The organism is Allobranchiibius huperziae (assembly GCF_013410455.1).
Taxonomy (GTDB): Bacteria; Actinomycetota; Actinomycetes; order Actinomycetales; family Dermatophilaceae; genus Allobranchiibius; species Allobranchiibius huperziae.
Genome location: NZ_JACCFW010000001.1, coordinates 1,020,387 through 1,132,629 on the forward strand (window position 1 = coordinate 1,020,387; position 112,243 = coordinate 1,132,629).

The following is a 112,243-nucleotide window of genomic DNA, read 5'->3' on the forward strand; positions in this document are numbered from 1 at the left end:
CCGCGACGATGCTCGGCCAGAGCAAGACCGTCGTGCAGGCGGAGATCGACAGCGCCTGCGAGCTGATCGACTTCTGGCGCTACAACGTGCATTTCGCCCGCGACATCATGGCCGAGCAGCCGATGGCCAACGCGAACGGCGTGTGGAACCGCACCGACCACCGACCGCTCGAGGGCTTCGTCTACGCGATCACGCCGTTCAACTTCACCGCGATCGCCGGCAACCTGCCCACGGCGCCGGCGCTGATGGGCAACACGGTGGTGTGGAAGCCCTCACCCACGCAGCAGCGGGCCGCGCAGCTGACCATGGAGGTGCTGGAGGCGGCCGGGCTGCCGGACGGGGTGATCAACCTGGTCACCGGCGACGGCCTGGAGGTGTCCAAGGTCGCGCTCGCGGACCGCGACCTGGCCGGGGTGCACTTCACCGGCTCGACCCCGACGTTCCAGAGCCTGTGGCAGACGGTGGGCGCGAACCTGACCGGTTACCGCACCTACCCGCGCCTCGTCGGTGAGACCGGCGGCAAGGACTTCATCCTGGCGCACCCCAGCGCCGACCCGGACGTGCTGCGCACCGCCATGATCCGTGGCGCGTTCGAGTACCAGGGGCAGAAGTGCTCGGCGGCGTCGCGCGCGTACGTCCCGGCGAGCCTGTGGAAGCAGATCAAGGACGAACTGGTCTCCATCACCGACGGCCTCGCAGTCGGTGACGTGACCGACTTCTCCAACTTCATGGGTGCCGTCATCGACGACCGCGCCTTCGCCAAGCACAAGGCCGCGATCGACATGGCCCACGCGCACGCCGACATCGAGGTGGTGGCGGGTGGCACGTACGACGACTCGGTCGGCTACTTCGTGCGCCCGACCGTGCTCGAGGTGAGCGACCCGGGCCACGAGATCTTCAGCACCGAGTACTTCGGGCCGATCCTGGCCGTGCACGTCTACCAGGACGCGGACTACGACAAGGTGCTGGACCAGATGGAGTCGGTCGCGTCGTACGCGCTCACCGGCGCGATCCTCGCCCAGGACCGGATGGTGATCGCCGACGCGACGAAGCGGCTGCGCTTCGCCGCCGGCAACTTCTACATCAACGACAAGCCCACCGGCGCGGTCGTCGGGCAGCAGCCGTTCGGCGGCGGCCGGGCATCGGGCACCAACGACAAGGCGGGCGCGCCGGTCAACCTGCTGCGGTGGACCAGCCCGCGCTCGATCAAGGAGACGTTCGTCCCGCCGACGAGCCACCCCTACCCGGCGATGGGCTGACGGGGAGGCCTCGCGCGCCGACTCAGCGCGCGAGGTACTCCTTGCCCGTCTCAGCCTCGGACCGGACGGCCGAGACGATGGCGGGAGCCGCCGCCTGCTCGATCTTGCCGCCGATGAGCGGGATGCGTGCCTTGAGATCGCCGGCGACGTCCATCACGGTGTCCTTGCCGCGGGTCCCCGACGGTGTGGCGGTGATGGTGCCGGTCAGCGCGATCGGCACACCCGCGATGACGACCGACAACTGCGCCTCGCGGACGCCGTCCGCGTCGGGCGCTCCCCACGCCTGCGTCTCGGTGATCTTCAAGGAGTCACCGATCATCGACTTGAACTGCGACGGGAACGACGCGGTCGACATGGTGCGATGGGTGACCACGGTGTGCCCACCGCCGTCCGGCTCGATCTCGACCGAATGCTCGACGGCCTTGGTCGCCACGCACTTGGCCTCCTGGAAGGCAGGGTCGACGATCATCGCGTAGACGGCGTCATCGGAGGCGGGATAGACCCACTTCTCTTCGATCTTCATGGCGTCAGGGTAACCATGGCCGCGCGGGTCAGTCGGTGCTCGCCACGCACCACCCTGGCGAGTACCTGATCACGCTGTTCGACGGACTCCGCATTCGTCAGTCGATCGCCCTCGGTCTGGAGCAGATCGGCGAGCGAATCCAACTCCGTTGCGAGACAGAGACACTGATCGACGACGAGGCGAGCGCCCGCGTCCGGTTGGTCCCCCGTGCCGGCGACGTCCGTCAGCTCCCGGGTCGCATCACCCACGCGCCGTACGACGGCCCGCAGCTCGGCAGCCGCCAGGTGCAGCGTGACCGGGCGGCCGGGAAGTCGGCCACGGCGGATCCCGGCCCGCAGCGCGGCAGGCGCGCGCGGTGCCACGTCGTCCCCGTCCCGTCGCGGGCTTGGCGTGGACTCGTCGATGAGCCCGGCCTCGGCGAGGTCGGCGCCCAGCGCCAGCCGGTCATGCCATCGCAGCAGACCCTCCGCGATCCGCTCGATCGCTTCGGCGACCGCGTCGGCGGTGCCGGCATCGGCCGTCTCCACCTGCACGCCGAGCAGCTGCGGCACCGTGGCGACGATGCTTCTCGCTGCCTGTAGCCGGTTGCCCATGGCGCTCACCCTAAGTGCCGGGTGGTCAGGGATAAGGTCGGACCGGGCGTACAACGAGGTGCGTCCGACCCCGCACAGTGAAGGTCCCAAGGCATCCCGATGAGCGCGGCTTCGAGCTCCCGCACCGACCTGTTGCGCGACTGCGCAGCGATGACCGACCACAAGCCGGATCCGGCCCCGCCGTGGCTGGTCGAGCAGTACTTCCGCCACGTGGCGGACGAGGATCTGCGGGCGAACGGGCCCGCGTCCCTCGCCGGCATCGTCCGCAGTCACCTGCAGCTCGCCGCTGACCGTCCCGCAGACACCACCAGGCTGCGGATCTTCTCCCCGCAGGAGGACACCGACGGGTGGTCCTGCTCCTACGCGGTGCTGCAGATCGTCACCGACGACATGCCGTTCCTCGTGGACTCCGTGCTCGCCGCGCTCGGGGAGCGCGGCGTGCATCTGCTGATCCACCCGCAGCTGCGGGTACGCCGCGACGCTGCCGGCACGCTGCAGGAGGTCGTGCAGGACGGCAGCGGCGCGGAGGGCATCGCCGAGGCGTGGATGCACTTCGAGATCGACCTGTCCGCGGACAGCGCCGAGGACGACGACCTGGCCGAGCGGCTGCGCAGCGTGCTGCACGACGTCCGCCTGGCCGTCACCGACTGGCACGCGATGAGTGCCCGGTGCACCCAGATCGCCACGGACCTGGCGGACCACCCGCCGTACCCGGTGCCCACCGAGATCGTCACCCGCACCTCCAACTTCCTGCGGTGGCTGGCCGACGGGCACTTCACCTTCCTCGGCTACCGCGACTACGTCCTCGACGAGGTCGACGGTGAGGTGGTGCTTCGGGCGACCCCGTCCGGGGGCCTCGGCATCCTGCGCGGCGCGTCCGACGAGTCGAAGTCCTTCGCCCGGTTGACCCCGAACGCCCGTGCCAGCGCTCGCGATCCGCGGCTGCTCACGGTGACCAAGGCCAACACCCGGTCCACCGTGCATCGGCCCCAGTACCTCGACTACATCGGTGTGCGCACCTTCGACGAGCAGGGCGCGGTCGTGGGGGAGCGGCGCTTCCTCGGGCTCTTCACCTCGACGGCCTACACGGAGTCGGTGCTCGCGGTGCCGGTGATCCGGGACCGGGTCGCCGAGGTCATCCGCCGCTCGGGCTTCCTCGCCGAGAGCCACTCGGAGAAGGACCTGCTGCAGGTCCTGGAGTCCTTCCCGCGCGACGAGCTCTTCCAGACGGGCACCGAGGAGCTGCACCGCACGGTCACCGCCGTGATGCGGCTGCAGGAGCGCAGCAAGCCCGGTGTCCTGCGCCGGATCGACGAGTTCGGTCGCTTCGTGTCGGTGCTCGTCTACGTGCACCGGGACCGCTACAACACCTCGGTGCGGCTCGCGATCGAGAAGGTGCTGCGCTCGGCGTACGACGCCCGCTCGATCGACTGGACCACCAGTGTCGGCGACTCCTCGTTGGCGCGGTTGCACTTCGTGGTGCGCCCGGCGCCCGGGCAGCCGATCCCCGAGGTCGACCTGGACCGGCTGCGCGAAGAGGTGCTGGAGAGCACCCAGAGCTGGGGCGAGCGGCTCGGCGCCGTCAGCCGTGCGGAAGACGGCGAGGACGCCTCCGCGCGGGTGATGAGCCTCTACGCCCGGGCGTTCCCCGAGGCGTACAAGGAGGACTTCACGGCCCGCCAGGGGGTCGCCGACCTTCGCCGGATCGAGGCGCTGGCCAGCGACGACGACACCAAGCTGACGCTCTATCGCGAGCCCGGCGCCGATCCGCGGGAGCGCCGGTTCAAGCTCTTCCGCCGTTCCCGGCTGATCCTCACCGAGATCCTCCCGGTCTTCACCGGGCTCGGCGTCGACGTCACCGATGAGCGTCCCTACACGATGCGGCGCGCCGACGGCGTGGTCGTGCACATCTACGACTTCGGCCTGCGGGCGGCGAGCGAGCAGTTCTGGGGCACCGAGCAGGACGCCGCGCAGGTGCGCGAGCGCTTCCAGGACGCCTACATGGCCGTGGTGGCCGGCCGCGCGCAGAGCGACGGTCTCGGCGCGCTGGTGCTGCGCGCGGGGTTGAACTGGCGGCAGGTCGCGATGCTGCGCAGCATCGCCAAGTACCTGCAGCAGATCGACTTCGGGCGCAGCCAGCGCTTCGTGGAGGAGACCCTCACCACGAACGTCGACATCACGCGGGCGCTGGTCGCGCTCTTCGAAGCCCGGTTCGACCCGGCGTACGACGAGGATCGCGCGGCGGCCCAGGACCGCTTCGTCGAACGCATCGAGCAGGGCCTCGCCGACGTCAGCAGCCTGGACGAGGAGAAGGTGCTGCGCACGGTGATGGAGGTGGTGCTCGCCACCACCCGCACCAACGCCTTCGCCCGCAAGGCAGACGGCACGCACCTCGACGTCCTCAGCCTCAAGCTCGACCCCCGGGCGATCACCGGTATGCCGAGCCCCAAGCCGCACTTCGAGATCTGGGTCTACAGCCCGCGGGTCGAGGGCGTGCACCTGCGTTTCGGCCCGATCGCTCGCGGTGGGCTGCGCTGGAGTGACCGACGGGAGGACTTCCGTACCGAGGTCCTCGGCCTGGTCAAGGCGCAGACGGTCAAGAACTCGGTCATCGTGCCGACCGGATCCAAGGGCGGCTTCTTCGCCAAGGCGCTGCCCGACCCGTCCGACCGCGAGGCCTGGATGGCCGAGGGGATCACCTGCTACAAGCACTTCATCAGCGGCCTGCTCGACCTCACCGACAACCTGGTGGACGGCGTCGTCGTCCCGCCGCGGGACGTCGTGCGCCACGACGGCGACGACACCTACCTGGTCGTGGCCGCGGACAAGGGCACCGCGTCCTTCTCCGACATCGCCAACGGCGTGGCGCAGGACTACGGCTTCTGGCTCGACGACGCCTTCGCGTCCGGCGGATCGGCCGGCTACGACCACAAGGCCATGGGCATCACCGCCCGCGGTGCGTGGGAGTCGGTCAAGCGGCACTTCCGCGAGATGGGGCTGGACACGCAGGCCGAGGAGTTCACCGTCGCCGGCGTCGGCGACATGAGCGGCGACGTCTTCGGCAACGGGATGCTGTGCTCACCGCACATCCGACTGGTCGCGGCGTTCGACCACCGGCACATCTTCCTGGACCCCACGCCGGACGCCGCCACGTCCTACGCCGAACGCCGGCGGCTCTTCGATCTGCCGCGGTCCTCGTGGGCCGACTACGACGCGAGCCTGTTGTCACCCGGCGGCGGTGTCTATCCACGGACGATGAAGTCGGTGCCGATCAGCGCCGAGGTGCGCACCGCACTCGGCCTGCCCGACGGCGTACGCGCCCTCGCGCCGGCCGATCTGATGCGCGCCATCCTGCTGGCACCGGTCGATCTCTTCTGGAACGGCGGGATCGGCACCTACGTGAAGTCCGCCGTGGAGAGCAACGCCCAGGTCGGCGACCGCGCCAACGACGCGATCCGGGTCGACGGGAAGCAGCTGCGGTGCAAGGTGATCGGCGAGGGCGGCAACCTCGGTGCGACCCAGTTGGGCCGGATCGAGGCCGCGCAGTCGGGCATCCGGGTCAACACCGACGCCATCGACAACTCCGCCGGCGTCGACACCTCCGACCACGAGGTCAACATCAAGATCCTGGTGACGGACCTGATGCGCCGCGGACGCTTCGATCGCGCTCAGCGGGATGCGTTGCTGCACAGCATGACCGACGAGATCGGCCGGCGGGTGCTGCGCGACAACTACGAGCAGAACGTGCTGCTCGGCAACGCCCGCGCGCAACGGCACGCGATGGTCGGGGTGCACCGCCGGTTCACCGACTGGCTCGTCGAGCGTGGCGAGCTGGACCGGGAGCTGGAGTTCCTGCCGAGCGATGCCGAGATGGCCGACCGTGAGGCGAACGGCGGCGGTCTCACCTCGCCGGAGTTCTCCGTCCTGGTCGCCTACGCCAAGCTCGTCCTCAAGGCGGACTTGGCCGACAGCGGCCTGACGGACGACCCGTGGTTCGAGGAGACCCTGGTCGACTACTTCCCGCGCCAGTTGCGCGAGGAGTACGCCGCCGATCTGGCCCAGCACCCGCTGCGCCGGGAGATCGTGATCAACACGGTCGTCAACTCCCTGGTCAACCGGGGCGGGATCACCTTCGCCTTCCGGACCAGCGAGGAGACGGGCGCTTCGCCGGAACGGGTCACCCGCGCGTATGTCATCGCGCGCGAGATCTTCGACCTGGCCGGGTTCGTGCGGCAGGTCGAGGCGCTGGACAACCTGGTGCCGACCGACGTGCAGACCAGGCTCTACCTGGAGTTCCGCCGGCTGATCGACCGCACCACTCGGTGGCTGCTGCACAGTCGTCCCGTGGCGCTCGACATCGGCAGCGAGATCGCACGCTTCGCCCCGGTCGTCGCCGAGCTGATGCCGCAACTGCCGCAGCTGCTGCAGGGCACCGAGCACGAGCGTTGGGCCAGGGAGACCACCATCTTCGGCGCGCCGGGAGTCCCGCACGAGCTGGCCGGGCAGGCGGCGGCGCTGTTGGACGCGTACTCACTGCTCGACATCACCGAGCAGGCGCACCGGACCGGCACGCCGGTGCAGGACATCGCCCAGGTCTACTTCGCGCTCTCCGAGCGCCTGGGCGTGGACCGGCTGCTGCACGCCGTGTCCGCGCTGCCGCGCGAGGACCGGTGGGACGCGCTCGCGCGCGGTGCCGTGCGCGATGACCTGTACGGCGTCCTCGACGCGTTCACGGCGGCGGTCATCGCCGGCACGCCCGACGACCTGACCGCGACCGAGCGGCTCGAGAACTGGGTGCAGGCCAACACCGAATCGGTGACCCGGGCCGGTCAGGCGCTGCAAGGCCTCTCGGAGCTGGAGCACCCCGGTCTGGCGCCGCTGTCGGTGGCGCTGCGCACCCTGCGCTCGGTAATCAGATCGGGGTCGGCCACGCACGCTCGCTAGGCTCGCGCCGTGCCCTCGCTGAAGGACGTCGTCGCCGAATGCACGGCCCTGCAGGAGCCGGAGGTCGAGTGGCTGCACCTGCTGGTCGCCGACTGGCAGCTCATCGCCGACCTGTCCTTCGCCGACCTCGCCCTCTGGGTGCCCTCGACCGAGGGCACCTGGGTGGCGGCAGCACACGTCCGCCCGACGACCGGGGTCGGCGTCTTCACCGAGGACCTGGTCGGGCGGGAGTTGGATCTGCCGCGGGACGAGTTCGTGCAGCAGGCCTACGACGAGCGCCGCCAGATCCGCTCGGCCACGACGTTGTGGCGCAGCGAGGCGCCAGTCCGCTCCGAGGCGGTACCGGTCGTGATGGACGGACGGGTGATCGCCGTCCTCACCCGCTACACCAATCTGGCCGCGATGCGCACCCTCAGTCGGCTGGAGGTGACTTATCTGGCGACCGCCGATGCGCTCGCCCGGATGATCGCGGACGGGGAGTTCCCGCAACGGGATTCCGCCGCGCAGGGCCGTCGTGGCGCACCCAGGGTCGGTGACGGGGTGCTGCGACTGGATGCCGAGGGGGCGGTCACGTACGCCAGCCCCAACGCGGTGTCCGCGGCGCACCGTCTCGGCTACGCGGGTGAGCTGGTCGGGGTGCGGCTGGCGTCGGTGCTGCAGCAGATGCTGCCGGAACGCGGACCGGTGGACGAGGAGCTGATGCTCGTGGTGGCCGGACGCGTGCCGTGGCACACCGAGATCGACTCCGGCGACGCCGTCGTCAGCGCGCGGGCGATCCCGCTGGTCGAGCGGGGCACCCGGGTGGGGGCGGTCCTGCTCGTGCGCGACATCTCCGAGCAGCGTCGACGCGAGCGGGAGCTGCTCACCAAGGACGCCACCATTCGCGAGATCCACCACCGGGTGAAGAACAATCTGCAGACCGTCGCCGCCGTGCTGCGCCTGCAGGCCCGCCGTCTGGCCGACCCCGCGGCGCGCGCGTCCCTGGAGGACGCCGTCCGCCGGGTGGCGACGATCGCGGACGTGCACGACACGCTCAGTGCGCGCCTGGACGACCATGTGTCCTTCGACGAGATCGCGCAGCGGTCCATCTCGGCCGCCATCGAGCTGGCGAACCGGTCCGGCACCCGGGTGACCGGCAGCTTGAGCGGCTCGTTCGGCTTCCTCACCGCCGAGGACGCCACCACCTTGGCGATGATTCTGGCGGAGCTCGTCCAGAACGCGGTCGAGCACGGCTTCGCCGACCGAGGGGGTCAGGTGCAGGTGGACGTACGCCGTACACCCGCCAGTGGCGGCGGCGAAAGGGACGATCTGGTGATGGAGGTGCGCGACGACGGCAGCGGGCTACCCCCGGACTTCGAGGTGTCCAGCGCCGGACTCGGCACGCAGATCGTGCGGTCCCTGGTCACCGACCTGGCCGGGTCGATCTCGTGGGGGCACGGCCCCGAAACCGGGACGGTCGTGCGGTGCTGGGTGCGGGTCAGCGGCGGCTGAGGTCAGCCGGCGCGGCGGGCACGAGCGTTGCGCCGCTTGAGTGCCCGACGCTCGTCCTCGGACAGTCCGCCCCAGACGCCGGCGTCCTGGCCGGACTCCAGAGCCCACTTCAGGCAGGTGTCGATGACGGGGCAGCGACGACAGACGGCCTTGGCGTCTTCGATCTGCTGCAGGGCGGGGCCGGTGTTCCCGATGGGGAAGAACAGCTCGGGGTCCTCGTCCAGACACGCAGCGCGGTTGCGCCAATCCATGTGTTTTCGCTCCTTGCACATCAAACCCCGTGCGCTAGCGCACACGGAGCTACTTTGGTCCGTCAGCTTGGTGATCCGGCGCAGCGGCTGGAGCCGGCAGCAACGATCTGTTGCATAGCCCAACGACGCGTCACGCACGGATGTTCCTACCTTCACAGACTCCAACACTGGGACACAAGGGTTTCCGTCCGGCATTTCGGTCTCGAAGGTGAGTCCTTGGTCACATGACGCCCCCGCCTACCATCGTCGGGTGTCATCCAACGACCGCGAATCCGCGCCCCCGCGCCTCTCAACGGGCTGGCGTCGGGTGCTCCCGGCGGCACTCCTGGCGCTCCAGGGTGTGGTGCTGCTCGTGCTCGGGGTGCTGCTGATCATCCGCACCATCACGGGGCATGAGTCCAACGCCGGCCGTTCGCTGACGCTCGCGATCGTGGTCCTGGTCTTCGCGCTGGGTGCGGCACTGATCGCCCGCGCGCTGCTCCGGGGTGAGGAGGGGGCCCGCAGTCCCACCCTGGTGTGGGGGGTTTTCGTCGTGCTGATCGGAGTCACTCTGGCGCGGGGCGGTGCGCCCGTGGTCGGTGTGGTCGTCACGGTCCTGGGGGCCGGCACGCTCGCCGCGGGATGGACCGCGGCCGGAGGCCGGCCCGGCTGAAGGATGCCGAGGGGGTCAGGAGGCGGTTCCGGTCGCCGTGCCGACGAGCGGCACACCCTCGTTCGTCCGCGGCAGGCGTCCGACCAGGTCCTCGACCAGCACGGGGAAGACCTGGGTGCGCAGCCCCGCCAGGGTCTTGTCGGCGTTGTTGCCGAACGCCTGGTAGAAGCCGGAGAAGTCCAGGTCGATCCACGCGGCGTTCTTCCCGTTCGAGACCAGCACCGAGGAGTGCATGTTGGACAGGAAATAGGCGCCCTTCGCGCCGAACGTCCCGGGGGTGAAGAAGACGTCGCCGGTGATCCTGCCCGTGATCTGCGTGCGTTCCTCCGCGAGCCAGGCCGCGGTCATCGGGCCGTCCGCGCCGAACCCGTGGAAGGACAAGGTCACCGTGCTCACGGTGCCACCGGACTCCGGCAACGACACCGACCATGTGCAGCTGCTGTTGCGAGGAGTCTTGACGCCGCCGGGCAGGGTGAGCTTCGTGCAGGACGGTGTCTTGACCTTGGCCGCCTCGGGGAACAGGGTGACCAGCTGTTTGTCGGTGAAGACTGTGGCGGCATCCGGCCAGGACGACGGATCGACGTTCGGATCGCCGGGCGTGGACCGCGTCAGGTTCCAGGTCGAGGGCGCGGAGACAGCCGCGCGTGCGCTCGATCCGGGGTCGACGGCTCCGGTCGTGAACACCCCGGTGGCCGTCTGCACCGGCCAGCTGCTCGGCCCGTCGTACGACGCCGCTCCACCGCCCCCGCTGCACGCGGTGAGCAGGATCCCGGCAGCGCCCATCAGGCATCCTCCGAGCGCGGCGCGCGATCTGCTCATGCCAGATCGACCACGATCAGCAGGTCGCCGCCCTCGACCTGCCCGGGGCCGCTCAGCGCCACCCGGCGCACGGTCCCGGCGACCGGCGAGGTGATCGCTGCCTCCATCTTCATGGCCTCGATCGAACCGACCGCGGAGCCGGCCGTGATCGCGTCGCCTTCGGCGACCGACAGGGTGACGACCCCGGCGAACGGCGCCGCGATCTGCGTCTTGTCGCCCGGGTCCGCGCGCTCGGCCTGGGTGACCTCGACCTTCGCCTTCTCGTCCTTGACCTGCACCGGACGCAACTGACCGTTCACCAGGCACATCACGGTGCGCATGCCGCGTTCGTCCGGTTCGCCGATCGACTGGATGGACAGCAGCAGCCGCTTGCCCGGCTCCAGGTCGAGCTCGTACTCGGCGTCCGGCTCCAGCCCGTAGAGGAACTCCCGGGTCGCGAGGAGCGACAGGTCGTAGTACTGCTCCTTGGACCGCTCGAAGTCCTTCGTCGGCCCGGGGAAGAGCAGCCTGTTGAGGGTCGGTCGCGGCATCCGGGCGAGTGCCTGTTCGTCCTCCTCGGACAACGTCGCCTGCGGCGGGGTCACGGTGCGGCCCTGCAGCGCCTTGGTGCGGAACGGCTCGGGCCAGCCCCCCGGCGGGTCTCCGAGGTCGCCGGCGAGGAAGCCGATCACCGAGTCGGGGATGTCGAACCGCCCCGGCTCCTGCTCGAACTCGGCCGGGTCGATGCCCGCGCCGACCAGCGACAGCGCGAGATCTCCGACGACCTTGGAGCTCGGGGTCACCTTCACGATGTGGCCGAGCATGGCGTTGGCGGCGGCGTACATGTCCTCGATCGCCTCGAAGCGATGGCCGAGGCCGAGCGCGATCGCCTGCTGGCGCAGGTTGGACAGCTGGCCGCCGGGGATCTCGTGGTGATAGACCCGCCCGGTGGGGGAGGCGAGGCCGGACTCGAACGGCTTGTAGAGCGCGCGGACCGCCTCCCAGTACGGCTCCAGGTCGCAGACGGACTGCAGGTCCAGACCGGTGGCCCGGGGAGTGCCGTCGGTGGCCGCGACCAGCGCCGACAGCGACGGCTGGCTCGTGGTGCCCGCCATCGACGCGCTCGCGGCGTCGACGGCGTCGACCCCGGCGTCGATCGCGGACAGCAGCGTCGCGAGCTGCCCACCCGCGGTGTCGTGGGTGTGCAGGTGCACCGGCAGGTCGAACCGTTCGCGCAGGGCCGACACGAGCGTCCGGGCCGCCGGCGCCCGCAGCAGGCCGGCCATGTCCTTGATCGCCAGGATGTGCGCGCCGGCATCGACGATCTGCTCGGCGAGCCGCAGGTAGTAGTCGAGGGTGTAGAGCTTCTCGCCGGGGTTGGAGAGGTCGCCGGTGTAGCAGAGGGCGACCTCCGCCACCGCCGACGTCGAGGAGCGCACCGCGTCGATCGCCGGTCGCATCTGCTCGATGTCGTTGAGGGCGTCGAAGATGCGGAAGATGTCCACCCCGGTACGGGCGGCCTCGGCCACGAAGGCGTCGGTCACCCGCGTCGGGTACGGCGTGTAGCCCACCGTGTTGCGGCCCCGCAGCAGCATCTGGATCGGCAGGTTCGGCATCGCGGCCCGCAGCCGCTCCAGCCGGTCCCAGGGATCCTCGGACAGGAAGCGCAGCGCGACGTCGTACGTCGCGCCTCCCCAGGCCTCGACCGACAGCAGCTCGGGCGTCAATCGGGCGGTGTACGGCGCCACGTGCAGCAGATCGCGGGTGCGCACGCGGGTGGCGAGCAGCGACTGGTGCGCGTCCCGGTAGGTGGTCTCCGTGACTCCCACGGCGGTCCGTGCTCGCAGTGACCGGGCGAACGCCTCAGGTCCCTCCCGCAGCAGCAGATCGCGGGCCCCGGCGGGCACCGGCCCGTCCGGATCCACGGCGGGCAGCTTGCTGCGCGCCGAGTGCGCGATGGTCGAGGAACCGTACGGCCGGTTGACGCTCTGATGGGCCAGATAGGTGAGCAGCTTGGTGCCGCGGTCGCCGGGGACGCGCGCGTTGAGAAGTTGCGGTCGCTCCTCGATGAACGCGGTGGTGACCCGCCCGGCCAGGAAGTCCGGCTCCTCCAGGACGCTCTGCAGGAACGGGATGTTGGTGCTGACCCCGCGCACCCGGAACTCGGCCAGCGCACGCCGGGCTCGGCGTACGGCGGTCGAGAAGTCCCGGCCGCGGCAGGTGAGCTTGACCAGCATCGAGTCGAAGTGCGCGCTGACCTCGGCACCGACGAAGATGGTGCCGCCGTCGAGCCGCACGCCCGAACCGCCGGCCGAGCGGTAGACCGTGATGGTGCCGGTGTCGGGCCGGAAGCCGTTCGAGGGGTCCTCGGTGGTGATCCGGCACTGCAGCGCGGCGCCGCGCACGTGGATGTCCTCCTGGGCGATCCCCAGGTCGGCGAGCGTCTCGCCCGCGGCGATGCGCAGCTGCGAGGACACCAGATCGACGTCGGTGATCTCCTCGGTGACGGTGTGTTCGACCTGGATGCGCGGGTTCATCTCGATGAAGACATAGCGACCCGACGGGTCGAGCAGGAACTCCACCGTGCCGGCGTTGACATAGCCGATCTCGCGCGCGAAGGCGACCGCGTCCGCGCACATGCGATCGCGCAGGTCCTCGGGCAGATTGGGAGCGGGCGCGATCTCCACGACCTTCTGGTGACGTCGCTGCACCGAGCAGTCCCGCTCGTACAGGTGCAGCACGGTGCCCTTGCCGTCGGCCAGGATCTGCACCTCGATGTGGCGCGGGTCCACCACCGCCTCCTCGATGAAACAGGTGGCGTCGCCGAACGCCGCCTGCGCCTCCCGCATGGCCGCCTCGAGCGACTCGCGCAGCTCCTGCTGCCGCTGCACCCGTCGCATACCGCGACCGCCACCACCGGCGACGGCCTTGACGAACACCGGATAGCCGATCTGCTCCGCGCCGTCGAGCAAGGTCTGCAGGTCGTCACTGGGCTCGATACTGCGCAGGGTGGGCAGCCCGGCCGCCTTGGCGGCCGCGATCGCGTGCGCCTTGTTGCCGGTCAGGTGCAGCACCTGCGGCGGGGGACCCACGAAGGTGACACCGGCCGCCTCGCACGCCTCGGCGAGGGCCGGATTCTCCGACAGGAAGCCGTAGCCGGGGTAGACCGCGTCGGCCTCGCACTCCAGAGCGACCCGGACGATCTCCTGGGGGTCCAGGTACGCGCGGACGGGATGGCCGACCTCGCCGATCTGGTAGGCCTCGTCGGCCTTCATCCGGTGTTCGCTCTTGCGGTCCTCATAGGGGAAGACCGCGACGGTGGCAGCACCGAGCTCGGTGGCCGCGCGGAAGGCCCGGACGGCGATCTCACCTCGGTTGGCGACAAGGACCTTGCGGAACACGGGGGACTCCCTCTTCCGGCTGCGGTGCAGACACGTCGTACTCGTGCGCAGCACCCTAATAGCTGGGTCAGCGCTGTCGGCCCGTGTCTCGCACCCCGGTCACGGGAACGACGAGAGGGCCGCCACACCGGTCGGTGTGACGGCCCTCGTCGGGAACCGGCTGGATCAGCCCACGTGAGCGGCGGCGTTGCCGTCGGTCTGCAGGTGCTCGTGGCTGACGGTCAGGAACGCGAACAGGCTCAGCGCACCGATCAGGATCATGCCGGCCGCCACCCAGTACACGTGCGAGGACGCGTACGCCTGGACGTGCAGCGCGATCTGGTGCTTGCCGGCGGCCACCTGGGCGGACGTCGGCGTGTGGCCGGCTGCGGCTGCCGCCTTGGCCTTGGCTTCGGCAGCAGCACCGAGCACCTTGCCGTGCGCGGTGGCGGCGTGCGTGAAGACCGTGGTCAGCGCCGCGATGCCGACGGCACCACCGACCTGCTGCATGGTGTTCAAAGCGGAGGCCGCTGCTCCCGCGTCGTCACCGCGGACGCCGGCGGTGGCCGTCAGCGTCAGCGGGATGAAGACCAGGCCCATGCCGAGCGCCATGATCACGATGTAGGGGAACAGGTGGCTCCAGTAGCCGGAGTCGACCGACAGGTGGGTGAAGCCCCACATGCCGAACGTGGCGAGCAGACCGCCGAAACCGGCGATCCAGCGCGGGTCGATACGGGCGACCACATTGGTGGCGATGCCCGCGGCGACCACAATGCCGGCACTGAACGGCAGGAACGCCAGACCGCTCTTGATCGGGGAGTACCCCAGCACCTGCTGCAGGAACAGGCCGAGGAAGAAGAACATCGCGAACATCCCGGCGCCCACGATGAGCATCGCGAAGAGGCTCACCCCACGGGTGCGGTCGGCGACGATGCGCAGCGGCAGCAGAGGGTGCTGCACGCGGCTCTCCACGATCACGAAGACGACGAGCAGGGCGAGGCCGAGGCCGAGGGGCACCAGCGAGAGCGCGTCACCCCAGGAGTGACCGCCTGCGTGCGACAGACCGTAGACGATGCCGAACAGACCGGCGGTGGCGGTGACGGCACCCGGAATGTCCAGGCGTCCATCGTGTCCTTCGGACTCCACGAGGACTCGAGGCGCGGCGATCGCGACCGCCAGGCCGATGGGCACGTTGATGAAGAAGGTCCACTCCCAGCCGAGCGCCTGGGTGAGGAATCCGCCGAGGATGAGGCCGACGGCGGCACCCATGCCGGACATGGCGGCGTAGACCGCCATGGCACGGTTGCGCTGCTTGCCGACCGGAAACGTCGTGTTGATCAGTGCCAGGGCGGCCGGCTGGGCCAGCGCGGCGCCGACGCCCTGCAGGACCCGGGCGGAGATGAGGAGCGTGCCGGTGGGCGCGAGACCACCGAGCAGTGAGGCGATGGAGAAGATCCCGACGCCGAGGACGAACATCTTGCGGCGACCGAACAGGTCACCGAGGCGCCCTCCGAGCAGCAGCAGGCTGCCCAGTGCGAGCGCGTACGCGGTGACGACCCACTGCACCTGGTCGGCCTGCGAGAGGTGCTGGGACGCGTCACGCTGGATGCGCGGAAGCGCGATGTTCACGATGGTGGCATCGAGCACGATCATCAGCTGGGCGAACGCGATGACGATCAGCGCGATGCCGAGATGACGCGTGCCTGGTGGTGGCTCGGTCGTCTCGACCGACTTCTGCGTGGTGACGGACATTGGGGACTCCTTCGGGGCGAACTGATTCGGACTGAGTGAGCGGCGCGTCGGTTTCTCTGTCGTCGTCGTGATCGACGCTAGGCGTCGGTACCGAGAGTGCTGCGGTCTGTTCCGGCGGCGCATGCCGGAAGCAGGACCTGCTCGATGATGTGTTGCAGTCGAGCCGGCGTCGGACACTCGTCGAGCATCACGACGTGGTGGAATTTCAGGGCGGGGAGGACCGCGGCCAGCAGGTCCAGATCAGCATTCGCGCCAACCTCGCCACGACGTTGCGCGCGCTCGAGCACGATACGCAGACCCTCCATCCGCGGGGCAATGAACTTTTCGGTGAACAGCCGGGTGAACTCCGCGTCCCGGTGCAGTGCCGGCAGGACGGCGGCCATCACCTGGGACAGCTCGGTGGGCAGCTCGTGCGCGGGACAGAACATAGCGACCAGGTCGGTCTTCAGGCATCCGCTGTTCGGTACGTCGGGAAGGCTGTCCGCGCCGTCCGGACACGCGTGCGCCTCGACCGCCGCCACGACCAGATCCGCCTTGGACTTCCAGCGGCGGTACAAGGTGGCCTTGCTGGCCCGCACGTGTGCGGCCACCGCGTCGAAGGTCAGCCGGTCGTAGCCGCTCTCCAGCAGCACGGTGATCGCACCCGCGAGGATCTCGCGTTCGCGGTCGCCCTCGACCCGGGGCCGAGCAGCGGCAGGTGCAGCAACGGCTGCGCCGGTCGAGCTCATGGGGAATACCTCCGCTGGACGTGAGGTTGGCCCCGAGGTCTGCTGCGAGGACAACCGGATGGAACGGTACTGTTTCGTTTCATCCTGCACCTTTCGCACGCAACGTGCAACCGGGGCGGCCTGTGAGGGCGCTCACAGTGCGCTCGGCCGGCCCTGATCTTGTACGGGGCTGCGCCTGGACGTCGCTAATGTGCGGTATTGCCCGGTCTGCAGTGCGACAGCACGAGGCAGGTCGGAGACGGACGTCGTAGGACACACAGCACCGATGGAAGGTCGAGGCGAGCCCGGTGGCAGCGGTAGGGGCAGGAACGATCGGCTGGCGACGGCACACGGAGGCGGCCGCGGGACTGGTCGAGCAGCTACGTCGCATCCCGCCCGGCCGCCCGGTGCGGCTGGCGAAGAAGACCTCCAACCTGTTCCGCACCCGCGACGACACCCATCAACCCGGTCTGGACGTGTCCCGACTCGACGGCGTGATCGAGGTCGACCCGGTGGCCCGGACGGCCGACGTCCAGGGCATGGCGACATACGAGACCCTTTGTGCCGCAACGATTCCCCACGGATTCATGCCGTACGTCGTGCCGCAGCTGCGCACCATCACCCTCGGCGGCGCCGTGACCGGCCTCGGCATCGAGTCGAGCTCCTTCCGCAACGGACTGCCGCACGAGTCGGTGCTGGAGATGGACATCCTGACCGGTGCCGGCGAGATCGTCACCGCGACCGCGGACGGCGAGCACGCCGACCTCTTCCACGCCTTCCCCAACTCCTACGGGTCGCTCGGCTACAGCGTCCGGCTGAAGATCGCGCTCGACCCGATCGAGCCCTACGTGCACCTGCGCCACGTGCGCTTCGAGTTCTTGGGCGATCTCGTCGACGTCATGGGATCGGTGGTCGAGAGCCGCGAACACGACGGCGAGCGCGTCGACTTCGTGGACGGGGTTGTCTTCTCCGGTGAGGAGAGCTACCTGGTGCTGGGCACCTTCACCGGGCACGCGCCCTACACCTCGGACTACACCGGTCAGCAGATCTTCTACCGCTCCATCCAGTCGCGCACCGAGGACTACCTGAGCACGCTGGACTACATCTGGCGGTGGGACACCGACTGGTTCTGGTGCAACCGCGCGCTCGGACTGCAGAACCCTCGGGTACGCCGCCTGGTGCCGCGCCGCTACCTGCGCAGCGACGTCTACTCCCGGATCATCCGCTTCGAGACCCGGCACGGGGTGATGGCCGGAATCGACGCACGCCGCGGCAAGCCCGCGCGCGAGCGCGTCGTGCAGGACGTCGAGCTGCCGCTGGGGCGCACGCAGGAGTTCCTCGAGTGGTTTCTGCGCGAGGTGCCGATCGAGCCGATCTGGTTGTGCCCCATGCGTCTTCGCGAAGTGCCGACCGCGTCGCACGGGGAGGGCAGGCCGTGGCCGCTCTACCCGATGCGGACCGGCGAGACCTACGTCAACGTCGGCTTCTGGTCGACGGTGGCGATCGCCGACGGCGCCCAGGACGGCGACGTCAACCGCGAGATCGAGCGCGTGGTGCACGCGCTCGACGGACACAAGTCCCTCTACAGCGACGCCTACTACGAGCCCGAGGAGTTCTGGGCGATGTACGGCGGCACGACCTACGAACTGGTCAAGAAGGCCTACGACCCGGACGGGCGTCTGCCCGACCTCTACACGAAGGCGGTGAAGCGTCGATGACGATGACGATTGGTGAGGTGTTCGACGAGCTGTTCGGCACCGAGTTGCCGCTGAAGGTGACGGCGTACGACGGGTCGTCCGGTGGCAACCCCGCGGCGCCGTACGCGATCGAGCTGCGCAACGAGCGCGCGCTGCGCTACATGGTGACCGCCCCGGGTGAGCTCGGACTGGTGCGCGCCTACCTGATGGGCGACCTGGAGCTGCACGGTGTCTCACCGGGCAACCCCTACGACTTCCTCAATCTCTTCATGACCGACTTCCAGGTGAAGCGCCCGCAGCTGACGCGGCTGCCGAAGATCGCGAAGTCGTTGGGTATCAAGAACTTCCAGGTGCCGCCACTGCCGGACCAGGAGCAGCCGCCGCAGTGGCGCCGCGGCCTGGAGGGGCTGCGCCACTCCCGCAAGCGGGACGCCGACGCCATCCGCTACCACTACGACGTCAGCAACGAGTTCTACGAGCTGGTGCTCGGTGACTCGATGACCTACACGTGCGCCTGCTACCCGACGGACGACGCGACCCTGGACGAGGCGCAGGCCAACAAGTACGACCTGGTCTGCCGCAAGCTGGATCTGCAGCCCGGGCAGCGACTGCTCGACGTCGGCTGCGGCTGGGGCGGCATGGTGCGGCACGCGGTGGAGCACTACGGCGTCACGGCGCTCGGCGTGACCCTGTCGCGCAACCAGGCGACCTGGGCCGACCAGAAGATCAAGCAGATGGGCCTGGACGACCGGGCCGAGGTGCGTTACCTGGACTACCGCGATGTCACCGAGTCCGACTTCGACGCGGTCAGCTCCATCGGTCTGACCGAGCACATCGGGGTCAAGAACTACCCGGCGTACTTCAGCTTCCTCTACTCCAAGCTGCGTCCGGGCGGCCGATTGCTGAACCACTGCATCACGCGCCCGGACACGAAGACGCCGGCGCTCACCCGCGGCGGTTTCATCAACCGTTACGTCTTCCCCGACGGCGAGCTCACCGGCGTCGGCGTGATCACCTCCGCCATGCAGGACGAAGGGTTCGAGGTCCGGCACCTGGAGGATCTGCGCGAGCACTACGCGCGCACCTGCGCCGCCTGGGCGCACCGCCTGGAGGAGCACTGGGACGAGTGCGTGCAGGACGCGGGTCTGCCGATCGCCAAGATCTGGGGCCTCTACCTCGCCGGCTCGTCGCTGGGCTTCGCCCGCAACAACATCCAGCTGCACCAGGTGCTCGGCCAGAAGATCGGCGCCGACGGCGTCGCGGACTACCCGTTGCGACCGTCGTACGTCTGAGTGTCGTTCGGCGGCAGCGGTGTTCGGGCGTGGACGAAGGAATGTGTTCGCCCGGGGGAGCGTTGACGCCTACGATGGACGACGTCGACCCTCGTGGCCGGCGACAACTCAACAGTGCGACGTGCCCGCAACTTGGGGGTGATCGGTTTCGACGTTGACCGACCTTTCAGGGGAAGCGGGTCGAGGATGCACAGTTATCTCGTTAACGATCTGTGCAAAACCAATAGGTGCCAATTCCAAGCGCACCGACTTCGCCCTCGCCGCCTGAGCGAGCCTCGAAGTCCGTCAGCCTGAGGTAGTTCTCGACTCAGAGTCTGGCGTCAGCTAGAGAACTTGCTGTGTCGTCACGCCGAGGGGCGACACGGGACTCTTACTCGGCTGGGCCTGTCAGGGAACGTGTGCGCGCGAGCCCTGGGGCCGAGAAAATCCTTTGCGCACTGCACCCGGAGAAGCCCTGGAGCGCGTTCAGCGGACGCGGGTTCGATTCCCGCCACCTCCACTCCCGGCACGTCGCACTGTTGAGTCACCACCACCCCGACTGCCCGGTACGGCCGGGATGAACTTGAATGTGTGGCATGCCTGCCATGCCTTCGGTTTCGAACTCCATCATTGTCCGGCTGGAACTGCCCGGACGTCCCACCGCCGTCAGCGAACTGACCGGTGCGGTCGAGCGGGCCGGCGGCCTGGTGACCGCACTGGACATCAGCTCCTCCGACACGGCGCGCATGCAGGTAGACGTGACCGCAGCGGCCCGGGACGCCGACCACGCCGACGACCTGGTCGAGGCCATGCGCTCGATCGACGGTGTCGACATCCGCAAGGTCAGCGACCGGACCTTCCTCGCGCACCTCGGCGGCAAGCTGAAGATCGAGTCCAAGGTGCCGATCCGCAACCGCGACGACCTGTCGATGATCTACACCCCGGGCGTCGCGCGGGTGTGCATGGCGATTTTCGAGCACCCCGAGGACGCGCGCCGGCTCACCATCAAGCGCAACACCGTCGCCGTGGTCACCGACGGCACCGCGGTCCTCGGACTGGGCAACATCGGGCCCCTGGCCGCGATGCCGGTGATGGAGGGCAAGGCGGCGTTGTTCAAGCGGTTCGCCGACATCGACGCGTTCCCGATCTGCCTGGACACCACCGACGAGGACGAGATCGTGCGGACCGTGAAGGCCATCGCACCCGTCTTCGCCGGGATCAACCTGGAGGACATCTCCGCGCCGCGGTGCTTCGACATCGAGCGCCGGCTGCGGGAGGAGTTGGACATCCCGGTCTTCCACGACGACCAGCACGGCACGGCGATCGTGGTGCTCGCCGCGTTGCGCAACGCGCTGCGCGTGGTCGGCAAGGACCTGGCCGACGTGCGCATCGTGCAGAGCGGTGCCGGCGCCGCGGGTACGGCGATCACCCGGCTGATGCTGCACGCCGGCGCCCGCGACCTGGTGCTGGCCGACATCGACGGCGTCGTGCATCGCGACCGCCCCGACATCGCGGGTGACACGTCGTCCACCCTGGCGTGGGTGGCCGATCACACCAACCCGCGCGGGGTGACCGGCAGCCTCAAGGGCGCCGTACGCGGCGCCGACGTCTTCATCGGGGTGTCCGCGCCCGACCTGCTCACCGGGGACGACATCGCCACCATGGCGCCGGACTCGATCGTCTTCGCGCTGGCCAACCCCAAGCCGGAGGTCGATCCCACCGAGGCGGCCGCGCACGCGGCGGTCGTCGCGACCGGGCGCAGCGACTTCGCCAACCAGATCAACAACGTGCTGGTCTTCCCCGGTGTGTTCCGGGGGCTGCTGGATGCGGCGGCCACCGACATCACCCTCGACATCATGCTGGCCGCCGCGGTCGCACTCTCCGGCGTGGTCAAGCGCGAAGAGTTGAACGCGGCCTACATCATCCCGAGCGTCTTCCACCCGGGGATCTCCTCGGTGGTCGCCAAGGCGGTCGTCGACGCGGCCGGGGGCCGCGACCACCGGATGGCGGTCAGCCAGCCGGACGAGGCGACGGTCTGACCGTCCGCAGTCAGCGCCTGCGCTGGTGACTGCTGCGCCGAAGCCGGGAGGCGACCGCGCGACGGGCCACCGGGCCCAGGTCGTCGAACACGTCCAGCAACGTGGCGAGCTGGTCGAGGGTGGCGAGCGCGGCGTCCGCGCCGTCCGCTGCGACGCCCTGCATCAACTCCACTCCGACGAAGCCGCACGTCACGGCATGCGCCAGGCCGCCGACGTCGATCAGGTCCGCGACGGGGTGACCCGTCAGCACCCGGCGCAGGACGCGTTCGACCTGCTCGGACCACTGACCCAGGCAGTACCTGGCGGTGCTTGCCATGGCCTCGTCGTGCTGGCCGGCCGCCAGCAACTGGGCCATCATCGCGACGTTCCCGGCGCGGCGTTCCTCGGCGTTCAACTCCCGCGCCAGCACGAGGAAGGCCTCGATGTCGTCGATCGCGTCGAAGCGGTCGGCGTACGCGGCGACCCGGGCGTCCAGGGCGGTGCGGCAGGCCAGGTCGACCAGCTCCGCGACGGTGCCGAAGTGATAGAAGACCAGGGCCTGATTGACCCCCGCCCGGGTGGCCACGGCCCGCGCGGACACCGCACCGATCCCGTCCTCCCGCAGCACGGTGTCGGTGGCGTCCAGCAGCTTGTTCCTGGTGTCGTTCATCGCACCGCACGCTAGGGCACCGGGGCCAGGACTCGTCCGCATCCGTCAGGCGGCCGCCCTCTGGCGTGCCCGCTGTCGCCGCTTGCTGCGACGACCGGCGATGACGAAGAGAGCGATCGACACCAGGGCCAGGCCGATGCAGATGGCGAGGTAGACCGAGACGTTTCCCGGTGGGGGTGGATCGTGGGTGCACACCGTCGTCTGGGTGCATCGGTGGCCCACCACGCAGCTGGCCTCGACGCTGCACTCCCGGTTCCGCGATCCGCGCCAGAGTACGAACGCAGCCGCGGGGACTGCGAATGCAGGGAACAGCAGGACGCCCCAGAAACTATGCGGCCGACCGCGACACGCGAGAACTGCACCCACGGCGATGACCGCGACCGCTGGGAAGAAGATGACGCCGATGCCCGCCGTCAGCACGGTGACGACCCCGAACGTCGCCACTGCGGCCGCGGTGGTCGCCCACAGCAGGTACGCGGCGATATCCGAGACCCACGACGTGGGTGACCGCAACGAGCCGTCGGCCCGCGCCGAGATCGTGCGCATCGCGGGGTAGGGAGCCGGTGGCGGCGTCTTGAGCACTCGCTCAAATCTGTCCATTCGGCAATTTGAGCACTTGCTCAAACTGCCGTCAAGGGCGATGGGGGACCGGTGCGCGGGTCTTGGCCGGTGAGATGGGTCACTTCGTGGGCTGTTCGAGCCGTTCGAGACGTTTCGGATTCGAAGGTGACCGCGGGATCGGCTACGGTTGTCGAGTATTCACGCGATCTTGCGTTCTCTCTTTTGATCGGCCCACCTACTCCTGCAGTCTGCAGCGGGCCGACTTTCATGTATGGGCGCCGAGATCTTCGACGGCGCCATGCGCTCCCGCTCCTGTCGACACGGGCTCATTCGGTCCGGTCACTTCGACATGTTCAGCGGTGGTCTGTGCGCGCCCATATCTGAGAGGCACGAGAGATGAGCACCCCCAAACAGTCCGGTCCCAAGAAGCAGCGCTGGAGCCGAGCCCAGAAGCTCGAGGCGCAGCGCGCACCCGTCCGCCGCGCGGACGGCGCGCCCAGCCGATCGGCCGAGGGACCGCGATCCGCTGACCGCCGGCAGGGCTCGGCAGGTGGCCCGCGCTCGTACGGCAGCCGTGACCAGCGCCCGTCGTACAACCGCGACGACCGTGCGGACCGTGGGGAGCGCCGCTCCTACGGCAACCGCGAGGACCGGCCCAGCTACAACCGGGACAACCGCAGCGACCGCAATGAGCCCCGTTCGTACGGCAACCGGGATGACCGGCCCAGCTACAACCGTGCCGACCGCGGCGAGCGCCGCACCCCGAGCAACCGGGCCGAGCGCGGTGACCGGCCCTCCTACAACCGCGACGACCGTCCGACCTACAACCGCAGCGACCGCAGCGACCGCAGCGAGCCGCGTTCCTACGGCAATCGCGATGACCGTCCGACCTACAACCGCAGCGACCGCAGCGAGCCGCGTCCCTACGGCAACCGCGATGACCGTCCGACCTACAACCGCAGCGACCGCAGCGAGCCGCGTTCCTACGGCAATCGCGATGACCGTCCCCGCTACAACCGTGCCGACCGTGACGAACGCGGCGGCGAGCGCCGGACGCCGAGCAATCGCAGTGACCGGCCCAGCTACAACCGCGACGACCGTGGCGAGCGTCGCTCCTACGGCAACCGCGAGGACCGTCCCAGTTATGGCCGCGGTCCCCGCGACGAGCACCGGTCCAGCCGCCCGCGCAGCGATGAGCGCACCTATCCCCGCACCGATCACCGCTTCGAGCCGAAGGCAGATTCACCCGTGACCCAGCAGATCGCCCCCGTCGACACCGCCCCGGCGGCGCCCGAGAAGGCGGCGGTTCACACTCCCGACGGCCCCAACGGGTTCGAGGCGCTCGGCCTGCCCGAGACGCTCGTACGCCGCTTGGCCCGCGACGGCATCACCACGCCGTTCCCGATCCAGGAGGCGACCATCCCGGACGCACTCGCCGGGCGCGACGTGCTCGGCCGCGGCCGCACCGGGTCCGGTAAGACGCTGGCCTTCGGCCTGCCCGCCCTCACCCGGCTCGCGCAGGGCGGCAAGGCACGCCCGGGCTGCCCCCGCGCGATCGTGCTGGTGCCGACCCGTGAGCTGGCCATGCAGGTCGCCGACGCGCTGCAGCCGCTGGTGCACGCCATCGGTCTGCACCACAAGCTGGTCGCCGGCGGTATGCCGTACGAGCCGCAGCTGCAGGCCCTGGCCCGCGGCGTGGACCTGCTCATCGCCACGCCCGGCCGTCTGATGGACCTCATCGACCGCGGTGCGGCCGACCTGTCGCGCGTCGAGATCGCGGTGCTGGACGAGGCCGACCACATGGCCGAGATGGGCTTCCTGGAGGACATCACCAAGATCCTCGACGACGTCCCCGCCGGCGGTCAGCGCCTGCTCTTCTCCGCGACGCTGGACAGTGGCATCGACACCGTCGTCGACCGTTACCTGATCGACCCGGTCACCCACTCCACCGACGACGGCACGGTGAGCGTGACCAACATGGCGCATCACGCGCTGCTCATCGAGCCGCGCGACAAGAAGGTGGTCACGGCCGAGGTCGCGAACCGCGAGGGCCGCACCGTGGTCTTCTCCCGCACCAAGCTCGGCGCGGACCGCATCGCCAGCGAACTGCGCGAGCAGGGCGTCCTCGCGGCCGCACTGCACGGCGGCCTCAACCAGGGCCAGCGCAACAAGGTGCTGAGCGCCTTCAAGGACGGCCGCATCCCCGTCCTCGTCGCGACGGACGTCGCCGCGCGCGGTATCCACGTCGACGACGTGGGTGTGGTGCTGCAGGTCGACCCGCCGGCGGACCACAAGGACTACCTGCACCGTGCCGGACGCACGGCGCGTGCAGGCGAGGCCGGCACCGTCGTCACCCTGGCCCTGCCGCATCAGCGCAAGGCCGTCACCCGGCTGCTGGAGCAGGCGGGCGTGGAGTCGGGGCTGCAGCGTGCGCGTCCGGGCGACGAGGTCATCCGGGCCACCGGCGGCCGCACTCCGCAGGAGCGCTCGATCTCCGACCAGGACCTGCACCGCATCCTCACCCCCAAGCGCGAGGCGGGTCGCGGCGGCGGTCGTGGCGGCTCCAGCCGTGGCGGTAGCGGTCGTCCGGGCAACTACCGAGGCGGTCCCGGTGGCGGCTCCGGCCGTCGTACCGACGGGCCCTACCGAGGTCGACCGAGGGGCTGACCCTCGAGTCTCGCGCGGGGCAGAATGAACGGCATGGACGATCTCACCGGTCGGCTGCTGATCGCCTCCCCGCGCGAGGGCATCGGCAGCGAGGAGGACGCCGAGGTCGACGTCTTCGACCGCAGCGTCGTCCTCGTCCTGCATCACGACGACGACGGCGCGCACGGGCTGGTCCTCAACCGACCGCTGGCGGCCGATGTCGACTCGGTCCTGCCCGGTTGGCAGGAGCACGTCAACGCTCCGCCGCTGATCTTCCAGGGCGGCCCGGTGTCCATGGACACCGCGCTCGGCCTGGTCCGGATGCCCGGCACCACCGAATCGGTCGGCATCAAGCGGTTGTTCGGGGCGGTCGGTCTGGTCGACCTCGACGCGCCGCCGCTCGTGGTCGTCCCGGAGGTCGCGGGCATCCGCATCTTTGCCGGCTACGCCGGATGGTCCGGGGGGCAGCTGGAGGGCGAGATCGACATGGGGTCCTGGTTCGTCGTGGACGCCGAGGCCGAGGACGCGTTCACGCTGCAGCCCGGTGACCTCTGGGCCAGCGTCCTACGGCGTCAGCGCGGCACGTTGCGCTTCCTTGCGTCCTACCCGGCGGATCCCTCGCTGAACTGACCGCGCGGCCGGCGGAATCTACACTTCAGGGATGACCTCGCCACTGGATCGCCCCGACTCCCCGCCCAGCCCGTTGGAGCAGCCGAGCGGCCCGCGCACCTCCACGTCGGTCCTCGAGCGCGAGGAAGTGGTCCACCAGGAGCAGGAGCCCGGCGACCACGAGCGATTCGCGCATTACGTGCGCAAGGAGAAGATCCTGGAGAGCGCGCTCTCGGGTGAGCCGGTGACCGCGTTGTGCGGCAAGGTCTGGGTCCCCGGGCGCGACCCGGAGAAGTTCCCGGTCTGTCCGACCTGCAAAGAGATATTCGACGGAATTCGCGCGCCCCAGGACGGCGGCGAGGGCAGCAACTGACCGCTGCTGCCTTTCACGCAGCGCCGTACCCGGATTCGGGCCGAGTATGCGCAGTACCGGCCCAAAGAGAGATTGCGTCGTTTTAATCACGCATCTGTTGACTCGGGTGTGGTAATGCGTGGACGGTGGGGGCTGGGTGCCAACGACGGTGTCCACGTCCACGAATTGTTGGAGGCTCGATCCTCATGGTGAGCACAGACCAGATCAAGGACATCCAGGGCGGCAAGGCACTGGACAGCGACGGCAGCAAGATCGGCTCGATCAGCCAGATCTACCTCGACGATCGTTCGGGCGAACCGGAATGGGCCACCGTGCATACCGGCCTGTTCGGGACGTCCGAGACCTTCATCCCCCTTCAGGACGCGCAGATCGAGGGAAAGGACGTGAGATTCCCCTACACCAAGGACAAGGTGAAGGACGCACCTCGCGTCGACGCCGACCAGCATCTCGACGTTCAGCAGGAGCAGGAGCTCTACAAGTACTACGGGGTCACCTACGCAGGCAGTGACACGGCCGGCGATGACGCCAGTCGCGGTGGCGACTCGAACGCCGACCGGGGTCGAGACACGGCAGCAGCGGGCACCGCAGCGGCCGGCACCGCAGCAGCAGGGACGGCAGCCGCAGGCACTGCGGCGGCAGGTGACCGCAGCCAGGGCAGTGACACCCGCACGGGCGGCGGCACCGGATACGACGACACGGCCGGCCGGGACACCGCCGCCGCAGGCGGGGACACCGCCGCCACGACCGGCCGGGACACTGCTGCTACCACGGGCGGACCGACTACGGACCGGACCGACGACCACCACCGCAGCGAGGCTGCAGCGGTCGGTGACGACACCTCGCGGCGTTCCGCGGTCGGCGACGACACCTCCCAGCGCTCCGGCGTCGCGGGAGACGGCACCATCACCCGGCACGAGGAGCAGTTGCACGTCGGCACGGAGACGCGCGAGTCCGGTAGGGCGCGGCTACGCAAGTACGTGACCACCGAGGAGCAGACGGTCGCGGTGCCGGTCTCCCACGAGGAGGTCCACATCGAGCGAGTGCCGGTCGCCGAGGGCACCGCCGTCAGCGGCGACGCCTTCCAGGAGTCCGAGCAGGAGGTGACCCTGCACGAAGAGGTGCCGGTGGTCACCAAGGAAGCCCACGCGGTCGAGGGCGTGCGGCTCACCACCGAGCAGGTCCGTGAGGACAAGCAGGTCACCGAGCAGGTACGCAAGGAGCACATCGAGGTCGACGGCAAGGACATCGGCGAAGCCGATCAGGGAGACCGTCACTGATTCGATCGGGCAGCACGCCCCAGGACGGCCCGGCGGTGATCCGCCGGGCCGTCCTTCACGTCCGGCCATTGACACGGTCCTTTCCGGGGTGGACCGTGAGCCGCAGCGGCAGGCCGACGAGGCCCTGCCGTGTCCCTTCTGCGGAGGCTGCCCATGACTGATTCAGACCACACGCACGACGACGAGCAGACCGAGGGCATTCGACGAGCCCACCCGGGCGGCACGGCCTCGTCGGGGGAGCAGAGCGAAGGGGGCGGCACGCCGGAGCAGGGGGATATCCGGCACAGCGGATACGCGCCCACCGACACCGACGCCGGCGAGGAGGCCGAGGTCGAGCGGACCGGCACCCCGGGCGGTACGGCCGCCAGCGGCATCCAGAGCGAGGGCGGCGGCACCCAGGGCGACGGTGGCCGCCGGCACAGCGGGTGGGGGCCCACGGACGGCGAGACCGCGGACGTGGACGCGGCGCGGGACGCCGAGCGCACCGATCCCGAGTGAAGCACTGACGGGTTCGACGCGCCGGCGCGGGGCCGGTCGGGATCGTCCGCGGTCCTGGTTAGGGTTGTCGCCATATGAGTACCTCCGCCGCCTCGCACCTTTCACCGGCCTTCCCGGAGCGAGCGGCCTGGGGGACTGCGCACAAGCTGCGGGCCTGGCAGGCAGCGGCGCTGAAGCAGTACTTCGACGAGCAACCGCGTGACTTCCTGGCCGTCGCCACCCCCGGCGCCGGCAAGACGACGTACGCGCTGCGGCTCGCCACCGAGTTGCTCGACCGCGGCATCGTGGCCCAGGTGACGATCGTCGCGCCGACCGAGCACCTCAAGACCCAGTGGGCGGATGCCGCCGGCCGCGTCGGCATCCAGATCGACCCGCGATTCACCAACAGCCAGCAGGAGCACGCGTCCAGCTACCACGGGATCGCCGTGACCTACGCGGGCGTGGCCAGCAAGCCCGCGCTGCACCGGGTGCGGACGGCGGCCCGGCCCACTCTCGTGATCCTCGACGAGATCCACCACGGCGGCGACAACAAGTCGTGGGGCGATGCGATCCGGGAGGCGTTCGAGCCCGCCGTACGCCGGGTGGCCCTGACAGGGACCCCGTTCCGGTCCGACACCAGCCCCATCCCGTTCGTGCGGTACGAAGCAGGTGCCGACGGCATCCGACGCTCGGCCAGCGACTACGCTTACGGCTACGCGGAAGCGTTGCGCGACGGCGTCGTGCGCCCCGTGATCTTCATGGCCTACGGCGGCGCGATGCGCTGGCGTACCCGGGCCGGCGACGAGGTCGCGGCCAGGTTGGGCGAGCCGCTCACCAAGGATCTGACCGCCTCGGCCTGGCGCACCGCGCTGGACCCCGGGGGCGAGTGGATCCCGTCGGTGCTGCGCGCCGCCGACACCCGCCTGACCCAGGTGCGCCGGCACGTCCCGGACGCCGGGGGTCTGGTGATCGCCTCCGACCAGACCAACGCCCGCGCGTACGCCCGGGTCCTCGCCGCGATCACGGGCGAGCAGCCGGTCGTCGTACTGTCCGACGACTCCGGTTCCTCCGGCCGCATCGAGGAGTTCGCGCAGGGGGAGCAGCGCTGGATGGTCGCGGTCCGGATGGTGTCCGAGGGCGTGGACGTGCCACGGATGTGCGTCGGGGTCTACGCCACGTCGGCTGCGACGCCGCTCTACTTCGCGCAGGCGGTCGGGCGCTTCGTGCGGGCACGCCGGCGCGGCGAGACCGCCAGCATCTTCCTGCCCAGCGTGCCGGGCGTGCTGCAGCTCGCAGCGCGGCTGGAGGAGTCACGCGACCACGCGCTGGACCGTCCGCGCAGCGACGCCGACGACGGCCTGTGGAGCGAGGAGGAGGACCTGCTCGCGGCCGCCAACGCGAGTGAGCCGGTCCAGTCCGGCCAGGGCAGCTTCGAGGCGCTGGAGTCCGACGCCGAGTTCGACCATGTGCTCTTCGATGCCCAACAGTTCGGTCTCGGTGCCGCGCCCGGCAGCGCCGACGAGCAGGAGTATCTGGGCCTGCCGGGCCTGCTGGAGCCGGACCAGGTCACCCATCTGCTGCGCCAGCGGCAGGAACGACAGGTGGGCGCCCAGCCGCCGGTCCCGGTCGCCGCGCACCGCGCCCTGGCCGCCCAGCGCAAGGAGCTCAACTCGCTGGTGTCCGCCTACGCCCGCAAGACCGGCGAGCCGCACGCGAAGCTGCACAGCGAGTTGCGCCGTGTGTGCGGCGGGCCGTCGCTGGACCGGGCGTCCACCGACGAGGTGGGTGCTCGGATCGACGCCGTACGACGGTGGTTCGTCGGACGTCGCTGACCGCGTATCCGGGTGCGGTAGTGCGGAATTCACCGACCGCGTAGCCACCGCGGGAGGAGGTCCATTCGGTAAAATTGGACCATGCCGATCACCCGTCTGACCACCGCGTCGTACCTCGTGCTCGGGCTCGTCCGGCACCTGGGCACCGCGAGCCCGTACGACGTCAAGCAAGCCGTCGCCGGCACCATCGGGCCGTTCTGGGCGCTGCCGCACGCGCAGGTCTACGTGCAGTGCGACAAGCTCGTCGCGGCCGGTCTGCTCGCTCAGTCCCAGGAGAAATCCGGTCGCCAGCGTCGCACTCTCTCCCTGACCGCGGAGGGCCACGAGGCCCTCTCCGAGTGGCTGCACGACGACACCTTCGTGCCCGTCGAGGCGCGCGACCTCGGCCTGCTGAAACTGTTCTTCGGTGCCTCGCCCGAGGTCCTCGCACCCACCCAGATCAACGAGCACCGTCGTTCGTTGAAGGGCTACGAGCACCTGGCGGCGGCGAGCGGGGAACAGCTGCCGCAGGGCCCCTCGGGTGCGCTGACCTTCGGTCTGCAGTACGAGCGCTGGATGATCCAGTTCTGGACCGAGCAGCTGCAGCGACAGACCTCCTGACCGTCCGCGGGGCGACGCACCGTGCCCCGCGCGCGGTGAGAGGATCGATGTCATGACGCAGCGCCCGTCCGGCTGGTACGAGGACCCCGACGATCCGGACCAGTTGCGGTACTGGGACGGCATCCTGTGGTCACCGCGCAGGATGCCCAAGGTCAAGCCGGGCCTGGAGCGCTCCGGTCCGGTCCAGGACCTCCGCGGCCGGTCCGACTCCGCGGATCGCGGTGTCACCCTTCGTCCCTCACCGCGGCCGCAGTCCGATCCGTGGCGGCAGCAGGGAGCGTTGCTGCAGGCACCGGTCACCACCCCTGACGGAGACGTCCTCGCGGGATGGTGGCATCGGGCCGGCGCCGCCATCGTCGACTACCTGCTGGTGTCCCTCATCGGCGCTCTCGTCTCCCTGCCCTGGACTCTGGACTGGGCGCGACAACACTCGGACTACCTGAACACCGTGTCCACGTGGAAGGGGTCGGGTCAGGTGCCCTACCCCCCGTGGCAGCTCTTCGTCGCCGACATCGTCGTCTACGCCCTGTACGAGATAGGGATGACGGTGTGGCGCGGACAGACCATCGGCAAGATCCTGACCGGCATCCGGGTACGGCGCTCGTCGTCGGCCGGCTCGCCCGGCCTCGGCGCCGCGGTCAACCGTTTCCTCGTCAAGTGCGTCTATCTGCTGCTGAGCTTCGTGCCGGCGCTGGGGTTGCTCGCCATCGTCTTCGTGCTGCTGGACTATCTGTGGCCGCTGCGCGATCCGAAGCGCCGGGCGCTGCACGACCTGTCCGCGCACACCTACGTCGTACGCACCAGAGGCCAGATCCCGCGCTGAGCTCCGGTCGCCGGTGGCCCGCTCAGCTCGCTGCGGCGGTGAGCGCGTGGGAGCTCAGGTCCTGCACGGCTGTGCGCACGTCGGCGTAGCTGACCGAACGGAAGAGCCGCCGGATCTGCAGCGCCTTGTCCTCGGTGATGCCCCGGATGTGGGTCAGCACCAGCTCGCGGTCGTCCTGCCGCAGCACCGCGGTCAGGTCCTCCACGCTGCGCTCACGCAGCGCGAGTTTGGTGGCCAGCAGCATGTTGAGCATGCCCGGCCCGTGCCGACCGGCCTCCCCGGTGATCGCACCTCCGAGCCCGCCCGCGAGTTGGAACGCCACGGAGCGCAGGGCGCACCCGCGGACGAACGCCGCGAGCTCCGCGCTGCCGGCCGCGTGCTCACCACCGCTGCGGATGCCCGCCCGGATCATCGGGCCGCTCCCGCTGAACTCATCGAGGGCGTCCAGCCCGGCGCCGCCCGCGGGCAGCCGCACGACCACGGGCACCAGCAGGTTGAGCGCCTCGCGCCACGTGGGGGAGTAGGGCACGTGCAGCCCGACGAGCTCGTGGCGGCGATGCGCGCTGACCAGCTCGGCGGTCTCGATGAACTGGTCGATGTCGTCGGTCAGACCGGCGACGATCGCGATCCGCAGCGCGCCCTTGGTCGCGAGGGCTGGGCGCACCATCCGCGGCGGCAGCAGCAACGACCCGACGTAGGTCGCCTCCGGCGTGCCGACCCGTCGGGCGCGACTTTCCAACGTCTCCTGCAGGGTCGCGCCCACGAGGGCCGAAGCGTCGTCGAAGAGGCCTGCGAAGAGCGGCTCCGGGGGTAGCACTGCGGACATGGGACTAACCGTATGCCGCCTGGGTACGCGCTGGTACTCCGACCGGCGCAAGGGGCAGGACTAGCATTCAGGTGGTTCTCCGATGCCGTGCAGGACAGCTTCAGTCGGCGCTCCTAGCGTCGAGGCCGAGCGGGCAGCGGGTCCGCCGGCGGCCACCTTCCGCGAGCGGCCGTCACGATGATGTGCGCTGCGACGGAGGTCCCACCGTGGACGACAACCAGTATCGGATCGTGGCGGGTGTCGACTCCTCGCACGCCTCCACCACGGCCGTGGAGTGGGCGGCCAGGGCCGCCGCGGCCCGACAGGGGAGTCTGCGTCTGCTGCACGGTTTCAGCCCGGACCAGTCCGGTTTCGCGTTCGGGATGGATACCGATGCCGACGCGATCCGCACCTCCGGGGAGCGCCTGCTGGCGCGGCTGGCGGCACACGTCCACGCGGCGCACGACACGGTGGCGCTGACGACGGCCCAGTCCGACGACTACCCGGCCAAGGCCCTCGTCCGTGCGAGCCTCGCGGCGGATCTGGTCGTCCTCGGTGCGCACGGCGATTCCCAACTCGGGCTGGCCTCGGTGGGGCAGACCGCCACGCAGGTCGCGAGCCACGCATCGGTGCCGGTGACGATCGTGCGCGGGGCGCCGGACGACCCGTTCGGCCGGATCACCGTCGGGCTGGACCCCTCCGAGGACGCACGCAGAGCTCTGGCCTGGGCGGTGGACGAGGCCGGTCGCACGGGCGCAGAGGTCCTCGCGGTGCACGCCTGGCAGCCCCAGGACGCCGACGACCCGCATCTGCGCAAGGCGGACTGGGCCGCGTACTCCCGCCAGGTCGAGGACCGGGTGCAGGAGTGGATCGAGCCGCAGCGACGGGCGCACGCCGACGTGAAGGTGCAGGTGCAGGTGGACCGGGCCAACCCGAGCAAGGTCCTCACGATGAGCTCCCGCTCCAGTGACCTGGTCGTGGTGGGTGCCCGCGGTTCGGGGGGCTTCGAGGGGCTGCGGCTCGGTCGGGTCTCCCGGGACCTGCTCGGCCACGCCGCCTGCTCCCTGACGATCGTGCGCTGATTCAGCGGGTCGCCGCGGTCCGGATGCCCGCCGCTGCGAACTCGTCGTACGCCGCGCTGGTGCTCTCGGTGGCGACGCCGGCCGCGAGATCGCGCAGCACCGTCGTATGCAGGCCCTCCCGGGCGGCGTCGAGCGCCGTGGCCCGCACGCAGTAGTCCGTCGCCAGGCCGCACACGTCGACGGCGGTGATGTCGCGCTGCCGCAGCCAGTCCGCCAGAGGCGTTCCGGTGTCGTCGACACCCTCGAATCCGCTGTACGCAGCACGGTGTTCGCCCTTGCGGAACGTTGCATCGACCGATCCCAGCGCAGCCTGGAAGGCCGGGTGGAAGTCGGCGCCGCCGGTGCCGACCTCGCAGTGGACCGGCCAGGATGCGCTGAAGTCAGGGTCGCTCGACCAGTGCGCACCGGGGTCGATGTGCCAGTCGGCGGTGGCGACGACGGCCGCGTAGCCGTCCGCGTGAGCCGCGATCCACGCGGCGATGCGGGCGGCCACGGCTCCACCGCCGGCCACCGCCAGGGAGCCTCCCTCGCAGAAGTCGTTCTGCACGTCGACGACGATGAGGGCGCGCCGCGTCTCCGGGTCAGCCGGGACGCTCATGCGTGGTCCTCGTAGATCGTGGGGATGACGGGCTCTCCGCGGGACAGCTGGGTGGCCGCCGGCGGCAGCTGTGCACGGGAGGCCGCGTGCCGGTCTCTCGCGGTGTCCAGGTCGTCCTTGTAGACCCGCTCGCCGTCCACGACCAGATCGACCATCAGCGGACGGTCGTCGCCGTCGTTGCTCGGCCGTTCGCCCAGCCCGATGACCTCGGCCTGCGCCACCCCGTCCGGTGACATCCGGCGCATGGCGTACTTGCGCCCGGCGACCGACGCCTTGTCCTTGGACTTCTTCGCCACTCCGATCAGCTCGCCGTGCTCGTCCTCGTGCGCGACCAGTTTGTAGACCATGCCGGCCGTGGGCGCTCCCGAGCCGGTGACCAGGCTGGTGCCGACGCCGTACATGTCGACCGGAGCGGCCCGCAGGGTGGCGATCGCGAACTCGTCCAGATCGGAGGTCACCACGATCCGGGTGTCTCGCGCCCCCAGCGCGTCCAGCTGCTCCCGCACCGCGTGCGCGCCGACGACCAGGTCGCCGGAGTCGATGCGGACCGCGCCGAGACCGGTCCCGGCCGCGGCCACGGCGTTCCGCACGCCCTCGGGGATGTCGTAGGTGTCGACCAGCAGCGTGGTGTCGGAGCCCAGGCTCGCGACCTGCGCGTCGAAGGCCGCCCGTTCGGTGTCGTGCAGCAGGGTGAACGCGTGCGCGGCCGTCCCTGCCGTCGGCACGCCGTACCGCTGCCCTGCCGCCAGGTTGGAGGTGGTGGAGAAGCCCGCGATGTACGCCGCCCGCGCGGCGGCCACGGCCGCCTCCTCGTGGGTGCGCCGTGAGCCCATCTCGATGCACGGCCGCTCACCCGCGGCACCGGTCATCCGAGACGCCGCAGCCGCGATCGCACTGTCGTGGTTGAGGATCGAGAGCGCAATCGTCTCCAGGATCACTCCCTCGGCGAAGCTCGCCTCGACCACCAGCACCGGCGATCCGGGGAACTGGATCTCGCCCTCGGCGTAGCCGGTGATGGTGCCGGAGAACCGGTAGCCGGCCAGCCAGTCCAGGGTCGGCTCGTCCACGACCCGACGTTCGCGCAGCGACTCGATCTGCTCCTCGCCGAAGCGGAAGTCGGCGAGGGCGTCGAGCAGGCGGCCCGTCCCGGCGACCACGCCGTACCTGCGCCCGTCGGGCAACCGGCGCGCGAAGACCTCGAAGACGCTGCGCCGGTGCGCGGCGCCGCTCGCGAGGGCCGCCTGCACCATCGTCAGCTCGTAGTGGTCGGTCAGCAGTGCGGTCGATCCGGTCACAGTCGCCGAGTCTAGGGGTGTGCCGCCGTCGGTGGTTCGGAGTGGAACTTCGCCTGCGCCTACCCTGGGGCCATGTCCGTGGCCCCTCCCGAGCACGCCCTGCCGGACGTCGATCCGGACCTCGAGGCGGATCTGCGGGCCGGGCTCGACCGGCCCTGGGTGACCATCGTCTGGAACGACCCGGTCAACCTGATGTCCTACGTCTCCTGGGTCTTCCGGACGCACTTCGGGTATTCCGAGGCGAAGGCGAACCAGCTGATGATCGCCGTGCACGAGGAGGGCCGGGCCGTGGTGTCCACCGGCCCCCGCGAGCAGATGGAGTCCGACACCGAGGCGATGCACACCTACGGCCTGTGGGCGACTCTGCAGAAGGACGAGTAGATGGCAGAGGCCTTCCGCCGCAAGGGCGCCCGGTACGTCGGCAAGTTCGATCAGGAGGAGCGCGAGGTCATCGTGTCGTTGCTCTCGCAGGTGCGCGAGCTGATCGCCCTGGACGAGGAACCGGCCACCGGCGACCCCATCCGCGACCTGCTCGACAGCCTGGGCCGTGAGCCCGCGTCGGCGCGCGAGGTCGACGCCCGCGACCCGGCGCTGCGCCGGCTGCTGCCGCAGGCGAGTCGGGACGACGACGCCCTGGCACAGGACTTCCGGGCGCTCGCCGAGCACGACATCCGCCGCGCCAAGGCCGCCAACCTGTCGACCGCGATTCACGCCCTCTCCTTCGAGGGCGGCTCGCGGGTCGAGCTGGACCAGCGTCAGGCGCAGGCCCTGATGATCGCCGTGGGCGACGTGCGGCTGATGCTGGGGGAGCGGCTCGACCTGCGGACGGACGAGGACGCCGAGCGGCTGCAGGAGGGGCTCGACCTCGGACGACACGGCACCGGCAACGACGGCGAGCGGCAACTGCTCGCGGCCTACTACGACTTCCTCACCTGGATGCAGGAGTCGCTGGCGCTCACGCTCACGGGCTGAGGACCACCGCGTGCGGCGCTACTAGGATCGGTGGCCACCATGACTGCCACTACCCCCTCGTCCCCCGTCCGGCTGCGCGTCGCGCCCTCACCGACCGGGGATCCGCACGTCGGCACGGCGTACATGGCGATGTTCGACCTCGCCTTCGCCCGTCAGCAGGGCGGGAAGTTCATCCTGCGGGTCGAGGACACCGACCGCGCGCGCTTCCAGGAGGACAGCGAGCAGCAGCTCTACGACACCCTGCACTGGCTCGGTCTCACCTGGGACGAGGGGCCGGACATCGGCGGCCCGTACGCGCCCTACCGGCAGTCCGAGCGCCTGGAGACCTACCGCCCGTACGCCGAGCAGCTGCTGGCCGACGGGCACGCCTACCTGTGCTGGTGCTCGCCGGAGCGGCTGACCGCCATGCGGGAGATGCAGCAGAAGACCAAGCAGCCCACCGGCTACGACCGGATGTGCCACGGCAAGACCCGCGAGGAGCGCGCGCAGCTGCCCGGCTTCACCGAGACTCCCGTCGTGCGGATGTTCATCCCGGACGACGTCCAACTTTCCTGGGACGACCTGGTGATGGGGCACACGAGTGCGCCGCGTCCGGACGACCAGGTGATCGTCAAGGCCGACGGTTTCCCGACCTACCACCTCGCCGTCGTGGTCGACGACCACGAGATGGGCATCAGCCACGTCGTCCGCGGCCAGGAGTGGATCTCCAGCACCCCCAAGCACCTGCTGCTCTACACGTGGCTCGGGCTCACGCCGCCGGCGTTCGCTCACATGCCGCTGCTGCGCGATGAGAAGAAGGCCAAGATCTCCAAGCGCAAGAGCCCGTGGGCGAAGCTCACATGGTTCCGCGACGAGGGCTACCTGCCCGAGGCTCTGGTCAACTTCCTTGCGCTGCTGGGCTACCCGCCGATCCTGGAGGCCGACGGCACCGAGCGCGAGGTCTTCAGCTTCCAGGAGTTCTCCGACGGTTTCGCGTGGTCGAAGATCAACAAGGCGGGTTCGGTCTTCAACCTGGAGAAGCTGAACTGGCTGAACGGCCACTACCTGCGTGAGCTGGGCACCGACGACTTCGCCGCTCGGCTGCTGCCCTTCCTGCAGCGCGACGGGGTGCTTTCCGGCAGCCCGACGCTGCCCGAGCTCGGCCGGCTGCAGCGCGTGGCCGAGCTGGTGCAGACCCGCATCGTGCTGCTGAAGGACGCCACCCCGCTCGTGGCGCCGTTCTACGTTGCCGACGACGACCTGCCGATCGCGGACGACGCCCGCGCCCAGCTCAAGGAGGGTGCGGCCGAGGTCCTGGACGCTGCCGTCGCCGCGCTGGAGCCGATCAGCGGCTCGGTGGGCCTGCCCGACGGCAGCGGCGTCGAGTGGACCCACGACCGCATCGAGGCGGCTCTGCGGGCGGCCATCGTCGAGGGGCTGGGGGTCAAGCCGAAGCTCGCCTTCGGGCCGCTGCGTACGGCGATCTCCGGCCAGCGCATCTCCCCGCCGCTCTTCGAGTCGATGGAGATCCTCGGCAAGGCCTCGGTGCTCGCCCGGCTGAAGCGCCTGCGCGCTTCGCTCTGAGCTCCGGGCGGGCCTACGCTGCCCGGGTGGGAGATGCATCACACCGGACGGCGAGCGGATCCTTCGAGATCACGATGACGCCGGGGGAGGGCGACGACACCCCGGGCGTCGGCCGGTGGACGTTCGAGAAGACCTTCGCAGGCGACCTGGCGGGCACCTCGCGCGGTCAGATGCTCGGTGCGGGCGACCCGGCGACCGGGTGCGCCGGGTACGTCGTGATCGAGATGGTGCGCGCGCGCCTGGGCGGCCTGCAGGGCGGATTCGCGCTGCAGCACTTCGGGATCATGGATGCCGGCGACCTGCGCCAGCAGATCGAGATCGTCCCCGGCACGGGCCTGGACGATCTGGTCGGCATCGCGGGCACCCTCACGATCACCCAGGACGACGCCGGTCGGCACCGCTACGAACTGACGTACGCGCTGCCCGAGTGAGCCGTCGCGAGGCCGTGGGGCCTGCGCTGGAACCTTCTCGATTTGGGTCGAGATGCCCCAGGCAGTAAGGTTTCTCCTCGGTTCACGTACACGGCAGGTCCTCGGACTCTGGCGGGCGTGATACCCCCATGGGGTATGGTGTAATTGGCAGCACGACTGGTTCTGGTCCAGTTAGTCTAGGTTCGAGTCCTGGTACCCCAGCGGCCCCGTTGTGTAGCGGCCTAGCACGCCGCCCTCTCAAGGCGGTAGCGCGGGTTCGAATCCCGTCGGGGCTACGTAAGTAGCGAGAAGAGCGGTTCCCAGCATGCTGGGGGCCGCTCTTCTGCCGTCCGGGGTCACCGCGCGGTCACCATGCGGGCCGCAGGCCTCCCGGTTCGGCCACCGCTCGAACCGCAGTCGCGAATCCGGCATACGCCTCGGGCGACAGAGCGTCGCGCCAGCCCGCCACCACCTGCGCGGCGGACTCCTCGGCCGCCCGCGTGCACGCGCGCCCGCGCGCTGTCAGCCGCAGCAACTGCGAGCGTCCATCGGCCGGATCCGCATGCCGGCTCACGTACCCGGCGCCCACCAGGTGCTCGACGAGCTGCGCGGCCGCCTGTTTGGAGATGTTGAGAGCAGCGGCGATGCCGGCCTGGTTCGTGGGGGTTCGCGAGAGGGTCGCGAACGCGAATCCGTGCGCCGGTCGTACGTCGTCGAACCCCCGCGCTGCGAGCCCCTCCTGGATGCCGTCCACCAGCTGCGTGGTGATGCGCAGAGTCGCTGTGGCGATCTCCCAGTCTGTGGTCGTCATGAGCAGAGGATGGCATAGAAGACAAGTGGCTTGACTAATTGGGTGAGAGATCAGATAGTCAACTCACTTGTCTTTTCTCTCCGAGGAGCGCCGATGCCCACCTTCACCCCCGCCGACGCAGACGTTCACAGCGTGCACGGCAGTACCTTCAGCTCGTTCGTCCGCACGGACTCGGGCAGCGCCGACCTGTGCGCGTGGAAGCTCGACGTGCCGCCGGGTCTGACCGGCGTCGCCCACCGGCCGAGCAACGAGGAGGTCATCCTGGTGCTGGCCGGACAGCTGATCGTCACTCTCGATGGCGAATCGTCCACGCTGCAAACGGGTTCGGTGGCCCTCGTGCCCGCCGGCTCGACGTTGCGCGTCGACACCGGCCCGGTCGGCGCCACGGCGTGGGTCACGACGACCGCCGGACTCCACGCGACGCTGCCGGACGGGTCGAGCATGGCGCCTCCGTGGGCGCAGTGAGCGGCGACGGCCTCAGGTGGACGCCGCGCCGAGCGATGTGACGGCCTCGTGCTGCTGGGCCAGGCGGCGCAGGGTCGCCAACACCGGATCGATGAGGGCCGTGCCGACGACGACCTGACGCAGCGCGCCGACCGGGTCGTTCGGCACCGTGGCCAGGTCGGCCCGGGCGGCGAGCCGTGCGGCCTCGGCCCATTGCGACAAGGTGTCCGGCAGTCGTCGTACGCCGCTGCCGTCCGCGGCCCGCAGTTGTGCGGCGAGGCGGGGGATGAGCGGGCTGTGCGGGTCGACCTGCCAGCCGAGTTCCGCCAGCAGCTCCTGCACCTGCTGGATCCAGGTATCGGTCGTGTCGTCGGTGCGCTGGTCCGATGCGCCGGGAGGGTTCGACGCGAGCTGCACCTCGCCGAGGAACTCCGTCCAGTCCGCGGGGCGCTGCTCCAACACCGCGAGGACCGCCCGAACCGCTGACAGGTCCAGTCCCGCGGACTCGGTCAGTGCCCTCACGAGGCGCGTGCGCTCGACGTGCGACTCGTCGTAACTGGCCTGGGTGCGATTCAGCGGCTGCCCGGGATGCAGCAGACCGTCGCGCAGGTAGAACTTCAGCGTCGGGACCGGGACGTCGGTCCGTCGGGCGAGTTCGGAGATCTTCATGCCACCCTCCTTGACATTGGATAGTACCAGTCTCCAATATTGGTGAGTCGCACTATCCAGTAACTCTCGAGGAGCAGGTATGGCACCTCAGTTGACCACCCACGAACACGACGGCGATATCGCGGTCTTCCTCATCGGCATGCGGATCAACAAGATCCACCGCCCGGACGCCTGGCTCCCGGTGGTGAGGGCCATGCCGAGGATGCTCACCGAGCTCTACGCCAACAAGGCGCGCGCCGAGGCCGGGCAGGAGGAGTGGCTCGGCTTCTACGACGCGCGCACGCAGGCCGGGGTGCGCGGTCCGACGGTCGTGCAGTACTGGCGCAGCGTGGCGGACATCTACGCCTACGCGGGCGCGGAGTCGATGGCGCACCGCCCGGCCTGGAAGGCGTACTACGCCCGGGCGCGCTCCGCGGAGGGTGCGGTCGGTATCTGGCACGAGACGTTCGCGGTCCCGGCAGGCTCGCACGAGAGTCTCTACGGCGACATGCCGCCGTACGGGCTGGCGCGCGCCACCGGCGTCGTGCCCGCCTCTCGCAAGGGGCGCACCGCGAAGGAGCGGCTGGCCGCGTCCCTCGCGCGCTGATCAGGCGGGTTGCTCGGTGCGCCGGGCGCCACCCTGCTGGGCGTGCGCCCGCGCGAGCACCTCGGTGAGCTTGTTGGCACCGGCCACCACCGTGGCGGCGTGCAGGCGCCCCGGCTGGCGGGACACCCGCTCGATGGGGCCGGAGATCGACACCGCCGCGATGACGCGTCCGGAGGGACTGCGCACCGGCGCGGACACCGACGCCACTCCCTGCTCGCGCTCGCCCACGCTCTGGGACCAGCCGCGCCGGCGTACGGCGGACAGCATGGTGGCCGTGAAGCGCGCGCCCTGCAGGCCGCGGTGCAACCGGTCCGGCTCCTCCCAGGCGAGCAGCACCTGCGCGGCCGAGCCCGCGTGCATGGACAGCGTCGACCCCACGGGGATGGAGTCGCGCAGCCCGACCGGCCGGTCCGCGGCCGCGACGCAGATGCGCTGGTCGCCCTGGCGGCGGAAGAGCTGGGCGCTCTCGCTCGTGTGGTCGCGGAGCGCACCGAGCACGGGGCCGGCGGCTGCCAGCAGCCGGTCCTCGCCGGCCGCCGAGGCGAGCTCGCCGAGGCGCGGACCGAGCACGAAACGGCCCTGCAGGTCGCGGGTGACCAGCCGATGATGTTCGAGCGCGACCGCGAGGCGGTGCGCCGTAGGCCGGGCGAGCCCGGTGTGTGCCACGAGCTGCGCGAGGGTGCAGGGCCCGGCCTCGAGGGCCGCGAGCACGATCGCCGCCTTGTCCAGAACGCCGACGCCGCTAGAGTCGTCCATGCACTGATATTGGCGTCTCAGCAAGCGAGACGCAAGCTCGCCGCACCAGAGGTGGCGAGACGCTGCTCACATCGCAGCAGTACGAACGAGGGAGGACGCCGTGGGAGACACCCTGGCCGAGAAGGTATGGCAGCAGCACGTCGTGCGCAGCGCGCAGGGCGAACCGGACCTGCTCTACATCGATCTGCACCTCCTGCACGAGGTGACCAGCCCGCAGGCCTTCGACGGCCTCCGGCTCGAGGGCCGAGGGGTACGGCGTGCCGACCTCACCGTCGCGACCGAGGACCACAACGTCCCCACCACGCCCGGACCCATCGTGGACCCGGTCAGCCTCACCCAGGTGCAGACGCTGCGGCGCAACTGCGAGGAGTTCGGGGTACGCCTCTTCCCGATGGGCGACGCCGAGCAGGGGATCGTGCACATCATCGGCCCGCAGCTGGGCCTGACCCAGCCGGGCATGACGATCGTGTGCGGCGACAGCCACACGTCGACGCACGGGGCGTTCGGTGCGCTCGCGTTCGGGATCGGCACCAGCGAGGTCGAGCACGTGCTCGCCACCCAGACGTTGCCGCTGAAGCCGTTCCGCACGATGGCGATCAACGTCGAGGGCACGCTGCGGCCCGGGGTGACCGCGAAGGACATCATCCTGGCGGTCATCGCCAAGATCGGCACCGGCGGTGGCCAGGGCTACGTCCTGGAGTACCGCGGGTCGGCCATCCGCGCGCTCTCGATGGAAGCCCGGATGACCATCTGCAACATGTCGATCGAGGCCGGCGCGCGCGCCGGCATGATCGCCCCCGATCAGACCACCTTCGACTACCTGCAGGGGCGCGACTACGCACCGCAGGGCGCCGACTGGGACGACGCCGTCGCCGCCTGGCGTGGGCTGGTCACCGACTACGACGCCACGTTCGACGCCGTGGTCGATCTGGACGCGGACGAACTGGCACCGTTCGTCACCTGGGGCACCAACCCCGGGCAGGGGCTGCCGCTGTCGGCCGCCGTGCCGGACCCCGAGCAGATCCCCGACGAAGGCGACCGCGTGGCCGCCGAGCGGGCGCTGGAGTACATGGGTCTCACGCCCGGCACCGCGCTACGCGACATCGAGGTGCAGACGGTCTTCCTCGGCTCGTGCACCAACGGCCGGATCGAGGATCTGCGCGCCGCCGCCGATGTCATCAAGGGACGTCGAGTCGCCGACGGGGTGCGGATGCTCGTCGTGCCCGGTTCGGCGAGAGTGCGCCTGCAGGCCGAATCCGAAGGACTGGACAAGGTGTTCGTCGACGCCGGCGCCGAGTGGCGGCTCGCCGGCTGCTCGATGTGCCTCGGCATGAACCCCGACCAGCTCACCGTCGGCGAGCGCGCGGCCTCCACCTCGAACCGCAACTTCGAGGGCCGGCAGGGCAAGGGCGGGCGCACCCATCTGGTGAGCCCGCTGGTGGCCGCCGCGACCGCCGTACGCGGCACGCTGTCCAGCCCTGCCGACCTGACCACCGCCTCCGTCTGAGAAGGGTTCCGTCATGGATGCATTCGTGCGACACACCGGCATCGGTGTCCCGCTGCGCCGCAGCAACGTCGACACCGACCAGATCATCCCCGCGGTCTACCTGAAGCGGGTCACACGCACCGGCTTCGAGGACGGCCTCTTCTCCGCCTGGCGCGGCGACGACGCGTTCGTGCTCAACAACCCGGTGTACGCGCAGGGCTCGGTGCTCGTGGCCGGGCCGGACTTCGGCACGGGGTCCTCGCGCGAGCACGCGGTGTGGGCGCTGATGGACTACGGGTTCCGGGTGGTGCTCTCCTCACGGTTCGCGGACATCTTCCGCGGCAACTCCGGCAAGTCGGGTCTCCTGACCGCCCAGCTGCAGCAGCAGGACATCGAACTGATCTGGAAGCTGCTCGACAACGAGCCCGGGCTGCAGATCACGGTCGACCTGCAGGAACGCACGGTGACGGTGCGTGAGCACGTCTTCGGCTTCGAGGTGGACGACTACATCCGCTGGCGTCTGCTCGAGGGGCTGGACGACATCAGCCTCACGTTGCGACACGCTGACGCCGTCGACGAATTCGAGCGGCAGCGCCCTTCGTGGAAGCCGCGGGTCCAGTCCGCCGGTTGATTGCCCTGTCGCAAATCGCTGTTGCGTGACGCGTGACTGAATTGCGCTGTGGTGCAGGTGTTTTCGCGTGCAAGTGGCCGCTCACGCCATGGGCCCGGCGAATCCCGCGAGCGGTGGCCGTGACTGCCGTTGCACCAATCCCGTTGCGAATCGGGCGGATTGAACCCAGAAACGCTTGCCCGACGGCTCGCGCAGTCCTACCGTCAGAGGTGGTCGTACGACGACGTCCGGCCGCCGTGCCCGGATCGGTGATCAGCCGGGCGGATTCCCTGGAGGGGCAGACGTGAACAAAGCTGAGCTCGTTTCGAGCCTGGAGACCCGGCTGGGCAGCAAGAGGGCCGCCAGCGATGCCGTGGAGGGCGTCTTCGACATCATCATCCGTGAGGTCGCTGCGGGCCGGAAGGTCGGCATCACCGGCTTCGGCACGTTCGAGAAGATCAGCCGCGCCGCGCGCACCGGTCGCAACCCGCGTACGGGAGAGACGGTGCGCATCAAGCGCACGTCGGTGCCCAAGTTCAAGCCGGGCGCGGCGTTCAAGACCGGTGTCGCCGACCCGAAGTCGATCCCGAAGACCGGGAACGCCGGCGGACGGGCCGCCGCGGGCACCGCCGGGACGGCGACCAAGACCGCCGCGAAGAAGTCCACGGCCAAGAAGAGCACGGCGAAGGCGAGCACGACCAAGGCGAGCGCCACGAAGACGGCCGCGAAGTCCACCGCCGCGAAGAAGGCCACGCCCGCCAAGAAGACGAGCACCGCCGCCAAGAAGACGACGACGACCAAGCGGACCGCCAAGCGCTGAGCCTGAGTCGCGCTCCTCGAGGGGCGACCCCGGTCAGCCGATGCGTTGGCCGGGGCCGATCCCGACGATCCACAGCCGGGTGATCTCACCGGCGCCGACCTCGATGCTCACCCGCTGACCCGGGCGCAGGTGGCGCAGCCGTGAGGCGGCGAATACGCGCTCGTCGAACGGCAGCACCCGGCCGTTGTCGGTGATCACCGAACCGCGCGCGGTGTCGAAGTCGAAGGTGTGGACGCTGGCCTGCACGCGGCTCAGACTACTGACACGCAGACGCCGAGTACGCGTGCCGTGTGCGCGCCGACGCCCAGCGAGACCGCCTGTGCGAGCGCGGTGTCGGTGTCCACGTCGGTGCGAAGCCGTGGCAGATCCGGCGTCAGCCTCCGCGCCACCCGAGCATGCCGGGCGGCCGAGCCCGTGCCGAAGCGCGGCACGATCCGGCGCAGGTCGTGGTGGGTCAGCAGCACGGTGCCCGTCCCGTCCCGGTCCGGGACCACGCTGGACTCCGAGACCGCGCAGGCTCGCAGCCCGGCGTACAGCTCGTCCGGGGTCAGCGCCGGCAGATCGCCCAGTAGGACCGCTCCCGGCGCGCAGATCTGAGTGGGTGCCAGGCCGTCGGGGGTGGCGGCGGCGAGGCCCGCGGCGATGGCCGGGTTGAGTCCGCGGCCCGGGTCGGGGACGACGACGCCGTCGCGTGCCCGGACGAACCCTGCGACCTCGTCGTCGTCGGTGACCACGAACACCCGGTCGGCCCGCACCACGTCGTAGACGGCGGTGAGCGTGTCCAGGGCGAACGCCGCCGCGAGCTCGTCGCGCGCGACCCCGTCGGGCGCGCGCAGCCTGCTCTTGGCTGCGGAGCGCTCCTTGACGGGCACGACCATCCGCCAGGCGGAACTCCCTGCTGCGGTCATCGGCGAATCGTGTCAGACCGGGTGCGACCGCGCGTCGGGCAGGGGTGCGATGTGACCGACCCGGATAATGACCCCAGCGACGACAAGGAGAACCGTGCGGCATCCACGCCCGAGCGACGACATCAGCCTGCTCTACCGGGGAATCGTGCGCACCCTGCGGCCCGTGCTGCGGGGGGTGACGAAGACCGACTGGCGCGGGATGGACAACATCCCGGCGAGCGGAGGGTTCGTCGTGGCTCCCAACCACGTGTCGTACGTCGACCCGATCATCCTCGGTCACTTCCTGGTGGACCAGGGCCGCGCGCCGCGCTTCCTCGCCAAGAACGCCCTCTTCACGACCCCGGCGCTCGGCCGGATCATGTCGAACACCGGCCAGATCCCGGTCTACCGCGAGACGAGCCGCGCGATCGACGCGTACGCCGCGGCGCTCGTCGCGCTGCGCGACGGTGCCTGCGTGTGCGTGCTGCCCGAGGGCACCATCACCAAGGACCCCCAGATGTGGCCGATGACAGGGAAGACCGGCGCGGCCCGGCTGGCGCTGGAGACCGGGCTGCCGCTGGTGCCCGTCGGGATCTGGGGCACCCAGCAGCTGATGCGCGCCTACCACGACAAGGTGCCGCACCTGGTGCCACCGAAGCGCGTGCAGGTCTACGCCGGACCGCCGGTGCAGCTGGCCGACCTCGCGGACGAACCCGTCGACCGCGAGGTGCTCGCGACGGCGACCGATCGCCTGATGGACGCGATCGCCGCGCAGGTCTCACTCGCGCGCGGCCTGCCGGTGCCGAGCGATCGCTACGATCCACGCGACAACGTGCGGGGAGGCGGTCAGCGATGAGTCGGGTCACGGTGCTGGGCAGCGGCAGCTGGGGTACGGCGTTCTCGGCCGTCCTCGCCGACGCGGGCAACGACGTCACCATGTGGGCCCGCCGCGCCGAGGTGGCGCAGGAGATCCGCGAGACCCGCGTCAACGCGGCGTACCTGCCCGATCTGAAGCTGTCCGAGCGCATCCGGGTGACCGACGACGCGCACGAGGCGATGCAAGGCGCCGAGATCGTCGCCATCGCCGTCCCCGCGCAGAGCCTGCGCGACAACCTCGCGGACTGGCGCAGTGCGATCCCGGGCGACGCCGCGGTCGTATCGCTGATGAAGGGCATCGAACTCGGCACGACCATGCGGATGAGCGAGGTGATCTGCGAGGCCGGCGGGGTCGACTCCGACCGCGTCGTGGTGGTGTCCGGGCCCAACCTGGCGCTCGAGATCGCCGCCAAGCAGCCCGCGGCCGCGCTCGTTGCCTCCACCAGCGCCCGGATGCGCGCCCGGGTGGCCGAGGCGTGCGCGAGCCGCTACTTCCGCCCCTACCTGGGCAAGGACGTGGTGGGCACCGAGCTCGCCGGGGCGACCAAGAACGTCGTGGCGCTCGCGGTCGGGATGGCGAGCGGGATGGGCATGGGTGAGAACACCATGGCCAGCCTGCTCACCCGCGGCCTGGCCGAGACCGCCCGCCTCGGCACCGCGCTCACCGCCGACCCTGCGACGTTCCTCGGGCTCGCGGGCGTGGGCGATCTGGTCGCCACCTGCACCTCGCCGAAGTCGCGCAACCGGACGTTCGGCTTCGAGCTGGGCTCCGGCAAGAGCCTGGAGGAGGTCGTGGCGCACACCCGCCAGACCGCCGAAGGCGTCAAGTCCTGCCGTTCGATCCTGGAGCTGGCGCGCTCGGTCGAGGTCGACGTGCCGATCGTGGAGAACGTCGCCGCCGTCGTGCACGAGGGGCGGACGCCGGGCGAGGTCGTGGAGTCCCTGATGTCCCGCTCCCGCAAGGACGAGAAGGCCTAGCGACGCGCGTCAGGCGCGCAGGGCGGCGTCCAGGTCGCGCCACAGGTCCTCGACGTCCTCCAGTCCCACCGAGAGCCGCAACAGCTCCTGAGGCACCGTCACCGGCTCGGTGGGGATCCGGCGACGACGTTCGATGAGCGACTCCACCCCGCCGAGACTCGTGGCCGGCAGCCAGATCCGGACGGCGTCCTCGACGAGGCTCGCCGCCGCGGCGCCACCGGTGACCTCGATGCTGACGATCGCGCCGAAGCCGGGGTAGCGCACCCGTCCGACGGCGGGATGGTCCCCGAGCCGCCGGGCGAGCTCGGCGGCGCTCGCGCACGAGCGGTCCAGGCGCACCTGCAGGGTGCGCAGCCCGCGTAGCGCGAGCCAGGTCTCGAACGGTCCCGGGATGGCGCCGTGCAGCACGCGGTGTCCGAAGAGGCGCGCCTGCAGGTCCTCGTTCGCCGTCACGGTCGCGCCGAGCAGCACGTCGGAGTGGCCCGCGATGAACTTGGTCGCCGAGTGCATCACCACGTCGGCGCCGAGCGCGATCGGATGTTGCAGCAGGGGAGTGGCGAAGGTGTTGTCGACGACGCTGATCGCGCCCTGCTCACGCGCGCCGGCCAGCAGCTCCGGGAGGTCGGCGACCTCGAGCATCGGGTTGGTGGGCGACTCGAGCCAGACCAGCTGTGCTCCGCGCATGGCCGCCAGGACGGCCGCCGTGTCGGCGCTGTCGACCCGGCGTAACTCGAAGCGACCCTGCTGCGAGGCCTCGTCGAGCAGTGAGCCGGTGCCGTTGTAGGCGTGGACCGGAGCGACCACGACGCTGCCGTGCGGCACCAGCGACAGGCTCGCCGCGACCGCGGCCATCCCGCTCGCGAAGGCGAGCGCTCGGCCGCCCTCCAGCGATCCGAGCACCTCCTCGAACGCCGTCCATGTCGGGTTGCCGGACCGGGCGTAGACCACGTCGCCGCCCGCGACGTACGTCGAGGTCAGCTCCACCCCCTGGTTGATGACCGCACCGGGGGTGCGCGGCGGGCGGCCGAGGCCGACGAGGCGGGTGGCGGCGGCGAGATCACTGGGTTCGGAAGCCATCGGGCCAGCGTGGCACGCCGGTGCGGCGCACCTCGCATGCAGGGCGGGCCGGTTACCGTGCGCGGGTGAGTCTTTCGCCATCGCAGCGCCCGGAATCGCGCAAACCCGTCGTCGCCCTCATCTTCGGGGGACGATCGTCCGAGCACGAGGTGTCGTGTGCGACCGCGGCGAGCGTCCTGCGCAGCATCGACCGCAGCCGCTATGACGTCCTGCCGATCGGGATCCGCAAGGACGGGCGCTGGGTGCTCGTCGCCGACGACCCCGAGCCGCTGCAACTGACGGCCGGTCGCTCACCGGAGGTGTCCGGCGACCAGGCGGTCGCCCTGCCCACCGATCCCACCCAGCGCTCCCTGGTGGTGCTCGAGCCGGGCGCGCCGCCGCGCCAGCTCAGCGAGGTCGACGTGGTGTTCCCGCTGCTGCACGGACCGTTCGGCGAGGACGGCACCTTGCAGGGCCTGCTGGAGCTGAGCGACGTCCGCTACGTGGGCTGCGGTGTGTCCGCGTCCGCCGTGATGATGGACAAGGCCCTCATGAAGGTGGTCTTCGCGGGCAACGGTCTGCCGATCGGCCCCTACACCGTGATCACCGACAAGGCCTGGCGACGTGACAGCGCCGCCTGCCTGGATGCCGCCGGCGCCCTGGGCAGGCCGGTGTTCGTCAAGCCCGCCCGCGCCGGGTCGAGCATGGGCGTCGTACGCGTGGATGACCCGGCAGATCTGCGGGCCGCCATCGAGAGTGCCCGGTTGCACGACCCGAAGGTGCTCGTCGAGGCCGCCGTCGAGGGACGCGAGGTGGAGTGCGGAGTGCTCGAGGGCCGCGGGTCCGATGCGCCGCGGGCCTCGCAGGTCGGTGAGATCGAGGTCGCCGACGGGCGCCACGAGTTCTACGACTTCGAGGCCAAGTATCTGGATGGCTCGGCCCGGTTGACCTGTCCCGCGAACCTGCCGGACGCCGTACGCGATGAGATCCGGGAGCTGTCGGTCAAGGCGTTCGAGGCCGCCGGGTGCGAGGGGCTCGCGCGGGTGGACTGGTGGTACCGCCCGGACGGAAGCCTGGTGCTCAACGAGATCAACACGATGCCGGGATTCACGCCGCAGTCGATGTTCCCGGTGGTGTGGGCGCAGGCCGGGCTGGACTATCCGAGCCTGATCAGCGAGCTGTTGGAGCTCGCCCTCGACCGGCGGGTCGGGCTGCGCTGAGCCGTCAGCCGCTCGAGGTGCTCGGCGGCGCCGCTGAGCAGACATGACTGGTCTGCGGGATCGCCTTGGCTGCGGCCGTGAACTCCACGAGATCCAGGCCCCCGTACTTCGTGGGAATCAGGACCTCGATCGCCGGTGAGCGTCCGAAGGTGACGAAGCGGTAGCCGTCTTTGAGTTGGTGGGCTACCCAGTCGATTCCGTCGATCGTGGTGCACGGGTCGGTCGTCGGTCCGGGGCTGCTCACTCCGCACCGGGCGATGATCGCCGGGTCACCCCAGGCGCGCACCGTCGCGGACTTCGCCGAGGTGGGTCGGGACTTCTGCCCCGCCACGGTCGTGGGCCAGTGCGCCGACGCGCGGGTGCAGTCTGCGGAGGCGGCCAGCGCAGCTGCGCTGGCATCGACGGTGGTCGAGCCTCCGCAGGCCGTCAGCGCGGCCCCAGCGGCCAGCGCCAGCAGGGCTGCGGTCAGCGGACGACGGTGCACGTGACCGTGCGGGTGATGCCGTCGACGTCCTGGATCTTGGAGACGACCAGCTTGCCCAGTTCGTCGACGCTGGGGGCCTCGGCGCGCACGATCACGTCGTACGGGCCGGTGACGTCCTCTGCGGCCAGAACGCCGGACAGCTGCGCGCAGGTGGCCGCAACGGTCTTGGCCTTGCCCATGTCGGCCTGGATGAGGATGTAGGCCTGAACCATGCGTGCCTCCGTCGGATCGTTGACGCCCGGCGTGGGCGGGAGCCGACGGCGGCGTCGGTCCGGGGCAGACGCTACCGTGCGGTCACCATGACGGGGCGACGGGGACGACCGGCGGACGAGGGCGACGGCGCCGCGGTGCTCGCCGATCTGGACGAGGCGCAGATCCTCGTCGAGGTGCTGCCCCCCGGTGCCCCGCCCGCCGGAGTGCTGGTCGGACCGGGCGACGACACGGCGTATCTCGCGGTGCCGTCCGGCCGGGTGCTCGTCACCACGGACGCCATGGTGCTGGGTCGTGACTGGCTGGACGAGTGGTCCAGCGCCGCGGACGTGGGCGCGAAGTGCGTCGCACAGAACGTCGCCGACATCGCCTCGATGGGCGGGGTCACGACCGGCGTCGTGGTCACCCTGGTCGCCGACCCGCAGACACCCGTGCGGTGGGCTCGCGACCTCTCCTACGCGATCGCAGACGCGTGCTCGGCAGAGGGGATCGCAGTCCTGGGCGGCGACCTGTCCTCGGCTCCGGCGGGGGTGCGGATGGTGTCGATCACCGCGGTCGGCGAGGTGTCCGGGCCGCCGGTGCTGCGAAGTGGCGCACGGGTCGGTGACGTCGTTGCCGTGAGCGAGGCGCTCGGAAGGTCGGGGGCGGGCCTCTTCCTGCTGCGCCGCGACGCCGCGGCTCGTGGCCCGCTGGTCGACTACCACCGGCGCCCCACGCCGACCTACGCCCAGGGTCCCGCGGCTCGGAATGCGGGTGCTTCGAGCATGCTCGACATTAGTGACGGACTGCTGCGGGACGCCGGCCGTATCGCCGGGGCGAGCGGCGTGCGGCTGGAGCTGCGGGCCGACGACCTGCAGCCGTATGTCGACGCGCTCGCCCCCGAGGTGGGGGACGCCGCCTGGGACTGCGTGCTTCGCGGGGGCGAGGAGCACACGCTGCTGGCGACCTTCGCGGCGGACGTCACGCTGCCGAACGGCTGGCGAGCGATCGGGGCGGTCACGACCGGCACAGGGGTCACGATGGACGGCGCTGCCCAGGAACCGGGCGGGTGGGACCACTTCCATGGATGAGTCTCATCCGGGCGGACCGCTGCTTCGACGGTGAAATCTGACCTGGTCCAGGTGCAGGATCTCGTTGGTGGGTCCGGGGTAGCGCGGTGCTGCCGTGGGTTCGGGGCTGTCGGGTGGGGTGGCGACGGTGGGTTCGATGGGGTGCCCGTGGCGGGTGGCGAATCGGAACCGTCCGGGTCTGTCGGGCGCGGGGTGGATGGTGAAGTCGCCGGTGTGGTGTCGGTCGTGGTGGTGGGGGCACAGGCTGATCAGGTTGGCCATGTTGGTGGGTCCGCCGTCGGCCCAGTGGACGATGTGGTGGCATTCCAGGTGGTGGATCGCCAGGCAGCCGGGGTAGGCGCAGCCGCGGTCGCGGTCTTCGACCAGGCGTCGGGTGCGGCGCGGGACGATGCGGTGGGCGCGTCCGACGTTGACGGGGGTGCCGCCGGTTTCCCAGACGGGTTGGAGCACCCCGTCGCAGGTCCACTTCCTCAGGAGGTGCGGTGGTAGGGCGCCGCGTGTGGTCAGCCAGCCTTGGCCGGTGGTGTCCAGGTGCAGGTAGATCCGGAACTTCTCGGCCCGCCCGGCGGTGGTGACGGTCCCTGCGTCCAGGGAGCGGGAGGCGATTTGGGCCATGGCGTCGGCCATCCGCACCCGCCGCCCGTCGTCTTTCGTGTTGGTGGTGGCGAGGAAGAGGGTGTCTTTGGCCTCTGCGAGGGCTTGTTGGACCAGGGCTCCGATGTCGGCGGGTACGGAGTAGGTCAGGTGGAACCGGTCGTGGTCGCACCACATCGATAGTTCCGCCGGTTGCGCCGCGACGGAGAACGGGTCTGGTGGGGCCGGCGGGGTGTCCGCCTCGTCGGTGGGGGTGGCGAAGTCGTATTTGACCAGGGCACGGCGTAGTTGGGGCACGGTGGCGTGCACCGCCAGGTCCACGACGGCCTGGTCGTACCCGGTCGGGGTGTGCGCGGCGACCACGGCGGCCTGACCCAGCGAGAGCCGCCCGGCGTGCACCTCCCGGCACAGGGCGGGCAGCTCGACGGACCGGGTGGCGATGCGGACCAGGTCGCGGGCGGTGGCGGGGGATACTCCGGCGAAGCAGGTCAACCAGTGTTCGGGGGAGCGGATCCCGCCGATCGCCCACGACTCCTCGCGCACCAGGTCGGTGACCAGGTCGATCAGGTCGGCGTGTGCGGCGTTCAACCGACCGCAGATCACCCCGACCTCGTCCAACGGGTCCGTTGCCGAAAGTGCAGCAGGCACAGGGCTGCCCGCGCTGTCACCGACAGCGACCAGACCCGGTGTCGAACTCATGTACCCATACAACCACCCGCCACCGACAACCGTCTCGCCGTTCGTGAGCGGCTGTCCGGCCCCGCGAGTAGCGTGCCGGGGCATGAGTGGACACGCTGGCACCGAGCCGTTGATCGACACCGCCCTCACTCAGTTCGCGGAGCTGGTCGGCTCCGTCGACGACTGGCAGGCACAGACACCGTGCGAGGACTGGTCGGTCGGCGAGCTCGTCGACCACGTGACCGGCAACACCGCGCGATTCGCCGCGATGGCGCGCGGCGAGGAGGTCGACTGGTCGGCGAAGCCCGAGTCCGGACCGGACAGGGTCGCGGCCTTCGACTCCGCGGCCGACGAGCTGCGCGACGCCTGGAGCGAAGGCACCCCGGCACCGGTCGGAATGGCGAGCGGCGAGTACGCCGTGCACACCTGGGATCTCGCGACCGCGCTCGGCCGGTCGACATCCGATCTCGACCCGGCAGTGGCCGAATCCGGTCTGGAGTTCATGCGGGGCAATCTGACCGACGACTCCCGCGGTGAGGTGTTCGGGCCGGAGAAACCGGCACCGCAGGACGCCGACACCTACGGCACGCTCGCGGCCTTCGCCGGCCGTTCGGTCACCTAGCCGCGGGCGGCGAGCGACCAAGCCCGGCGTAATCTGCGAGCGATGAGCAACACCGACGAGCGGCCGCAAGAGGTCGACTGCCACGCGGAGCCGGCTACTGCTGCTGTCGACGGCCGCCTCGCGGTGGAGATCCTGCAGTCGCGAGAGGTGCCGCTCGGCGGCCCGCGGGCCATGACGGTGCGCCGTACGTTGCCCCAGCGGCAGCGCTCGCTCATCGGGGCCTGGTGCTTCGCCGACCACTACGGCCCGGACGACGTCTCGACGACCGGCGGGATGGACGTGCCGCCGCATCCGCACACCGGTCTGCAGACGGTGAGTTGGCTCTTCAGCGGCGAGGTCGAGCATCGGGACACCCTCGGGTCGCACGCGATGGTGCGTCCGGGCGAGCTGAACCTGATGACCGCCGGCGTCGGCATCGCACACACCGAGGTGTCGACAGCCAGGACCACCATCCTGGAGGGGGTGCAGTTGTGGGTGGCGCTGCCCGACGCCGACCGCGACACCGACCCCGCGTTCGAGCACTACGTGCCGCCCGAGGTGCGCCTGCCGGGTGCCCGTGCACGGGTCTTTCTGGGCGACCTGCTCGGCAGCCGGTCGCCCGTGCACACCTTCACACCGCTGCTGGGCGCCGAACTCACCCTGGGCCCGGGTGCGCACCTCGACATCCGCGTCCGGACCGACTTCGAGCACGGCCTGCTCATCGACACCGGCGAAGTACTGGTCGGGGAAACCCGAGTCCTGCGAGCGCAACTCGCCTATGTGGGCACCGGCGCCGACACGATCGTCGTGACCAACACCGGTGACGGACCCGCGCGCCTGATCCTGCTGGGCGGCACACCGTTCGGCGAGGAGGTCCTGATGTGGTGGAACTTCGTCGGCCGCACCCATGAGGAGATCGTCCGCTACCGGGAGCAGTGGGAGACCGGCTCGCTGCGCTTCGGCCAGGTCCAGGGCTACACCGGCGAGATCCAGCACCTGGCGGCGCCACGGCTGCCCAACGCGGTGCTGCGACCCCGCCGTAACCCCGCACCAGAGGCGGGCCCGATGCCCACTGTCACCGTCTCGGACCACCCCGAGCAACACCGCTACGAGGTCTTCGACGACGGCACACTCGCGGGATTCAGCGCGTACGCCGATCGCGGCGGTCAGCGGGTCGTCTTCCACACGGAGGTGGCGCAGGAGTACGGCGGACGTGGCCTCGGCACGATGCTGGTGGCGCAACTTCTCGAGCACATCAGGACGAGCGGCAGACGGGTGGTGGCGGTCTGCCCGCTCGTGGCGGCATACCTGGACAAGCACCGCGATCAGTACGCCGACATCGCCGATCCGGTCACGCCCGACGTTCTGAGCTGGTTGCAGAGCCGGTCGACGGGAACAGCGCGATGACCCGCACGCTCGTCCTCGGCGGCACCCACTTCGTCGGTCATGCGGTCGTCGCGGCCGCCCTGGCCCGAGGTCACGACGTCACGACCCTGACCCGGGGCGAGAGCGGGTCGCCGCCGCCCGGAGTGACGGCCCGCCACGCGGATCGCACCGACCCGGCCGCGCTTGCCGCCGCCCTGGGTGACGACAGCTGGGACCTCGTCGTCGACACCTGGTCGGGGTCGCCGCGTGTGGTCCGGGACAGCGCACGGCTTCTGTCCGGGCGAGCGGGGCACTACGCGTACGTCTCCTCGCGCTCCGTGTACGCATGGCCCATCCCGGTGGACGCCGACGAGAGTGCGCCGGTCGTCGACGCGGACCCGGACGGCGCCGATTCAGGCGACTACGCCGCAGCCAAGCGGGGCGGTGAGTTCGCGGTGCAGCGCGACTTCGACGGCCCGGCGCTGATCGCGCGCGCCGGGCTGATCCTCGGGCCGCGCGAGGACGTCGGGCGACTGCCGTGGTGGCTGCGCCGGATGGCCGCCGGGGGACCGGTGCCGTGCCCCGGCCCACGGGATCGCCCCTTGCAGTACATCGACGCCCGTGACCTCGCCGTGTGGCTGCTCGACGCGAGCGCGCGCGGGGTGACCGGTGCGTTCAACGCGGTGAGCCGCCCGGGTCACACGACCATCGGCGAGCTGCTCGATCTGTGTCGCGAGGTCACCGGGTCGCGGGCCGGCCTGGTGTGGGTCACCCCTGAGGACGTGGAGGCCGCCGGCGTCTCGCCGTGGACGGAACTGCCGATCTGGCTGCCGCCGTCCGGGGAGTTGGCCGGCCTGCACGCGGCCGATGTGTCAGCGGCGTACGCCGCCGGGTTGAGCTGCCGTCCGGCCGCGCGGACCGTCGAGGACACCTGGGCGTGGCTGCGCGACGTGGGCGAACCGCCGCTGCGGCCGGACCGGCCCGCGCCCGGGATGAGCCCCGACGCGGAGGCGCGGCTGCTGGCCCGGGCCTGAGCTGCGCGAAACTCCGCCCTCGCACGCGGCCGGCCTTCCCACGGTGAGCCTCAGAGGGGCACCGCGTGGGCCCTTGCAAGCGAGATGCAGCGGTGCGGCGTACCGGCAAGGCACCGCGCGGTCCCTTGTGGGGACGGGCGGACATCGGAACGGGTCGCCGCCGTACGACGCTGGCTCGGCGGCTGATCAGCCGATAGACACAGAAAAACCGGCCCCGAAGGACCGGTTCAGCTGCAGTTGCGCTGGGTTCAGCGGGTGACCTTGCCGGCCTTGAGGCAGGAGGTGCACACGTTGATGCGCTTCGGGGTCTTACCGGCCTCGCCGACCATGGTCCGCACGCGCTGGATGTTGGGGTTCCAGCGACGCTTGGTCCGACGGTGTGAGTGGGAAATGCTGTGGCCGAAGCCGGGTCCCTTGCCGCAGACGTCGCACGTGGCAGCCACGGTGTCTCCTACTGGTGTCTCGAGAATTGAAGTACGAAGGTCGATCGCGGGCCGCGCACAGGGCATCGGATGCACCGTCGCAAGCGGTCCGCAAACCACAGGATCGTAGCCGAGCCGCGCGACACATCCCAAATTGCTAGCCTGCCGGGCAGTCTGCGCAACGCCCCGACGACCCGAAGGACACAGCGACCGTATGCCGCTCGAAGCGCTCGATGTGCAGGCGTTGCGCCGGTGGGTCATCACCGCCCGCGTCGTCCTGTCCGAGCACGCCGACGCCATCAACGCGCTGAACGTCTTTCCCGTGCCCGACCGGGACACCGGCACCAACATGAGCGTCACGATGGAGCTGGCGGTCGATGGCCTGGCCTCCGAGGCGCCGCCGGACCTGCTGACCTCGGTGCGGGTGCTCGCCCGGTCCACGGTGCTGTCCGCACGCGGCAACTCCGGGGTCATCCTCAGCCAGCTCGTGCGCGGCCTGGCGGACGTCGTGATCGCACTGGACGGCGCACCACTGCGCGCGCCCGACGTGGCCGACGTCCTGCGGGAGGCGGCGCGGCGGGCGCGCGGCGGGGTCCGTGCGCCGGTGGGGGGCACCATGCTGTCCGTCGCGGACGCAGCAGCCGCCGCTGCCGACGGTGCCCGCGATCTTCCGCTGGTCGAGTTGGTCGATGCGGTGGTGGCGGCCGCGGAGGACGCGGTCGGCCGTACCCGCGAGCAGCTGCCGGTGCTGCGCGAGGCGGGAGTGGTCGATGCCGGCGGGGTCGGCTACTGGCTCGTGCTGCGCTCCCTGCAACACGTCGTACGTCGCGCTCCGGGCACCGTCCTCGGCGGCGGCACGCCGGACTGGCTCGCCCCACCTGAGCGACCCTGCCCGGCGGGGGACAGCGGGCGGCATGGTGGGGACGGGCCGGCGTACGAGCTCGTCTTCGTGGTGCACGACACCGACGACGAGCGGATCGACCGGCTGGCGGTCGTCCTGGAGGGCCTCGGCGACAGCGTCGTGGTCGCGGGTGGGCCGGACGTGTGGAGCGTGCACGCCCACCTCGACGATCTCGGAGCCGGGCTGAACGCTGCGGCGGCCGCTGGGAGACCCGGCAGGTTCCAGGTGACCCGGTTCGCCGACCAGCTCGAGGACCTACGCACGCCGCGGCAGGTCGCCTCTCCCGTGGTGGCCGTGCTGGCATCACCCGGTCTGGCCGACCTGGTGCACGACGCCGATCCGGGCGCCCAGGTGCTGATCGCGCCGGACGAGCACGCCCTGGGAGACGCGCTCGCCGGCATCGGCGACCGGCTGCTGCTGACCGACACGCCTGCATTGCGATCACTCGCGGAACGCGCGATCTCGGGGTCGCCGGGATCGTCCGTCTGTCACTGCCAGCACCCCGCCCAGGTGCTCGCCGCGCTCGCGGTCCGCGCGGGGCAGGACGACCCGGCGGCGCTGCGGCGCGACTGCGACGACGCGGCCGACGCCGTGACCACCCACACCCTCGACGGATCCGATGGCGCCGGAGACGACATCCCGGCGCGGTGCCGTGCGCTGCTCGATCGGACGGTCGACGACGACGTCGAACTGGTCACCCTGATCGCCGGCGCCGACGCACCCGACGGCCTCTTGGACGCGCTGACCGAGCATCTGACCGCCGCGCGGCCGGAGCTGGAGGTCACCTCGTTCGCGGGACGCCGCCCCGGTGTCGTACTCGACGTGGGGTGCGAGTGATCGATCGGCGCACCAAGCTCGTCGACGTGCTCGGCGACGCGGCGAAGAAACTCGCGAAGGAGCGCGACCTGCGCACCGTGGGCGACTTCCTGGACTTCCTGCCGCGCCGCTACATCGACGCGACCACCTCCGGCCACCTGTCGGAGTTCGCGATGGGGGAGCAGGCCGTGCTGATCGCGACGGTCGTCGCCTCCACCACCCGGCGGATGCGCCAGCGTCGCGGCGAGATGCTGCAGGTGCGCATCGAGGACGCCGACGGCGCGCAGGCCGAGCTGGTCTTCTTCAGCAAGTACGGCCATGAGCAACGGCTGCAGCCCGGGGTACGCGGGGTCTTCCGCGGCCAGCTCGGCACCTACGGCGCGAGCGTGCAGCTCACCCACCCCGACTACTCCCTCCTGGACGCCGGTGGCGAAGAACAGATCTACGCCGGGGGACTGGTGCCGCTCTACCGGGCCATCAAGGGCGTCACGGACATGCAGTTGACCCGTTCCTACCGTCTGGTGCTGGACCAGCTCGACGGATCCCCGGACCCGGTGCCACCGCAGATCCTGGCCCGGCACGACCTCGCCGACCAGGTGGCGGCATACCGCGCGATCCACCTGCCGCGCACGCTCGGCGAGGCGGGACGCGGGCGACGGCGGCTGCGCTACGACGAGGCGCTGGTCGTGCAGACCGTGCTCGCTCAGCGGCGGGCCGAGTACGACGCCCTGCAGGCCACGGCGCGTCCCCCGCGCACCGGCGGCCTGCTGTCCGCGTTCGACGAGCGGCTGCCGTTCGAGTTGACCGCCGGGCAGCGCGAGGTGGGCGAGCAGATCGCCGCCGACATGGCGCGTACGACGCCGATGCACCGCCTGCTGCAGGGCGAGGTCGGCTCCGGCAAGACCATCGTGGCGCTGCGGGCGATGCTGGCCACGGTCGATGCGGGTGCGCAGGCCGCGCTGCTCGCGCCGACCGAGGTGCTGGCCCAGCAGCATCACCGCTCCATCACCGCGATGCTCGGCGACCTCGCGCAGGGCGGGATGCTCGGCGGCGCGGAACACGGCACGCGGGTGGCCCTGCTGACCGGGTCGATGAGCCGCGCCCAGCGCGCCGCGACGCTGCAGGAGGTCCTGAATCAAGAGGCCGGCATCGTGATCGGCACCCACGCGCTGATCCAGGACACGGTGATGTTCGGCGAGCTCGGCCTGGTGGTCGTGGACGAGCAGCACCGCTTCGGCGTCGAGCAGCGGGATGCGTTGCGTGCCAAGGCTGCTCGCAGTCCCCACGTGCTGGTGATGACCGCGACACCCATCCCGCGCACGGTGGCGATGACGGTCTTCGGCGACATGGACACCTCCGTGCTGCGAGAGCTGCCACGGGGCCGCGCGCCGATCGTGTCGCACGTGGTGCCGGCGGCGAATCCCGCGTGGTTGCAGCGCACCTGGCAGCGGCTCGGCGAGGAGGTCGCACAGGGACACCAGGCGTACGTCGTGTGCGCGCGGATCGGTGACGACGATCGGTCGCCCGGGCAGGCCGGCGAGGACAGTGATCTCGGCGAGCTGCTCGACGCCGACCCGTCCGAGACCGTCGACGAGGGGTCGGCTCCCCAGCGACCGGAGGCGATCGGCGTCCACCAGATGCTCGAGGACCTGCGTGCCGAGCCCGCCCTCGCCGGGCTTCGGATCGAACTGCTGCACGGCCGGTTGCCCGCCGACGAGAAGGAGGCCGTGATGCAGACCTTCGGGCGCGGGGAGATCGACGTGCTGGTGAGCACCACGGTGATCGAGGTGGGGGTCGACGTCCCGAACGCGACGGCCATGGTCGTCATGGACGCCGACCGCTTCGGCATCTCCCAGCTGCACCAGCTGCGCGGGCGGGTCGGGCGGGGCAGCGCGGGCGGTCTGTGCCTTCTGGTCACCGGGACCGACAACGAGGAGACGGTCGAGCGGTTGACCGCCGTCGCCGCGACCACCGACGGGTTCGCGCTCGCCGAGCTGGACCTCAGCCTGCGCTCGGAGGGCGACATCCTCGGCGCCCGGCAGAGCGGCCACCGCTCCGGCCTGCGGCTGTTGCGGCTGGCCCACCCCAAGGACGTCGAGCTGATCGACCTCGCCCGCGCCGACGCCGCCGACCTGGTCGCCAGCGACCCCACCCTGGCGGAGCACCCGGGGCTCGCCCAGCTGGTCACCACCCGCCTGGACGACGTGCAGGCCGCCTTCCTGGAGCGCGGCTGATGCCGCGCATCGTCGCCGGGTCCGCGCGCGGCCGCCGGATCACGACGCCGCCCGGCGACGGCACCCGGCCGACCAGCGACCGGGTCCGCGAAGCACTCTTCGGCCGGCTGGCGCATCTCGGCGCCGTCGCCGACGCCCAGGTCCTCGACCTCTACGCCGGCTCGGGTGCCCTCGGCCTGGAGGCCGTCTCGCGGGGCGCCCGGTCCGCGCTGCTGGTGGAGTCCGACCGTCGCGCCGCCGACGTCATCCGCCGCAACGTCGCCGAGCTCGGACTGGACGCGCAGGTGCGCCAGACCACGGTCGCCCAGACACTGGCCGGCCCGGCGCCGCACGCCATGCACCTGGTGCTGATCGACCCGCCGTACGCCGTGCCCGACGAGGAGATCGGCAGGGTGCTCCAGGCGCTGGTCGCCGGCGGGTGGCTGCAGGTCGAGGCCGTCGTCGTCCTGGAGCGAGCGAGCCGGTCGCCCGAACCCCACTGGCCGGACGGGCTGCGCTCGCTGGAGTCGCGGGCCTACGGCGAGACCACCGTCTGGTACGCCGAATACGCGCCGGACGACGAGGACACCGACGAACCCCCGGTGCTCTAGCCTGCCGTCATGCCCGCCGATCCGCGACGTTGCGTGTGCCCCGGTTCCTACGATCCGTTCACCGCGGGCCACCTCGACATCGTGACCAGGGCGAGCGCCCTCTACGACGAGGTCGTCGTCGCCGTGCTCTTCAACCCCGCCAAGCAGGGCACGTTCGAGCCCGCCGAACGGGTCGCACTGATCGAGGCCTCCACGGCGCACCTTCCCAGGGTGCGTGCCGCGGCGTACGGCGACCGGCTGGTCGTCGACGTGTGCGCCGAGCTGGAGGCCGGCGTGCTCGTGAAGGGGCTGCGCGACCAGGCTGACTACGGGTACGAGCTGCCGATGGCGCAGATGAACCGCGAGATGACGGGTGTGGAGACGGCGTTCCTGCCCGGCGACCCGGCGATGGCCCACTACTCCAGCTCGCTGATCCGACTCATCGCCGCCCACGGCGCGGACGTCTCGGCGATGGTGCCGCCCCCGGTGCTCGGGCCGTTGCTGGAGCGGCTGCGCGACCGGTCGCAGTGAATCGTTTTGGGCCAGGCGGCATCGAGCCGGTATCGTTCTCGATTGGTCTTGTCGCCTGTGACGGGACCGACCCTTCTCGATCATTCGTGAGACAACGACACCATGCACCTTGATCCACGCTCACCCCTGGTCCTCGACACCCGGGAGCTCGGGCGGCGACCCGGCGCGATGGCGTCGTTCTCCCGCACGATCGAGGCACCGGACGATCTCGGCACCGAGGTCATCCGCGTACCCGCCGGTGCGCCGGTCCATCTGGACCTGCGCCTGGAATCCGTCATGGAGGGGGTGCTGGTGTCCGGGTCGGTGACGGCGCAGGCGGTCGGCGCATGCGTACGGTGCCTGGAAGAAGTGCTCGTCCCCGTGGACGTCAGCTTCCAGGAACTCTTCGCCTACACCGACCGGGTCGTCCACGCAGACGAGGTGGGCGATGACGACGACGACCGGCACGAACTGGACGGCGACCTGCTCGATCTGGATCCCGTGCTGCGTGACGCGGTGGTGCCTGCACTGCCGTTCCAACCGGTATGCCGGGCCGACTGCCCGGGGTTGTGCTCCGAATGCGGAGCGCTCCTCGCAGACGACCCGACGCATCACCATGAAGTGCAAGACCCACGGTGGGCAGCCCTGGCCGGACTGGCCGGAGCACCCGCCGACACCGACGAGAAAAGGAACTGACGTGGCTGTCCCGAAGCGGAAGATGTCCCGCTCCAACACCCGTTCACGGCGCGCGAACTGGAAGGCGACGCCCGTCGCAGTGTCCAGCTGCCCGGTCTGCAACGAGCTGAAGCAGCCGCACCTGGCCTGCCCGTCCTGCGGTAGCTACAACGGTCGTCAGTACCCCGACGCCGTCCGCGCCGAGCACCAGGCCTGAGCTCTACCCACGTTGTGAGCAGCTCCAGGCGGTCCGCGCGGCACGACGCAGTGCAGCGGCCCGTCACGGAGTTGGCCCGGATCCTGCACGACAAGACCGGGGCCGACGTCGACGAGGAGCTGTTGCAGCGTGGGCTGGTGCACCGCTCGTACTCCTACGAGAACGGCGGTGTGCCGCACAACGAACGCCAGGAGTTCCTCGGGGACGCGATCCTCGGGCTTGTGGTGACCGATCACCTCTACCACGCACACCCCGATCTGCCCGAGGGGCAGTTGGCGAAATTCCGTGCGGCAGTGGTGAATTCGCGTGCCTTGGCGGCAGTGGCGCGTGAGATCGACCTCGGTTCGTTCGTGCTGCTGGGCAAGGGGGAGCTCTCCAGCGGTGGCCGGGACAAGGATTCGATCCTGGCCGACACGATGGAGTCGGTCATCGGCACCGTCTATCTGTGCGGCGGGGTCGCCGCGGCGGCTCGGCTGATCCACGACCTGATGGACGGCCGTATCGACGCGAGTGCCGAACTCGGCGCCGGCCTGGACTGGAAGACCTCCCTGCAGGAGGTCGCGTCCGCCGCCGGGCTCGGATCTCCCCACTACACGGTGCAGGAGCAGGGGCCCGACCACGACAAGGTCTTCACGGCCACGGTGCTGGTCGTCGGCGAGCCGGTCGGCACCGGCATCGGGCGCAACAAGAAGTCCGCGGAGCAGCTGGCCGCCGAGCAGGCGTGGCGCCGGCTGAAGGAGCACACGGGCACCGGTGCCTGAACTGCCCGAGGTCGAGGTGGTCCGCCGGGGGTTGGCCGACCACGTCGTCGGCCGTCGCTTCCTCTCCGTGCAGGTGCACGGGGCGCGCGTCGCACGCCGGCACATCGCGGGGCCGGTCGATCTGGTGGCCCGGCTGACCGGCCTGGGCGTCCACGAGGCGTCGCGGCGAGGCAAATACCTGTGGTTGCGCCTCGACGGCGACCAGGCACTGGTCGTCCACCTCGGGATGAGCGGCCAGATGCTGGTCGAGCCGCCCGACGCTCCACGCGAGAAGCACGCCCACGCGATCTTCGACCTGGATGACGGGCTGCAGCTGCGTTTTGTCGACCAGCGCACCTTCGGGGGTCTGCAGCTGGTCGATCTGGTGCCGGACGAGGTGGGCGCGACCCTGGAGGACGCACCCCGGCTCGTACCGTCGGTGATCACCCACATCGCACCCGACCCGCTCGAAGCGGCGTTCGAGCAGGAGGCGGTCGTGCGGGCGATGCGGCGTCGGCGTACCCAGATCAAACGTGCGCTGCTGGATCAGTCGCTGGTCTCGGGCATCGGCAACATCTACGCGGACGAGGCCCTGTGGCGCGCGAAGCTGCACGGTGAACGTGCGACCGACCGGCTGCCGCTCGCGACGCTGCGCGGCGTCCTCGACGAGGCAGCCGCGGTGATGACCGCCGCGCTCGGCCACGGGGGCACCAGCTTCGACGCGCTGTACGTGAACGTGAACGGCGCGAGCGGCTACTTCGAGCGGTCCTTGGAGGCGTACGGGCGCGAGGGGCGGCCGTGCCGCCGGTGCGGCACGCTCATCGTGCGGGAGTCGTTCATGAACAGGTCCTCCTTCAGCTGCCCGCACTGCCAGCCCCGTCCTCGGTACCGGGGTTTAGATTGACGCGGTGACGACGCAGACCACCGACAGCACCGCGAGCGCGCTCGAGCTGCCCGCTCCCGACGACACGATGACCTGGCTCGGCGACCGCTCGCGCGGGAGCCTGGAGCGCGCCCGGGAGATGGTGCGCTCGCTCAAGGCCGACCCGCCGTGCGATGCGCTGGCGGTCCTGCGGGCGTGGAACGACGTCGAGATCGAGATCTCGAACGCCCGGGCGAGCGCGGCGGTCTACTCGGAGACCAATCCCGAGAAGGACGTCCGCGAGGCGGCCGACGTGACGATGCAGCAGGTCGATGAGTTCGCCACCGACCTCGGCCTGGACGGTGAGCTCTTCGAGATCTTCGACGCGCTGTCGAGCGAGGGACTGGACCCGACGGCCACACGTCTGCTGGAGCGGCAGCTGCGCGACTTCCGCCGTTCCGGCGTCGACCGCGACGAGGCGACCCGTGCCCGGCTGCGCGAGCTGGCCCAGCTCGAGCTGCGCGCGAGCCAGGAGTTCGGGCGCAACATGCGCGAGGGGGTGCGGTCCATCAGGGTGCGCCCCGAGGATCTGGCCGGTATGCCGGCCGACTGGCTCACCTCGCACGAGCCGGACGACGACGGCCTGATCACCGTCACCACCGACTACCCGGACTCGGTCCCGGTGGGCACGTTCTGCTCGGTGCCGGCCACCCGCCGTGCCATCAGCTTCGAGCGGCTCAACATCGCCTGGCCCGCGAACGACGCGGTGCTGCAACGTCTTCTGACGTTGCGTGCCGAGCACGCCGGGCTGCTCGGTTACAAGGACTGGGCCGACTTCAACGCAGAGACCAAGATGATCCGCACGGGGTCGGCCATCAACGAGTTCATCGACAAGATCGTGGCCGCCTCCACCGACGCGGCGCAGCGCGACAAGCAGATCGTGCTGGACCGGTTGCGCCAGGACGACCCCGACGCGCAGGACATCTACGGCTACGACCTGCCCTACTACAGCGAACTGGTGCGCAAGGAGCGCTACGACGTCGACGCGCAGCTCGTGCGCACCTTCTTCCGCTTCGACGCCGTCCTGCAGGGGCTGCTGGCGGTCACCGGTCGGCTGTTCGGTCTGACCTGGGAGCCCGTGCCCGCCGCGCCGGTCTGGGCGCCGGACGTCGCGGCGTACGACGTGCTGCGCGACGGCACCCGGATCGGGCGCATCTACCTGGACCTGCACCCGCGGGAGGGCAAGTACAAGCACGCCGCGCAGTTCACACTGGTCGAGGGCGTCCGCGGTCGACAGCTGCCCGAGGGCGTGCTGGTGTGCAACTTCAGCCGCGGGCTGATGGAGCACTCCGAGGTCACGACCTTCTTCCACGAGTTCGGTCACCTCATCCACCACATCGTGGGCGGGACGCAGGACTGGGTGGAGTTCACGGGTGTCTCCACGGAGTGGGACTTCGTCGAGGCACCGAGCCAGATGCTGGAGGAGTGGGCCTGGGATCCCACGGTTCTCGCCGAGTTCGCGGTCGATGCCGACGGCGCCGTCATCCCCGAGGCTCTGGTGCGCCGGATGCGCACGGCCGACGACTTCGGCAAGGGGTATCTCGCACGGACGCAGATGTTCTACGCGGCGCTCTCGGTCGGTATCCACCAGCACAGACCCGAGGATCTGACGACCGCCGTACGCGAGGCGCAGCAGCGGTATTCGGTCTTCCCGTACATCGAGGACACCCATTTCCAGTGCGCGTTCGGGCACCTCGACGGGTACAGCTCCGGCTACTACACGTACATGTGGTCCCTGGTCATCGCCAAGGACATGTTCAGCGCGTTCCACGCCGAGGATCTCTTCGAACCGCACGTGGCCGCGCGCTACCGCGACCGGGTGCTGGCGCCCGGTGGCAGCAAGGACGCCGCCGACCTCGTCGCGGACTTCCTGGGTCGCCCGTACACGTTCGACGCGTACGCCGCGTGGCTGGCCGAGTAGGACGCATCGCCCGGGCGGCGTCGCCGTTTTCGGTGGGCCGGGGGACGCGGCATACGGTGGACGACGTGATCGAATTGAAGTCGTCCGCCGAGATCGACCAGATGCGCCCTGCCGGGAAGCTGGTGGCCGCCGTGCTGACCGCGTTGAAGGACGCGGCCGACGTGGGGGTCAACCTGCTCGACCTCGATGCGTTGGCACACCGGATGATCCGCGAGGCCGGCGCGGAGTCGTGCTACATCGACTATCACCCGAGCTTCGGCGCGATGCCGTTCGGCAAGGTGTTGTGCACCAGCGTGAACGACGCTGTCCTGCACGGACTTCCGCATGACTACGCGCTGCGTGACGGCGACCTGCTGTCGGTGGACTTCGCGGCGTCGTTGAACGGGTGGGTCTCCGACGCCGCGCTGTCGGTCGTCGTCGGCACGCCGCGCGAGCAGGACCTGGCGCTCATCGACTGCACCGAGCGCGCGCTGACCGCCGGCATCGCCGCCGCGCGGAGCGGCAACAAGCTCGGAGACGTGGGCGCGGCGATCGCGCAGGTCGCGCACGACGGCGGCTTCAGCGTCAACACCCAGTTCGGCGGACACGGGGTCGGCCGCACCATGCACGGCGAGCCGCACGTCCCGAACGACGGGCGCGCGGGTCGCGGCCTGAAACTGCAGCCGGGACTGGTCATCGCGATCGAGCCGTGGTTCATGCACACGACCGATGAGATCTTCACCGACCCCGACGGATGGACGCTGCGCAGCGCGGACGGCTCACGTGGCGCGCACAGCGAGCACACCATCGCCGTCACCTCGGGCGACCCGGTCGTCCTGACCGCCCGCGACTGAGCTGCCCCGTTGCAGGACCTGGCCGTCGAATGCGATGACGGCGTCACCCTGCACGTCGGCGTCGTGGGCGACGGGCCCGATGTGCTGCTCCTCTCCGGTGGGCCGGGGTGCGTCAGCTACCTCGAGGACGACGCACTCGCCCCGCGAGGAATGCGGTCCTGGTTCGCGGAGCCTCGCGGCGTCGGACGCTCCGGGGGAGGCCCGCACGACCTCGCGCAGGCCGTCCGCGACCTGGAGAGCCTGCGGCGTGCGGCCGGGGTGGCGGACTGGGTGGTGGTCGGCCACTCCTTCGGGTCGGATCTGGCGGTGCGATACGCGTTGGATCACCCGGACCGGGTGCGAGCAGTCGTCGGCATCGCCGGCCACGGGCTGCACCGGGACCGCAGCTGGTCGGCAACTTCTGGAAGACCCATCCCGACCTGTGGGCGGATGTCGTGACCGACGCGTGTGCGTCAGCCTGGGCCACCCCTCGCTGAGATCCGGCTTCGCGAGGGTCCCGTTGCCCGCAGACCCTCCCAAAGCCGGATCTCACCGAGTGGTGCGACCGTGGAGAGGGCTCAGACGCCCAGGTGCCGGTCCGAGGTCACCCGCCCGTGGTTGGTGGTGATGACGTGCCAGTACGGGCGACCGGTGGCGCCCGTGCCGATGTACGAGGTGGTCGAGTGTCCGTCGGACTCGCTGGTGACCCCCTTCGATCTGGCCAGCACGCCGTACGACGAGACGCGCCAGTCGTAGGCGAGCCCGGTGGCGTGCCTACCGTCGGTGGCGAACCGGGCCACGTCCTGCGCCATCGTCACCGTCCCGGTGAGTGAGAAGTTCTGGTCGTCGGTGTAGTCGGCGGCCGAGAAGTCCACGGTGATCGGGTAGGACTCGCGCAGGAAGAGGCTGCGCACGGTCCGGGCGCCCACGCGGGACACCGACCGCGTCGTCATCAGGTCCTGCTGGCGGATGGACTGCACCGCTCCGGAGTCACTGACGGCGCCCGCGTTGCTCCAGGTGCGCCCGGTCGACACGGTGGTGACCACGCGGCCCGCCGAGGTGTCGATGTAACCGGTGACCGAGTCGGCGCGGCGGGCGGTCTGGGAGTAGTGCACCGCGCCCTGCCGGGCGGGGTCGACCGTGGTGTCCGTGGTCGCGGCGGCCGCGACGTTCGCCGAGGTGAGGCTCCCCGAGGTGCGCGCGCGGTGATGGTCGGTGTAGAGGAAGAGCGCGGCCGTGACGTTCCACGTGTCGCCGATCGGGGAGATGGCGAACGTCAGGGTGTGCGACTTCCCGTCGACCAGCCGACCCGCGAAGGGCGTGAGGTCCAGTGACTCGGCCCGCAGATCCAACGTGTCGATCGCGAGGACCGGACGCCACAGGGTGGGCACGATCCCGCCGGAGTAGATGTGCGGGTAGGTCCCCACCGCACCGGCGCGGGTGCCGTCGACCGCCACCGTCGCCTCCCGGAAGGAGCCGGCCGCACACAGGCCCGCGTCGGGGTAGTCGGCGGCGACGGCGTCCGGGACCGCGGTGAACCACTGCTCGTCGCAGCCGTTGCCCTTGAGCGTGACGTCGAGGCGTGCGCCGGTGATGTTGCGGGGCAGCCCGCTGACCGTGGTACTCGTGGTGTGGCTCGCCGGGTTCAGGTCCTGCACGGGCACCCCGACCACCTTGTCCGGCACGCTCGGCGCGGGGTGCCGGGAGTCGGCCAGGTAGTAGGTGATGTGGACCGTCTGGTCGTAGACGCCGGTATAGGTCGAGTCCGTGTAGTTGACGTACCCGCCGGTGAACGGCTGCGGCGTACGCAGCAGGGCGGAGAAGTCGGTGATGTCCTTGGAGAAGGAGAACGTCGTGGGGGTGGGGCCGCCCGGCTCCTGGGTGGTCCCGAACCACACGGTCACGCCGCCGATCGTGAGGGTGCCGCTGCGGTCGTACTGCCGTCCGCTGACGGAGGTCGTGGAGTCCAGCACGACCTTGGACCATGCCTTGCCGGCACACGCCGCCGGGGGAGCCAGCGTGCCGGAGTAGTTCTGCGCGGATCCGCTCGCGGCATTGGACGGGAAGTGCGAGGCGAGGGTCGCCGTGCAGTGCCCGGTGGCCGGTCGGCTGATGGGCGGCGCGGCACTCACCGGATTGTCGGCGCCGTTCTCGATGTATCCCGCCGCCGATGCGCTCTGCGCACCGATCAGGCACGACGCAAGCAGGCTGAGCACGACGGTGAGCAGGATGGACAGACGACGACGCACGGCGGCTCCCTCAGACGGTGGTACGACCGAGCCTAGGACGGAGTGCGGGCAATTCGCGGGCCTGACGCCTGCGAGATGACGCTGTAGACGTACATGTCCTTGCGTTCGTCGCCCACCTGTTGCCAGCTGCGCAGCAGGCCCTCGCGCGCGTATCCGCAGGCTTCGGCAGCGCGCCACGACCCCTCGTTCCACGGCTCGACATACAACTCCAGGCGCGCGACGGCGTCCAGGCCCATGGCCCAGTTCGTCAGGCATCGCAGGGCCGCTCGGGCATATCCACGGCGGCGGAACTGCGGAGCGATCCAGTAGCCGGTCGAGGCACGTCCGGTGCTGACGGTGCTGGTCCAGAGCCCGATCTGGCCGACCGCGTCGTCCGTGTCGTGATCGGCGACGGCGAAGGAGTAACCGGCCCCCTGCGCGAGCCGGTCGTGCTGGCGGTCGAGGTATGCCGCGACGTCCCGGTCGGTGCCGCTGGCCGGGACCGTCGTGATCAGGGGAATCAGCGGGTCGTCCGCCACGGATGCGATGAGCGGCGCGTCGCGAAGCTCGAAGGCCCGCAGTGTCACCGGAGGGTGAGCGAGGCGCGGGATCGCCGACGGCAGAACGGTGCTCACGGCGTGGTGGCATCGGTCGGGGCCGCAGCGGGCAGGAGGCCCTGGGCGCTGGCGGCCATCGCCGCCTCGGTGCGGTTCGTGACGCCGAGCTTGGCCACGATGTTGGAGACGTGCACGCTCGCGGTCTTGACGCTGATGAAGAGCTCGCGCGCGATCTGGCCGTTGGTCCGCCCTTGGGCCACGAGTTGGAGCACTTCGCGTTCCCGAGCGGTCAGGGTCGGGTGAGACTCCACCGGAGCGGCGACAGTGCGGACGCCGAGGTCGTGCATCGCGCGTTGGGCATCCGACGCCACCACCCGCGCCTCCTTCGCCGCGCCGGTCTCACTCGAAGCCCCGAGTGCCCGGGCCAGGTGCGTGCGCGCCCGCGCCGCCTCGAGCGGGATCTCCAGCTTGTCGAACTGCCGTACGTCGGTGCGCAGCACCGTGATCAGCTCGGCCGGCGGCTCTCCGGTGCCGCCCCAGGCGAACCGCGCGACTCCGGCCTGCACCCGGGTCACCCACGCCACGGACTCCGGCCCGAGGTCGTCCAGTGCCCTCGACCGTGCGGCGACCTCGTCGGTCGCGTCGGCGAGCCGAGCGACGTCGGCTGCGTACTCCTGGTCGGCCGCGGTTGCGAGGTGTCCGATCGCGATGCCGGACAGGCGGATCCGCGCATCGATCAGTGGCGCGTTCCAGGTGGCGCGGAAGATCTCGTTCACCTCGTCGAGGGACCGCAGCATCTCGTCGGGCCTGGCTAACGCGCCCAGCACGTCGATCAGCGCCGAGCCCGCGTGCACGGCCAGGAAGACGTCCTTGGACCACTGCGGCCGCAGCTCCAGGGCGATCTGCAGTGCACGCTCGTGCTCGCCGCGGGCCATCGCCAGCGTGGCGGCCACAGCGCGGAGCTGGTAGGTCGCGTACGGCGCTTTGCGCAGCTGTGGTGCGGCCAGCAGCTGTTCGGCACGCGCCCAGTCCCCGGTCTGCACGGCCCAGTAGGCGGACGCGACCCGCGCGTCCATCCCGAACAGAGCCAGTTCGTGGCGGGTCTCGATCGAGCGCTGCAGGGCGACCTCGAACGCCTGCTGTGCCTTCCGGTGCCGGCCTTGACGGGTGTACACCCGCGCGACCTGGTGCAGCGCTCGTACCTCCGGGTCGGGTTCCGCCGCGCGTCGGGCGGATTCGGCAACGTCCTGCAGTTGCCCGAGGGCGGCGGCGCTCTCGCCGTGCAGGTCGACGATGCGCGCGCTCGTGGTGTCCACGTCGAGCAGGACCGCAGGCAGCTCCAGCTCCTGCGCGAGGCGGCGCGCCGCCGTGAGCTCGACCAGGGCGGTGTCGAAGTCGTCGATGAAGAAGCACCACCGACCGAGCAGCGCGTGCAGTTGGGCGGCACGCGCGGTCGGACCCTCCGGCTCCAGCAGGCGGATGGCGTGGCGCAACTCGACCGTGGGGTCCAGCGGGTCCCCGGTGGGGATCGCGGCCGACACCAGACCGATGACCAGGTCTGCGTAGTCGTGCGCCGCGAGGCCGGGAACGGCGAGTGCCTCGCGCGCCGTCTGCGCGGCCCGGTACGGGTCGCCCGCCGCGAGGAGAGCCGTCGAGGTGCGCGCGGCGATCTGCGTGAGGGGTACCGGGGGAGCGACGTCCGGGTGGCGGGCGAAGATCGACAGAGCGTCCTCGTAGAGCCGGGCGGCGTCCGCCGGGCCGACGGCGCGCATGGCCTCATCGCCCGCCCGGACCGCCGCAGCCGCTGCGACGTCGAGCTGCCCGGCGGCCTGTGCGTGATGGGCCAGGTCGGCTGCCGCACCGAGTTCGCTCGATGAGCTCAGCGCTTCGACGTACGCCGCGTGCCACCGGACGCGCTCACCGGGCAGCAGGTCGTCATAGACCGCCTCGGCGAGCAACGCGTGCCGGAAGGTGTAGCTGTCGGTGCCGCGGGCCTCCAGCAGGTTGTGGTCGACCAGGGCCGCCAGCGCCTCCTCCAGGGCGGTCTGGGACAGCGGTACGACGGTCGCCAGGCGCGCGTGGGTGACCGACCGCCCCGCGGCGGACACCGCGCGTACGACGGTCCGCGCGTCGTCGGACAGGGCGTCGACGCGGACGAGCAGCAGATCGGCCAGATCCTCCGGCACGCCCGTGCAGTTCGCGCGATCGACCGCGAGCAGCTCCTCGACGAAGAACGGGTTGCCGCCGGAGCGCTCCAGCACCATGTCGACCTGCTCGGTCGTGATGGCCGGCCGCAGGCCGGTCGCGAGATGGTGGATGTCGTCGTCCCGCAGTGGTTCCAGGATCATTCGCTCGACGCCCGGCAGACGACCCCACTCGCCGAGGATCCGGCGCAACGGATGCCGCCGGTGCAGGTCGTCGGCGCGGTAGGACGCGACGAACCGCACGGGACCCTCGAACTGGCGGGTGAACAGGACGGTCAGCAGATCGCGGGTGGACCGGTCGGCCCAGTGCAGGTCCTCCACCATCACCGTGATCGGTCCTTGCGCCGCGAGGGTCTCCAGGGAGGCGTGCACCGCGTCGTACAGGACGCCGGGCCCGGCGTCGGCCTGACCGGCGTCCGCGGCGTCGTACCCCGGCAGCAACGATCCGAGCAGCGGCCGCCGGGCGACGAGCTCGTCCACCAGGTCCGGTGCGGCCTGGTGGAGCCGGCCCCACATCTCCGACCAGGGCAGGTAGGGCGCGCTGCTCTCGCCGAGGTCGAGGCAGTGACCGATCAGGACCCGGTCGGTGGTCGCGGCGGCCAGTTCGCGCAGCAGCCGGGTCTTGCCGACCCCCGCATCGCCGCCGAGCAGCGTGATGCCGGGTGCCGCGAGCAACTCGCGCAACTCACGGTCCCGGCCCACGAACGGTCCGACGACGACGGGCATGCCGCCATTGTGCTGCGTACTCACGCGTGCCGGGCGGACCCTCGCACGACCGGCTCGGTGTGGGAGTCCAGCAGGCTGAGCAACGCGTGGAACCCGCGCTTCCAGCCTTCGGAGGTACGCCGTGCGGCGGCGTACTCCTGCGTGAGGCGCTCGCGGTGCTGCTGGTCGATGGTGTGGGCGACGTCGGCGGTGATGGGGTACATGGCGATTCCTGACGGTTGGCGGTGACTGACAACCTCGAGACTGCTCATCTGAGGTAGTGCGCCACATCGGGCGATTGCCCTATCTCCTGCGCCGAATGTCTTAGACCCGTCGGTAGAGTCGGCGGCACGGTTTCGCCCGCCCTGTCCGGCCCAGCCCCGCAATGTCCAGGAGTCCTCCACCCCGTGTTCGTCAAGAGCCTCACCCTGAAGGGCTTCAAGTCCTTCGCCTCGGCGACCTCGATGCGCCTGGAGCCCGGGATCACCTGCATCGTCGGGCCCAACGGCTCCGGCAAGTCCAACGTCGTCGACGCGCTCGCGTGGGTGATGGGCGAGCAGGGCGCGAAGACCCTGCGCGGCGGGAAGATGGAGGACGTCATCTTCGCCGGTACGCCGGGGCGTCCCGCGCTCGGTCGCGCGGAGGTCACCCTCACCATCGACAACACCGACGGCGCCCTGCCGATCGACTACACCGAGGTGACGATCAGCCGCACCATGTTCCGCAGCGGCGGGTCGGAGTACGCGATCAACGGCACCAACTGTCGGCTGCTGGACGTGCAGGAGCTGCTGTCCGACTCCGGCATCGGCCGGGAGATGCATGTCATCGTGGGCCAGGGTCAGCTCGACGCCGTGCTGCGTGCGACGCCGGAGGAGCGCCGCGGCTTCATCGAGGAGGCCGCCGGCGTCCTGAAGCACCGCAAGCGCAAGGAACGCGCGTTGCGCAAGCTGGAGACGATGGAAGCCAACCTGCACCGGGTCGGCGACCTCACCACCGAGATCCGGCGCCAGCTCGGACCGCTCGGCCGGCAGGCCGAGACCGCCCGCAAGGCCGCCACCATCCAGGCCGACGTACGCGACGCCCGGCTGCGGCTGCTGGCCGACGACCTGGTGCAGCTGACGAGCGCCCTGGAGCAGGACATCGCCGACGAGGAGGCCATGCTCGCCCGTCAGCGGCGGGCCCAGGCCGCTCTCGACGGCGGAGAGGCCCGACTGGCGCAGGTCGAGGAGCAGGCCCGCGCAGCGGCGCCCGCGCTCACGACCGCGCAGGAGCAGTGGTTCGGCCTGTCGTCGCTGGCCGAGCGCATCCGGGCGACGGAGACGCTCGCGGCGCAACGGGTCCGGCTCCTGGCCGAGGCCGAGGAGCACGAGCAGGGCAGCACCGGGCGCGACCCGGAGCAGCTGCGCGCCCAGGCCGCCAAGGAGCGCGCCCGACACGAGGATCTGCTGGCGCAGGTGAGCGCGGCCGACGAGGCGCTCGCAGCCGCCGTCGCGCGCCGGGAGGCCGCCGAGGGCGCCCACCAGGACGAGCAGCAACGCGTCGCCCGGCTGCTGCGTGCCGCCGCGGACCGCCGTGAAGGCCTGGCCAAACTCGAGGGTCAGGTGGCTGCCCGGCGCAGCCGCATCGAGGCGGCGCAGGCGGAGATCGGCCGGCTGGAGGCCGGCGCCGAGGAGATCGAACTGCGCGCGACGCGGGCCGAGCGCGAGTTCGCCGCGCTGGAGTCCGGACTCGCCGAGGACGAAGAGGGCGAGCAGGGTCTGGACGCACAGCACGAGCGTGCCGAGGCGGAGCTCGCGCAGGCGCAGGCGGCGCTGGACGAGGCGACCCAGGACGAGCGGACCGCCGAGCAGGAGCGCTCCGGGCTGCACTCGCGACTGGAGGCGCTCGAGCTCGGGCTGCGGCGCGGTGACGGTGCCGCGCATCTGCTCTCGTGGGGTGAGCAGCACGGTGTCCGCGGGTCCGTCGCGTCCCTGGTCCAGGTCGAATCAGGGCGCGAGGTCGCTGTCGCCGCGGCGCTGGGCTGGGCTGCCGACGCCGTGGTCGTGGCCGACCACGAGGAGGCGGCCGCCGCGCTGCAGGAGTTGCGCGAGGCGGACGCCGGCCGCGCAGGGATCCTCGTGGCGCATTCGACCAACGACCGCTGGCGGATGGGGGAGAGCGGGCCCGACACCTCGTGGGCGTGCGACGTCGTCTCCGCACCGGACGAGCTGCGCCCGGTCGTCGATCAGCTGCTCGCAGGGGTGCTGCTGGTGGAGGACCCCGCAGCGGCCGCCGCCATGGTGGCCCGTGACTCCAAGGTCATCGCCGTCACCCGCGACGGCGACGTGTTCGCCGCCGATTTCGTGCGCGGCGGCTCGGCGGCCGCGCCCAGCACCCTGGAGATCCAGGCCGCGGTCGATGACACGAAGGAGCGGATGTCGCAGGCCGCGTCTCGCGGGGAGCGTGCACGCTTCGCCGCACAGGAGGCCCGCGCCCAGGTCGAGCAGCTCCGCGAGCAGGTCGACGCGGCCCTGGAGCGGCTGGGGGAGTCCGACGCCCGGATGGCCGCCGTGGCCGAGCAGCTGGGGCAGCTCGGCCAGACGCTGCGCTCGGCACGCAGCGAGCGCGAGCGTGGCGAGCGGTCGCTGGCCGCTGCACGGGAGTCGTTGGGCAGCAACGAGACCGAGCTGCAGGAGTTGCAGGAGCGGCTCGAGGCGGCGCACGCGGATCCGGGCGCGGAAGAGCCGGACGCCGACGACCAGCCCCGGCTCGCGGCCGAGGCGGCCGCCGCCCGGTCGGCGGAGACGGAGCACCGCCTCACGCTGCGCAGCCGGCAGGAGCAGGCCCGCGCGCTGGAGGGCCGGGCCGACGCCCTGGAGGCCACCGCACGCTCGGAGGTCGAAGCGCGCCGCAAGGCGCAGGAACGCCGCGAACGCCGCCGCCACGAGGCGTTGGTCGCCGCACAGGTGCGCGACGACGCCGGGCATCTGGCGCAGCGCACCGTCGAGGCGTTGGCCGTTGCCCAGGTGCGGCGCGACGAGGCACAGCAGCGACGTACGACGCTCGAGGAGGCCGTGCGCGCGGCACGCGAGGTGGTGACGGCAGCCGCCCAGGAGGTGCGCGAGCTGACCGACTCGGTGCACCGTGACGAGCTGGCCCGTGCCGAGCAGCGGCTCAAGGTGGAAGCCATGCAGACGCGCGCGGTCGAGGAGCACGGCATCGCCCCCGAGGCGCTCGTCGAGGAGTTCGGCCCGCACCTGCTGATCCCGCACGTGCCCGGTCCGGACGACGCACCCGACGACGCGCCCGAGCCCGTCGCGTTCGTGCGCGAGCACCAGGAGAAGCGGCTGCGGTCGGCGGAGCGCAAGCTGGCCCAGCTCGGCCGGGTCAACCCGCTGGCGCTGGAGGAGTTCGCGGCGCTGGAGGAGCGGCACACCTTCCTGACCACCCAGCTGGACGACCTCACCCGGTCCAAGAAGGACCTGCTCGACATCGTCCGCGAGGTCGACGAGCGCGTGGAGCGGGTCTTCGCCGAGGCGTTCGCCGATACGGCACGCGAGTTCGAGGGCGTCTTCGACCGGCTCTTCCCCGGCGGTGAAGGGCGCCTGACGCTGACCGAACCGGGCGACATGCTCACCACGGGCATCGAGGTCGAGGCCCGTCCGCCCGGCAAGAAGATCAAGCGGTTGTCGCTGCTCTCCGGTGGCGAGCGGTCGCTGGTGGCGGTGGCGCTGCTGGTGTCGATCTTCAAGGCGCGGCCGAGCCCGTTCTACATCATGGACGAGGTCGAGGCCGCTCTGGACGACGCCAACCTGGGGCGCCTGATCACCCTCTTCCAGGAGCTGCGCGACTCCAGCCAGCTCATTGTGATCACCCACCAGAAGCGCACCATGGAGGTCGCCGACGCGCTGTACGGCGTGTCGATGCGCGGCGACGGCATCACCACCGTCGTCTCGCAACGGCTGCGGGACGTCGCGCCGGAGGCGATGGGCGCTCCGGCCCCCGCGCGGAAGACGGAAGAGGAGCTCACGCCCGCGCGCTGACGCGCGCTTGCGCCGGGATCAGTCGACGAGCGCGGCGTACACCAGCTGGCGCAGCTCGGTGCGCAGCGGATAGCCGTTCGAGGGCATCTGCTGGGTCATGAAGACGGTGGTGAGGTCCTCGGCGGGGTCGACCCAGAAGACCGTCGACGCCATGCCGCCCCAGCCGTATTCGCCCGGCGACGTCGGGTAACCGGCTGCCGTCGGGTCCAGCATCACGCTGAAGCCCAGGCCGAAACCCACTCCGTTGAACGGCGTCTCGGCGTAGAGCGGGATGCCGAAGGAACCCAGGTCGGCGCCGCCCGGTAGGTGGTTGGTGGCCATGAAGTCGACCGTCCGGTTGCCGAGGAGGCGCACGCCGTCCAGCTCACCGCGCCCGAGCAGCATCCGGGCGAAGCGGGTGTAGTCGTCCATGGACGAGACCAGCCCGCCGCCGCCGGACAGGTAGGTCGGCGGTTTCAGCGCCGCGGCCCCGAGCGCGTCCAGCGGCGTCGGGGCGCTGCCGCCGGCCCCGTGGTACAGCGTCGCGAGCCGGTCGGCGTCCACCGCGTGGAACGCGGTCTCGTCCATCGCGAGCGGCTCGAAGATCTCGGTGCGGAAGAACTCGTCCAGTGATGTCCCGGACACGACCTCGACCACCCGCCCCAGCACGTCGGTGGCGACCGAGTAGTTCCAGCTGGTGCCGGGGTCGAAGCGCAGCGGGAACGCGCCCATCGCATCGGTGGCCTCGGCCAGGTCCATGCCGGCGGGCACGCCGATCTCGAAACCGGCCGTGCGCATCACCTCATCGGTCGGGTGCACCCGCAGGAAGCCGTATGTCAGCCCTGCCGTGTGGGTGAGCAGATGGCGCACCCGCATCGGACCGGCGGCGGGCCGGGTGACTGCGGCAGCAGCCTGGCCGCCGACGTAGACCCGCTGATCGGCGTATGCCGGGAGGTAGGCGGCGACCGGGTCGTCCAGGCGCAGCAGGCCCCGCTCGACCAGCATCATCGCCGCCACGGAGGTGACCGGCTTGGTCATCGAGTAGATCCGGTAGAGCGTGTCGGCCGTGGTGGGCGAGCTGCTCGCGATGTCGCGCATCCCGCCGTACGCCGAGTAGGCGACCTCCCCGTGTCGCACGACCTGCACGTGGTAACAGGGCAGATGGCCCCGGTCGACGTACCCCTGCAGGTGCTCGTCGAGACGGCTGAGGCGGCTCGCGTCGAAGCCGGCGGCGGCGGACCTGTAGTGATCTTGGACACCCATGGGGCACATCGTGGCACCCGCCCTCGCGGGAAACCGCCGCGGGCGGCTCTGCGCACAGTGACCGCGCGTGTCGGTAATAGGGAACTCACAGCCGCAACCCGCAGAATAGAGGGCATGTTGTGGCTCGTGGGTGCCCTGTTGCTCTGTCTCGTCCTCGCCGGCGTCGTCGTCGGCCTCGTTGCCGTCCCCGCCCGCCGTGAAGGTCGCCAGGTGCTGACCGAACGAGGCGAGCAGATGCTCACCTCCGTCACCGACCGCGGGCGTGACAAACGGGCGAAGGGCGACGACGTCGAGCAGGGCAGCGAGGCGTCGGGAGCGCATAGCGCCTCCTGAGACCGACCCGCCCCGACGGGCGGTGGTCTCGAGCACCCTGTCGCGTTTGCGAGGATGGGGCGGTGGACAGTCTCTGGGAGATCCTCACCGTCATCACCGTCGTCGTGCTGGGCGGGCTCGGCCTGCTCGTCGCCTTCGTGCGGGGCAGCGCGTCGCGCCGCCGTACGGCGGCTCCGCCCGCGCCGCCGCGCGAGGAGAAGGTGCGCGGCGCCAACACCTACCAGGCGGGCAGCACCGCCAGGATCGACACCAGCAAGACCGCTGAACCGCCCGCACCACCGACCACCCCGCGGCCCACGCCCGAACCCGAACCGGTCGTCGTTGCGCCCCCGGTCGAGCCCGAACCGGCCGCTCCCGCCGAGGTCGCGATCGAGCGCCCCGAGTCGGCGCGCAACCGGATGGGCCGCCTGCGCTCGCGCCTCGCGGCCTCCAACAACGCGATGGGCAAGGGCCTGCTCGGCCTGCTGGCCGGCGGTCAGCTCGACGAAGCGGTCTGGGAAGAGGTCGAGGACACCCTGCTCGGCGCCGATCTCGGGGTCGAGGCCACCACGGAGCTCGTGGACGCGCTCAAGAGACGGGTGCAGGTCGAGGGCAGTGCGACCCCCGAACAGCTCGAGGGCTGGCTGCATGAGGAGCTGCTGAAACTCGTCGATCCGACGATGGACCGGCGGATCGCGGCCACCCGGGTGGGCGACCGGCCGGCGTGCGTGATGGTCGTGGGCGTCAACGGCACCGGCAAGACCACATCCGTGGGCAAGCTCGCGCGGGTGCTCGTCGCCGAGGACAAGGACGTCGTCCTGGGTGCCGCCGACACCTTCCGTGCGGCGGCCGCGGACCAGCTGCAGACCTGGGGCGAGCGGGTCGGCGTGCCCACCGTGCGCTCGGACCGTGAGGGGGCCGACCCCGCCGCCGTGGCCTTCGACGCGGTCAAGGACGCCGCGGACGTCGAGGCGGACGTGGTGATCATCGACACCGCCGGGCGGCTGCACAACAAGGTCGGCCTGATGGACGAGCTGTCGAAGGTCAAGCGCGTCATCGAGAAGCAGAGCGCGATCGACGAGTGTCTGCTGGTGCTCGACGCCACGACCGGGCAGAACGGTCTGCGACAGGCCGAGGTCTTCGCCCAGGCGGTCGACATCACCGGCGTCGTCCTCACCAAGCTCGACGGCACCGCCAAGGGCGGCATCGTCGTGCTGATCCAGCGTCAGCTGGGCGTGCCGGTCAAGCTGGTCGGACTCGGGGAAGGGCCGGACGACCTGGCGCCGTTCGACCCGGTGGCATTTGTGGACGCCATCCTCGACTGACGCGCTCTCCGCACACGGATGGGGTCATTGCGCGCTCGATAGGGCGCGCGACGACCCCACTTGTTAGCTGTGCAGCGCCCGCGCCAGGTCCTCGCGCAGGTCCTCGACGTCCTCCAGTCCCACCGACAGTCGGACCGTCGCCTCGCCGATGCCGACCGCGGCGCGCCCCTGCGGGCCGAGTTTGCGGTGGGTGGTGGTCGCAGGATGGGTGACCATCGACTTCGCGTCGCCGAGGTTGTTGGAGATGTCGATGATGCGCAACTCGTCCAGGAGCCCGAACGCCGCGACCTTCGCGGCGGCCGGGTCGTCGTCCTTGGTCGCCAGATCGAAGGTGACGATCGTGCCCCCGCCGTCCTGCTGGCGGCGGGCCAGGTCGTACTGCGGGTGTGAGGGCAGGAACGGGTAGCGCACCGACGCCACCTGCGGTCGGTCCTGCAGCCACTGCGCCAGGTCGGCGGCAGCAGCGCTCGCCGCTCGGACTCGCAGGTCGAGCGTTTCCAGGCCCTTGAGCAGCACCCAGGCGTTGAACGGGGACATGCTCGGCCCGGTGTTGCGGATCATGGTCTGCACCGGGCCGTCGATGTAGTCCTGGCTGCCGAGGATCGCCCCGCCCAGCACCCGGCCCTGCCCGTCGATGTGCTTGGTCGCGGAGTAGACCACCACGTCGACACCCATCGCGATCGGCCGCTGCAGCACCGGGGTGGCGAAGACGTTGTCGACGATCACGGTGGCGCCGGCCGCGTGCGCGAGCTCGCAGACGGCCGCGATGTCGATGATGTCGAGCATCGGGTTGGTGGGGGTCTCGAAGAACACCACGTCGGCGGGAGTGGCCAGGGCCCGCTCCCACTGAGCGAGGTCGTGGCCGTCGACATAGTCGGTGCGCACGCCCCACGTGGCCAGGATCTCCTCGAAGATCACGACCGTGGAGCCGAAGAGGGCTCGCGCGGAAACGATCCGCGAGCCCTGCTTCACCAGAGCGGCCAGCGAGGTGAACACGGCCGACATTCCGGTCGCCGTCGCGTAGCAGGCGGGTGCGCCTTCGATCAGGCGCAGCCGCTCCTCGAAGGTGGACACCGTCGGGTTGCCGTAGCGGCTGTAGATGAACCGGTCCAGGTCGCCGGCGAACGCGGCTTCGGCATCGGCCGCCCGGTCGTAGACGTAGCCCTGGGTGAGGAACAGCGCCTCGGAGGTCTCATCGAATCCGGTGCGCTCCTGGCCGCCGCGGACGGCGTACGTCGCGGGGCGCAATCCTTCGGGCAGCGCTGGCTTGGGTCGTGGCTCACTCATGGATCAGGATTGTTTCCAGGGCAGTCCGGCCGCGCGCCACCCACCGCCGCCGCGGTGCCCCGCGTCGTCCAGGCCGCCCTCGAACCCCTCGAGCACGTTGTACGCCGGCCCGAGGCCCGCCGCTGTCGCGGCCTTGGCGGCACTGATCGAGCGCTGCCCGCTGCGGCACAGGAAGACCACCGGTCGTCCGTCGCCGGGGGTGACGCCGGCTTCGCGCACGTCGTCGACGAAGTGCGGGTTCGACGATCCGTCGGGGAAGCTCACCCACTCCACGAACTCGGTCTCCCGGCCCAGGCACGTGATGTCCGGGACACCTACATAGGCCCACTCGGCGGTGGTGCGGACGTCGACGAGAACGGCGTCGTCGTGCGCGGCGAGCAGCTCCCACGCCTGCTGAGGCGTCAGATCGCCGGCGTACCCCTCGGTCATGCGTTCTGCACCGAGCCGTCGGCGGGCGTCGGCAGGACGACGGCCTGCCCGGTGACGACCCGCGTCCCGTCGTAGGTGAGCGCCGGGGATCCGTGCAGCACGTAGCCCTCGTCGAGGGCGGTGCTCACCCGCTCGCAGAAGGCTTGGTCGTCGGTGCCGGTGATGAACCTGTAACGAAGGCGCGGTGTCTCGCTCATGGATCCATCATCACCCACCTGTTGCGTGGCGTGCGGCCCGTGGTCGTCCAGCGGACAGCGTGCTCACTGCCTGAAGCGCTCACTTCGACGGTGAAATCTGACCTGGTCCAGGTGCAGGATCTCGTTGGTGGGCCCGGGGTAGCGCGGTGCTGCCGTGGGTTCGGGGCTGTCGGGTGGGGTGGCGACGGTGGGTTCGATGGGGTGCCCGTGGCGGGTGGCGAATCGGAACCGTCCGGGTCTGTCGGGCGCGGGGTGGATGGTGAAGTCGCCGGTGTGGTGTCGGTCGTGGTGGTGGGGGCACAGGCTGATCAGGTTGGCCATGTTGGTGGGTCCGCCGTCGGCCCAGTGGACGATGTGGTGGCATTCCAGGTGGTGGATCGCCAGGCAGCCGGGGTAGGCGCAGCCGCGGTCGCGGTCTTCGACCAGGCGTCGGGTGCGGCGCGGGACGATGCGGTGGGCGCGTCCGACGTTGACGGGGGTGCCGCCGGTTTCCCAGACGGGTTGGAGCACCCCGTCGCAGGTCCACTTCCTCAGGAGGTGCGGTGGTAGGGCGCCGCGTGTGGTCAGCCAGCCTTGGCCGGTGGTGTCCAGGTGCAGGTAGATCCGGAACTTCTCGGCCCGCCCGGCGGTGGTGACGGTCCCTGCGTCCAGGGAGCGGGAGGCGATTTGGGCCATGGCGTCGGCCATCCGCACCCGCCGCCCGTCGTCTTTCGTGTTGGTGGTGGCGAGGAAGAGGGTGTCTTTGGCCTCTGCGAGGGCTTGTTGGACCAGGGCTCCGATGTCGGCGGGTACGGAGTAGGTCAGGTGGAACCGGTCGTGGTCGCACCACATCGATAGTTCCGCCGGTTGCGCCGCGACCGAGAACGGGTCTGGTGGGGCCGGCGGGGTGTCCGCCTCGTCGGTGGTGGTGGCGAAGTCGTATTTGACCAGTGCCCGGCGCAACTGCGGGACGGTGGCGTGCACCGCCAGGTCAACTACGACCTGGTCGTACCCGACCGGGGTGTGCGCGGCGACCACGGCGGCCTGACCCAGCGAGAGTCGCCCGGCGTGCACCTCCCGGGACAGGGCCGGTAGCTCGGCGGACCGGGCCGCGATCCGGACCAGGTCCCGGGCGGTGGCGGGGGAGACCCCGGCGAAGCAGGTCAACCAGTGTTCGGGGGACCGGATCCCGCCGATCGCCCACGACTCAGTGCGCACCAGGTCGCTGACCAGGTCGATCAGATCGGCGTGCGCGGCGTTCAACCGCCCACAGATCAGGCTCACCCGAGCGAGCGGATCAGTGGTCGAACCATGCTCCGGCACAACGAGACTCGAGCTGTCAGTGACAACTGCGAGGCCCGGTGTCGAACTCATGTATGAAGTCAACCACCCGCCACCGACAGCCCCTGAACGCAAGAGAAGGGACCGCGCCGGTGGCGCGGTCCCTTCCCTGGTCTGCGAGCTAGATCCCGCTGCGGACGGCGCGGGTCACGGGTGGGCCAGGTACTCGCTGGCCACCCAGCCGGTCAGCTTCTTCGAGCCGTTGTATCCGTAGCCGTAGACCCAGTAGTGGCCGCCTCCGGAGCGACCGGAGGAGCTGCAGTAGTGGAAGAGGGTGCCGCGCTTCACCTGTCCGACCGTGCCCGAGCTGGTGCTCGGGCTGCGGTGCACCTTCAGCCAGTCCGCGGTCTGCACGGCGCCGTAGCTGTCGATCGAGCAGCTGTAGCTGGCGGTCGCTGCGTGGGCCTGCGCGATCGGGACCGACAGCGGCAAGGTTGCCAGTGCGCCGGTGGCGAGGACGAGGGTGAGTGCCTTCTTCATCTGATGCTCCTTGGGGTAGGGGTCGTGCGACGGGCGGGTGAGGTCACGAGATCCTCACGGCCCGTACGGTCCGAGCTCGATGGAGTTGATGGGGGTCAGGTAGACGTTGTTCCAGGACGCGCCCTTGGCGTGCGACTCGCCCCAGTTGCCGAGGCCGGAGTTGCAGCTCTTGCCGTTGTAACCGGTGCAGAACGCCAGGCCGGCGTTGTACTGGTTGTTGAGCACGTAGTGGTAACCGACCTGATTGCTGAGGTTGTCCGTGCCGTAGTGGTAGTACCGCAGTGACGGGTGGTCGCCGTTCCAGCCGGCGTTCTGGGGATAGATGCACACGTAGCCGTAGGCGCAGCCGTGCACGGTGCTGCCCGCGGCGTGGGCGGGGGCGACGCCGGCGAAACCCAGCGCGCCGAGGCCCAGCGCCGAGACTGCTGCGATGCGTTTGTACATGAGCCGTTCTCCGATCTGTGAGGGGTGTGCGGGGTGGTGAAGGGGTGGCGTCACCACATCCGGACGGCGCCCCAGAAGGTGTCGCCGGTGGTGACGCTGGTGATGCCGTCGTGGTCGCCGGACTGGTAGGCGTTCATCTGCTTGCCGTTGCCCATGTAGATCGCGACGTGCTCGCCGGCGTTCTGGCCGTACCAGAGGATGTCTCCGGGCTTGAGCTGCGACAGGTAGTTGTCGACCTGGCCCGACCCGCCGTGGCTGGCAGCGTTGATGACGGCCTTGTGCGGGAGGGCGAGCGCCTTGGACCACTGGCCCCACGTGTAGCCGTCGAGCGCGTCCACCCCGGTGGCCTGGTAGTAGGCCCATCGCACGAGGCCGGAGCAGTCGAATCCGTCGACGTGGCAGTCGTTCGGAGCGCCGTTGCTCGGGTCGCACGAGCCGTAGGTCGGGCCGGGGGTCGAGCCGTGGCCGCCGTCCCAGGCGTAGATGCTGTATTTGTACATCGAGTCGCTGGTCACGGTGACCCGGCAGGCCTGCTGCATCATCTTCAGCGTCAGACCGGGGAGCCCGGTGTACGCCGTACCGCACGCGCTGCCGTTGGTGTTGGCGCCGCCGTTGCTCGGCGGGGAGGGCGGCGTCGGGTTGGTGGAGCCGCTGCCGCAGGACGGCAGGTTGACCCAGTAGTCCTGTGAACCGGTGAAGTACACCGCCGGCACGTATCCCGTGGCGCCGTTGTCATCGCCGATGGTCTTGGCCCAGCTCGAGGAGCTGTAGCCGCCGACGGTGGCGGTGGAGCCGTTCACCCGGCAGTAGAACCAGTTGGCCGAACCGCCGGTGTGCAGGTGGTCGACCACGCCGGAGGACGTCGAGGTCGAGCCGTAGAGCGGCACCCCGCCGGACGGCACCCAGACCGGGCAGTAGTACGCGGTCCCGCCCGAGGGGTTGTGACCGAGCGTGCAGCTGTCGTCCGAGGGCGGCGGCGCGGGCGTCGAGCACGCGGGCATCCCTGCCCAGTAGTTCTGCGAGCCGGTGAAGTACACCGCCGGGACGTATCCCGTGGCGCCGTGATCGTCGCCGATGGTCTTGGCCCAGTCGGAGGAGGTGTACCCACCGACCGTGATCGAAGAGCCCTTCTGCTCGCAGAAGAACCAGTTGCCGGTGCCCGCGGTGTTCAGGTGGTCCACGACCCCCGATCCGGACGAGGTCGATGCGTAGACCGGCGTTCCGCCGGAGGGCGTCCAGATGCCGCAGTACGACACCGTCGTGCCCGACTTGTTGGTGCCGGAGTGACAGGAACTGCCCGACGAGCCGGTCCCGCCCGAGCAGCTCGGCAGTCCGGCCCAGTAGTTCTCACTGCCGCTGAAGTAGACAGCGGGCACGTAGCCGATGGCGCCGTTGTCGTCGCCGACGGAGCGGGCCCAGCTCGTGGACTTGTACCCGGAGGCGGTCGCGGTGCCGCCTGAGGTCGAGCAGTAGAACCAGTTCGCCGTTCCTCCGCTGTGCAGGTGGTCGATGACCGAGGAGCCCTGCGACGTGCTGGAGTAGACGGGGATCCCGCCCGAGGGCACCCAGACCCCGCAGTAGTAGACGCTCTGGCCCGATGCGTTGTGCCCTGCGGTGCACCCGTCGGCGGCGTGCGCCGGGGTGGACCATCCGAGGGACAACGTCGCGACCGAGGTGAGGAGCAGTCCGAGGAGGACGGTCAGGATCCTCGGTCGCGTGGTGACTCCGGGGTGGAGCCGATCTTCTTTCATGGTGTGCCGCCTTCGCAGTCCCGGTCGCTGGTGGGGAGGAGCGCGGGCAGCACATCAGCAGCGGTCGGCTACCGGATGGACGCGTCGGACATTCTCGGACGTTCGAGATAGGGGAGCCCTGGGAGCGGCGCGTGCGATGCGGCGTTCGCCACGACATTGGCCGGCACCCATCCCCAGCCGCCGTCGGAGTCGTAGGCGATGTCGGCCTGGGTGTAGAGCCATATCTGAGCCACCGGCGCGCCCGAGTCGCCTGCATCCGCACTCCCGTGCGTCTGCCCGAGGAACCAGTTGTTGCCGGCGTGCAGGAAGCCGGTGCGGCACGAGCGGGCGTTCGGTTCGGCGTACGTGTGGGTGCCTGCCCACGTGCAGCACACGCAGGCTTGGACGACGACGGGACCGGTACCGCTGTCCGCTCGGTGACGCTCTGGCAGCAGCACCGGAACGGTGTGCAGTCCTCTCGCACGCCGGCTGCGGACCCGGGCGTTCTCCGTGGGCAGCTGCAGATCCTCGTCCGCGCGGATGCGACGGGTCAGGACGCCGTCGAAGAGGCGGTCGAGCGCGAGCGCCCATTCGTGCGCCTCCCGCGGGGTGGCGCCGAGGGCCAGGACGAGGGTGTCGAGCCGGTCCGCCGGCGGCAACGACGTCCCGGCGAGATAGCCGTGCAGAGAGGACCGGGGGATGCCGGTCGTCCGGACGAGGCTGTCCAGACCGATGCGCTGCCGCGATGCCCCTGCTGCGGCGCGGCGTCGCAAGTGGTCCAGTGCGAGGACGAAATCTGCTTGATTGCAGATCGATTCGGGCCGCGGTGTAGTGCAGCTCGTGGCGTGTCCGGTCACTCGAAACCCCCGAGAATTCAATGGTTTTCCCGTGCAATGGATCGAGAATGTACGCGCGCCACCTTGAGATCTGAGGAATCTGCCCCGGCCGATCTCGCAGAGCGATACGGGTCGACGCATGCGCGCGCCCCGGGCGCGACCACGAATCGGCGGTCGGGTGTACATACTGAGATGTATGGCTGATCAATACACCGTGACCGACCCGACCAAGATGTATGCCGACATCGATACGACCGCGCAGTATCAGGACGGTCCGGGTCTCGATGCCGACCTGGACAACCCGGCTGACCTCGGTGAGGAGACCTACCGCGGCAGCGGTCGGCTGCGGGACCGCAAGGCCCTGGTCACCGGGGGTGACTCGGGCATCGGCGCAGCGACGGTCATCGCATTCGCCCGCGAGGGTGCGGACGTCGTCATCTCCTACCTTCCCGAGGAAGAGAAGGATGCTCAGCGCATCAAGTCTCTGGTGGAGCAGGCCGGTCGCAAGGCGGTACTCGCTCCCGGTGACCTGACCGACGAGCGCTACTGCACCTCACTGGTGGAGACCACCGTCCGGGAGCTGGGTGGGATCGACATCGTGGTGTCCAACGGTGGCCGCCAGCAGCATGTCGAGGACCTGGCCGACCTCAGCTACGAGCAGTTCGACGACACCTTCAAGACCAACGTCTATGCGCTGTTCTGGATCGTGAAGGCGGCCCTGCCCCACCTGCAGCCTGGCTCGGCGATCATCGGCACCTCGTCGATCCAGGCCTATCAGCCCTCGCCGAACCTGCTCGACTACGCCACCACGAAGGCTGCGATCAACACATTCTGCAAGGGCTTGGCCCAGCAGGTGGGACCGAAGGGGATCCGTGTGAACGTCGTGGCGCCCGGCCCGGTCTGGACGCCGCTGCAGACTGCGGGCGGTCAACCGCAGGAGGAGCTGCCGGAGTTCGGCCAGTCGACGCCGCTCGGTCGGGCGGGTCAGCCGGCGGACCTCGCGCCCGCCTTCGTGTACCTGGCCTCCGCAGAGTCCAGCTTCGTGTCGGGGGAGACCCTGCACGTCAACGGCGGCATGCCCACACCGTGACCGCTCCCCATTGGATGAACGGTGGGGTTCAGGCGGTCTGGCACGGGGGCGACCCCGTGCCCGGACCGCTCGACGGGCGTGATGACGCCGGGTACGCCGATCTGCGCGACTACGCCTCGATCGGCGACGGCCGCACGATCGCGCTCATCGCCCGCGACGGCTGTATCGACTGGCTGCCGCTGCCCAATCTGGACTCGGCGCCGCCCTTCGCCGCGCTGCTCGATGCCGAGAACGGCGGGCGGATCGCCTTGGCGCCTGTGGAGCCCGCCACCATCGAACGCCGCTACGTGCCGGGCACCAACGTGTTGGAGACGACCTACACCACCGCGAGCGGTCGCGCCCGGGTGACCGACTCGCTCAACACCGGGCTCGCCGGCCGGCTGCCCTGGTGCGAGCTCGGGCGCAGGATCGATGGCTTGGAGGGCAGTGTGCTGTTGCGGGCGCACGTCGTGCCCGGCACCTGCCTCAACACGGCCTCGCCCTGGGTCTACGACTCGGTGCACGGCAAGGTGCTGCGGCTCGATGGGCTGACCATGGCGGTGCGCACGCTCGCGGAGGAGTCGGTGGAGGTGACCACGAGCTCGATCGCGGTGGACTACCGCACGAGTCCCGGCTCGCGGCACCTGCTCGGCCTGACCAGCACCGACAGCGAACCGCTCTACCTGCCCACCCCGCAGGACATCGACGACGGCGTGGACCGCACGATCGCGAACTGGCGCACGTGGAGCGATGCGTTCGGGTGGGACGGCCCGTGGCAGGAGGAGGTGCAGCGCAGCGCCCTGATGCTCAAACAGCTGATCTTCGCGCCGACGGGCGCGCTCGCTGCGGCCGCGACCACGTCGCTGCCGGAGTCGCTGACGAAGGACAAGAACTGGGACTACCGCTACTCCTGGGTGCGCGATACGGCGTTCTCGCTGACGGCGCTCTTCCGCTTCGGCGTGCGCGAGGAGACCCACGGTGCCATCAGCTGGATGCTGCGGATTCTGCGCGAGCAGGGGTCACAGCCGCAGGTGCTGCAGCGACTGGACGGCGCCCAGCACCAGGATGAGCTGCACACCTACGACGTCCCCGGTTGGCGCGGCGTGGGGCCGGTGCGGTCCGGCAACCAGGCCGAGACTCAGTTGCAGCTCGGCATCTACGGCGACATCTTCAGCATCGTGCAGCTCTACGTCGACAACGGGAACGTGCTGGACGAGGGCACCGGCCGGCTGCTGACCACGGTCGCCGATCTCGCGTGCGACCAGTGGCGCAGCCCCGATTCCGGCATGTGGGAGCTGCCGGAGGAACGGCACTACACGACCTCCAAACTCGGTTGCTGGCAGGCGCTCGAGCACGCGGCGCACATGGCCGACATCGGTCAGATCCCCGGCAGCGTCGACCGGTGGCGCCACGAGGCCGACGCGATCGGGGAGTGGGTGGAGCAGCACTGCTGGAACGAGGAGCTCGGCGCGTACGAGTGGTATCCCGGCAGCGGCACCCTCGACGCCTCGATCCTGCTGCACGCGATCAGCGGATTCGACCGCGGCGAGCGGATGTCACGCACTCTCGACGTGCTGGAGAAGCACCTGAGTGACGGGCCCTACCTCTATCGGTTCACCGGCGCCGCCGAGGAGGAGCTCACCTTCACGGCATGCTCGTTCTGGAGGGTCTCGGCGCTGGCGCTGGTGGGACGCGTCGACGAGGCGCGCGACCTGATGGAGGAGCTGGTCGGCAGCCTGAACGACGTCGGCCTGCTCTCGGAGATGATCGATGCCCGCACCGGGGCCTTCGGTGGCAACCTGCCGCAGGCGTTGTCGCACCTGGCTCTGATCAACGCGGCCATCACGGTGCACAGTGAGGAAGAGGGTCGCCAGCAGGATCCGTTGGACGACGGCGACGGCTGATCGGCTGGTGAGGCGACGATCGGCGCGGTGCGGTTACCCCCCTAGGGGCGGTGCGGCCGGTCGGATGTCCTGGCACCGTTGAACTCGTAGTGAGGACGGTGCCACGACAGAGTTACTCAGCACGGGCCCGGCCGGGCCCCTGCGGCACGTCCACAACCGGCGAGGAGTCGTATGGACATGGGCGTGCCTGAGGACATCGAGGCCATCATCGGGATCTTGTTGGTCATGGGTGGATTGCCGTTCGCCATGCAGTGGCTGGACCAGGCGATGGACCAGCCGTCCACGACGCCGAGTCGGCGACGACATCGCGAGAACTCCTGGCGGGAGTAGAGGAGCACGAGCTGTCGACGATCTCGATCCTGACGGGTCGTGCACCGCGCGGCGTCCGCTGATCGCGGGAGAACCTCGCCCGCGCGCGTGGCGTGTGCGCAGAGATGGTTACGCAAAGGTAACCTCTGGTTCGCGACGCGTTCCCGGCCGGCCCGGGACGCTCCCTTTCCCGAATACGGGGGTCGGGGTCGAGCGCGCAGGCCACTTCGTCGATGAGGTATCCCAGAATGGATCGCGCCCCGCGCGCTGCACGAGGCCGCGAACGACGCACCCTCGTCGCCGCCGTCGTGCTCATCCTGGCCGCCGTCTCTTTGGCCGTGGTGGGTGTGATGTTGTGCGTTCTCGGTGTGGGCGAACGCTGGCGTCTCGTCATTGCCGCCGAATCATGTCTTGCGGCCGTGGGTGGGTTCATCCAGGCCGTTCGCGTTCGCAGCGACCGCCGAGCACGGAGTGTTCTCAACGGTTGAGCGGCGCGCCGCGTGATGAGTACTGCAGAAGAGCCAGGAGTGCCTGGCGCTGGCTCAGCCGTGGCCGAGAGTCTTCTTGTACCAATGGCCGCCGACGTAGTACTCCCAACCCCACACGTCGAGACTGTCCAGGATGCTCCAGCTGACCTTGCTGCTGCCGCTTGCGTGCAGCGTGTTGCCGTACTTGGTGCTTTCGTCTCCGGGAATGTTCGAAACATCGACCCAGGAACGGGCTGGGTACGCGCAGCTGTCGGTGATGTGGGCCGTGAAGCTGATGTTGCCCGGCCCGCCGGACTCCTTCAGGGAGCAACCGCCGCCTCCGGGGCCGGGCAGCGACGCGAGAGCGGGTGTGGACGAAGCAATCACTGCGGTGATCGCCACCGCGGTGGCGGCAGTCATCAACTGGTATTTCATAAGACCAATCCTTAGGGAGGGTGGCACAGGGTGGGATGTCGGTCGTGGCGCAATGTGCGGGCCATGACCTGCGCGGCTACTTAGTGGCCTTGGCTGAGAGGTAGATGGAATTGACGGGAGTGAAGTTGTACGGGTTCACGTATGTGTATGCCTTGACCAAGAAGCAGCTCCCGGTCCCGTTGTAGCCGGTGCACAGGTATGCGACAGCTCCGCCGGACTGGTTGTTGAAGAAGATCCGGTTGCCGGTGACGTTGGACAGGTTGTGTGCCCCGTAGTGGTAGTACGTGGTCGGAGTGCTGGATCCGTCGGTGTCACCTTTCTGGTAAAGGCAGGCGTACCCGTAGGGGCAGTGGGCATACGTTCCACCAGCGGGTGCGGCTGAGGCTGGCGACACCGATGCGGTGGAAGCGAAGACCAGGCACCCGGACGCCACCGCAGCAGAGGCAGCAGACAGCACACGTAATCTCACGATGATTCCTTTGCGGTAGAAGCGAACAGCGGAGCGAACCTTCGAGGCGGAACGAGTCAGCAGACCCTGATGGAGTTCACCGGTTCGTATCCACGACCGGAGAGCACCGGGTGGATGGTCTGACCGGTACCGGACCGGGTGTAGCTCGCCAGCGTCGAACCGCTGCCCCCGTAACCGGAGTACAGATGGGTGACTACCCCGCCGGTCTGGTTGTCGTTCTCGTAGCTGCCATAGCCGGAGGAGTCGACCCAGTTGTCGAGGTTGACCACTCCGCAGTAGGGGAACGCCAACTTGTAGAACCCGCCCGAAGACCGGGCGATGTAGGCGCACCAGTACCCGGTATTGCACTGACGGTTGCTGGAGGACTGGATGTTCGCCACCACGCTGGCGCCGATGGTTGTTCCGTTATAGGCGCCCGGTGAGACGTAGGTGGCCGAGGGTGCTGCCGCGGCCGATGCAACGGGGCTCTGCCACAGGCCGATACCGGTAACCGCCGCGACGGCGCTCACGCAGCAGGCAACGACACGTTTCTTCGTCATGTCTCTCATCTCATCGAACTCGGGCTGGGATCGACGTACGTCGATGCCGACAGGAAACACCCGGTAGGGATGACGGCAGGGTCAATCTGGACAACCCTGGACGGCTAGCGGCGTGGCCACTCCCACCGGATCCCGTGGCATCCGGCCGTTGGACTGGCGACGAACATGTGCGCTCCGTGGTGCAGGTCCAGGTCGAGCTCGCGCACCCGGTTCTCTGGGCTGTCGGGGTGCGTCAGGTAGATCTGTCGGACGTGCACCGGTAAGACCCGTTCGTCGAACTGCACCCGCAGTTCCAGTGGGGGACCTGCTGCGTCGAGCAGGCACCCGGTCTCGACCGCCGCCTCCCAGGTGGGTGTACCCGGTTCACCGAGCGCTGACCTGTAGTCCACCGCGTACTCGATGTGGTGGGTCTGACCGGCGCGAAGCCGTTGATCGAACCCGATCGGGAATGCCGCTACGTCGTTGCACACGACGGGCGCTGGGCCGGTGGTGCCGCATCCGGGCCCAGGGATCAACCGCAGCTGTGCCAGATCCAAATGAGGCGAAGGGGGCACGATCCGGAGAAGGAAGCGCGCGTCGTCCGTCTTCGCCACCACGCTTTGAACGATGTCGATGCGAAAGATGGACCGGTGCGCGTCCACATGCACCCGCTCGGAGTGCATCACCACCTGGACCTGTTCGCGACTGGTGCTGAGCGCCTCCTGCAGACCCGAGCGCCACACCGCGATATCTCCTGCCAGGCGCGTGGTGGCAGCTGAGGGTGCGCGCGAATGCGTGCCGCGCCACATCATCTCCACCCGATCACGCGCCTCGGCCAACATCCGCCATCGATTGGAGGGCAACCCCACCGCCGCCAAGATCCGGTCGAACTGCTCCGCCGGTGGCAACGATCGGCCGCGCACATAGGTGTGCAGAGTCGAACGGGGGATCCCGGCTCTACGCGATAGTCCCTCCAGGCTCAGACCAGCTCCACGACGGGCACCATCAAGGAAGTCGGCCAACTCCTGAACGGTGAAGATGGCCGCCGGGTCAGGAGACCCGCGCCCGTGGTCCACCGCCGACATCAACTCCTCCGATCTGTCCCGCGACAGTCCACCGGGACGAAGCCCGCCTGGAGCCGGACCCGGTTCTCCGGACACGGGTGGTGTGGTGATCATGCCGCCGGTGGGGCAGCTTTGTGAAGGTGTCCGAGGGCGACCCCGGGCACGTCGTGCTGGGGTCTCGGCACGCATCACCGGCCGGGAAAAGGGGCCCGCTAAGCAGCGGGATCTGTCATGGTGTCGCGGGTGTCCCGTAAGCAACAAGACTTGTCGGTGCCGGTGAGCGCGCTCCGAATCGCAGGCTTGGCCAACACCGGCAGCATCTTCCAGACGGGCCTGCAGGTGCGGGTCGTCGGCGACCTCGTCCATGCCTGGGTGCCCACCGGTTCGCGCTCCTCGCCGCCGCACTTCCACGGACGCGTGGACACGGGCAGCCGGCAGCCGTATATCCGGGGCACGGTGCGGGAGGCGTGGATGGAGGCCAACCTGCCGCGCCTGTGGTGGGGCCTGACGGTCTGGATGGTCCTCATCGCCGTCTTCGGGATCGTGACGCTGGCGCACGGGGACCGGGTGGGTCTCGCGCCGCTCCTGATCGGCATCTTCGGCGGCGTGGGGTTCGCCGGCCTCGCGGCCGTCTCATCGAGCCAGCGCGGGTCATGGTTCGACGACAAGTACGAGGAGCTGGACGACGAACTCACCCGGTGGGCCGCCACCTCGTCGTGACCACAGCGCGTCCAGCCACTTCGGGCGTAGCCGCTGACGCCGCCGTTGACGCGAGTCGACGGGTGTGTGACGGTCACGAGACCCCGATCGGTGGGGTGGGTTGCATGGAGGGAGAGGCAGATGACCGACCGGCATCCTGAAGTGAGCCCGTTCCGCTTCGGCGTCGTGACGCCGTTCGGGCCCGACGTCGCGGGCTGGACCGAGACGGTCCGCCGCATCGCCGGCCAGGGCTACTCGACAGTGCTGATGCCCGACTTCCCACGCCTGCAACCCGCCCCGGCGGCCGCGCTCGCGGTCGCTGCGACCGTCGCCGACGTGCGGGTGGGCACCTGGGTGTACGCCGCCCCGCTGCGTCGGCCGTGGCTGACAGCGTGGGAAGCCCACTCGCTGACCCTGCTCACCGCGGGCCGCTTCGAGATGGGCATCGGCGCAGGACGACCGGGCATCGAGGAGGAGCTGCGCGAGCGCGACCTGCACGTGCCGTCGCCCGGTGAACGTCTGCAGCAGATTCGCGAGACGGTCGCCGCGCTGCGCGAGCTGGACGGTGCGGACGCACACACGCCGGTCGTGACGGCGGTGACCGGGCCGAAGGCCCGCGCTCTGGCAGCCGAGATCGCCGACACGGTGACCTTCGCCATGACGCCGACCGAATCGCGAGCCTCGGTCGAAGAACGAATCCGCAGCTTCGACAGCACGCGCAAGGTCGAGCTCTCGATGCACGTCCCGGTGGTCGGCGACAGCGTGTCGCCGTTCATGGCGCCCCCGGACATCGACACCGGATCGCTGCGGGAGACCGACTCGCTCTCCTGCCTGCCGCTCGATCCCGCCGCCGCGGCCGATGAGCTGCGTCGGCGGCGCGAGGAGCTCGGCGTCTCCTACATCGCCTTCGGAGCCGACGTCGCGGACACGTTCGCACCACTTGTCGCCGAACTCGCCGGCCGCTGATCGGGGCTCGCCGCGCCGAGGACGTCCGTACGCCGAGCACTCAGCGGGCGATGCGCTCCAGGTTGGTCCAGCCGGTCCAGCCGCGAGCCTGTAGCAACGCGAGCAGCGTTCGCGCGGCGGGGACCGCGTCCAGGAAGACGGAGTCAAGCAGGGCCGCCAGGTCACGCGGCACTCTGCCGGAGGTGCTCTCCGCACCGTCGGACGCGTCGTACCAGCCCTCCAGCGCGGCGACGAGTTGGTCCGCGATCGCCGGGAGGCGGGGGTCGGTCGCGTCCCAGTCGATGGTCGCCGCCATGTCGCGGTAGAGCTCGAGGGTGGCCGGATCGTCGAGCTGCTGGTTCTTCATGGCCATGTAGAACGGCATCTGTTCCGGCAGTTGCGCGGCGACGAGGATCCAGGCGTCGCGCTCGCCGGCCACGAACCGCTCGGCGAAGCCCAGCTCGTGCAGTCTCTCGAGGTAGGCGACCGCCTCGGCCGGGAGCGCGAGGCTGTCGCCCGCGGCGAGCTGGGCGATCCGCCGCAGGTGACGCTGCCGGTCGCGGATCTCGGCCCGCAGGCGGCGGCCGACGTCCGCCACCGCCGCGGCGAACGCCTCGTCATCGGCCGAGAGCAGCTCGCGCACCCTCGCGAGCGGGACGCCGGCGTCGGCGAGCGTACGGATCCTGATGAGCTCGACCACCGCGCCCGCGTCGTAGCGCCGGTATCCGGACGCGTCCCGCTCGGGCTCGGCGAGCAGCCCCGTCGCGTGGTAGTGCCGCACCGCCCGCACCGTCACACCGGCGTACGCCGCGAGCTCGCCGATCGTCAGCATGACCCTTCTCCTCATGTGCGTCCGACCGGTCAGGTGACCCTGCTGCGGTAGGTGCGCGTCGCCAGGACGACCGCGAGGAGCAGAAGGCCGCTGCACCAGGCGAGCGCGATCCAGACGTCGTGGCCGACCGGCTGCTCGGCGTACAGGTGACGGATGGTGTTCACGATCGAGGTGACCGGCTGATGTTCGGCGAACCACCGTACCGGGCGTGGCATCCCGGAGGTCGGCACGAACGCGGAGCTGACGAACGGCAGGAAGATGAGCGGGTAGGAGAACGCGCTCGCGCCGTCGACGGACTTCGCCGTGAGGCCGGGGATGACCGCGAGCCAGGTCAGGGCGAGCGTGAAGAGCACCAGGATGCCGGTGACGGCGAGCCATGCGCCGAGGCCCGCGCCGGAGCGGAAACCCATCGCGATCGCGACCAGGACCACGAGCACCACGGAGATCGCGTTGGCGACCAGCGAGGTGAGCACATGCGCCCAGAGCATCGCGGATCGACCCACCGGCATCGACTGGATCCGTTCGGCGATGCCGCTCGACACGTCGGTGAACACCCGCAGTGCGGTGTACGCGACGCCCGACGCGATGGTGATGAGCAGGATCCCCGGCAGGAGGTAGTCCACATAGCTGCCGCCGGTGTGGATCGCCCCGCCGAAGACGTAGACGAAGAGCAGCAGCATGGCGATCGGGGTGATCGCGGTGGTGATGACCGTGTCGGGGCTGCGCAGCATGTGACGCAGCGAACGGCCCAGCAAAGCAACGGTGTTGGCGAACGAAGTCGTGTTCATGACTGGCTCCTCACGGACGCGTCGTCCCGGTGGCCGACGATGGACAGGAAGATCTCCTCGAGGGTCGGTTGCTTCTCGACGTATTCGACCTCGGCCGGTGGCAGCAGCGTCTTGAGCTCCGCGAGCGTGCCGTTCGCGATGATCCGGCCCTCGTGCAGGATGGCGATCCGATCGGCGAGGTGCTCGGCCTCGTCGAGGTACTGGGTGGTGAGCAGCACCGTGGTGCCCTGGCCGGCGAGTTCGCGCACGATCGCCCAGACGTCGAGCCTCGCCTGCGGGTCCAGGCCCGTGGTCGGCTCGTCCAGGAAGAGCACCTGCGGGTCGCCGATGAGGCTCATAGCGATGTCCAGGCGGCGGCGCATCCCGCCGGAGTAGGTCGACACGCGCCGAGTGGCGGCGTCCGTGAGGCCGAACCGTTCCAGCAGGTCGTCGGCGACGGCCCGTGGGTCCTTCATCCGGCGCAGCCGGGCGATCAGGACGAGATTCTCCCGGCCGGTCAGGATCTCGTCCACCGCAGCGAACTGCCCTGTGAGGCTGATGGATCGGCGTACGTCGGCCGCCTCGGCGCGGACGTCGTACCCGTTGACGGTGACAGCACCCTCGTCGGCCTTGAGCAGCGTCGACAGGATCCGCACGGTGGTTGTCTTGCCTGCTCCATTGGAGCCGAGCAGGGCGAAGACGGTCCCTACCGGGACGCTCAGATCGACGCCCCGGAGCACGTCATGGTCGTTGTAGGACTTGGTCAGCCCCGCGATCTCGATCGCTGTTCTCGTGGTCATGCGAGCACTGTGCAACCCTGACGCTGCGTCAAGGTCAAGCCGTCGCAGCATCGTGATGGTCGAGCTGCCCATTCCGACCTGGGTTAGCGTGTGCGGCGTGCTCGGACCGGCTCGTATCGCGTCATCGGGCCCGTGGGCATGGTCGTTCCTGATCGGGCTGTCCATCTCGATCGTGGTGAGCCTCGCGTGGTGCGCGCTGCTGGCCCGCATCCTGCACCGCCGACGTACCGGGGCCTGGAAGCCGCAGCCGGGCGGGCGTACGGCGGTGCAGCGTGCGTTTCGCCGCCACCCCGGCATCGCGCTGGCAGTCGTCACCGCGATCATCGCCGTCGCGTGCTGGGGCCCGCTGTGGCCGCCGGACCCGGCCTACCACCAGTGGCGTCTCGCGCACGGGACGGTCTACTTCACCCGGAAGGTCCGCGTCGACACGGGGCGGGAGACCGCCACCTACACCGTGGCGTCGATGGGCGACCAGAACTACGCCCTGGTCGCCAACTCCTCGCACCGGCACATCGTGTCCGGCGACTACCTGACGATGCGCTGCGAACGGGTCTCGCGACACGTCACCCCGTTCGCGTTCGAGTGCCGGGTCAGCGGCGACTCCCCGAACCCGGAGTTCGCGTCCGTCCTGCAGCAGAGCGGCATCACGCCCTGACACCACCCCCGCGGCCCACGTCCCGTCTCGAGCATCGAGACGGCTGTCTCGCGCAACGGTTCTTTAACACCGCGCCCCGAGTCGCAACACTCCCGTAACACGTTGTGCGTCCGGGTGAAACGCCGCTCCCGGACAGTGATGGCCCATGACGACCCTCTCATCACTGGCGACGGCCGATAAGCCGTTCATCGACAGCGGGAACACCGCGTGGGTGCTGGCCGCGGCCGCCCTCGTGCTGTTCATGACCCCCGGACTGGCGTTCTTCTACGGCGGCATGGTCCGCACCAAGAGCGTCCTCAACATGATGATGATGAGCTTCATCAGCATGGGCACGGTCGGCACCGTGTGGGTGCTCTGGGGCTACAGCGAGGCCTTCGGACCCGACCTGGGCGACAAGGGCCTGCTCGGCAATCCCTTCAAGGAGTTCGGACTGCACGGCGTCCTCAGCGCGATCTATGGATATACCCCCGCGTCCGGGGGCAACCCCGCCGCCGGCGGTATCCCCGGGTCGGCGTTCGTGGCGTTCCAGGTGGTCTTCGCGATCATCGCGGTGGCCCTGATCTCCGGCGCCATCGCCGACCGCGCGAAGTTCACCACCTGGACCGTGTTCACCGTCCTGTGGGCCACGCTCGTCTACTTCCCGGCAGCGCACTGGGTCTTCGCCTTCAGCGGGTACGCCGCCAAGACCGGCGGCTGGATCGCGAACGGCGGTGGATTCCTGCACGGGCACGGCGCGTACGACTTCGCCGGTGGCACTGCGATCCACATCAATGCCGGTGCGGCGGGCCTCGCCCTCGCACTCGTGCTCGGCAAGCGGATCGGCTTCGGCAAGGACCCGATGCGTCCGCACAACCTGACCCTGGTGATGCTCGGCGCGGGCATCCTGTGGTTCGGCTGGTTCGGTTTCAACGCCGGGTCCGCTCTCGGCGCCGGCACGCAGGCCGCCGGCGTCTGGGTCAACACGCTCGCCGCGACCTGCACGGCGATGCTCGGCTGGCTCATCGTGGAGAAGGTGCGCGACGGGCACCCGACCTCCCTGGGTGCCGCCTCCGGCGTCGTCGCCGGACTGGTGGCCATCACCCCGGCCTGCGCCACGGTCACCCCGGTCGGCGCCCTGATCGTGGGACTTGCCGCCGGCTCGATCTGCGCCTTCGCGGTCGGTCTGAAGTTCAAGCTCGGCTTCGACGACAGCCTCGACGTGGTCGGCGTGCACCTGGTCGGTGGTCTGGTCGGCACCCTGCTGATCGGCCTGCTCGCCAGCGTCAACAGCCCCACCGGTCTGGCCGGAATCAAGATGCAGGAGGGTCTCTTCTACGGGGGAGGTTTCCTGCAGCTGGGCGTCCAGGCGGCCGCCGCGATCAGCGTGATGATCTTCTCCTTCGTGGTCACCTACATCATCGGATTCGCCCTGGAGAAGACCATGGGCTTCCGGTTGCACGAGGATGACGAGGACGCGGGCATCGACTCCGCCGAGCACGCCGAGACCGGCTACGACCTGGGCAACCTGTTCAGCGGCCGGATGGGCGTCGGCTCGCACGCTGTCCCGCATGACGCCCGCCACCACGACGAAGAGGAAGTGAAGGCATGAAGCTGGTCACCGCCATCATCAAGCCGTTCAAGCTGGACGAGGTCAAAGAGGCCTTGGAGGCCTACGGCATCGCCGGAATGACGGTCAGCGAGTCCAGCGGGTACGGTCGCCAGCGCGGGCACAGCGAGGTCTACCGCGGCGCCGAGTACACCGTCGACTTCGTGCCCAAGGTGCGTGTCGAGGTCATCGTGGAGGACATGGACGCCGGGAGCGTCGTCGACGTGATCGTGAAGGCGGCGCAGACCGGCCGGATCGGTGACGGCAAGGTGTGGACCGTGCCGGTCGAGGACGTGGTCCGGGTGCGTACCGGGGAGAAGGGCGCCACCGCGCTCTAGACCTCCGCCCGGCAGCAGCACCGCGCACGAGATTGGCCGGCGTCCCGTCCGTCGACGGGACGCCGGCCACCCGTCCGTACGGGCGCACACGTCTGCCGCGCAACGCCGTACGTCGACGAAGGGGAGACGACCATGGGAACGATCCCGGTGGATCACACAGGCAAGCGACTGGATCTCGCGGGCACCCGCGACTTCACCCGGCCCGGAGCCGGTGAGCAGCGGCGCGCCCGGCTCGCGGCGTACGGACGGAGCTGGCTCGGCGACCTGTGGGACGAGGCGGTCGCGCCGTTGCGCGGCACCCACGACCAGGGGGTGGCCCTCGCGGCCGTCGGGAGCCTGGCCCGCGGGGACGGCGGCCCGTTGAGCGACTACGACCTCGTGCTGGTGCACGACGGTCGGTCGATGGACGCAGGGGATGTGACGGCGCTCGCGGACCGCATCTGGTATCCGGTCTGGGACGCCGGGGTGCGCCTCGATCACAGCGTGCGGACCCTGGGGGAGTGCCGCAGCGTCGCGTCGGCGGACCTGTCCGCCGCTGTCGGGATGCTCGACCTGAACTGGATCGCCGGCGACCCGCTCGTCGTGTCGGGGATCCGCACCAGCATCGCGCACGACTGGCGCGGCAACGCCCGCAAGCGCCTGCCCGAGCTGCGCGAGAGCCTCGAGGCGCGCCACCAGCGCAACGGCGACCTGACCACGGCGATCGAGCCGGACCTGAAGGAGGCGCGCGGCGGGCTGCGCGACATGACCATCCTGCGGTCCCTGACCGCGGCATGGCTCGCGGACCGGCCGCACGGCGACGTGGACGCCGCGTACGGGCGCCTGCTCGACGTGCGTGACGCGTTGCACGTGGTCACCGGCCGCGGCCGGGACCGTCTCAGCCGCGAGGACCAGGACGGGGTGGCGGCGCTGCTCGGTCACCTGGACCAGGACGCGCTGCTCACCGAGGTCGTGGAGTGCGCGAGAGCGATCAACTTCGCCCTCGACGGGACCTTCCGACGCGCCGCCCAGAGCCAGCGCGCCCGCACCCTTCGGGTGGGGCCCCGTCGGCCGGTGCTCCACCCCTTGGGATACGGCCTCTACGAACACGACGGCGAGGTCGTGCTGGGCCAGGGCCTGTCGCCCAGAGGCGATTCGTTGCTGCTGCTGCGCGCCGCAGCGGCGTCCGCGCGGCGGCGGCTGCCGCTCGCTCCCGCCACGGTGGCCAACCTGACGCGCGACCTGGTCGAGCCCACCCGACCGTGGACCTCGGAGATCCGGGACGCCTTCGTCGATCTTCTGGCGGCCGGGCCGGGTCTGCGCCAGGTGTGGGAGAGCCTCGACCTCGCCGGTGCGATTGCGTTGTGGGTGCCTGAATGGCGGGCCGTACGCAGCCGCCCGCAGCGCAACGCCGTACACCGCCACACCGTCGACCGGCACCTGATCGAGACCGTGGTGGAGGCCTCGCAGGCCCGCGCCGAGGTCGACCGGCCGGACCTGCTGCTCGTGGTCGCGCTGCTGCACGACATCGGCAAGATCGCCGGCGTGCACGACCACGCGGTGGAGGGTGCTCCCGTGGCGGCCAACATCGCGCGTCGGATGGGCTTCGTCGGAGACGACGTCGACGTGATCGAGCTCCTGGTGCGCGAGCACCTGACGCTGGTCGACCTGGCGACGCGCCGTGACGCCCAGGACCCGGCGACGGTCCGTGCGCTCATCGACGCCGTCGAGGGGCGCCGCGACATCCTCGACCAGCTGGCCGTGCTCACCCAGGCCGATGCCGTCGCCGCGGGACCCAAGGCCTGGACCACCTGGCGCGCGGGGCTGGTCGCCGACCTGGTGCGGGACACCCGGGCGCAGCTCGGCGAGCACCACACCGTGCCGGCCGAACCCGCCAACGCCACAGCGCTGCTCGGCCCGGACGCGGTCGACGACGTCGCCATGGGGATCGCGTACGTCCACATCGTGCCGACCCCGCGGGGCGCGTCCATCCAGATCGCCGACCGTGACCGGTTGGGCCTGTTCGCCGACACCGTCGGCCTGCTGGCGGCAGCCGGTGTGGTGGTGCGGACCGCACGGGTCCGCACCGCCGACGGGATCGCCGTGAACAGCTGGGAGGTGGAGTGCCCTGGCGGCGATCTGCCCAACCCGCAGGACGTCTCGCGCGGGCTCGGCCTGCTGGCCGCGGGCGACCGTGGCCCGCTGCGCGCACTGGAGCGGCGCCGTCGTACGCCGGTCCCGGATGCCCCGACGACCCGCGCCACGGTCATCCCGGGCGGCTCGGCGGACGCCACGGTGATCGAGGTGCGCTCTACCGACCGGCCCGGGCTGCTGCGCGACATCGGTATGACGTTCGCCAAGTGCGGGCTCGCCGTGCGCTCGGCGCACGTCGCGACGTACGCCGGTCAGAGCCTGGACACCTTCTACGTCACCGCTGCCGGTGGCCGTCCCGTCGAGCCTCCGGCCGTCGCGCAGGTGATCGCCGCCCTGATCGACGCCTGCGACAGCTGACCCCGCCACTCCCGCGCGCTCAGCTGGGCTGCAGCTCCTGCGCCAGCATCACGATGATGCCGCTGGGGCCGCGGACGTAGGCGAGCTTGTAGACGCCCTCGTACGTCGCGACGCCCCGAAGCGGGCCGTAGCCGTGCCTGGCCACGATCCGCAGGGCGTCGTCGATGTCGTCGACCGAGAACGCCACGCGGTGCATGCCGATCTCGTTCGGCACCGTGGGCGCGGACTCGATGACGGCGGGGTGCAGGTATTCGAAGAGCTCGAGGCGACCGCCCCCGTCCGGCGTCTGGAGCATGGCGCGCACGCTAGCTCCTCGAGAATAGCGATGCGCTCAGATCCCCACGCGGGCGAAATCACGGATGTAGAGTCCGAATTCCAGGCCCAGATAGGGGAACAAAGTGACTTCCAGTGCCTTCGGTCGTACGTCGACCGCTGCCCGCCGTCGGAACCTGCGACACTCCCTGACCCGTGCCGCTGCCATCGCTGCCTCGGCGGCGGTGGCGACCGCCGGCGCGGTCGGTACCGCGGCCGCCGCGCCCGGTCGCACCGGCCCGGCCAGACCCGCCATCAGCGCGAGCGTCCTCGGCCCGAACGTCGTCGTCTTCGACCCGAGCATGTCGACCGCCGAGATTCAGGCGAAGGTCGACGCGATCGCCAACCAGCAGATCACCAACCAGTTCGGCCCTCAGCGGTACGCGCTGCTCTTCAAGCCGGGCACCTACGGCAGCGTCGCCGACCCCCTGAGGTTCCAGGTCGGCTTCTACACCGAGGTCGCGGGCCTCGGCCAGAACCCCGACGACGTCACGATCAACGGGTCGGTCGACGTCTACAACCAGAGCGACGGCACCGCGCTGGACAACTTCTGGCGCTCGCTGTCCAACCTGCACATCGCCGTCACGGGGCCGGGCGGCAACGGGAACAGCGGCTGCTACGCCAACACCGAGTTCTGGGCCGTCTCGCAGGCGGCGCCGATGCGCCGGATGGACGTCACCGGGAACACGACGTTCATGGACTACTGCACCGGGCCGTCCTACGCCAGCGGTGGTTTCGTGGCCGACACGTCCTTCGGAGGCGCCACGCCGATCAACGGCAGCCAGCAGCAGTTCTACGTGCGCAACAGCACGATGGGCGGCTGGAGCAACGGCGTCTGGAACCAGGTCTTCTCCGGCGACGTCGGTGCCCCGGCCCAGAGCTTCGGCACGACGAACGCCGACGGCTCGGCAGCGGCGCCGTACACGACCCTCGACACGACCCCGGTCTCCCGCGAGAAGCCGTACCTGTATGTCGACGCTCACGGCGCGTACCGCGTGTTCGTCCCCGCAGCGCAGAAGAACTCCAAGGGCACCACGTGGCAGGGCGGTCAGACCCGTGGCCGCTCCCTGCCGCTCAGCAGCTTCTACGTCGCGAAGCCCGGCGACTCGATCGCGAAGATCAACTCGGCACTGGCGCAGGGCAGGAACCTGCTCCTCACCCCGGGGGTCTACGCGACGAACCGGTCGATCGACGTCAAGCGTGCCGACACCGTGGTGCTCGGCCTGGGACTGGCCACCATCGAGCCGGACGCGGGCAACATCGCGATGACCACGGCCGACGTCCCGGGCATCGACGTCGCAGGCATCATCTTCGACGCCGGGGCGAAGAAGTCCCCGGCCCTGCTGCGGGTGGGCAGCGACCACGCGGGTCGGGGCCACGGCAACCCGCACCGCTCCAGCGCGGCCGACCCGACGGCCCTGCAGGACGTCTTCTTCAGGATCGGCGGCGCCCATGTCGGGCGGGTGGACGACGGGCTGGTCGTCAACAGCGACCACACGATCCTCGACGACATCTGGTCCTGGCGCGCCGACCACGGGCAGAACGCCGGCGACGTGGGCTGGACGGTGAACACCGCCGACAACGGGGTGGTCGTGAACGGCGACGACGTCACGGCCACCGGGCTCTTCGCCGAGCACTACCAGAAGTACAACGTCCTCTGGAACGGCGAACGCGGCGAGACCATCTTCTTCCAGAACGAGTTGCCCTACGACGCACCGGACCAGGCCGCCTGGAGCCAGCACGGCGAGCCCGGTTACCCCGGCTACAAGGTGGCGAACTCGGTGCGGACCCACGCCGCCTACGGTCTGGGCAGCTACATCTACACCAACGTGAACCCGTCGCTGCACGCCGCGAACGGCTTCGAGGTGCCGAACACGCCCGGCGTGGCGATGCACGACATGGTCACCATCTCGCTCAACAAGGCCGGGACGATCGACCACGTGATCGATGGTGTCGGTGCACCTGTCACGCCGACCTTCCAGGGACCGAGCGACGTCACCTTCTACTCCAACGGCGCGACGTCCTGACGCGGGTGATACCGGGCGTGCCGGGTCCGCCGCGAACGGCCCATAAACTGTAGGGCGTGTTCAACACTCTCTCGGACCGGTTGACGGCCACCTTCAAGAACATCAAGGGCAAGGGGCGGCTCAGCGAATCCGACATCAACGCCACCATCCGGGACATCCGGATGGCGCTGCTCGATGCGGACGTCGCGACGACGGTGGTGCGCCATTTCACCTCGCGGGTGCGCGAGCGTGCCCTGGGCGCCGAGGTCAGCAAGGCGCTGAACCCGGGCCAGCAGGTCGTCAAGATCGTCAACGAGGAGCTGGTGCAGATCCTCGGCGGCCAGACCCGGCCGCTGACGCTCGCCAAGCGACCGCCGACCGTGATCATGCTCGCCGGTCTGCAGGGCTCGGGTAAGACGACGTTCGCGGGCAAGCTCGCCCGCCGGCTGCGCGACGAGGGCCACTTCCCGGTGCTGGTCGCCGCCGACCTGCAGCGCCCCAACGCCGTCACCCAGCTCGAGGTCGTCGCAGAGCGCGCCGGGGTGCCGTGCTTCGCGCCCGAGCGCGGCAACGAGGGCGGCGCCGCCCAAGGCGCGGAGGGCACGACGTCGTACGGCGATCCGGTGTGGGTCGCGCAGGCCGGTGTCGGTCAGGCGCGGGTGCGCCAGTACGACGTGGTCATCGTCGACACCGCCGGCCGCCTCGCGGTGGACGAGGCGCTGATGAAGCAGGCGGCCGACATCCGCGAGGCCATCCAGCCCGACGAGGTCCTCTTCGTCATCGACGCGATGATCGGTCAGGCCGCGATCGAGACGGCCCTGGCGTTCCAGCAGGGCGTCGACTTCACCGGTGTCGTCCTGTCCAAGCTCGACGGCGACGCCCGCGGTGGTGCGGCGCTGTCGGTCGCCTCGGTCACCGGTCGCCCGATCATGTACTCCTCCACGGGCGAGGGCGTGAAGGACATCGAGGTCTTCCACCCCGATCGGATGGCCTCGCGCATCCTGGACATGGGCGACGTCCTCACCCTCATCGAGCAGGCCGAGCGCGCGTTCGACCAGCGCCAGTCCGCCGAGATGGCGCGCAAGTTCATGGACGAGGAGGACTTCACCTTCGAAGACTTCCTGGAGCAGATGAACGCCATCAAGAAGATGGGCAACATCAAGGCGCTCATGGGGATGATGCCCGGCATGTCGGGCATGCGCGACCAGCTGAACAGCCTCGACGAGCGGGAGTTCGTCCGCGTCGAGGCCATGGTGCAGTCGATGACCAAGTTCGAGCGCACCCACCCCAAGGCCATCAACGGCTCACGCCGCGCCCGCATCGCGGGCGGCTCGGGCACGACGGTGTCCGAGGTCAACCAGCTGCTGGAGCGCTTCACCCAGGCGCAGAAGATGATGCGCCAGATGCGCCGCGGCGGGGGTATGCCCGGGATGCCGGGAATGGGTGGCATGCCGGGCGGCGGCGGTGCCAAGCGCGGCAAGCAGCAGGTCAAGAAGAAGGGCAAGAGCGGCAACCCGGCCAAGCGCGCGCAGCAGGAGCAGGCCGCGCTGGCCAAGGCATCCGACGCCCGCGAGCGGTCCTTCGGCAACGCGTTCGGCGCGGGCGCCGAGGAGCCGACCGAGGACGTGAAGCTGCCCAAAGGCTTCGAGAAGTTCCTCGGCCAGAAGGACTGACCGGCCTCCCCACGCGCGTCAGCTGTCGCTGGACGTCCCTCCGAGGATCGGGCGCGGGTCGAACGCGACCCGGATCTTCGCGATGCGGCCGTCTTCGACGTGCATCCAGTTGACCGTCGGCGTGGGCGGCGCGTCTCTGGTGAGCAGGTCGTACCAGGTGATGACGTCGGGACCGTCGACGAGCATCCGGACGATCTGTATGCCGGTCATCATCCGGCTCATGCCCTCCAGACCCTGCAGGCACTCGTCGCCGGAGTCGGCGGTGCCGAGGGGTCCGCGGAACGTGGCGTCGTCGGCCAAGACCCTTCGGAGGCGGTCGAAGTCGTGCGCCGTCCACGCGGCGTAGTAGGTGTTCGCCAGGGCCCGCGGGCCCGTCCGGGAGGCGAGCCACTCCTCGAACGTGGTCGACGTGATGCGGGCAGCGCCGCTCGGTAGCAGGACCTCCCCGGCCATCGAGGTGCCGAACGGGTTGTCACGCCAACTGGCGTGCACCTGGGTGGAATCACCGTGCGCGGCGAAGGTGCGTCGTGCCATGTCCACGAGGTCCTGCGTGTCGGGCCCGGCGAGATCCGCTGTACGGCCCTGCGGGTCGCCGAGCGCGAGCTCGACGAGCACCTCCGCGACGTCGGCGACATCGACCGGCTGCACGAGGAGTGGCGCGACGGTGGCGACGCCGTCAGCGGTGGCCCAGCTCACCGCTGTCGCGGCGAAGGTGTGGAACTGGGTGGCGCGCTGGATCGTCCACGGGATCGGGCCGGACTGCACCTGCTTCTCCTGAGCGACCTTCCCCAGGTAGTGCCCGTTGTCGGGCACGGCCTCGATGTTCACGATCGACAGCAGCACGTGGTGCCGCACTCCCGCGCGCTCCTCAGCGGCCAGCAGGTTCTTGCTGGTGCCGGTGAAGAACGCCACCGCCGCGTCAGCGTCCGTCTCGTTCGTGTTGAGCACGTCGATCACCGCGACGGCTCCGGCAAGGGCGTCGTCGAGTCCCTCACCGCTCATGACGTCGACGCCGCGGGCGCGCGACACCTCGACCGCTTCGTGTCCCTTCGCATGGAGCGCGGCGACGACCGCCTCGCCCACCTGCCCCGAGGCACCGATCACTGCAACTCTCGCCATGCATCGGATCCTTGTCAGAGCGGTGGCCCATAGCAACCCCTCGGTGCTGGCAGGGAGCCGAACGGACGTGGCGCGCGTCGGAGGGATAGGTCCACGCACGCCAGGTGTGGGCCGATCCATCACGCCCGGCCCGAAGGTTCGCCATGCTCCGAGTGCACTTCACACCCGCCGATCTCGGCCACGTCATGCTTGCGCCCGGTGTCAGCAGCACCTGGGAGATGATGCTCAGCGCGCAGCATCTGCAGTCTGATTCGCCCCCGCGCAGGTACGCCGAGTGGCGTGTGCGGGTCGCTCGCAGCGGCCTCGCGGCCCCCGTGGCCACGCTCCTCGCCGGCTGTCTGACGCCCGCGCGCTCTACCTCGCAGCTGTGCGGCACACAGACACTGGACCACTACTGGGAGTCTGCACTGGCGCCGTACTGGCCCGCTCTGCAGTTGCGCGTCGCCGCCGACCTGCAGGAGCGCGCCCACCGGCAGGCGGTCGGCGGACTGTCCGCGCTGCTTCAGGACATCTGCAGAGGTGCGGTCTGGGCGCATCCGGTGCTGCGTGTGCCCGGTCTCCCGAGCGGTGACGTACGGCTGGAGGGCGGCGGCCTGCTGGTGCAGCCCGCCTACTTCTGCCCGCCGGGGCGAGCACTGCTCGTACGGCACCGCGACCGTCACGTGCTCGTGTGTCCCGTCGCGCAGGCGGGGCGTCTGCTCACCGGCGCGCCCGATGCCGACCTCGCCCGGCTGATCGGACCGGCACGGGTGGAAGTGTTGCGGGCCACCCAGATCCCGGGCACGACGAGCGAGATCGCCGAGCGCCTCGGGACCAGTGTGCCGAGCGTCTCCCGTCACGCCGGGGCGCTGGCCGCCGCGCATCTCATTCATTCCCGTCGCAACGGTCGCAGCGTGACTCATTCGATTTCTTCGCTCGGCGTGGAACTTCTCGGCATCCGGGCCCGTCAGAGCATTGCTCCACAAAGTTCCGTCGCGTGATATCGCACAGCGAATCCGGTCGGAATGTCGGCGCGACATCGCAGGACGGAAGAGCCGCCCTCGTTCTTGAAAGGGAAGAGCAATGAGCACCGTCACCAGGAAAGTCATCCACGGCACCACCGCGCTCGCGCTGAGCAGCGGAATCGCGGCCGGAGGAGTCGTCGCATTCGGCTCCGGAGCCGCCCACGCGTCGACCCGCAACGGCGCCGTCTGCCACGTCTACGGGTCGGCCAGCAAGGTGCAGGCTGCCATCGTCAACACGGCGTGCGCCGAGCTGAAGAAGGGCACCAAGTACTCGTGGAACGGCGGCCACCACAAGAAGCCGGGCAAGTCCACGGGTTCGGTCTACGACCAGGGTGGTGAGTACTACAACGACACCCACAAGGTCGGATTCGACTGCTCGGGCCTCGTGCGGTGGGCCGTCTACAAGGGCACCGGCCGCGACATCGGCGCCGGCGCCTACACCGGCGTAGAGGGAAATGCGTTGCGGCAGCACGGATGGAAGAAGGTCTCCAAGGCGACCCAGCCCGGCGACGTCGTGGTTTACCCCGGTCACACCGTGATCTACATGGGCGCCGGCAAGGTCGTGCAGGCCGAGGGCGACGTGGCCGGTCTGACGACTCAGAAGCTGTCCACCGAGAGCGAGCGGGTCACCGGCATCTACCGGTACGCCGGCAAGGGAAGCACCCCGCCGCCGACCAAGCCGGCGCCGCCCGCCAAGCACCACCCGAAGAAGGTCTACAAGAACGTCTGGGCGCAGGCTCCGTCGTACACCAAGGCCTCCGGCGGCAGGAAGGTCGGTGTCCTGCACACCGGTCGCAACTACTTCTACTGCCAGTCGAAGGGCTCTGAGGTGCATTTCGACGGCTACCGCAACAACTGGTGGCTGAAGACCGACGACGACTCCGGCAACGCGAATGTCTGGGTCAACGCCACCCACGTGAGCGGTGGCGCGAACGACGCGCGGATTCCCGGCCTGCGCACCTGCTGACCGTTATCTGCGGACCCCTGAAACTCGAAAGGAAGACGATCATGAAGAATTCCAGAATGGTGACGCGGTCGGTGGTGGCGCTGGGCGTTTCCGGCGTGGCGGTGACCGGTATGGCCACCGGTGCGGTCGCCGTGGGCCACCACACCGCCGCGGCATCCGCCAGCGCGACGACGTGCGCGAGACACTCCGACGACGCGGCACTCGCACGCAAGGTGTCCGGTCACTTCCACGGCGCACGACTCGGCAACTCGGTGGACGCCCAGCAGATCGCCTGCGCCCGGGCCATCGTCGCGGGCACGAAGTCGATCGGTCTGCCCAAGCGGGCGGCGTACATCGCCCTGATGACCGCGATCACGGAGAGCACGCTGCACAACCACAAGGGCGGTGCCGACGACAGCGTCGGGCTGTTTCAGCAACGCCCCTCGCAGGGCTGGGGCACGGTGACCCAGTGCCGCACCCCGGAGCACGCGACCCGCACCTTCCTGAAGCACATGCTGGCCGACTACCCGCACGGTGGCTGGAAGACCACCGACGCGGCGAAGGTGGCGCAGCGCGTGCAGATCTCGGAGTACCCGTCGGCGTATGCCGATGAGAGGTCGCCTGCGAAGGTGCTCGTCAACGCACTCTGGGACACCAAGACACCGCCGACGAAGCCCGCTCCGCCGACCAAGCCGGCGCCCCCCGCCAAGCACCACCCCAAGAAGGTCTACAAGAACGTGTGGGCGCAGGCGTCTTCCTACACCAAGCCCTCAGGTGGGAGGAAGGTCGGCGTGCTGCACACCGGTCGCAACTACTTCTTCTGCCAGTCCAAGGGCTCTGAGGTGCACTTCGACGGCTACCGCAACAACTGGTGGCTGAAGACCGACGACGACTCCGGCAACGCGAACGTGTGGGTCAACGCCACGCACGTCAGCGGTGGCGCGAACGACGCGAGGATCCCCGGGGTCCCCGCCTGCTGACCCGGTCTCGCAGATGAGAAGGGCAGGACGCATCGAGCGTCCTGCCCTTCTCATCTGCGTCATCTGGGCGCGGCGAGATGCCGAAGGTTTGCGCATCTATGCAAATGCTGGTCGGCAGCGTCCCGAATTGGTCTGGTGGAGCTAGGGAAACGATCGTTTCCCGACGGACGAGGAGGAGGACATCATGCGTACCACCAAGAAGGCTCTGGCCCACTGCACGGGCGTGGCAGTGCTCGGCGGGGGCGCCCTCATCGGGGGCGTGGGTGTGTTCGGCAGCACGGCCGCGCACGCTGACGCCGGGTGTCAGGCGTACGGCGCGACCAGCGCGGTCGCGGCCAAGGAGGTCCAGGCGGCCTGCGCGGAGGTCGACAAGGGCACGCCGTACTCGTGGTCCGGCGGCCACAAGGCGGCTCCCGGCCCCTCGACGGGGCAGATCTACGACGTGCCGCCGGAGTACTACGACGACCGCAACAAGGTCGGACTGGACTGCTCGGGACTGGTGCGCTGGGCCTACTACGAGGCGTCGGGCACCGACTTCGGCCCCGTCTCGACCTACGACTTCGACTCCGCGCTCACGAGCCACGGTTTCAGCCGGGTGGACGCGCCGACCCAGCCCGGCGACGTCATCGTCTGGGACGGGCACACCGCCATCTACCTGGGCAACGGCCTGATGGCGCAGGCCGAGGGCGACGACGCCGGACTCAACGTGCGGACCGTCGCGAGCCACGGCGGCACCCCGACCGGCGTCTACCGCCCGGGCGGCGGCACGACCACGCCTCCGCCGCCCTCTGGAGGGTCGAAGGTGTTCAAGGACGTGTGGGCCACCGCTCCGTCGGTGAACAACCCCACCAACGGCGCCGTGGTGGGCACCTTGAACAAGGGGTCGAACTACTTCTACTGCCAGACGCAGGGGTCGGAGACGTCGTACGCGGGCTACCACAACGACTGGTGGCTGAAGACCGACGACGACTCCGGCAACGCGAACGTGTGGGTCAACGCGACCTACGTCAGCGGGGGAGTGGACGACGGGCAGATCCCCGGCGTACCGACCTGCTGAAACCGCAGCAGTTACAACGCCATCAGCACGGACGACACGAGAGACACCCGAGACGCAAGGAGAACAGATCATGAAGATCCAGACGTTGAAGAACCGCCGGTACGCGCGCCCGCTCGTGGCGCTGGCCGTCGCGGGCACCGCACTCACCGGCTTCGCGACCACGGCCTCGGCACACCCGGGCCACCACCTCCCAGGGCCGGCAGGAGTTCCCGGCACGGCCGGCCCTGCCCGCGCGGGAGCGCACGGACATGCGCGGGCGTTCGACCTCGGGACGGTCGCCTGTCCCTCGTCGCCGGGCGATGCTGCCACGGCGGCGAGCCTCTCCGGACATTTCTCCGGAGTGCGGATGGGGACCTCGATCGATGCCGGGCAGGTCGCCTGTGCCCGTGCCGTCATCGCGGCCACGAAGGGCGCTGGACTCGACCAGCGGGCCGCCCTCGTCGCGACCATGACCGCGATGGCCGAGAGCACCCTGCACAACTACACCGGTGGTGACCGCGACAGCATCGGGCTCTTCCAGCAGCGCCCCTCGCAGGGGTGGGGATCGGTCGACCAGGTCCAGGACCCGACGTACGCCACACAGAAGTTCCTGTCGGTGATGCAGGCCAAGTTCCCCGGCGGGGGCTGGGAGAGCGGTGATCCCGGCGCGATCGCGCAGTCGGTGCAGGTCTCCGGCGACCCCGGGGCGTACGACGACGAGCAGTCGCCGGCGACGACCGTCGTCAACGCGCTCTGGGCCGGTGGCGGCACCACGCCGCCTCCGCCGCCCTCTGGAGGGTCGAAGGTGTTCAAGGACGTGTGGGCCACCGCGCCGTCGGTGAACAACCCGACCAACGGCGCCGTGGTGGGCACCTTGAACAAGGGGTCGAACTACTTCTACTGCCAGACGCAGGGATCGGAGTCTTCCTACGCGGGCTACCACAACGACTGGTGGCTGAAGACCGACGACGACTCCGGCAACGCGAACGTGTGGGTGAACGCGACCTACGTCAGCGGGGGAGTGGACGACGGGCAGATTCCCGGCGTCCCCACCTGCTGAGCCGCCGACCCGGCAGTCAGTGGCCGAGGTGGGTGTAGAGCACCGCGGCAGCCTTGGTGATCAGTGCTCGACCCGCAGCGTCGGTGGCGTTGCGGGTCGAGAGGATCGCGGCGGCGTAGTCGCGGCCGGCACCCTGCACGTGGCCGATCGAGTTGTCGTGCCACGACCCGGGGTTGTAGGGCAGCCAACCGTTCTTGACCTGGACGGCGACCCCCTTCACCCCGGCGGGCAGGGTGCCGATCCCGAACTTCTGGCCGGGGTCGACCCGTCCCATCAGATCGAAGATGTAGGCACGGTCGGTGTTGTCGAGGAACGAGTGCCCGTAGGCGAGGGCCCGGACCAGCATCACCTGATCGGGCGCCGTGGTGGTCGTCAGACCCCACCGCACGTTCGGGCGAGTGCTCATCATTCCCAGGGCATTCGCGACGCGCTGAGCGGCAGGAGCCCCGCCCCCGCGGCGGTAGAGCTCCGTCGCCGCATCGTTGTCGCTCTCGGTGATCATGTCCTCGGCGAGATCGCGGTCGCTCGCGGTCAGCGACCCCCCGGCCGCGCGACGGGTGTGCGAGACGCTGGTCAGGATCAGCACCTTCATGATGCTCGCGCAGACGTTCGTCATGGCCGGGTGGTAGGAGAAGGTGGCGCTCGAACGTCGGTCGTACGCGGTCACGCTGACGTCGCCGGCGCGTGCGCCCAGGGCCGCATCGAGGGCACGCGTGAGGATGCCCGGGTCGGTCCGGGTGGCGGTGGCGCGCGATGCCGACGTACTCTTCCGGTGCGTTGCGCCACTCGAACTTCCTGTCGACACAGCGGTATTCGGCCGGCCGTCGTGCCGGAGAGGATGCCAGGCGATCAGTCCCACCAGCGCCGCCGCTCCGCTCCCCACGACGAGTCGGCGCCGGACGTAGACGTCTCCCATGGTTGGGAAGCATAGGGGGACAACAGGTCTCGCGTGGCGGGGCGCGCAGAACGAGGCCGTGTCGTCCGTCACGCTGGGTCACTTCCAGGTCGGCCCGGCACCTCGATCGTTCGACCGGTCGGCGAACTATGGTCGGAACCATGACGCAGACCGCCCCGATCCTGCACGTCCGAGGCACCGTCCTCACAGGTCCGCACGAGGTCCGTGAGGAGATGTGGGTGGTCGGTGGCGCGGTGACTTTCACCCGCCCCGCCGACACCGACGACGTACAGAGCGTCGAGGGATTCGTGCTGCCGGGGCTCGTCGACGCGCACTGTCACGTCGGGCTCGAGGCGCAGGGCGGAGTGGGGCCCGAGAGGGCGGAAGAGCACGCGGTGGCCGAACGTGCGGCGGGTGCACTGCTGCTGCGGGACGCGGGCTCGCCCGTCGACACGCACTGGATGGACGAGCGCGAGGACCTGCCCCGGATCATCCGCGCGGGACGCCACATCGCCCGTACCAAGCGCTACATCCGCAACTTCGCGCACGAGATCGAGCCGGAGGACCTGGTCGCGTATGTGCGCCAGGAAGCCCGCCGAGGCGACGGGTGGGTCAAGCTCGTGGGTGACTGGATCGACCGGGACC

The 112,243-nt window shown here is 70.2% G+C and carries 108 protein-coding genes, 2 tRNA genes, 1 other RNA gene and 1 pseudogene (2 of these 112 only partly in view); 67 read left to right on the plus strand and 45 right to left on the minus strand.

Annotated elements, in window-relative coordinates:
• A protein-coding gene (gene pruA, locus HNR15_RS04850) for an L-glutamate gamma-semialdehyde dehydrogenase (RefSeq protein WP_179479598.1) crosses the window boundary here: on the plus strand, positions 1-1,259 show its 3' portion. It extends 370 nt beyond the left edge of the window; only the last 1,259 of its 1,629 coding nucleotides appear in the window; its start codon lies beyond the left edge, outside the window; the stop codon is at positions 1,257-1,259.
• Positions 1,260-1,281: 22 nt separating this feature from the next.
• On the opposite strand, the gene HNR15_RS04855 is transcribed toward pruA, so the two are convergent.
• Positions 1,282-1,782, minus strand: a complete 501-nt coding sequence (locus HNR15_RS04855) for a DUF2505 domain-containing protein (protein WP_179479599.1) — start codon at positions 1,780-1,782, stop codon at positions 1,282-1,284.
• Entirely contained in the window at positions 1,779-2,375 is a 597-nt protein-coding gene (locus HNR15_RS04860) for a hypothetical protein (protein ID WP_179479600.1), read from the minus strand. Before HNR15_RS04860 ends, HNR15_RS04855 begins: the two co-directional genes overlap by 4 nt.
• A gap of 99 nt (positions 2,376-2,474) precedes the next feature.
• Here HNR15_RS04860 and HNR15_RS04865 point away from each other — a divergent pair, with 99 nt between their 5' ends.
• Entirely contained in the window at positions 2,475-7,319 is a 4,845-nt protein-coding gene (locus HNR15_RS04865; protein ID WP_179479601.1) for an NAD-glutamate dehydrogenase, read from the plus strand.
• 9 nt (positions 7,320-7,328) lie between these two features.
• A complete protein-coding gene (locus tag HNR15_RS04870; RefSeq protein WP_179479602.1) occupies positions 7,329-8,810 on the plus strand; it encodes a histidine kinase N-terminal domain-containing protein in 1,482 nt (493 codons plus the stop codon).
• Between the two features lie 2 nt (positions 8,811-8,812).
• On the opposite strand, the gene HNR15_RS04875 is transcribed toward HNR15_RS04870, so the two are convergent.
• Positions 8,813-9,061 (minus strand): WhiB family transcriptional regulator, encoded by a 249-nt coding sequence (locus HNR15_RS04875; RefSeq protein WP_179479604.1) that lies wholly within the window; start codon positions 9,059-9,061, stop codon positions 8,813-8,815.
• Positions 9,062-9,311: 250 nt separating this feature from the next.
• Between HNR15_RS04875 and HNR15_RS04880 the strand changes: the two genes are divergently transcribed.
• On the plus strand, positions 9,312-9,713 hold the full coding sequence (locus HNR15_RS04880; RefSeq protein ID WP_179479605.1) for a hypothetical protein: 402 nt from the start codon (positions 9,312-9,314) through the stop codon (positions 9,711-9,713).
• A 15-nt stretch (positions 9,714-9,728) separates the two neighbouring features.
• On the opposite strand, the gene HNR15_RS04885 is transcribed toward HNR15_RS04880, so the two are convergent.
• From HNR15_RS04885 to HNR15_RS04900, 4 genes are all read right to left on the minus strand, one after another.
• On the minus strand, positions 9,729-10,532 hold the full coding sequence (locus HNR15_RS04885) for a hypothetical protein (RefSeq protein WP_179479606.1): 804 nt from the start codon (positions 10,530-10,532) through the stop codon (positions 9,729-9,731).
• Entirely contained in the window at positions 10,529-13,912 is a 3,384-nt protein-coding gene (locus HNR15_RS04890; protein WP_179479607.1) for a pyruvate carboxylase, read from the minus strand. The genes HNR15_RS04885 and HNR15_RS04890 overlap by 4 nt, the downstream gene beginning before the upstream one ends.
• A gap of 165 nt (positions 13,913-14,077) precedes the next feature.
• Positions 14,078-15,643, minus strand: a complete 1,566-nt coding sequence (locus HNR15_RS04895) for an MFS transporter (protein ID WP_179479608.1) — start codon at positions 15,641-15,643, stop codon at positions 14,078-14,080.
• A 77-nt stretch (positions 15,644-15,720) separates the two neighbouring features.
• A complete protein-coding gene (locus HNR15_RS04900; RefSeq protein WP_179479609.1) occupies positions 15,721-16,371 on the minus strand; it encodes a TetR/AcrR family transcriptional regulator in 651 nt (216 codons plus the stop codon).
• 287 nt (positions 16,372-16,658) lie between these two features.
• Between HNR15_RS04900 and HNR15_RS04905 the strand changes: the two genes are divergently transcribed.
• The 4 genes from HNR15_RS04905 to HNR15_RS04920 all read left to right on the plus strand — a co-directional run bounded on the left by HNR15_RS04905 (position 16,659) and on the right by HNR15_RS04920 (position 21,357).
• A complete protein-coding gene (locus HNR15_RS04905; protein ID WP_343048421.1) occupies positions 16,659-18,068 on the plus strand; it encodes an FAD-binding oxidoreductase in 1,410 nt (469 codons plus the stop codon).
• The gene (locus HNR15_RS04910) at positions 18,065-19,339 is read left to right on the plus strand and encodes an SAM-dependent methyltransferase (RefSeq protein WP_179479610.1); all 1,275 of its coding nucleotides are present in this window, start codon (positions 18,065-18,067) and stop codon (positions 19,337-19,339) included. Before HNR15_RS04905 ends, HNR15_RS04910 begins: the two co-directional genes overlap by 4 nt.
• 134 nt (positions 19,340-19,473) lie before the next feature.
• Positions 19,474-19,841: a transfer-messenger RNA gene (ssrA, locus tag HNR15_RS04915) on the plus strand.
• A gap of 73 nt (positions 19,842-19,914) precedes the next feature.
• Positions 19,915-21,357 carry an NAD-dependent malic enzyme gene (locus tag HNR15_RS04920; protein WP_179479611.1) on the plus strand — a complete coding sequence of 481 codons (1,443 nt, stop codon included), beginning with the start codon at positions 19,915-19,917 and terminating at the stop codon, positions 21,355-21,357.
• Positions 21,358-21,367: 10 nt separating this feature from the next.
• Here HNR15_RS04920 and HNR15_RS04925 read toward each other — a convergent pair whose 3' ends face one another.
• Both HNR15_RS04925 and HNR15_RS04930 read right to left on the minus strand, forming a co-directional pair.
• A complete protein-coding gene (locus tag HNR15_RS04925) occupies positions 21,368-22,006 on the minus strand; it encodes a TetR/AcrR family transcriptional regulator (RefSeq protein ID WP_179479613.1) in 639 nt (212 codons plus the stop codon).
• 45 nt (positions 22,007-22,051) lie between these two features.
• Positions 22,052-22,606 carry a hypothetical protein gene (locus HNR15_RS04930; protein ID WP_179479615.1) on the minus strand — a complete coding sequence of 185 codons (555 nt, stop codon included), beginning with the start codon at positions 22,604-22,606 and terminating at the stop codon, positions 22,052-22,054.
• 357 nt (positions 22,607-22,963) lie between these two features.
• Between HNR15_RS04930 and HNR15_RS04935 the strand changes: the two genes are divergently transcribed.
• From HNR15_RS04935 to HNR15_RS04970, 8 genes are all read left to right on the plus strand, one after another.
• Positions 22,964-25,234, plus strand: a complete 2,271-nt coding sequence (locus HNR15_RS04935) for a DEAD/DEAH box helicase (RefSeq protein ID WP_179479617.1) — start codon at positions 22,964-22,966, stop codon at positions 25,232-25,234.
• Positions 25,235-25,267: 33 nt separating this feature from the next.
• Complete coding sequence (locus tag HNR15_RS04940; protein WP_179479619.1) at positions 25,268-25,843, plus strand: YqgE/AlgH family protein; 576 nt, start codon at positions 25,268-25,270, stop codon at positions 25,841-25,843.
• 31 nt (positions 25,844-25,874) lie between these two features.
• Positions 25,875-26,195, plus strand: a complete 321-nt coding sequence (locus HNR15_RS04945; RefSeq protein WP_179479621.1) for a DUF3039 domain-containing protein — start codon at positions 25,875-25,877, stop codon at positions 26,193-26,195.
• A 185-nt stretch (positions 26,196-26,380) separates the two neighbouring features.
• Positions 26,381-27,472: a DUF2382 domain-containing protein gene (locus HNR15_RS04950; protein ID WP_179479623.1), complete on the plus strand. Its 1,092-nt coding sequence runs from the start codon at positions 26,381-26,383 to the stop codon at positions 27,470-27,472.
• 153 nt (positions 27,473-27,625) lie between these two features.
• A complete protein-coding gene (locus HNR15_RS04955; protein ID WP_179479625.1) occupies positions 27,626-27,970 on the plus strand; it encodes a hypothetical protein in 345 nt (114 codons plus the stop codon).
• 74 nt (positions 27,971-28,044) lie between these two features.
• Complete coding sequence (locus HNR15_RS04960) at positions 28,045-29,781, plus strand: DEAD/DEAH box helicase (protein ID WP_179479627.1); 1,737 nt, start codon at positions 28,045-28,047, stop codon at positions 29,779-29,781.
• A gap of 81 nt (positions 29,782-29,862) precedes the next feature.
• Entirely contained in the window at positions 29,863-30,381 is a 519-nt protein-coding gene (locus HNR15_RS04965; protein ID WP_179479629.1) for a PadR family transcriptional regulator, read from the plus strand.
• Between the two features lie 52 nt (positions 30,382-30,433).
• Positions 30,434-31,204, plus strand: coding sequence for an RDD family protein (locus HNR15_RS04970; protein ID WP_179479631.1), 771 nt, complete (start codon positions 30,434-30,436; stop codon positions 31,202-31,204).
• 22 nt (positions 31,205-31,226) lie between these two features.
• On the opposite strand, the gene HNR15_RS04975 is transcribed toward HNR15_RS04970, so the two are convergent.
• Positions 31,227-32,030: a hypothetical protein gene (locus HNR15_RS04975; protein WP_179479633.1), complete on the minus strand. Its 804-nt coding sequence runs from the start codon at positions 32,028-32,030 to the stop codon at positions 31,227-31,229.
• A 206-nt stretch (positions 32,031-32,236) separates the two neighbouring features.
• Here HNR15_RS04975 and HNR15_RS18580 point away from each other — a divergent pair, with 206 nt between their 5' ends.
• The gene (locus HNR15_RS18580) at positions 32,237-33,091 is read left to right on the plus strand and encodes a universal stress protein (RefSeq protein WP_179479635.1); all 855 of its coding nucleotides are present in this window, start codon (positions 32,237-32,239) and stop codon (positions 33,089-33,091) included.
• A gap of 1 nt (position 33,092) precedes the next feature.
• On the opposite strand, the gene HNR15_RS04985 is transcribed toward HNR15_RS18580, so the two are convergent.
• Both HNR15_RS04985 and HNR15_RS04990 read right to left on the minus strand, forming a co-directional pair.
• Complete coding sequence (locus tag HNR15_RS04985) at positions 33,093-33,689, minus strand: isochorismatase family protein (RefSeq protein ID WP_179479637.1); 597 nt, start codon at positions 33,687-33,689, stop codon at positions 33,093-33,095.
• Entirely contained in the window at positions 33,686-34,984 is a 1,299-nt protein-coding gene (locus HNR15_RS04990) for a nicotinate phosphoribosyltransferase (RefSeq protein WP_343048422.1), read from the minus strand. Before HNR15_RS04990 ends, HNR15_RS04985 begins: the two co-directional genes overlap by 4 nt.
• Before the next feature lie 72 nt (positions 34,985-35,056).
• Between HNR15_RS04990 and clpS the strand changes: the two genes are divergently transcribed.
• From clpS to HNR15_RS05015, 6 genes are all read left to right on the plus strand, one after another.
• Positions 35,057-35,365 carry an ATP-dependent Clp protease adapter ClpS gene (gene clpS / locus HNR15_RS17905; RefSeq protein WP_218883548.1) on the plus strand — a complete coding sequence of 103 codons (309 nt, stop codon included), beginning with the start codon at positions 35,057-35,059 and terminating at the stop codon, positions 35,363-35,365.
• On the plus strand, positions 35,366-35,956 hold the full coding sequence (locus tag HNR15_RS04995; protein ID WP_179479641.1) for a DUF2017 domain-containing protein: 591 nt from the start codon (positions 35,366-35,368) through the stop codon (positions 35,954-35,956).
• Positions 35,957-35,995: 39 nt separating this feature from the next.
• The gene (gene gltX / locus HNR15_RS05000; RefSeq protein ID WP_179479643.1) at positions 35,996-37,519 is read left to right on the plus strand and encodes a glutamate--tRNA ligase; all 1,524 of its coding nucleotides are present in this window, start codon (positions 35,996-35,998) and stop codon (positions 37,517-37,519) included.
• Positions 37,520-37,545: 26 nt separating this feature from the next.
• Entirely contained in the window at positions 37,546-37,950 is a 405-nt protein-coding gene (locus tag HNR15_RS05005) for a DUF3224 domain-containing protein (protein WP_179479645.1), read from the plus strand.
• Between the two features lie 129 nt (positions 37,951-38,079).
• Positions 38,080-38,151: transfer RNA gene (locus HNR15_RS05010), tRNA-Gln, on the plus strand.
• A 1-nt stretch (position 38,152) separates the two neighbouring features.
• Positions 38,153-38,225, plus strand: a tRNA-Glu gene (locus tag HNR15_RS05015).
• Positions 38,226-38,296: 71 nt separating this feature from the next.
• Here HNR15_RS05015 and HNR15_RS05020 read toward each other — a convergent pair.
• Positions 38,297-38,740, minus strand: coding sequence for a MarR family winged helix-turn-helix transcriptional regulator (locus HNR15_RS05020; RefSeq protein ID WP_179479647.1), 444 nt, complete (start codon positions 38,738-38,740; stop codon positions 38,297-38,299).
• A 93-nt stretch (positions 38,741-38,833) separates the two neighbouring features.
• Between HNR15_RS05020 and HNR15_RS05025 the strand changes: the two genes are divergently transcribed.
• Positions 38,834-39,205 carry a cupin domain-containing protein gene (locus HNR15_RS05025; RefSeq protein ID WP_179479649.1) on the plus strand — a complete coding sequence of 124 codons (372 nt, stop codon included), beginning with the start codon at positions 38,834-38,836 and terminating at the stop codon, positions 39,203-39,205.
• A gap of 12 nt (positions 39,206-39,217) precedes the next feature.
• Here the strand turns inward: HNR15_RS05025 and HNR15_RS05030 are convergent, their stop codons facing one another.
• Positions 39,218-39,853 (minus strand): MerR family transcriptional regulator, encoded by a 636-nt coding sequence (locus HNR15_RS05030; protein ID WP_179479651.1) that lies wholly within the window; start codon positions 39,851-39,853, stop codon positions 39,218-39,220.
• A 79-nt stretch (positions 39,854-39,932) separates the two neighbouring features.
• Between HNR15_RS05030 and HNR15_RS05035 the strand changes: the two genes are divergently transcribed.
• A complete protein-coding gene (locus tag HNR15_RS05035; RefSeq protein ID WP_179479653.1) occupies positions 39,933-40,439 on the plus strand; it encodes a DUF4188 domain-containing protein in 507 nt (168 codons plus the stop codon).
• Here the strand turns inward: HNR15_RS05035 and HNR15_RS05040 are convergent, their stop codons facing one another.
• Entirely contained in the window at positions 40,440-41,195 is a 756-nt protein-coding gene (locus tag HNR15_RS05040; RefSeq protein WP_179479656.1) for an IclR family transcriptional regulator, read from the minus strand.
• A 100-nt stretch (positions 41,196-41,295) separates the two neighbouring features.
• On the opposite strand from HNR15_RS05040, the gene leuC reads away from it, so the two are divergent.
• From leuC to HNR15_RS05055, 3 genes are all read left to right on the plus strand, one after another.
• Positions 41,296-42,702 (plus strand): 3-isopropylmalate dehydratase large subunit, encoded by a 1,407-nt coding sequence (leuC, locus tag HNR15_RS05045; RefSeq protein WP_179479658.1) that lies wholly within the window; start codon positions 41,296-41,298, stop codon positions 42,700-42,702.
• Positions 42,703-42,715: 13 nt separating this feature from the next.
• The gene (gene leuD / locus HNR15_RS05050; RefSeq protein ID WP_179479660.1) at positions 42,716-43,312 is read left to right on the plus strand and encodes a 3-isopropylmalate dehydratase small subunit; all 597 of its coding nucleotides are present in this window, start codon (positions 42,716-42,718) and stop codon (positions 43,310-43,312) included.
• A gap of 283 nt (positions 43,313-43,595) precedes the next feature.
• Positions 43,596-44,111: an HU family DNA-binding protein gene (locus HNR15_RS05055; protein WP_179479662.1), complete on the plus strand. Its 516-nt coding sequence runs from the start codon at positions 43,596-43,598 to the stop codon at positions 44,109-44,111.
• 33 nt (positions 44,112-44,144) lie between these two features.
• On the opposite strand, the gene HNR15_RS05060 is transcribed toward HNR15_RS05055, so the two are convergent.
• Together HNR15_RS05060 and cofC are read right to left on the minus strand one after the other, a co-directional pair.
• Positions 44,145-44,357, minus strand: coding sequence for a hypothetical protein (locus HNR15_RS05060; RefSeq protein ID WP_179479664.1), 213 nt, complete (start codon positions 44,355-44,357; stop codon positions 44,145-44,147).
• Between the two features lie 5 nt (positions 44,358-44,362).
• Positions 44,363-45,019, minus strand: a complete 657-nt coding sequence (gene cofC, locus HNR15_RS05065; RefSeq protein WP_179479666.1) for a 2-phospho-L-lactate guanylyltransferase — start codon at positions 45,017-45,019, stop codon at positions 44,363-44,365.
• Between the two features lie 94 nt (positions 45,020-45,113).
• On the opposite strand from cofC, the gene HNR15_RS05070 reads away from it, so the two are divergent.
• Positions 45,114-45,854 (plus strand): 1-acyl-sn-glycerol-3-phosphate acyltransferase, encoded by a 741-nt coding sequence (locus tag HNR15_RS05070; protein WP_179479668.1) that lies wholly within the window; start codon positions 45,114-45,116, stop codon positions 45,852-45,854.
• The gene (locus HNR15_RS05075; RefSeq protein WP_179479670.1) at positions 45,851-46,852 is read left to right on the plus strand and encodes an NAD(P)H-dependent glycerol-3-phosphate dehydrogenase; all 1,002 of its coding nucleotides are present in this window, start codon (positions 45,851-45,853) and stop codon (positions 46,850-46,852) included. The genes HNR15_RS05070 and HNR15_RS05075 overlap by 4 nt, the downstream gene beginning before the upstream one ends.
• A gap of 9 nt (positions 46,853-46,861) precedes the next feature.
• Here the strand turns inward: HNR15_RS05075 and HNR15_RS05080 are convergent, their stop codons facing one another.
• Positions 46,862-47,929: a trans-sulfuration enzyme family protein gene (locus HNR15_RS05080; RefSeq protein WP_179479672.1), complete on the minus strand. Its 1,068-nt coding sequence runs from the start codon at positions 47,927-47,929 to the stop codon at positions 46,862-46,864.
• 65 nt (positions 47,930-47,994) lie between these two features.
• Here HNR15_RS05080 and HNR15_RS05085 point away from each other — a divergent pair, with 65 nt between their 5' ends.
• The gene (locus tag HNR15_RS05085) at positions 47,995-49,128 is read left to right on the plus strand and encodes a D-alanine--D-alanine ligase (protein ID WP_179479673.1); all 1,134 of its coding nucleotides are present in this window, start codon (positions 47,995-47,997) and stop codon (positions 49,126-49,128) included.
• A gap of 4 nt (positions 49,129-49,132) precedes the next feature.
• Here HNR15_RS05085 and HNR15_RS05090 read toward each other — a convergent pair whose 3' ends face one another.
• Together HNR15_RS05090 and HNR15_RS05095 are read right to left on the minus strand one after the other, a co-directional pair.
• Entirely contained in the window at positions 49,133-49,612 is a 480-nt protein-coding gene (locus HNR15_RS05090) for a DUF3515 family protein (protein ID WP_179479674.1), read from the minus strand.
• Positions 49,594-49,824, minus strand: a complete 231-nt coding sequence (locus HNR15_RS05095; RefSeq protein ID WP_179479675.1) for an Lrp/AsnC family transcriptional regulator — start codon at positions 49,822-49,824, stop codon at positions 49,594-49,596. The genes HNR15_RS05090 and HNR15_RS05095 overlap by 19 nt, the downstream gene beginning before the upstream one ends.
• An 87-nt stretch (positions 49,825-49,911) precedes the next feature.
• Here HNR15_RS05095 and thiL point away from each other — a divergent pair, with 87 nt between their 5' ends.
• Complete coding sequence (gene thiL, locus HNR15_RS05100) at positions 49,912-50,892, plus strand: thiamine-phosphate kinase (RefSeq protein WP_179479676.1); 981 nt, start codon at positions 49,912-49,914, stop codon at positions 50,890-50,892.
• Between the two features lie 3 nt (positions 50,893-50,895).
• Here the strand turns inward: thiL and HNR15_RS05105 are convergent, their stop codons facing one another.
• On the minus strand, positions 50,896-52,185 hold the full coding sequence (locus tag HNR15_RS05105; RefSeq protein WP_179479677.1) for an HNH endonuclease signature motif containing protein: 1,290 nt from the start codon (positions 52,183-52,185) through the stop codon (positions 50,896-50,898).
• Between the two features lie 82 nt (positions 52,186-52,267).
• Between HNR15_RS05105 and HNR15_RS05110 the strand changes: the two genes are divergently transcribed.
• The 3 genes from HNR15_RS05110 to HNR15_RS05120 are packed head-to-tail and all read left to right on the plus strand — an operon-like array spanning position 52,268 to position 55,164.
• Positions 52,268-52,786 (plus strand): TIGR03086 family metal-binding protein, encoded by a 519-nt coding sequence (locus HNR15_RS05110; RefSeq protein WP_179479678.1) that lies wholly within the window; start codon positions 52,268-52,270, stop codon positions 52,784-52,786.
• 42 nt (positions 52,787-52,828) lie between these two features.
• Positions 52,829-54,172, plus strand: coding sequence for a GNAT family N-acetyltransferase (locus HNR15_RS05115; RefSeq protein ID WP_179479680.1), 1,344 nt, complete (start codon positions 52,829-52,831; stop codon positions 54,170-54,172).
• Positions 54,169-55,164, plus strand: coding sequence for an NAD-dependent epimerase/dehydratase family protein (locus HNR15_RS05120; RefSeq protein WP_179479682.1), 996 nt, complete (start codon positions 54,169-54,171; stop codon positions 55,162-55,164). Before HNR15_RS05115 ends, HNR15_RS05120 begins: the two co-directional genes overlap by 4 nt.
• A 248-nt stretch (positions 55,165-55,412) precedes the next feature.
• On the opposite strand, the gene rpmB is transcribed toward HNR15_RS05120, so the two are convergent.
• On the minus strand, positions 55,413-55,607 hold the full coding sequence (gene rpmB / locus HNR15_RS05125; protein WP_179479684.1) for a 50S ribosomal protein L28: 195 nt from the start codon (positions 55,605-55,607) through the stop codon (positions 55,413-55,415).
• A 193-nt stretch (positions 55,608-55,800) separates the two neighbouring features.
• On the opposite strand from rpmB, the gene HNR15_RS05130 reads away from it, so the two are divergent.
• The 11 genes from HNR15_RS05130 (at position 55,801) to HNR15_RS05180 (ending at position 66,362) form a co-directional block, all read left to right on the plus strand.
• A complete protein-coding gene (locus tag HNR15_RS05130) occupies positions 55,801-57,324 on the plus strand; it encodes a DAK2 domain-containing protein (RefSeq protein WP_179479686.1) in 1,524 nt (507 codons plus the stop codon).
• Complete coding sequence (locus tag HNR15_RS05135; protein ID WP_343048424.1) at positions 57,315-59,537, plus strand: ATP-dependent DNA helicase RecG; 2,223 nt, start codon at positions 57,315-57,317, stop codon at positions 59,535-59,537. The genes HNR15_RS05130 and HNR15_RS05135 overlap by 10 nt, the downstream gene beginning before the upstream one ends.
• Positions 59,537-60,127, plus strand: a complete 591-nt coding sequence (gene rsmD / locus HNR15_RS05140; protein ID WP_179479688.1) for a 16S rRNA (guanine(966)-N(2))-methyltransferase RsmD — start codon at positions 59,537-59,539, stop codon at positions 60,125-60,127. Before HNR15_RS05135 ends, rsmD begins: the two co-directional genes overlap by 1 nt.
• 9 nt (positions 60,128-60,136) lie before the next feature.
• Entirely contained in the window at positions 60,137-60,637 is a 501-nt protein-coding gene (gene coaD, locus HNR15_RS05145; RefSeq protein ID WP_179479690.1) for a pantetheine-phosphate adenylyltransferase, read from the plus strand.
• A 102-nt stretch (positions 60,638-60,739) separates the two neighbouring features.
• The gene (locus HNR15_RS05150) at positions 60,740-61,312 is read left to right on the plus strand and encodes a YceD family protein (RefSeq protein WP_179479692.1); all 573 of its coding nucleotides are present in this window, start codon (positions 60,740-60,742) and stop codon (positions 61,310-61,312) included.
• Between the two features lies 1 nt (position 61,313).
• Positions 61,314-61,508 (plus strand): 50S ribosomal protein L32, encoded by a 195-nt coding sequence (rpmF, locus tag HNR15_RS18150; protein WP_179479694.1) that lies wholly within the window; start codon positions 61,314-61,316, stop codon positions 61,506-61,508.
• Between the two features lie 14 nt (positions 61,509-61,522).
• The gene (gene rnc, locus HNR15_RS05160; protein WP_343048426.1) at positions 61,523-62,269 is read left to right on the plus strand and encodes a ribonuclease III; all 747 of its coding nucleotides are present in this window, start codon (positions 61,523-61,525) and stop codon (positions 62,267-62,269) included.
• A complete protein-coding gene (mutM, locus tag HNR15_RS05165) occupies positions 62,262-63,152 on the plus strand; it encodes a bifunctional DNA-formamidopyrimidine glycosylase/DNA-(apurinic or apyrimidinic site) lyase (RefSeq protein ID WP_179479696.1) in 891 nt (296 codons plus the stop codon). The genes rnc and mutM overlap by 8 nt, the downstream gene beginning before the upstream one ends.
• A gap of 4 nt (positions 63,153-63,156) precedes the next feature.
• Positions 63,157-65,091: a M3 family metallopeptidase gene (locus HNR15_RS05170; protein ID WP_343048427.1), complete on the plus strand. Its 1,935-nt coding sequence runs from the start codon at positions 63,157-63,159 to the stop codon at positions 65,089-65,091.
• Between the two features lie 65 nt (positions 65,092-65,156).
• Positions 65,157-65,924 carry a type I methionyl aminopeptidase gene (gene map / locus HNR15_RS05175; RefSeq protein ID WP_179479698.1) on the plus strand — a complete coding sequence of 256 codons (768 nt, stop codon included), beginning with the start codon at positions 65,157-65,159 and terminating at the stop codon, positions 65,922-65,924.
• 9 nt (positions 65,925-65,933) lie between these two features.
• Positions 65,934-66,362 carry an alpha/beta fold hydrolase gene (locus tag HNR15_RS05180; protein ID WP_179479700.1) on the plus strand — a complete coding sequence of 143 codons (429 nt, stop codon included), beginning with the start codon at positions 65,934-65,936 and terminating at the stop codon, positions 66,360-66,362.
• Between the two features lie 119 nt (positions 66,363-66,481).
• Here the strand turns inward: HNR15_RS05180 and HNR15_RS05185 are convergent, their stop codons facing one another.
• The 4 genes from HNR15_RS05185 to HNR15_RS05200 are packed head-to-tail and all read right to left on the minus strand — an operon-like array spanning position 66,482 to position 71,821.
• The gene (locus HNR15_RS05185) at positions 66,482-68,152 is read right to left on the minus strand and encodes a peptide-N4-asparagine amidase (RefSeq protein WP_218883559.1); all 1,671 of its coding nucleotides are present in this window, start codon (positions 68,150-68,152) and stop codon (positions 66,482-66,484) included.
• 32 nt (positions 68,153-68,184) lie between these two features.
• Positions 68,185-68,766, minus strand: coding sequence for a GNAT family N-acetyltransferase (locus HNR15_RS05190; protein WP_343048428.1), 582 nt, complete (start codon positions 68,764-68,766; stop codon positions 68,185-68,187).
• Complete coding sequence (locus HNR15_RS05195; RefSeq protein ID WP_179479701.1) at positions 68,763-71,618, minus strand: helix-turn-helix transcriptional regulator; 2,856 nt, start codon at positions 71,616-71,618, stop codon at positions 68,763-68,765. The genes HNR15_RS05190 and HNR15_RS05195 overlap by 4 nt, the downstream gene beginning before the upstream one ends.
• Before the next feature lie 20 nt (positions 71,619-71,638).
• Positions 71,639-71,821, minus strand: a complete 183-nt coding sequence (locus tag HNR15_RS05200) for a hypothetical protein (RefSeq protein ID WP_179479702.1) — start codon at positions 71,819-71,821, stop codon at positions 71,639-71,641.
• A 183-nt stretch (positions 71,822-72,004) separates the two neighbouring features.
• On the opposite strand from HNR15_RS05200, the gene smc reads away from it, so the two are divergent.
• Positions 72,005-75,619, plus strand: coding sequence for a chromosome segregation protein SMC (smc, locus tag HNR15_RS05205; protein ID WP_179479703.1), 3,615 nt, complete (start codon positions 72,005-72,007; stop codon positions 75,617-75,619).
• An 18-nt stretch (positions 75,620-75,637) separates the two neighbouring features.
• Here the strand turns inward: smc and HNR15_RS05210 are convergent, their stop codons facing one another.
• Positions 75,638-76,861 (minus strand): serine hydrolase domain-containing protein, encoded by a 1,224-nt coding sequence (locus HNR15_RS05210; RefSeq protein WP_179479704.1) that lies wholly within the window; start codon positions 76,859-76,861, stop codon positions 75,638-75,640.
• 114 nt (positions 76,862-76,975) lie between these two features.
• Between HNR15_RS05210 and HNR15_RS05215 the strand changes: the two genes are divergently transcribed.
• Both HNR15_RS05215 and ftsY read left to right on the plus strand, forming a co-directional pair.
• A complete protein-coding gene (locus tag HNR15_RS05215) occupies positions 76,976-77,194 on the plus strand; it encodes a hypothetical protein (protein ID WP_179479705.1) in 219 nt (72 codons plus the stop codon).
• A gap of 62 nt (positions 77,195-77,256) precedes the next feature.
• Complete coding sequence (gene ftsY, locus HNR15_RS05220; protein WP_179479706.1) at positions 77,257-78,498, plus strand: signal recognition particle-docking protein FtsY; 1,242 nt, start codon at positions 77,257-77,259, stop codon at positions 78,496-78,498.
• A gap of 63 nt (positions 78,499-78,561) precedes the next feature.
• Here ftsY and HNR15_RS05225 read toward each other — a convergent pair whose 3' ends face one another.
• From HNR15_RS05225 to HNR15_RS05260, 8 genes are all read right to left on the minus strand, one after another.
• Positions 78,562-79,785 (minus strand): O-succinylhomoserine sulfhydrylase, encoded by a 1,224-nt coding sequence (locus HNR15_RS05225; protein WP_179479707.1) that lies wholly within the window; start codon positions 79,783-79,785, stop codon positions 78,562-78,564.
• Positions 79,786-79,788: 3 nt separating this feature from the next.
• Positions 79,789-80,214 carry a rhodanese-like domain-containing protein gene (locus tag HNR15_RS05230; RefSeq protein ID WP_179479709.1) on the minus strand — a complete coding sequence of 142 codons (426 nt, stop codon included), beginning with the start codon at positions 80,212-80,214 and terminating at the stop codon, positions 79,789-79,791.
• The gene (locus HNR15_RS05235; RefSeq protein ID WP_179479711.1) at positions 80,211-80,411 is read right to left on the minus strand and encodes a DUF1737 domain-containing protein; all 201 of its coding nucleotides are present in this window, start codon (positions 80,409-80,411) and stop codon (positions 80,211-80,213) included. Before HNR15_RS05235 ends, HNR15_RS05230 begins: the two co-directional genes overlap by 4 nt.
• 63 nt (positions 80,412-80,474) lie before the next feature.
• Positions 80,475-81,674 (minus strand): DUF222 domain-containing protein, encoded by a 1,200-nt coding sequence (locus HNR15_RS05240; RefSeq protein WP_179479713.1) that lies wholly within the window; start codon positions 81,672-81,674, stop codon positions 80,475-80,477.
• Between the two features lie 204 nt (positions 81,675-81,878).
• A complete protein-coding gene (locus HNR15_RS05245; RefSeq protein ID WP_179479715.1) occupies positions 81,879-82,211 on the minus strand; it encodes a hypothetical protein in 333 nt (110 codons plus the stop codon).
• A 54-nt stretch (positions 82,212-82,265) separates the two neighbouring features.
• Entirely contained in the window at positions 82,266-82,655 is a 390-nt protein-coding gene (locus tag HNR15_RS05250; RefSeq protein ID WP_179479717.1) for a hypothetical protein, read from the minus strand.
• A gap of 50 nt (positions 82,656-82,705) precedes the next feature.
• Positions 82,706-84,406, minus strand: coding sequence for a C40 family peptidase (locus tag HNR15_RS05255; protein ID WP_179479720.1), 1,701 nt, complete (start codon positions 84,404-84,406; stop codon positions 82,706-82,708).
• Positions 84,407-84,474: 68 nt separating this feature from the next.
• Positions 84,475-85,158 carry a hypothetical protein gene (locus HNR15_RS05260; protein ID WP_179479721.1) on the minus strand — a complete coding sequence of 228 codons (684 nt, stop codon included), beginning with the start codon at positions 85,156-85,158 and terminating at the stop codon, positions 84,475-84,477.
• Positions 85,159-85,417: 259 nt separating this feature from the next.
• Here HNR15_RS05260 and HNR15_RS05265 point away from each other — a divergent pair, with 259 nt between their 5' ends.
• From HNR15_RS05265 to HNR15_RS05280, 4 genes are all read left to right on the plus strand, one after another.
• A complete protein-coding gene (locus tag HNR15_RS05265; RefSeq protein ID WP_179479722.1) occupies positions 85,418-86,311 on the plus strand; it encodes an SDR family oxidoreductase in 894 nt (297 codons plus the stop codon).
• A gap of 14 nt (positions 86,312-86,325) precedes the next feature.
• Complete coding sequence (locus HNR15_RS05270) at positions 86,326-88,194, plus strand: glycoside hydrolase family 15 protein (protein ID WP_179483600.1); 1,869 nt, start codon at positions 86,326-86,328, stop codon at positions 88,192-88,194.
• A 183-nt stretch (positions 88,195-88,377) separates the two neighbouring features.
• Positions 88,378-88,524, plus strand: a complete 147-nt coding sequence (locus HNR15_RS05275) for a hypothetical protein (protein WP_179479723.1) — start codon at positions 88,378-88,380, stop codon at positions 88,522-88,524.
• Positions 88,525-88,751: 227 nt separating this feature from the next.
• Complete coding sequence (locus HNR15_RS05280; protein ID WP_179479724.1) at positions 88,752-88,991, plus strand: hypothetical protein; 240 nt, start codon at positions 88,752-88,754, stop codon at positions 88,989-88,991.
• Positions 88,992-89,045: 54 nt separating this feature from the next.
• On the opposite strand, the gene HNR15_RS05285 is transcribed toward HNR15_RS05280, so the two are convergent.
• The 4 genes from HNR15_RS05285 to HNR15_RS05300 all read right to left on the minus strand — a co-directional run bounded on the left by HNR15_RS05285 (position 89,046) and on the right by HNR15_RS05300 (position 91,477).
• The gene (locus HNR15_RS05285; protein WP_179479726.1) at positions 89,046-89,405 is read right to left on the minus strand and encodes a hypothetical protein; all 360 of its coding nucleotides are present in this window, start codon (positions 89,403-89,405) and stop codon (positions 89,046-89,048) included.
• A 76-nt stretch (positions 89,406-89,481) separates the two neighbouring features.
• Positions 89,482-89,874: a hypothetical protein gene (locus tag HNR15_RS05290; RefSeq protein ID WP_179479728.1), complete on the minus strand. Its 393-nt coding sequence runs from the start codon at positions 89,872-89,874 to the stop codon at positions 89,482-89,484.
• A gap of 56 nt (positions 89,875-89,930) precedes the next feature.
• The gene (locus HNR15_RS05295; protein WP_179479730.1) at positions 89,931-90,413 is read right to left on the minus strand and encodes a hypothetical protein; all 483 of its coding nucleotides are present in this window, start codon (positions 90,411-90,413) and stop codon (positions 89,931-89,933) included.
• Between the two features lie 104 nt (positions 90,414-90,517).
• Positions 90,518-91,477, minus strand: a complete 960-nt coding sequence (locus HNR15_RS05300) for a helix-turn-helix domain-containing protein (RefSeq protein WP_179479732.1) — start codon at positions 91,475-91,477, stop codon at positions 90,518-90,520.
• 255 nt (positions 91,478-91,732) lie between these two features.
• Here HNR15_RS05300 and HNR15_RS05305 point away from each other — a divergent pair, with 255 nt between their 5' ends.
• Together HNR15_RS05305 and HNR15_RS05310 are read left to right on the plus strand one after the other, a co-directional pair.
• Positions 91,733-92,176, plus strand: a complete 444-nt coding sequence (locus HNR15_RS05305) for a hypothetical protein (RefSeq protein ID WP_179479734.1) — start codon at positions 91,733-91,735, stop codon at positions 92,174-92,176.
• A gap of 120 nt (positions 92,177-92,296) precedes the next feature.
• Positions 92,297-93,121, plus strand: a complete 825-nt coding sequence (locus HNR15_RS05310; RefSeq protein WP_179479736.1) for an LLM class flavin-dependent oxidoreductase — start codon at positions 92,297-92,299, stop codon at positions 93,119-93,121.
• Between the two features lie 40 nt (positions 93,122-93,161).
• On the opposite strand, the gene HNR15_RS05315 is transcribed toward HNR15_RS05310, so the two are convergent.
• Genes HNR15_RS05315 through HNR15_RS05325 form a run of 3 tightly spaced genes read right to left on the minus strand, consistent with a single transcriptional unit; the run spans position 93,162 to position 95,499 of the window.
• Positions 93,162-93,932 (minus strand): MerR family transcriptional regulator, encoded by a 771-nt coding sequence (locus tag HNR15_RS05315; protein WP_179479738.1) that lies wholly within the window; start codon positions 93,930-93,932, stop codon positions 93,162-93,164.
• 29 nt (positions 93,933-93,961) lie between these two features.
• A complete protein-coding gene (locus HNR15_RS05320; protein WP_179479740.1) occupies positions 93,962-94,720 on the minus strand; it encodes an ABC transporter permease in 759 nt (252 codons plus the stop codon).
• Positions 94,717-95,499 (minus strand): ABC transporter ATP-binding protein, encoded by a 783-nt coding sequence (locus HNR15_RS05325; RefSeq protein ID WP_179479741.1) that lies wholly within the window; start codon positions 95,497-95,499, stop codon positions 94,717-94,719. Before HNR15_RS05325 ends, HNR15_RS05320 begins: the two co-directional genes overlap by 4 nt.
• Before the next feature lie 97 nt (positions 95,500-95,596).
• On the opposite strand from HNR15_RS05325, the gene HNR15_RS05330 reads away from it, so the two are divergent.
• From HNR15_RS05330 to HNR15_RS05345, 4 genes are all read left to right on the plus strand, one after another.
• The gene (locus tag HNR15_RS05330) at positions 95,597-96,154 is read left to right on the plus strand and encodes a hypothetical protein (protein ID WP_179479742.1); all 558 of its coding nucleotides are present in this window, start codon (positions 95,597-95,599) and stop codon (positions 96,152-96,154) included.
• Between the two features lie 145 nt (positions 96,155-96,299).
• On the plus strand, positions 96,300-97,742 hold the full coding sequence (locus tag HNR15_RS05335) for an ammonium transporter (protein ID WP_179479743.1): 1,443 nt from the start codon (positions 96,300-96,302) through the stop codon (positions 97,740-97,742).
• Entirely contained in the window at positions 97,739-98,077 is a 339-nt protein-coding gene (locus HNR15_RS05340; RefSeq protein ID WP_179479744.1) for a P-II family nitrogen regulator, read from the plus strand. The genes HNR15_RS05335 and HNR15_RS05340 overlap by 4 nt, the downstream gene beginning before the upstream one ends.
• Before the next feature lie 132 nt (positions 98,078-98,209).
• A complete protein-coding gene (locus HNR15_RS05345) occupies positions 98,210-100,567 on the plus strand; it encodes a [protein-PII] uridylyltransferase (protein WP_179479745.1) in 2,358 nt (785 codons plus the stop codon).
• Between the two features lie 19 nt (positions 100,568-100,586).
• On the opposite strand, the pseudogene HNR15_RS05350 reads toward HNR15_RS05345, so the two are convergent.
• A pseudogene (locus HNR15_RS05350) lies at positions 100,587-100,865 on the minus strand (VOC family protein); the annotation flags it as partial.
• A 100-nt stretch (positions 100,866-100,965) separates the two neighbouring features.
• Here HNR15_RS05350 and HNR15_RS05355 point away from each other — a divergent pair.
• Both HNR15_RS05355 and ffh read left to right on the plus strand, forming a co-directional pair.
• The gene (locus HNR15_RS05355) at positions 100,966-102,906 is read left to right on the plus strand and encodes an adenylyl cyclase (protein WP_343048429.1); all 1,941 of its coding nucleotides are present in this window, start codon (positions 100,966-100,968) and stop codon (positions 102,904-102,906) included.
• 56 nt (positions 102,907-102,962) lie between these two features.
• Complete coding sequence (gene ffh / locus HNR15_RS05360; RefSeq protein ID WP_179479747.1) at positions 102,963-104,558, plus strand: signal recognition particle protein; 1,596 nt, start codon at positions 102,963-102,965, stop codon at positions 104,556-104,558.
• Between the two features lie 18 nt (positions 104,559-104,576).
• On the opposite strand, the gene HNR15_RS05365 is transcribed toward ffh, so the two are convergent.
• Positions 104,577-105,677: a nuclear transport factor 2 family protein gene (locus tag HNR15_RS05365; RefSeq protein WP_179479749.1), complete on the minus strand. Its 1,101-nt coding sequence runs from the start codon at positions 105,675-105,677 to the stop codon at positions 104,577-104,579.
• Between the two features lie 143 nt (positions 105,678-105,820).
• Between HNR15_RS05365 and HNR15_RS05370 the strand changes: the two genes are divergently transcribed.
• The 5 genes from HNR15_RS05370 (at position 105,821) to HNR15_RS05390 (ending at position 110,703) form a co-directional block, all read left to right on the plus strand.
• The gene (locus tag HNR15_RS05370; RefSeq protein ID WP_179479751.1) at positions 105,821-106,657 is read left to right on the plus strand and encodes a helix-turn-helix domain-containing protein; all 837 of its coding nucleotides are present in this window, start codon (positions 105,821-105,823) and stop codon (positions 106,655-106,657) included.
• An 82-nt stretch (positions 106,658-106,739) separates the two neighbouring features.
• The gene (locus tag HNR15_RS05375) at positions 106,740-107,648 is read left to right on the plus strand and encodes an NlpC/P60 family protein (RefSeq protein ID WP_179479753.1); all 909 of its coding nucleotides are present in this window, start codon (positions 106,740-106,742) and stop codon (positions 107,646-107,648) included.
• A gap of 41 nt (positions 107,649-107,689) precedes the next feature.
• Entirely contained in the window at positions 107,690-108,607 is a 918-nt protein-coding gene (locus HNR15_RS05380; RefSeq protein ID WP_179479755.1) for a hypothetical protein, read from the plus strand.
• A 184-nt stretch (positions 108,608-108,791) separates the two neighbouring features.
• Complete coding sequence (locus tag HNR15_RS05385; RefSeq protein WP_179479757.1) at positions 108,792-109,664, plus strand: NlpC/P60 family protein; 873 nt, start codon at positions 108,792-108,794, stop codon at positions 109,662-109,664.
• Between the two features lie 70 nt (positions 109,665-109,734).
• Positions 109,735-110,703, plus strand: coding sequence for a hypothetical protein (locus tag HNR15_RS05390; protein ID WP_179479759.1), 969 nt, complete (start codon positions 109,735-109,737; stop codon positions 110,701-110,703).
• 16 nt (positions 110,704-110,719) lie between these two features.
• Here the strand turns inward: HNR15_RS05390 and HNR15_RS05395 are convergent, their stop codons facing one another.
• On the minus strand, positions 110,720-111,619 hold the full coding sequence (locus HNR15_RS05395; RefSeq protein WP_179479761.1) for a serine hydrolase: 900 nt from the start codon (positions 111,617-111,619) through the stop codon (positions 110,720-110,722).
• A gap of 140 nt (positions 111,620-111,759) precedes the next feature.
• Here HNR15_RS05395 and HNR15_RS05400 point away from each other — a divergent pair, with 140 nt between their 5' ends.
• A protein-coding gene (locus HNR15_RS05400) for an amidohydrolase family protein (protein WP_179479763.1) crosses the window boundary here: on the plus strand, positions 111,760-112,243 show its 5' end (the start). It continues 611 nt past the right edge of the window; the window shows 484 of its 1,095 coding nt (coding positions 1-484); its start codon is at positions 111,760-111,762; the stop codon falls past the right edge of the window.

What these genes read in the sequence shown, in the direction of transcription:
- HNR15_RS04855 (WP_179479599.1), bottom strand. Translation starts at nt 1,782, where the DNA reads ATGAAGATCGAAGAGAAGTGGGTCTATCCCGCCTCCGATGACGCCGTC.
- HNR15_RS04860 (WP_179479600.1), bottom strand. Translation starts at nt 2,375, where the DNA reads ATGGGCAACCGGCTACAGGCAGCGAGAAGCATCGTCGCCACGGTGCCG.
- HNR15_RS04865 (WP_179479601.1), top strand. Translation starts at nt 2,475, where the DNA reads ATGAGCGCGGCTTCGAGCTCCCGCACCGACCTGTTGCGCGACTGCGCA.
- HNR15_RS04875 (WP_179479604.1), bottom strand. Translation starts at nt 9,061, where the DNA reads ATGGATTGGCGCAACCGCGCTGCGTGTCTGGACGAGGACCCCGAGCTG.
- HNR15_RS04885 (WP_179479606.1), bottom strand. Translation starts at nt 10,532, where the DNA reads ATGAGCAGATCGCGCGCCGCGCTCGGAGGATGCCTGATGGGCGCTGCC.
- HNR15_RS04895 (WP_179479608.1), bottom strand. Translation starts at nt 15,643, where the DNA reads ATGTCCGTCACCACGCAGAAGTCGGTCGAGACGACCGAGCCACCACCA.
- HNR15_RS04900 (WP_179479609.1), bottom strand. Translation starts at nt 16,371, where the DNA reads ATGAGCTCGACCGGCGCAGCCGTTGCTGCACCTGCCGCTGCTCGGCCC.
- HNR15_RS04910 (WP_179479610.1), top strand. Translation starts at nt 18,065, where the DNA reads ATGACGATGACGATTGGTGAGGTGTTCGACGAGCTGTTCGGCACCGAG.
- HNR15_RS04920 (WP_179479611.1), top strand. Translation starts at nt 19,915, where the DNA reads ATGCCTGCCATGCCTTCGGTTTCGAACTCCATCATTGTCCGGCTGGAA.
- HNR15_RS04925 (WP_179479613.1), bottom strand. Translation starts at nt 22,006, where the DNA reads ATGAACGACACCAGGAACAAGCTGCTGGACGCCACCGACACCGTGCTG.
- HNR15_RS04930 (WP_179479615.1), bottom strand. Translation starts at nt 22,606, where the DNA reads ATGGACAGATTTGAGCGAGTGCTCAAGACGCCGCCACCGGCTCCCTAC.
- HNR15_RS04935 (WP_179479617.1), top strand. Translation starts at nt 22,964, where the DNA reads ATGAGCACCCCCAAACAGTCCGGTCCCAAGAAGCAGCGCTGGAGCCGA.
- HNR15_RS04940 (WP_179479619.1), top strand. Translation starts at nt 25,268, where the DNA reads ATGGACGATCTCACCGGTCGGCTGCTGATCGCCTCCCCGCGCGAGGGC.
- HNR15_RS04945 (WP_179479621.1), top strand. Translation starts at nt 25,875, where the DNA reads ATGACCTCGCCACTGGATCGCCCCGACTCCCCGCCCAGCCCGTTGGAG.
- HNR15_RS04950 (WP_179479623.1), top strand. Translation starts at nt 26,381, where the DNA reads ATGGTGAGCACAGACCAGATCAAGGACATCCAGGGCGGCAAGGCACTG.
- HNR15_RS04955 (WP_179479625.1), top strand. Translation starts at nt 27,626, where the DNA reads ATGACTGATTCAGACCACACGCACGACGACGAGCAGACCGAGGGCATT.
- HNR15_RS04960 (WP_179479627.1), top strand. Translation starts at nt 28,045, where the DNA reads ATGAGTACCTCCGCCGCCTCGCACCTTTCACCGGCCTTCCCGGAGCGA.
- HNR15_RS04965 (WP_179479629.1), top strand. Translation starts at nt 29,863, where the DNA reads ATGCCGATCACCCGTCTGACCACCGCGTCGTACCTCGTGCTCGGGCTC.
- HNR15_RS04970 (WP_179479631.1), top strand. Translation starts at nt 30,434, where the DNA reads ATGACGCAGCGCCCGTCCGGCTGGTACGAGGACCCCGACGATCCGGAC.
- HNR15_RS04975 (WP_179479633.1), bottom strand. Translation starts at nt 32,030, where the DNA reads ATGTCCGCAGTGCTACCCCCGGAGCCGCTCTTCGCAGGCCTCTTCGAC.
- HNR15_RS04985 (WP_179479637.1), bottom strand. Translation starts at nt 33,689, where the DNA reads ATGAGCGTCCCGGCTGACCCGGAGACGCGGCGCGCCCTCATCGTCGTC.
- clpS (WP_218883548.1), top strand. Translation starts at nt 35,057, where the DNA reads ATGTCCGTGGCCCCTCCCGAGCACGCCCTGCCGGACGTCGATCCGGAC.
- HNR15_RS04995 (WP_179479641.1), top strand. Translation starts at nt 35,366, where the DNA reads ATGGCAGAGGCCTTCCGCCGCAAGGGCGCCCGGTACGTCGGCAAGTTC.
- gltX (WP_179479643.1), top strand. Translation starts at nt 35,996, where the DNA reads ATGACTGCCACTACCCCCTCGTCCCCCGTCCGGCTGCGCGTCGCGCCC.
- HNR15_RS05020 (WP_179479647.1), bottom strand. Translation starts at nt 38,740, where the DNA reads ATGACGACCACAGACTGGGAGATCGCCACAGCGACTCTGCGCATCACC.
- HNR15_RS05025 (WP_179479649.1), top strand. Translation starts at nt 38,834, where the DNA reads ATGCCCACCTTCACCCCCGCCGACGCAGACGTTCACAGCGTGCACGGC.
- HNR15_RS05030 (WP_179479651.1), bottom strand. Translation starts at nt 39,853, where the DNA reads ATGAAGATCTCCGAACTCGCCCGACGGACCGACGTCCCGGTCCCGACG.
- HNR15_RS05035 (WP_179479653.1), top strand. Translation starts at nt 39,933, where the DNA reads ATGGCACCTCAGTTGACCACCCACGAACACGACGGCGATATCGCGGTC.
- HNR15_RS05040 (WP_179479656.1), bottom strand. Translation starts at nt 41,195, where the DNA reads ATGGACGACTCTAGCGGCGTCGGCGTTCTGGACAAGGCGGCGATCGTG.
- leuD (WP_179479660.1), top strand. Translation starts at nt 42,716, where the DNA reads ATGGATGCATTCGTGCGACACACCGGCATCGGTGTCCCGCTGCGCCGC.
- cofC (WP_179479666.1), bottom strand. Translation starts at nt 45,019, where the DNA reads ATGACCGCAGCAGGGAGTTCCGCCTGGCGGATGGTCGTGCCCGTCAAG.
- HNR15_RS05075 (WP_179479670.1), top strand. Translation starts at nt 45,851, where the DNA reads ATGAGTCGGGTCACGGTGCTGGGCAGCGGCAGCTGGGGTACGGCGTTC.
- HNR15_RS05080 (WP_179479672.1), bottom strand. Translation starts at nt 47,929, where the DNA reads ATGGCTTCCGAACCCAGTGATCTCGCCGCCGCCACCCGCCTCGTCGGC.
- HNR15_RS05095 (WP_179479675.1), bottom strand. Translation starts at nt 49,824, where the DNA reads ATGGTTCAGGCCTACATCCTCATCCAGGCCGACATGGGCAAGGCCAAG.
- thiL (WP_179479676.1), top strand. Translation starts at nt 49,912, where the DNA reads ATGACGGGGCGACGGGGACGACCGGCGGACGAGGGCGACGGCGCCGCG.
- HNR15_RS05105 (WP_179479677.1), bottom strand. Translation starts at nt 52,185, where the DNA reads ATGAGTTCGACACCGGGTCTGGTCGCTGTCGGTGACAGCGCGGGCAGC.
- HNR15_RS05110 (WP_179479678.1), top strand. Translation starts at nt 52,268, where the DNA reads ATGAGTGGACACGCTGGCACCGAGCCGTTGATCGACACCGCCCTCACT.
- HNR15_RS05115 (WP_179479680.1), top strand. Translation starts at nt 52,829, where the DNA reads ATGAGCAACACCGACGAGCGGCCGCAAGAGGTCGACTGCCACGCGGAG.
- HNR15_RS05120 (WP_179479682.1), top strand. Translation starts at nt 54,169, where the DNA reads ATGACCCGCACGCTCGTCCTCGGCGGCACCCACTTCGTCGGTCATGCG.
- HNR15_RS05130 (WP_179479686.1), top strand. Translation starts at nt 55,801, where the DNA reads ATGCCGCTCGAAGCGCTCGATGTGCAGGCGTTGCGCCGGTGGGTCATC.
- rsmD (WP_179479688.1), top strand. Translation starts at nt 59,537, where the DNA reads ATGCCGCGCATCGTCGCCGGGTCCGCGCGCGGCCGCCGGATCACGACG.
- coaD (WP_179479690.1), top strand. Translation starts at nt 60,137, where the DNA reads ATGCCCGCCGATCCGCGACGTTGCGTGTGCCCCGGTTCCTACGATCCG.
- HNR15_RS05150 (WP_179479692.1), top strand. Translation starts at nt 60,740, where the DNA reads ATGCACCTTGATCCACGCTCACCCCTGGTCCTCGACACCCGGGAGCTC.
- HNR15_RS05195 (WP_179479701.1), bottom strand. Translation starts at nt 71,618, where the DNA reads ATGCCCGTCGTCGTCGGACCGTTCGTGGGCCGGGACCGTGAGTTGCGC.
- HNR15_RS05200 (WP_179479702.1), bottom strand. Translation starts at nt 71,821, where the DNA reads ATGTACCCCATCACCGCCGACGTCGCCCACACCATCGACCAGCAGCAC.
- HNR15_RS05210 (WP_179479704.1), bottom strand. Translation starts at nt 76,861, where the DNA reads ATGGGTGTCCAAGATCACTACAGGTCCGCCGCCGCCGGCTTCGACGCG.
- HNR15_RS05215 (WP_179479705.1), top strand. Translation starts at nt 76,976, where the DNA reads ATGTTGTGGCTCGTGGGTGCCCTGTTGCTCTGTCTCGTCCTCGCCGGC.
- HNR15_RS05225 (WP_179479707.1), bottom strand. Translation starts at nt 79,785, where the DNA reads ATGAGTGAGCCACGACCCAAGCCAGCGCTGCCCGAAGGATTGCGCCCC.
- HNR15_RS05230 (WP_179479709.1), bottom strand. Translation starts at nt 80,214, where the DNA reads ATGACCGAGGGGTACGCCGGCGATCTGACGCCTCAGCAGGCGTGGGAG.
- HNR15_RS05235 (WP_179479711.1), bottom strand. Translation starts at nt 80,411, where the DNA reads ATGAGCGAGACACCGCGCCTTCGTTACAGGTTCATCACCGGCACCGAC.
- HNR15_RS05245 (WP_179479715.1), bottom strand. Translation starts at nt 82,211, where the DNA reads ATGAAGAAGGCACTCACCCTCGTCCTCGCCACCGGCGCACTGGCAACC.
- HNR15_RS05250 (WP_179479717.1), bottom strand. Translation starts at nt 82,655, where the DNA reads ATGTACAAACGCATCGCAGCAGTCTCGGCGCTGGGCCTCGGCGCGCTG.
- HNR15_RS05255 (WP_179479720.1), bottom strand. Translation starts at nt 84,406, where the DNA reads ATGAAAGAAGATCGGCTCCACCCCGGAGTCACCACGCGACCGAGGATC.
- HNR15_RS05265 (WP_179479722.1), top strand. Translation starts at nt 85,418, where the DNA reads ATGGCTGATCAATACACCGTGACCGACCCGACCAAGATGTATGCCGAC.
- HNR15_RS05270 (WP_179483600.1), top strand. Translation starts at nt 86,326, where the DNA reads ATGAACGGTGGGGTTCAGGCGGTCTGGCACGGGGGCGACCCCGTGCCC.
- HNR15_RS05280 (WP_179479724.1), top strand. Translation starts at nt 88,752, where the DNA reads ATGGATCGCGCCCCGCGCGCTGCACGAGGCCGCGAACGACGCACCCTC.
- HNR15_RS05285 (WP_179479726.1), bottom strand. Translation starts at nt 89,405, where the DNA reads ATGAAATACCAGTTGATGACTGCCGCCACCGCGGTGGCGATCACCGCA.
- HNR15_RS05295 (WP_179479730.1), bottom strand. Translation starts at nt 90,413, where the DNA reads ATGACGAAGAAACGTGTCGTTGCCTGCTGCGTGAGCGCCGTCGCGGCG.
- HNR15_RS05300 (WP_179479732.1), bottom strand. Translation starts at nt 91,477, where the DNA reads ATGTCGGCGGTGGACCACGGGCGCGGGTCTCCTGACCCGGCGGCCATC.
- HNR15_RS05310 (WP_179479736.1), top strand. Translation starts at nt 92,297, where the DNA reads ATGACCGACCGGCATCCTGAAGTGAGCCCGTTCCGCTTCGGCGTCGTG.
- HNR15_RS05315 (WP_179479738.1), bottom strand. Translation starts at nt 93,932, where the DNA reads ATGCTGACGATCGGCGAGCTCGCGGCGTACGCCGGTGTGACGGTGCGG.
- HNR15_RS05320 (WP_179479740.1), bottom strand. Translation starts at nt 94,720, where the DNA reads ATGAACACGACTTCGTTCGCCAACACCGTTGCTTTGCTGGGCCGTTCG.
- HNR15_RS05325 (WP_179479741.1), bottom strand. Translation starts at nt 95,499, where the DNA reads ATGACCACGAGAACAGCGATCGAGATCGCGGGGCTGACCAAGTCCTAC.
- HNR15_RS05335 (WP_179479743.1), top strand. Translation starts at nt 96,300, where the DNA reads ATGACGACCCTCTCATCACTGGCGACGGCCGATAAGCCGTTCATCGAC.
- HNR15_RS05340 (WP_179479744.1), top strand. Translation starts at nt 97,739, where the DNA reads ATGAAGCTGGTCACCGCCATCATCAAGCCGTTCAAGCTGGACGAGGTC.
- HNR15_RS05345 (WP_179479745.1), top strand. Translation starts at nt 98,210, where the DNA reads ATGGGAACGATCCCGGTGGATCACACAGGCAAGCGACTGGATCTCGCG.
- HNR15_RS05365 (WP_179479749.1), bottom strand. Translation starts at nt 105,677, where the DNA reads ATGGCGAGAGTTGCAGTGATCGGTGCCTCGGGGCAGGTGGGCGAGGCG.
- HNR15_RS05370 (WP_179479751.1), top strand. Translation starts at nt 105,821, where the DNA reads ATGCTCCGAGTGCACTTCACACCCGCCGATCTCGGCCACGTCATGCTT.
- HNR15_RS05375 (WP_179479753.1), top strand. Translation starts at nt 106,740, where the DNA reads ATGAGCACCGTCACCAGGAAAGTCATCCACGGCACCACCGCGCTCGCG.
- HNR15_RS05380 (WP_179479755.1), top strand. Translation starts at nt 107,690, where the DNA reads ATGAAGAATTCCAGAATGGTGACGCGGTCGGTGGTGGCGCTGGGCGTT.
- HNR15_RS05385 (WP_179479757.1), top strand. Translation starts at nt 108,792, where the DNA reads ATGCGTACCACCAAGAAGGCTCTGGCCCACTGCACGGGCGTGGCAGTG.
- HNR15_RS05390 (WP_179479759.1), top strand. Translation starts at nt 109,735, where the DNA reads ATGAAGATCCAGACGTTGAAGAACCGCCGGTACGCGCGCCCGCTCGTG.
- HNR15_RS05395 (WP_179479761.1), bottom strand. Translation starts at nt 111,619, where the DNA reads ATGGGAGACGTCTACGTCCGGCGCCGACTCGTCGTGGGGAGCGGAGCG.